Raw genomic sequence first — 115,343 nt, forward strand, 5'->3', positions numbered from 1 at the left:
TACTTCTTTATCTTTGACAGAAACCAGTTCAACTTCTTCTGGATTCCACTCATCTTCTTTCGTTTGTTGATTCATGCTTTGAGCCATTTGTTCTTTGATATAAGCTACTTCTTCTTCAACATCTAGACGTGGGAAAATAGGCGTTCCTTTGCTGATAACTTTTGTCCCTGAAGGAAACTCACCGAAACGAATATCTATCATTGAAACTGTTTCAGCGTCTAAGCCTAGTTGACTAAATATTTCTTTTGGCGCTTGCGTCATAATTGGTTGTAATAAAATCGCCGCAATACGTAAACTTTCAGCTAAATGAACCATCACACTATTTAATTCTGTTTGTTTTTCTTCATCTTTAGCCAAATTCCATGGCTCGGTTTCATCAATGTATTTATTCGCACGAGAAATCAAACGCCATACTTCACTCAAGGCAATGTTAAATTCTAATTTTTCCATTGCTTTATTGTATTTACCAATAACATCTGCTGCTGTCGTTGATAATTCACTATCAAAATCAGTTACTTGAGACGCATAATTTGGTACCACACCATCACAATATTTATTAATCATTGCAATCGTACGATTTAATAAGTTTCCTAAGTCATTGGCTAAATCATAATTAACACGAGCTACAAAATCTTCTGGTGTAAATACACCGTCTGAACCAAATGGAATGGCACGCATTAAATAATAACGCAACGCATCTAGCCCATAACGTCTTACTAACATTTCAGGGTAAACCACATTCCCTTTTGATTTAGACATTTTACCATCTTGCATTACTAACCAACCATGAGCAAAAATTTGTTTTGGCAGTGGTAAATCAAGTGCCATTAACATAATTGGCCAATAAATCGTATGGAAACGAACGATTTCTTTTCCAACCATATGAACATCGGCTGGCCAATATTTTTGGAAATTGCTATCATCATCTGTCCCATAGCCTAATGCTGTAATGTAGTTTGATAATGCATCAATCCAAACATAAACCACATGCTTTGGATCACTTTCAACAGGAATTCCCCATTTAAAAGAGGTACGACTCACAGCTAAATCTTCTAAACCTGGCTTAATAAAGTTATTGATCATTTCATTTTTACGTGAAACTGGCTCAATAAAATCAGGATGTTCTTCGTAGTACTCTAATAAGCGATCAGCATATTTACTCATTTTAAAGAAATAACTTTGTTCTTTGACAAGTTCAACTTCATGGCCACTTGGTGCTAATCCACCAATGACTTTTCCATTTTCATCCTTGAAGACTTCAGCTAGCTGATTTTCAGTAAAATATTCTTCATCCGAGACAGAATACCATCCTTCATACTCACCTAAGTAAATGTCTCCTTGGTCGACTAAACGTTGGAAAATCTTTTGAACAGATTGTTTATGATCTGGATCTGTTGTACGAATAAATTTTGTGTAATCAATATCTAACAATTTCCACAACTTTTTAACGTCCATGGCCATTTCATCAACATATTCCTGTGGTTCAATACCTAGTTCTTTGGCCTTTTGTTCAATTTTTTGACCGTGTTCATCAAGACCTGTTAAATAAAAGACGTCAAACCCTTTCATTCGTTTGTATCGAGCCATGGCGTCACAGGCTATTGTTGTATATGAGCTTCCTATATGTAATTTCCCACTTGGGTAATAAATCGGAGTGGTGATATAAAAAGTTTTTTTATCTTCCACTGTTCATCCTCCTTTTAGTCGTTAGATGTCTACTCTACGACACATAATCACCGTTCATTATAGCATAATTCACTAAAAAAAATTAGTATTAGTAAAAATTTCGAATTGTCTAGGTATCGTAGTTACTTAGTTAGTAGATAATTTACAACATGCTTGATAAATTGGTATAAGTGACAGATAAGTTTTTAATATATTATCTAGTATGTCTTGAGATGACTTCTCACTAAACACTTTTTTAGGTATTACTCGACCAATTTGAAATTCACCTTTTTTAATGTCTTTCCATCTTGTTAAATCCTTTATTAATTGATTTATTTCTAAAGCATGATAATTATTTTGAGTATGATCTGTATTTATGACAAAATCATTTGGTAACTTTTCAAACCACTCCAAATTATCTAAACATTTTTGTGCCATCAACGCCTCATTTTGTGGGTTATCAATAAATGACAACCATACTACAACGTATTCCGGTGTAATGCCTAATTGAAAATGTGGAAATTTTTTATACCCTCTCTTATTGCCACCCATTGCACTCCATGTAAAATCTGGTGCATTAGTCGTTCTTCTGCGATGTTGTGCGATATGTATAGGTAATTTTTCTCCAAGAAAAGGCTCTAACTCACTCACTACAACATCATCGATTGATTGAAATACAGGTTGAATATATTTACGGATACCAACCATTCGTGCATCTAATCCTTCTATATTAAATACATCAAAACACGTTTCATTAAACATTATCATTTTTTCTCCTCACTTATTTTATCTACAAGAAAATGGTCTAAATGGATTACTTTTAATCTATCAAACCACTTCTATTCTGTCTATGATAAACATATCTCACTTCGACATTATACAACTCATATTTTCTGTTTTTTAATTGTATTGTTTTAAATTAATATAATTTTTTATTTTATTTAACTTTCAATCAAATTATGATGATATCTTCTATTTTTAATTATCTTAATATTTATAAGTGATATTTTTTTGTTATTAAATAAAAAAGCGTACAATTAAAGTACATTTAAAAAAAGGAGGAATATACTTATGGTATTAATAGATGCGAAATATGTTCAGTCACTTACATTGGAAGAAAAAGCCAAAATTGTCACAGGAATGAATTATTGGTACACACACAATATTGATGAACAAAACATCCCTTCAATCATGGTTACTGACGGGCCTTCTGGGTTAAGAAAACAAGCAGATAAAGGTGACGCTCTTGGGCTTAATGATAGCGTTGTTGCAATCAGCTTTCCAACTGCTGCTCTAACAGCTAGCTCATTTGATGAAGATATGATATATGATTTAGGGAAACATCTCGGCTACGCCGCACTAGCAGAAAATATTGGTGTTCTTTTAGGGCCTGGTATCAACATAAAACGAAGCCCTTTAGCTGGTAGAAACTTTGAATATTTTTCTGAAGATCCTTATGTAGCTGGAACCCTAGGCACAGCTTATGTGAATGGGGTACAAAGTACAGGAACAGGTGTTAGTTTAAAACATTTTGTTGCAAATAATCGAGAAAATCAGCGTTTCACATCATCCTCCAACATAGACGAACGAGCATTAAGAGAAATATATTTATCTGCTTTTGAGCAAGTCGTCAAAACAGCTTATCCAGAAACATTAATGTGTTCATACAATAAATTAAATGGCGAATTAATGTCGCAAAACAAACGTTTATTAACTGATATATTAAGGAATGAGTGGGGATTTGAAGGAATGGTGATGTCCGACTGGGGAGCTGTTGCTAACAGGACAAAATCATTGGAAGCTGGAATGGATTTAGAAATGCCCGGTCGTGGAGACATATCAATCACTGACATTGTCACCTCCGTTAAAGAAGGTAATTTAGAGGAATCTATTCTTGATCAATCTGTTATTCGCGTCCTAAAATTAGTCAATAAACATAAAGATAAAATAGCTAAGCAATATGATAAAGAGATTCAACATCAATTTGCTAGAAAAATTGCAGCAAACTCATTTGTGTTGCTAAAAAATGAGAACAACCTATTACCAATACATGACGAAGAATCTGTGCTAATTGTTGGAGAACTTGCAGATAAACCAAGATACCAAGGAGGCGGCAGTTCTCACGTCAATGCATATAAAGTCGTATCTCCATTAGAGGAAGCTAAAAAAATTGGGTATACAAATTATTCTAAAGGTTACTCTATTGATAGTGATTCTATTGACGAATCATTAATTTTTGAAACAATTGAAAAGGCAAAAAACAGCGATAAAATTATACTATTTGCTGGTCTACCAGCTTCAATGGAATCAGAAGGATTTGATAAAACAGAAAATAATCTCCCTGATAATCAACTCTATTTAATTCAACAACTAACCAAACTAAATAAACCTATTGCAATTGTCCTACAAAATGGATCTGCCATCAGCATGCCGTGGGTAGATAATGTAGGAGCTATTTTAGAAACTTATCTTGGAGGTGAAGCTGTCGGTGAAGCAACTTGGGACGTGTTAACAGGTAAAGTTAACCCTTCAGGAAAATTAGCAGAAACCTTCCCTGTCACATTAAGCGATACTCCAAGTTTTGGTACTTTTAATGCTAGCAAAACAGATGAGAACTATCATGAAAGTATTTTTGTAGGCTATCGCTATTACGACTTAAAACAAATTGAGCCGTTATTCCCATTCGGTCATGGTTTAAGCTATACTGATTTCACCTATTCAAATATATCTGTTACTCAAACTAATAACGATGTTACAGTGACTTTTACTATAAAAAATACTGGAAAAACAGCCGGATCAGAAGTAGCCCAACTCTACATTAGTAATCAAACAAGTGCTGTAGAAAAAGCTATTAAAGAATTAAAAGGCTTCAAAAAAGTCTATCTACAACCTGGCGAAGAAAAAACACTATCTATCGCTCTTGATCGTCGTTCATTTAGTTGGTATAACATAGAAAATGCTCAATGGCAAACTGATAATGGTACCTACAATCTATTAATCGGTGCTTCATCAAGAGATATTAAATTAACTTCTACAATTGATTTAACCATCGGCACAGAGATTAAAGAAACATTGAATTCTGATAGCTATCTTAGTCAACTCTTAAATCATCCAGATAAAAAAATCAACGATGCTTTGAAACAAACAGGTATTTATGATGCTATTCAATCATTGCTAACGAACAATAAAGGTAATATAGAGCTTCTTGAAAATATTCCTCTTAGATCAATGGCAATGATGGGAATTACAGATGAAAAAATCAATGAATTTTTAAAACTAATTAAATAATCTTTGAATCAAACACTCTACAATTAAGTTAGAATAGCTACTCTAATCTTATCCTGTAGAGTTTTTTTATGTACATAAATTTTACAAGCAATTAAAGTGACAAGTTGTTACTTAGTGTGTTATGATTTTCTTACTTAATTATTGAAAGGAGGACACTATATGCCAAAAGATACATTCCTTAATCTATCTGCACCTAAAAAAGAAAAAATAGATATGATTTTGCTAGATACTTTCTATAATCAATCTGTCAGCCAAGTCAAAGTATCACATATCGTTGAGCAGATGGAGATGTCCAGAGGTGCTTTTTATAAATACTTTGTTGATTTAGAAGATGCTTATGCCTATATTGTTAAACAACAATCTTTACTCATTCATCAAGATATTTTAGATTATATTGCTAAACACAAAAATAATTTTTTCCACGGCATTGAACAATATCTTATTTTTTGTTCCCACTTATCAACGGACAGTGCTTATTGGAAAGGTTTGTTGCTTTTAACTCGTGCAGACTATCAGCGGACAATGAAGCGTTTAGAATTAGATGACTCTTCTTACATGTTAAAGGAATGGATCAAATTATTAAATAACAATGAATTTACTATCCAAGAAACTCCAGAAGCCGTCAGTTTTCTCTATTTTATTATGGAGGTCGTTATGAATTCATTAACAGATTTCATTGTTAATGATTGGACGCCAGAAGAGTTGATTTTGGATTATCATTATAAAATTAAGTGGATTACCAAAGGAATCAAATAGGAGGGGATTTTAAAATGAAAAAATTAGCAAGAGCAAGTCTAAGTTACATGATTATTGGGTTAATCGGTGGCGTTTATTTCCGTGAAATGACTAAGTTCAATGACTTTGAAGGGTGGACTCAACTAAGTGTTGTTCATACTCACACGCTCATTTTAGGGATGTTTTTCTTCTTAATCGTTTTATTATTAGAAAAAAACTTCAACTTAACGAAACATAAAAACTTCAAAAAGTTCTATATGTTTTACAATATTGGATTAGGTGTTACACTATTAATGCTGTTGATTCATGGTACGATGACTGTCTTGGGTCTTGAAAGTTCTGCTGCAATTAGTGGAATTGCTGGATTAGGCCATATTATTTTAACAGTTGGTTTAGGCTTTTTCTTCCAGGTGTTATTACAATCAATCAAACAAGACTAATTGTCTTTTCAACTAGTTAGTGACAAATTGTTACTAAAAAAATGAAATGGAGGAATGTTTATGTTTTTAGCCTTAAAAGAAATGGGTTATTCAAAATTACGTTATACCTTAATTGTTGGAATTATGTTTTTAATCGGATTAGTTGTTTTTCTTCTATCAGGTTTAGCTGATGGATTATCCCAAGAATTTAGACAAGTTGTAGATGATTGGGATGCTAAAGAAATTGTTTTATCAGACGATGCTAATAATATTTTAGCAGCATCACAATTAAAAATAGATGATACCAAAGATGTTGATTCTAGTGATAAAGCACCCCTATCTTTATATAGCGGCGCTATCGGTGAAAAAAATGACAAAGTTAATATTAGTTTATTTGGTACAGATAAAGATGCATTCTTTTTACCAAAAATAACAAGTGGAGAATCTATAAAAGATGATAACGAAGTCATTATTTCTCAAAATCTTGCTGATAAAGGATTTAAATTAGATGATACTATAAAAGTTGGAAGTAACGACTTAAAGGTAAAAGTGGTAGGTATATTTCCATCTACATCTTACGTTGCTACTCCAGTTATGTATTCAACTGTTAAAACAGCAACTGAAATAAAATTTGGTAAAGATATGGTTAAAAGTACTGACAACTACCCTATCAATGCTATTTTAAGTAATGATTCAAAAACGACTCTATCAAGTGATTCTTTAACAAAATTAACAACTAACCAATTTATTGATAACTTGCCTGGATATACTGAACAAAGTCTAACTTTAGACTCTATGATTTATGTATTATTTGTGATTGCTTCAGCAGTTATCGGGATTTTCATGTATGTTATTACACTTCAAAAAACTGCAATTTTTGGTGTTATGAAAGTACAAGGAATCAATTCTTGGTTTATCTCTAAATCAATCCTTGCTCAATCATTTTTAGTGGGTGTTTTTGGAGTTGTACTTTCTGGTGTGGCAACTTATTTCTTAAGTTTAGTTTTACCAGATGCTATGCCATTTGCAATAAATATTACACAATGGTGTATCTACGGTGCAATACTTGTTGTCGTATCAACGATTGGCGGTCTGTTCTCTATTGTGACTGTTAATAAAGTTGACCCTATTAATGCAATTGGAGGTTAGAAAAAATGAAAACTATTTTAAATATGTCTCACATCACAAAAAAATTTGGTAAAGGTCATAATGAAGTCACTGCACTAAATGACTTAAGCTTCGAAGTAAAAGAGGGAGAATTTATTAGTGTTATTGGGCCATCTGGTTCTGGTAAAAGTACGTTCCTAACGATTGCTGGTGGTTTACAAAGTACCACAACAGGAAACATCAGCATCAATGACATTGATTTTACAGCTCTTCCTGAAAAGAAACGTGCAAAATTACGTTTTGATGAAATTGGTTTTATCTTACAAACCTCAAACCTTATCCCTTTTTTGACTATTGAAGATCAATTTACTTTAGTTGGAAAAGTCAAGAAACAAAAAGTTAACAAAGAAAAATTAGATACATTATTGAAATCATTAGACATCGATCATTTACGAAAAAGTTATCCTAGTGATTTATCTGGTGGAGAACGTCAACGTGTGGCAATTGCTCGTTCATTATATAATGATCCTAGTTTGATTTTAGCGGATGAACCTACAGCCAGCTTAGATACTGAACATGCTTATAATGTAGTGAAACTGCTAGTTAAAGAAGCTCACGATAAGAAGAAAGCAACAGTTATGGTAACACATGACATTCGAATGATTAAATGGAGTGATAGAGTGTTCCAAATGGAAGATGGTACGCTTAAAGAAGTACATGACTTTTAATATTTATGCCCTAGCCTTATAATAGGTTGGGGCATTTTATATAGGATTATCACTATCTTTTTATGCTCATTTCATTTAAAATGTATTTATTGTAAAGAAGCTGTTTTTATCGGCTCTCAAAAGGAGTAAACTATGACAAAAAAAATATTATCTATCATTGTTCCTTGCTATAACGAACAAGATACAATCATTCCCTATGTTACCCGCATGACAGATATTGAAAAATTATTACCCAATTTAATATTTGACTATTGGTTTATTAACGATGGGGCTTCAGACAATACACTAGAGGTATTAAAAAAAATTGCTAGCACATCTTCAAGATATAATTATCTTTCTTTCTCTAGAAATTTTGGCAAAGAATCCGCTCTTTATGCAGGGTTAGAACATGCTAGAGGTGATTACATTACAGTAATGGATGTTGACTTACAAGACCCACCAGAACTATTGCCTGAGATGGTGAAACTCTTAGAACAAAAAGAACATGACTGTATTGGCACACGAAGAGTGACTCGTGAAGGAGAACCTAAAATCCGCTCATTTTTTGCCAAACAATTCTACAAAATAATCAATAAAATATCTGATGTTGAAATTGTAGATGGTGCACGAGATTATCGTTTAATGACACGCCAAATGGTAGATGCCATTTTAGAGTTAAAAGAATACAATCGTTTTTCTAAAGGAATCTTTAGTTGGGTAGGTTTTGATACTTACTATTTAGAATTTGAAAACGTTGAACGAGTTGAGGGAGAAACATCTTGGTCATTTTTTGATTTATTACAATACTCCATCAATGGTATTATTTCATTTTCTGAATTCCCATTAAAACTCTCAACTATTTTGGGATTTATTTCATTTGTTGCTTCCATTATTGCTTTAATATTTATTGTGATTCGAGCGTTAATTTTCGGTGATCCAACATCTGGGTGGCCGTCACTTGTCTGTATTATTCTCGCTTTAGGTGGTTTACAGTTACTTTGTTTAGGAGTTGTTGGGCAATACCTTGGCAAAACCTTCCTAGAAACAAAAAGACGACCTATTTATATCATTAAAGATAAAAAAATGTCACCTTTAGAGGAGGACTAACAGTGGTTAAACTAAAGGACGTTATAAAAAAAGGTGCTCCTTTTACCGTAATTGCCTTAGTCGCTCTCTTTATTCTACTGCCACAGATTAACACGCGTTTTATTCCTGTAGGCTCAGATATTTCCTTTCATTACAACCGATTTTATGATCTTAGTGAACAAATAAAACACGGAAATTTCAATTACTTTATGTCTTTATATGGTTTCAATAGTAGCGGTCGTATTATCAATGCCTTGTATGGCTATGATATTGCCTTTTTAAATGGCTTTATCTTATTTATCACTCAATCATGGTTGAAATTTCAATTAGTCTCGTCTTTTATTTGTCTGTCTATTGCTGGAGTTGGGATGTACTTTTTAATGCGTTCACTTCATTGTAAAGCTAAACTAGCAACTGTTGGAGCAGCTATCTATATGGCATCTGCCCCGATTATGTATTATGCACGAGCACTTGGCTTTTCAAGTTGGGGAGCGGCATTTTTACCCTTTGTCTTCATACAAGCCATTCGTGCCGTTAACAACAAACAACACCCGATTAATCCTATTTTTTTAGGTTTATCAATGAGTTTACTTGTAAACACTCATACATTGAGTGCTGTTTTGGCTGTTATTGCTATTATCCCTTTCTTTTTAGTAAGCTTCATTCAATCTAGCGAAAAAATAGCTTGGATCAAAAATTTATTTCTATCTATTTTACTATTTCTATTTTTATCACTAAATACCATTGTGGCATACCTAGATGTTTTTCTATCAAATAATATCTTACAGCCATTTATTCCTAAATCATTTATTACAAATTCAACTTTCATCTCTATAACGGATATGTATGGCAATCGTAACATTGGTATTTTTTTTGGGACACTGTTCATTTTTCAATTAATTTATTTTATCAAAAACATAAAGCATTCAACCTTATTAGAAAAGTTAATGACAACTGTTGGCGGTATCTTTTTACTTATCTCTACATCACTATTTCCATGGGATAATATTGTTGAATCTATCCCATTTTTATCAGTTATTCAATTTCCTTTTCGTTTTTCAGTGATTGCGTATATCTTACTAATCCCAATGTTTTTAATCACTATTGAATCGTTTAAATTAAACGTATCTCATAAACAAGCAAATATTTTATCGATGGGCTTAATGATATTCATTGGATTCATTCTAGTAGAAGCAAATAGTAACATGGTAAAAAATGCACAACGTTGGCAAGAGGACCCTGTAGCTATGGGAAATAACCGATCAAACCTTATTGAAAAAGACCCTGACATTATAAGAAATAATCTTCGTTCACCAGATTTAACGAAAATATTTGATACGATTGAAAAAGGTACCCCAGATTATTTACCAATTTCAAAAGAAGTTACAAGTCAAGAGATTTATCAATCAATCGAACCCTATGAACAATATGAAAAAGAGATTTTTGATAATCAAAAAAATATTGAAACAAGTATCCTAACGAATGGTTCAATAAAATTAACTTGGAATAATAAAAAAAATACAACCAAGAAAAAACAACTGCCATTAATTGTTTACAATCATAGTATAATCAAACAAAATGGTAAAATTCTGACTAAATCTGATTACTCTACTTCTGAGATTGGTAGTTTAATCATTACACCAAAACCTGGCATAAATACTATCACACTATCATATAAACCATTTATTAATATGACTTATGTTATAGCGATTAAACTGATGGCAACATTATTTGTAATAATTTATTGTTCAAGGCAGGCATACTTCACATTATTTAAACGAAAAGAGAGAAACAATGACTAAATTTAAACATTTTTTTACCAAAACATTAGGGTTATCTGATACCCTTTTTGAGTTATTTATGTATATTGTCATGGGTATTTTTACTACCCTTATCAATATTATTATTTTTTATGTAATGGAAAACTTGCTACACATTAATTATATTATTTCTAATGTCATCGCTTGGGTGTTCTCCGTTTTATTTGCTTATTTGTCCAACAAAAAGTATGTCTTCGCCCACGAAGAAAACAAATCGTTTATCAATATCAAAGAGATGATATCCTTCTTTTCTTTCCGATTATTATCACTGGGTATTGACACAATCGTACTATTCTTATTAATCCAATGGTTAAATCAACAACCTATGATAGCAAAAATAATTAGTAATATCGTTGTATTAATAGCAAACTATGTCTTCAGTAAGTTTATAATCTTTAAAAAACCATCAAGCTAAGCTCATTGACTTAACTTGATGGTTTTTCTTTTTTATTTGTTCTTCGTTTATAATTATCAACTAATTTTCGTGATTCACGTATGTTAGCCATATTTTTATCATATTCCTCTAGTACATAAATATGAAACAACAAATCAATCAAAATAAATTGAGACATCAGCGAACTCGTTGCGGCACTTCGTAATTCTGCTTCTTTTGACTTGACTGTTTGTAGGGATAAGTCCACTTTTTTACTCAATGAATTCATACCAAATTGTGAAATACCAATAGTTTTTATACCATTTTTTTTAGCGATATGATTAATTTCTAATACTTCAGATGTTTCACCTGAATTTGAAATACCAATGAATATAGAACCTGGCACAGCAGATGTTAAACTGGCAATTAACAAATGAATGTCTGCTATACAAATACATACTTTACCAATTCTATTCCATTTTTGAGCAATATTTTCTGCCACAAGGTAGGATGACCCGATACCGTAAACATACACAAATGGTGCATTAGATATTAAAGAAACCGCCTGTTTTAGAGTATCATCACTTACAAGTTGGACTGTTTCCTGCATGGACTGATACGCATTCCCTAATAGTTTTGCTTTAACGTCTGATATTTTTTCATTTGGTAAAATATCTGAGTACTCTTTTGGTACTTCCCATTGTTTTTCTGCTGATAACGCCATCTTTAATTCAGGAAAGCTTGGTATACTAATAGATTTACAAAAGCGTATAACAGAGGCTGGACTAGTCTGGGACTCTTTTGCTAGCTCGCTAGCAGTCATTTTAGTGACATCCTCTGGTCTTTCTAATACTAAATTGGCTATTTTTTGCTCAGAATGTGTCAAATCATTGTATAAACTCTCAACCCTTTGATGAATGTGTTTACTTTTCATAATAATACCTTTCTCATACGAATAATAATAATAATAACCGTCAAATATTTAAAGTTTCCTATTTTAAAACAAAATTACATTTTTATTATACAGTTAACGAAATAAAATTTCAATAGCCATTAAGTGTTATTTTTATGAATAAAAAAAGAGGCTGACCCAAAAGTCTCTTTACAGAAAACAAGCATTCCAAAATGAAACCTCTCATTTCAGAATGCTTGTTTTTTCGTGATCTCTTACTAATATCCTTCCTATTTTTTCTCAGTTTTCTTAAATTTAGTGCCATTAACGCAAATCCCAGCTCCTGTGAAATCTTATCTTTTCCTCTTACAGAGAATCGATTGAATGCCAAATTAGCCTTCAGATTTCCAAAGGCTGGTTCAACATCTATTTTTCTTTGACGGTATATTTCTCCTGTGACATCCTCTTTCAAAAGCTCTCTTACGTGAGCTTTAAAATATTCCCAATTCCCATTTCTTTGAATCACTCGATTTTTACTACTCTTCGCACGAGTACATAATGCTCTAACTGGGCAATTTAAACAAGACTCACATTCATACATTTTACGTTGTCTTTTGAATCCAGATTTATCCGCTCGAGTAGAGTAATTTCTAAATTTGACGTCTCGATTATTCGGACAAATATAAGTATCTGCCAATTCATTATAAATCCAGTTATCTGGAATAAATGGATTTTGTTTGTATTTTTTAGTGTGTTCTTTCTGATACATTGTATAAGTAATTAATGGAGTTCTTTCAAAATCATCCAAAATTGCTTGATAGTTTTCTTCACTACCATAACCTGCGTCAGCCACAATGTATTTAGGTAAGTCAAAATAAGATTTCTTGATAGTATCTAAGAAGGGAATCATTGTTTTAAAATCCGTTGGATTTGAAAATGTTTCATATGCTAAAACGTATTGATGATTGGTTGCAATTTGAACGTTATATCCAGGTTTTAACTGACCATTCATCATGTGGTCATCTTTCATTCTCATAAAAGTGGCATCATGATCTGTTTTAGAGTAGCTATTTCTACCGTTATAAATATCATGTTGTTCTTTATATTTTTGCTTTCTATAGATAAAGTCAGAAAAAGCTTTCAATGCTTTTTTAGGCTCTTTACGCTCAGAACGAAGTTCTTTTCTCTCTTGAACATCTGAACTCTTTTCAATTTTAGTACTTAAATCACTTACTTTCATTTCCAATTCATCAATGATTTGTTTTAAATTTTCTGTGTTTAACTCATCATCTTCTGAACAAATAGATGGAATAATTTGCTCTTCTACAAGTTGTTGATAATAGGACTTTGACTTCTCTCTCAAAGATTCTTCATAACGTTGTGTGCTCTTTTTCCAAACGAAGGTATATTTATTTGCGTTGGCTTCTAACTTTGTTCCATCAATAAAAATAGCTTCTTCATCAATTAATTGTTGAGAAACAAGCTGATTTCTAAATTGAATAAAACATTCTTGAAGTATCGGTTGAACCAGTGGGTTCACTCTGAATCGATTAATTGTTCTGAAGTTAGGTGTCTGTGATTGCGTTAACCACATGGCACGAATGCTATCTTTAGACATAGCTTCTATCTTTCTTCCTGAAAAAATAGATTGAGTGTAGCCACACAGAATAAGCTTCAACATCATTTTTGGATGATAAGACGAAGTTCCCATTCGATGCTCAAAAACTGAGAACACATCCACAGGGATACTTTCTACTAATTCATCAATCGCAAAAGCGATATCATTTTCTTCTAAATAAATATCTAAATTCAGTGATAAAGTAACCTGTTTCGTGTTATAATTCTTATACATAAATAGCACTCCTTTTTAGTTGGTTTCGTCACTTTAATTATATAGGATAGTGCTATTTTTTACGTCAAAAAAGGAAGAAAATCGAAAAAAGATTTTCTTCCTTTTAGTTTATTCTAGAGACTTTTGGGTCAGCCTCAAAAAGTCTAACTTTTAGGGTTCGCTACAGTGCCCTCTTTCTTATATAACTATTTATATGCTTTTTCAACATCTTCCATCATAATACGAGTTGATTCAATACCACCACTTGCAAGATACCAAACATCTGGTGTAAGACTAATGACTTTTCCATCTTTACCAGCAGTCGTTTCTTTTACTAAAGCATTATCTGCGACATTATTCTTACTTGTATCTCCTCCAATTGCTTTGGTACGGTCAACCACAAATAAAATATCTGGATTCTTTTCTAACACATATTCGTAAGACACTTCCTGACCATGTGATGATGGTTTTATTGTGTCATCAGCTGGTAATACGCCGAATCCTTCATAAATAATACCAAAACGTGACTCTGGACCAAATACAGAGAGTGACCCTTCGTTTACTAAACTCATTAGACCTTTTTTCCCACTATCTTTAGCCGTTTGTTCTAATGTTTCACGTTGTTTCGTCAATTCTGCTACTTTTTCTTTGGCTACTTTTTCAGAATCAAATACAGTCCCTAGTGTTTCAATATTTGTCATGGTTGATTCCCAAGCTTTTTTATTATCAACTGATAAATAAAGAGTCGGAGCAATTTTTTCTAATTCTTTTTGCATGTCTTGTTGACGTCCTGAAATAATAATCAAATCTGGTTGCATCGCATTAATTTTTTCCATGTCAGGCTCTTTAATTCCACCTGCTGACTCAACATTTTTATAACTTGATAAATAAGTTGGTAATGTTTTCAATGGTGCTCCCACCACTGTATCTGACTTGCCAAATTCTCTAATCGTATCCAACGCCCCCATATCAAAGACCACTACTTTTTTAGGGTTAGATGTTAATTCTAAGTTTTTACCATTACTATCAGTTACGGTCACGACATCTTGTTTCTCACTTGATGAGTTAGTTGTGTCACTTGATTGTTTTTCTGCTCCACATGCTCCTAATACGACTAATCCAGCGACTAGAACCCCTACTAAACTCCATTTTTTTAATTTTTTCATCCGTCTATCTCCTTTTAATCTATTCATTAAAATATAAACAAAATCGTTTTCCTTCTAATTCGCATACTCTCATGTTCATATCATATAACTCGTCTAATACCTCTTTAGTAATAATCTCTTCTGTTAAGCCTGCTTTAAATATTTTACCGGCTTTCATCGCGACAATGTTATCCGCGTAACTTGCAGCAAAATTTATATCGTGTAAAACAATCACTACTGTCTTTTTAGCTTCATCAACCAAACGTCGAATAGTTTTCATTAACATAACTGCGTGATTCATATCTAGATTATTTAAAGGTTCATCTAAAAATATATAATCCGTATCCTGAGCTAAGACCATCGCAATATATGCTCGTTGCAACTGACCTCCTGATAACGTATCGATTGTTTCATCAGCCAACTCATCTAAACCTAAGTAAGATAGAGACTCTGAGATTTTCTCTTCATCTACTTTAGTTAACCTACCTTTACTATGAGGAAATCGACCAAATGCGACTAACTCTCTGACAGTTAATCTTAACTGTACCCCATTAGCTTGTTTTAATATGGATAATTTTTTAGCAAGTTCATGTTGATTCCAAGCTTTCACCTCCTCACCCTCTAGATAAATAGCACCTTTATCTTTATCTAACAGTCGGCTCATCATACCAAGTAAGGTACTCTTTCCAGCTCCATTTGGTCCAATAAACGCTGTCAGTGTCTCAGGCACAATGTCATAATCCACCGAGTCAACAACATGTTTTTCACCATACTTTTTAACTACTTTTTCAATATTCACTGTAATGTTTTCCCCCTCTCGGCAAGCAATTTCCAAATAAAATATATCCCACCACTAAATTCAATGACTACACTTAATGTGGTATTCATTTGAAAAACATGTTCGACTAAAAATTGACCTAAAACTAGCATCAATATACTGAGTAATGTCCCTGAAATAAATAGTAATCGATGTTTATAAGCTGGTAACCATTGATAGGTGATATTAGCAACAATAAATCCTAAAAATGTAATTGGACCAATCAAAGCAGTTGATAACGCAACACTTAAACTAATCAAAAATAAAATAAACCAACGAAACTTTTGAACATTAATCCCCAAATTAATTGCTTGACACGTTCCCAAATGAAACACATCCAGTGTTGGAGAAACAAGCCAAAATAAAAGAATAAGTCCAACAACAATTGGAATCACAATATATAGTAGGGAGACATCTACATTTGAAAAACTAGCAAAAAGTTTTCCTTGTAACTTGTCATATTCATTAGGATCCATTAACACTTGTAAAAAAGTACTTACACTTCTAAAAAACGTGCCGAGTACCATTCCTATCATTAATAGTAAAAATAAGTCTTGGGTTTCTTTTCTCAGTAAAAAACCAAATAATATCACACTAAATATAACCATCAAGCCAACATTTAAACCAAACATCATGAATGGGTGATTTGGCGTCTGACCAAAATAAAAAAATAACACTGTTTGAACCAAAACATACAATGAATCAAACCCTAATATACTTGGTGTTAAAAAGTGGTTTTGAGTAATCGTTTGAAAACTAATGGTCGAAAAACTTGTTAAGCATCCGACAATCACAAATGCTAATAATTTCTTTCCTCTAATAGATAAAGCAAATTGCCAATTGCCATATGTTTGATAAGTCATGAATAAGCCAATACTCAATAATACTAAAACTACCAATGATAATAACCTAATATAAAGTTGTTTCGTCTTCATTTCTTTGCCCCCTTTACGAGTAAGATGACAAAGATCAAACTACCTAAAGCCCCAACAATTAAACTAACGGGAATTTCATATGGTGGATAAATCACGCGGGATAATATATCAGCTAATACTAAAAATAGACTTCCCACAATAGCCGTCAGCCACAAAGTATCTTTCATATGGTCTCCTAAAAATAACGATACAATATTGGGAATAATCACTCCAAGAAAAGGTAGTCCACCAATGGTCACTAAAATCACGCTACTTGCAACAGATACTAGTAACAGTCCACCTAAATGAATCAGGCGATAATTCATGCCGATTGAAATAGAAAACTCTTCACCCATTCCAACAATCGTAAACTGGTAAGCATACAAATAACAAATGACTAAGACTGGTACAGTAACGTATATAAGCTCATAGTTACCTTTTGAAATAGTTGAAAAACTTCCTTGTAGCCATGACGTCATATTTTGAATCAGCTGATACTGATAAGCGAAAAAAGTCACAATCGATCCGACAATATTACCAAACATTACCCCAACAAGGGGAACCATTAATTGATTTTTCCCAGGTAAAATACGAATCAATTGAATAAATAACACCGTTCCTAAAAAAGCAAAGATAAAAGCAATTAGAGATTTCGTTAAGATTGTTCCACTTGGGAAAAATAACATCGCAACAAGCATCCCAAGGCGTGCACTGTCCATCGTTCCTGCTGTAGTCGGCGACACAAATTTATTTTGTGTTAAATGTTGCATGATGAGCCCCGACACACTAATGGTTGCTCCTGCAATCACCAAACTGATTGTACGAGGCACTCTTGTGTTCCATAGCACAAGTGACTGCATATCTGTCAGATGAAATATATCCTTAATAGGAATGCTTTGAACACCAATAAATAAAGATAAACTTGCTAATAACAGTAAAGACATTATAGGTATCAACTTTTTCATCAAAACTCTCCTAATTGATAATGATTTTCATTTACAGTCAATTCTATCCAAATTCACCTCTAATTGCAATATGTTTTCACAAATTTTTCTATCCGTTTTTATGTTATACTTAAAGTAATTGAGCTATAAAGGGGTGAAAACTATGGGAAAAGATATTCAAGATTATCTAGACAAAGGACTGTATGGCTCACCACAATTAAAGCCAGATGAGCAAAAAAAATATCTTGGAACTTTTAGAGAACGTGTCGTTTTTATCTTATCTTTATCTGATTTAACTGCGTCTCAATATGAAGAATTTGCCAAAAAACAATTTAATGATTATCCTGATGGCACTCTATTAGTCAATGCTTTAGTCAAACCAGCTATTCAAAAAGAATTAATTCACTTAACTCAAACAAGTAATATTCTATTAAAATTAGTTGATACTGAAAATACGACGTTGACTCCTAATACGATTGTAGTTGTCTACTCTCTAAACCATGCAATTAATAAAGAAGATATTGAATTACCTCTAAAAAAACGCTCCACTCAAACTGCAGATTCCGTAAAAGAAAATAAAACCTCATCTGGTGGATTTTTAAGCCATCTTTTTTCAAAAAAGTAGGTTTTTAGTTGATTTACAAAAAAAGTAGTGATATATTACTACCAATAATATAAAAGAAAGGATGATCATCATGATATTAGCAACACACAGAAAAACATGGCAAAACTGGCAAAGATGAAGTTGTGTGTATGCTAAATTTGGCATAGATGCAACTTTTAGAGTACTTTCTAAAAGCATCTATGTCGGTGATTATCTCTAAAGAATAGATAAAAGAGCACACCGTCTACTTATAAGACGGTGTGCTCTTTTTTTAGAAGTACTCTCTTAGTTAACTATCGATTAATATTATATAACAAGGGAGAAATTATTATGAAAAACAAACAAGGATTTTTTGGAAATTACGGTGGTCAATTTGTTGCACCAGAAGTTAAAGTTGCTTTAGACAATCTAAATGAGTTTTATTTAACTATCAAAGACACACCTGAATTTCAAACAGAGCTATCTGAATTATTGACAGATTATTCTGGTCGTCAAACTCCTCTATATTTTGCCGAATCATTAACTAACCAATTGGGTGGTGCTAAAGTCTATTTAAAACGAGAAGATTTGAATCATCTTGGGGCACATAAACTAAACAATGTCTTGGGACAAATTTTGCTAGCTAAATATATGGGAAAAACGAATATCATTGCTGAAACAGGTGCCGGCCAACACGGTGTTGCTACAGCAGCGGCGGCAGCAAAATTCGGAATGACATGCACTGTTTTTATGGGTGAGGAAGATATGAGGAGGCAAAAGTTAAATGTTTTTAGAATGGAGTTACTAGGTGCCACTGTTCAAGAAGTCACTCAAGGTAACGGTACGTTGAAAGACGCTGTTGATGCTTCTTTTGACTATTTTGTTCATCATTTAGACGACACTTTTTATGTATTAGGTTCAGCAGTTGGCCCACATCCTTATCCGACTATAGTAAAAGATTTTCAAACAGTCATTAGCAAAGAGGCCAGAAAACAAATACTCGAAAAAGAGGGCCGATTACCAGATTACGTGATAGCTTGTGTCGGTGGTGGTTCAAATGCGATTGGGGCATTTTCTGAATTTATACCAGATGAATCTGTGCATTTAATCGGTGTTGAAGCTGCTGGAAAAGGTGTTGATACTTCTGAGCATGCGGCAACCATGACAAAAGGCTCTATTGGTATTGTTGATGGAATGAAAACATATGGTTTGTTTGATCAAGACGGTAATATATCACCTGTTTATTCCATATCTGCTGGTTTAGACTACCCTGGTATTGGACCAGAACATGCCTTTCTAAAAGATACACATCGAGCGAGCTATGTCCCAGCAACGGATAAAGAGGCTATTGATGCATTTGTGACTTTATCAAAAGCAGAGGGAATTATTCCAGCGATTGAAAGTTCCCACGCTATTGCTGAAGCAATCAAATTAGCACCTACTCTTGATGAAGATAATATTATAATTATCAATGTTTCTGGACGTGGCGATAAAGATATTGAACAAGTTGCCAATTATTTAAATATTACTATCTAAAAAATGAGGCTGACCCAAAAGTAAGTTTTTAAATGAAAATCACTAAACTAACAAAATAGAAATCCCATGAAGTCAGTGTTTTAATAAACTGATTTCATGGGATTTTTCTATTTTAAGACTTTTGGGTCAGCCTCATTTTATTTTAACACTCGCTTTATCCATTTTAAATGTTTGTCTGTATAAGGCGGGTAAATAAATGGTGTATCTATTTTTTTAGACGTTAATACTGCTCGTTTATGCGAAAATGTGTCAAAACTATATTTACCATGATAGTTTCCAATCCCAGATTCTCCTACTCCACCAAATGGTAAATGACCTGAGACAAGATGAAAAATAGTATTATTTATGCTCACACCTCCAGAAGATGTTTGATGAAGTATCTTATCTTGCTCACTCTTATCGCGACTAAAAATATAGAGTGCAAGAGGCTTAGGACGGTCATTAATATGGTTAATCACATCATCCAATGACTGATAAGATATAATTGGTAACAATGGTCCAAAAATCTCATCTTTCATCAAAGGAGATTCCCAAGAGGCAGCATATAATGTTGGTTCAACATAGCAAGAACTAATGTCGTAAGTCCCTCCAACGATTAACTCATCTCTTGATTGTTCCATTAAAGTAACTAGTCGCTTAGTGTGTCGTTCATTAACAATTCGTGAAAAACTCGAACTTTGTTTTATATCCTCTCCATAAAATCGCAGCAATGTTTTTTGACATTGGCTTATAAACTCTTCTTTTACGGATTGCTCTACCACAACATAATCTGGAGCAACACACGTTTGTCCGGCGTTCATCATCTTCCCATATATCACCCGTCTAGCAGCTAGAGGTATATCTGCTTTGGAGGTAATAATCGTAGGGCTTTTCCCCCCTAATTCAAGGGTAACAGGCGTTAAATGCTCCGATGCTGCTTTCATGACACTCTTTCCAACTGATGTACTTCCTGTAAAAAAGATATAGTCAAAGGGCTGTTTTAATAACTCGATTGTAGTATCTTTTTCACCCAAAAAGATATCCACATAAGAGGATGAAAATAATTGATGAATCATTTTCTCTATAACTTTCGAAAAAGTTGGAACAAGCTCTGATGGTTTTAGGATGGCTGTGTTACCGGCCGCAATCGCTCCAACTAATGGTTCAATTAATAATTGAAAGGGGTAGTTAAACGGACCAATAATCAACACGACACCATAAGGTTCACTAATCACACGACTTTTGGATGGTTGTAAAAACAAAGGAGTCCTTCTTTTTTCGTCTTTCATCCATTTTTTTAGAGATTTTTGTGTCATGCGAATACTATTTAAAACAAAGCCAATTTCTGTTGCGTAGGTTTCTAGTGGATGCTTCCCTAAATCTTTTCTTAATGCCTCAATTATCTCTTGTTCATAAGAAATAATTCCTAACCTCAGTTTTTCTAATTGTTCTAAACGAAATGATAATTCTTTAGTTTGTTGCGAGTAAAAGAACTCACGTTGTAATGTATGTGTTGAAGGGATGGTTCTGTTCATAGAATATCGTCTCCTTACTATCAAGTCTTCGTTACTCATAGTGTAGCAAATAAAAAAGAAAAAAACTGTCTATTGTTTTTTTCTTTAAAAGTTATTTAATTAAATCCAGCCATTTTTCTTTAAACTTTTAGCAATCCCGTCATCATCGGCACTATCAGTTACTTCAGAGGCAATTTTTTTTAAATTATCTGTGGCGTTATCCATAGCAATGCTATAATCCACTGCTTCAAACATCACGATGTCATTGTCACCATCCCCAAATGCTATCGCTTGATGTTTAGCCATCCCTAACCTATCTAAAACAAACTCAATGGCATTTTTTTTATCAACACCTTTTACAGCAATTTCTCCACTTTCTGGGCCAAACAACTCAACTGTCGAATGATACATATGGCAGTCATCACCAAATTTTTTGACGATATCAGAAAAAGGGACCGTATTGTTAATAAAAGACATTTTGTTAACTGTTTTATAATCAACTTCATCATTTTTATGATTTTCAAGAACTTCCTCAAACCACGACATCTTATCTACTAAAACATCATATGGCTCACCCGTTTTTTCAGAAATAGTTTTCATCTCTTCTCTGATTTTACGGACACAATTCTCACTACCGAACAACCCATCATTTGTTTCTAAATAATAGCCTATATCATTTTCAGCAAAACACTCAAGTACTTTCTTTACAATGGCCTCATCCATCGTTTGATGTTTCACCACTTCATCATCCATCACGATATAACCACCACCAGCACCAATAATTCCATCAAATCCTACATCTAATATATCTTCTAAAATTTCTGGCTTAGAACGACCAGTACAAATATATGTTAAGTTTCCTTTATCTCTAAAAGCTTGAATGCTCTCTTTACTTGAAGTAAGTACTTGCCCACTGCTATCACAAAGTGTGCCATCTATATCAAAAAAAGCTATTTTTTTCATCATTATTTCCCCCTTATTTAGTATAGCGCTAAAAAAGCAAGTCTAGATAAATTATCTAGACTTGTCCTGTCATTTTATAAATTTTCACCATTAGATTCAATGACTTCTTTATACCAATAGAATGAATCTTTGCGATATCTTTCTAGACTACCATTTCCTTCATCATCTTGATCTACGTAAATGAAACCATATCGTTTACTCATTTGTGATGTTCCACAACTGATTAAATCAATACATCCCCAAGTTGTGTATCCCATCAAATCAACACCATCTTTAATGGCTTCTTTCATTTGTTCAACGTGTTGGCGAATGTAATCAATTCGGTAATCATCATGTATCTTACCATCTTCTGTTAATTCGTCTTTTGCCCCTAAACCATTTTCACAAACAAATAATGGTTTTTCATAACGATCATATAATTTCATCAATGAAATACGTAAACCGATTGGGTCAATTGGCCAATCCCATTGCGATAATTCTAGGTACTTATTTTTAATTGGGCTATCAAATGATCCCGCAAGTTTAGCTGCATCTTCTCTAGCTTCTGTTACGTGAGACATGTAGTAACTAATCGCCACATAATCAACCGTACCTTCTCGTAAAATCTCCTCATCGCCTTCTTCCATAACCACGTGGATATCATTATCAGCAAAGTATCTTGCCATATAAGTTGGGTATTCACCGCGTGCTTGAACGTCTGGGTAGAACATGTTTAGTTGATTTGATTTTAGTGCTTGTAATTGATCTTCTGGTTTTGTTGTTAGAGCATATGACTCAATTTGGTTAATCATACAACCTATTTGTGCGTCAGGAATAATTTCTTTACATGCTTTAACAGCTAATGCACTAGCTAAAAACTGATGATGTGATGCTTGATAAGTTGCTTGTAGTTTTTCTTCTGGTGCGATTAAATCTTCTAACACACCTGCTCCTGTATACAAACTATTTAAGTTCATATTCATTTCATTAAATGTAATCCAGTATTTTACCTTTGATTTATAGCGAGTTAAAATGACACGAGCATACTTTTCAAATAATGGGATTAATTCACGGCTTACCCAACCATTATATTTTTCAGTTAATGTAATCGGCATTTCGTAATGTGACATGGTCACAAGTGGTTCAATACCATATTTTGCACACTCATCAAACACTTTATCATAAAATGCTAACCCTTCTTCATTTGGTTCTGACTCTAATCCTGTTGGGAAAATTCGTGCCCATGAAATAGAAATACGGAATGTTTTAAACCCCATTTCTGCCATTAATGCAATATCTTCTTTATAACGATGGTAAAAATCAATTCCCCAACGTTTTGGGAATAAGTATTTTTCTGGGTTTTCTTTGTATTCAGCTAATTCTTTCGATGTTACGTTGAATGTAAAGTTATCTACTTTACCCGTTGCATATGGGTCTTTATAAGCGGCATAATCAGATGTTGATAGACCTTTTCCGCCCTCATTATATGCTCCTTCAATTTGGTTGGCAGCTGTTGCGCCACCCCATAAAAATCCTTTGGGAAATCCTGATTGTAGTTGTAATTGTTTCATTAATAATTCCTCCTATATGTTTTTTATCTATAGTTAATTTATTTAGCTAACAACAATTAAGACATCTTCTTTTCCAGCCGTGACTGCATCCCCTTCACCTATAGCTGGTACAACATCTAAAAAGTTTGGCGTATTCGTTACAATGATTGGTGTGTATAAGCTATAATTACCTTTTTCAATAACTGTTCGATCAAATGATAGTAATTTATCGCCATGTGTCACCACATCACCTTCTTTAACAAAATACTCAAACCCCTTCCCTTCTAACTCGACTGTGTCCAAGCCGACGTGAATCAATAATTCGACACCGTCGTTTGATACTAGACCAATCGCATGTTTTGTTGGCGTCGTCATAGTAACAGTGCCATCAAACGGCGCATAGACGAAATCTCCTGTCGGAATAATACCGATTCCTTTACCAACAACGCCTGAGGCAAATGTATCGTCCGGACACGTCACTAATTCTTGTACTTCACCTGTCAATGGTGATAAGACTTTATGAGATTTGTCTTTAGTAATCGTTGGTTGATTTACTGGTTGATTCGAAGTATCCTCCGTAGTTTCTTTTTTATCTCCTAAGTCAAATGGCACAAGCATCGTTGCAATTAATCCAACAAAGAAACTTGATAATACACCAACGACTGCCCATAAAAAGTTATTTGTGCCATTTTCAATATAAGTTGGTAAAGCTAATAAACCTGGCACAGCAAAACTAAATGTTTTAACCACAAATAGTCCATAAATCGCTCCTCCAACTGCTCCTCCGGCCATACTAGCGTAGAAAGGTTTTTTCAATTTCATCGTTACCCCGTATATTGCTGGTTCTGTAATACCAAACAATGCTGGAATAAACGCTGAAAAAGCAATTTGCTTCATTTTTTTATCTTTTGTTTTTATAAATACACCTAACGTTGCTCCAGCTTGAGCTAAGTTTGCTACTAAGTTAAGTGGCAATAACATAATGTCATATCCTAATTTTCCAAGGCTGGCAAACGTTCCTGGGAAGAAGGCATAGTGCATACCAGTTACCACAATCAATGGCATTAAACCACCCATTACCGCTCCGGCTACTGGACCAGCAACACCAAATAACTTCGTAAAGAACATTTCTAAATATGTACCAATAAATGTTCCAAGTGGTGCGATAAAGGCTAGAACCAATGGCGCTGTAATCAATAAGGTCAATAACGGTACAAAAATAATCGTAAGTGATTTTGGTACAAGTTTTTTCGAATACTTCTCAACATAACTCATTAACCAAACACCTAAAATAATTGGTAAAACAGATGACGCGTAATTATTCATCGGGATATTTAAAAACCCTAAGAATGTTACACTGCTAACCTCTCCGGCATCTGCAAGAGACATAATTTGCGGATACATTAAAATACCGGCTAATGCTCCTGCAAGCGATGGATTTGTTTTAAATTTATTTGCCGCTGAAAAAGCTACTAGGAATGGTAAGAAATGGAACGTTGCATTAGATATCGCATCCAAAATCATATATGTTTGACTTTCAACATTCAGCATACTGGCCCAAACAAGAATCGCCATGATTCCTTTTAACAACCCACTACCTGTAATAGCGGCTAATATAGGTGTAAAAATACCAGAAATAACATCAAAAATTTTATCCAACACATTACCAGAAGACGTTTGTACACTACCATCTTCGCTTACTATATTTCCATGAGTAATATTGTCAACCTCACTAAACACATTTGCTACCTCACTACCAATAATGACTTGAAACTGGCCACTTTGAAATTGTGCGCCCATTACGCCGTCTAGTTGTTTGATAACTTCTATATTAATTTTTTTACTATCTGCCACATTAAATCTTAACCTTGTAATGCAGTGCCAATTTTGAGTGATATTTTCCTTACCACCCATTTCTTTTATAATATTTTCTGCTAATTGACGATTATCCATCGTTCTTTCCTCCTGGGATATCTATTTAAACTCATTTTTTTTAAATAAAAAACCTAAACAAACAGACGTAACACCTTTTCAGTGTTTACGAAATGCTTGTTTAGGTTTATGCCAATCATTGTTGCACGCCTAATCCAATGCTTGAGTATCTGAAACAACTCGTTCTATATGTATAATTAAATAAATCAATTCATCATTACTTACATCAATATCATAATCTGATTTTAACATCTCTTTTATCACCAAACTACATGCATAGCTTTTTGGGTACTGCTCTTTAATAATAGCAAATAATTGTTCATTTTCATTGCTTTGTGGTGCTTTGTTATGCAGGTGACGATTCATAAAATAGCGAATGTGCGTCACAAACCGTGAATAATTCAAGCTATCTTTTTTCAAAGAAACATTAAATAGAGTTTGGATACTTTTTACAATGCTCTTTAAAATCTTTGTGATAAAGATTGTTTCATCCATTGTCTCTACACCGTCTTGTGCGTTAACAAAGTGAAGTGCCATAAACGCCGCTTCTGATGAGGGCAACGATATATCTAAATCAGTTTCAATTTGTTTTATAGCATCTTTTCCTAACTCATATTCTTTTGAATAAAGGAAAGGAATCTCCCACTGCATCGTATTTTCAGGCAAATCAATGCCTTGATTTTGACGGTCGATTGCACATTGTATATGATCCGCTAGAGCAATCATCAAACTGCCATTTAGTTTTTTATTCAACTGTGTTTCCCCATATGTTACAATTTTTTCTGTTACATCTAGGACGTCTGGTTGAATACTTTCAATAATAGCAACCATATTTTGGTTATTCTTACTTAAAAATGTCTTAGTAACAAGTGATTCATCTACTAAATCATTCTTTTTCTTTTTAAATCCAATACCTTTACCAAACAATACAAATTCTTCGTCATGTTCATTTACCGCTAACACTAAGTTATTATTCAAGGACTTAACTATCGATAGAATTGAAATCACCTCTTTTAAGGAACAAAAAAACACCAAATCAAAGTAGACCTTTCTACAATGGATTTGGTGGTGCCTGATCGTATCAGTTACACTCCGTCTGTTCTATAAATTTAATATACCATCTTTAGAAAACGTTGTCAATCATAAAAAAATAAAATAATCCGGATTTTTTATCCAAATTATTTTATTTTTATGTATCTGTTTAATTATTTAATTCTGGATATAGTAATAACAAGACATCCATTGTCAAACGTTGTCCCTCACCTGAATAAGGATAAATATGCATATGCATCGCCGGATTAAAGTTTGCTTCTATGATTCCATAAGTCTGGGCATCATTTTTTTCACCCTTAATAGAGCTATCGGGAATAATCAAATCAATTCCACAAATCTTAGCTCCTAACGCCTCTACGGCAGATTCAGCGATATTTTTATAACTTTCTGCCATATTTTCAGTAACATCAAGTGAATCTCCACCAGTACTAACATTAGAGTTTTCACGAAGATACACGCGTTGGTCTTTATTTGGAATACTTGTGGCAGTTAATCCTTGCTCTTTTAACATTAATTCCTCAATATCACCAAGCTGGATTCTTTCTAATGGCGCTCTATGGTGCGTTCCTCGCAAGCTATCTTGATTTTTTTCAGCAACCAATTCAGCTACAGTATGTGTGCCATCACCTAACACATTTGCTGGTGTTCGTAACATCACTGCCCTTGTTTTTCCATCTAATACAAAGAAGCGATACTCAGTTCCTGGAAGGAATTCTTCAACCAAAATGCTGTCATCTTCACTAAATGCTATACGAACAGCTTCGTCATAATCTTCTTTTGTTGCTCCCTCTTTAAAAATAGAGATTCCTAAACCATAATTCGTGGTTTTAGGTTTTACAACAATGGCACTATCTTTAAAAATAGGATACGACACTAACGCTTCCTCTACCGTAGAAAATTCTTTTCCACCTGGCACATGATATCCAGCACTGGCTAATATTTTTTTAGTCACGGTTTTATTTTCCATCATTAAAGGCACAATATAAGAGTCTTTACTTGTCATATTAGCATTTTTAACATACTCAATTCGGCCATTAAAAGATAATTTTAAAAATTGATCCAAGCGATCTAGAACAGTTACCTTAACCCCTTTTTGGATAGCGTCAAACATAAATATTTGCGTTGATAGCTCCATGTCACGATATCCAGCCAACTGATAAGGTTTTTCAAATGCTTGATTATAATATAAGTCAGCGAAGTAACACCCTAACTCTTCATTTGTCAAAGATTTTTCCATCATTAATGATAGCATTTTTCCGGATAATGTATTTAGAGGTTTAGATAACGATTGAGATGCATCTGATAAAATATCAGAGCAATCAAACAGTGTGACCAATTGAGCATTAGTTTCCGTCATTTTTTCTAGCAACCAACAACCCTCATCGTGTAAAAATGTCTTATCAAATGGGTGTTCTAATGACACTTGATTATTATATTTTGTTCCTAAATCTAGCATGGTTTTTGCATCATTTGACTCTTCATCTAAAAACAATAATGTTAATAAAAATAAATGTAAAAATCGCAACGTATCACTAGAAACTCCAATACGTTCAAAAGGATTCAAATCAATATTTCGAATCTCAATATAACTCACACCATGAGTTAAAAGTTCTTCCACATTATCACTTCCTCTTAGTCGAACAGAAGAGTAAAATTCTTTGGTTTCAATTAACTCACCATTGTCTACTAATTCTTCCAAGTCAGCAACATATTGTTCGATTGTTTGATACGACACTTCTATTTCTGGACGATTCGTATAACCATACTCGCTATTTCGAATGCTTCTTACCGGTTGTTTAGGTGCTTTATCTGTGAAATATCCTTTATCCGCATAAGGACTAGCACCAAACAAATACGTAATCAACCAACGATAGCGTAAATATTGTCGTGATACTTTTAGATAAATAGCCGTTCTAAAAGAAGTAAAGTCACTAAAGTCAGATTGTGCTTGGTAAAGAGCCATTAATAAATCATGTGAAAATTCAAAATTATAATGAATGCCACTCACCATCTGTTTTCTTTTACCGTATACCTTTGCTAGGTAGCGACGATAGTTGATATCTCCTTGATGTTCTAATTTCGCAATTTTTATATCCCTGTCATCTTCAGGTAAATCAGGTGGCATACTGATTGGCCACAATCTTTCCCCATCTTCCATCGAGCGCATAATCACATCATGTAAAGCTTCTAGCTGATCTATTGCACCTTTATCAGTATCAAATACTTGTGTAATAAGTTCTGTTTGCGTCTCACTAAAATCTGTTTGAATATATGGATGATAGCTACGACTGCCTAATGATGTTGGATGATCTGTTGCCGCTAGCTCTCCATTAGATGTGACACGTTGGCTTTCTTTTTCTAATCCTATTTTAAACCCAGAAAGAACGGATTGGATTCTTTCATCAGTTAAATATGTTTGTAAACTTTTCATTTTAATTGACCTTTTCCCTTTGTCGTTTCTATAAAATATTATATCATCCAATGTTTTCATTCCATAATTTTTTGTTTATCCCACATAAAAAAAGTCAGCCATCTAACTACGATGACTGACTTATTGTTTTAAGCTTTTGCTTGTTTTCTCTTAAGAAGTGTTCCTAAAACAATCGCACTAACAAATGCTCCAAGAATAATAAATAATAGATACATTAACGGATTGCTTACTAAGGCAATAACAAAGATACCACCATGAGGAGCCATTAACTTAATACCTAATGATCCTACTAAACCACCTGTTAACGCTGCTCCAACCACAAAACTTGGAATCATACGTAATGGATCAGATGCGGCAAATGGGATGGCACCTTCAGTAATGAATGAGAATCCCATAATTAAGTTTGGTAAAGCTGATTCTTGTTCTTTTTTAGTAAATTGATTTTTAAATAACATAATTGCAATAAAGATTGCTAATGGCGGAACCATACCACCGGCCATAACAGATGCCATAACCACACTACCACCACTTTCAACAGTTGCTGCAAGTGTTCCTGTACCAAACAAGTAAGCTGCTTTATTGATTGGTCCACCCATATCAATAACCATCATACTTGCAAGTAATGCACCTAGTAACGCAGCATTTCCACCTGATAAGTTAGCTAAAAAGTTATTCAAACCATTATTGATAGCTGACATTGGGATATTAATAAATAACATTAAGAACCCTGTAATTAACAAACCAAATACTGGATAGAATAAGATAGATTTAATACCATCTAAAGCTTTAGGTAGTCCTTTGAAGATAAATTTTAAGAAGACAATCACGTAACCAGCTAAGAAACCACCAACTAATGCTCCTAGGAAACCTGAAGGAACAGTATCTGTTAATTGTCCAAAGGCAACTCCACTTGCTGACATCGCACCTGCTGCAAATCCAACCACTAAACCAGGTCGATCAGCAATACTTGATGCAATAAATCCTGCTAAAACTGGTAACATAAACCCAAAAGCTGTATCTCCAATTGTTTTAAAGTATGCGGCAATTGGATTATATGTTCCTAGTTGACTTAACTGATCTTGTGGCACACCAATCATTTGGTCGATTAGGAAAGCCAAAGCAATTGCAATCCCACCACCAATAACAAATGGTAACATATGACTAACACCATTCATTAAGTCTTTATAAATTTTAGCGCCAACTGAGCCAGAACTTGTTTCCTCGCCCTCTGATTCACTACCACTTGATGAGTGATGATATACCGAAGCACTTCCGTCAGTTGCTAAACGAAGTAACTCTTCTGTTTTCTTAATACCATCACTTACTGGACGATTCACTAATTTTTTACCATCAAAACGTGCCATTTCAACATTTTTATCAGCAGCGACGATCACACCAGCAGCTCGTGCTATTTCATCATCTGTTAATCTATGTTTAACCCCTTCAGACCCATTTGTTTCAACTTTAATGTTGATGCCCATTTCTTTGGCTTTATTTTTCAATGCATCCTCAGCCATGTATGTATGTGCTATACCTGTTGGACAAGCCGTAACAGCGACAACAAATGGTGCATCTTTTACTTCTTCTACCACTTCTTTTTCTTCTTCATCTAATTTTTTCTCTGCCTTATCAATGATTGATAACACTTCATCAGATGTATTAGCAGCTTTTAAATCGGAAATCATACCTGGATTTAATAACAAACGAGATAAACTAGCTAAAGCTTGTAAATGTGTGTCGTTAGCACCCTCTGGCGCTGCAATCATGAAAAATAAATAAGTTGGTTGCCCATCTAATGCTTCATAATCTAATCCATCTTTACTTCTTGCAAACAAGACAGTTGGTTTAACAACAGCTGAATTTTTGGCATGAGGCATGGCAATCCCGTCACCTAAACCTGTAGTAGTTTGAGCTTCTCTGGCTAAGATACCTTCTTCAAACACTTCCTTGTTATCAATTCGACCTGTTTCATATAATTTATTTACCATCTCAGTAATGGCACTTTTTTTATCTGTGGCTTTTAAGTCTAAAATCATACACTCTTTGACTAATAAGTCATTAATTTTCATGTTACTTCCCCCTAGTATTCTTTTATTACGTCGACTTCAACGCGTGATAATTGCTGATTAATCTCCTCTTCTGTCGCTAAATCAGCACTAAATGCTGTGGCACTACCACAAGCAATTCCTGTTTTAAAAGCTGTTACAGCGTCACTACCTTGGCTTAATTGACTGACAAATCCTGCCACTACAGAATCTCCTGACCCTACAGAATTAATCAGTTTTCCTGTTAAACCTTTAGCTCGGTAAATACCTGTTTCATTAAATAGTATAGCGCCATTTGCTCCCATAGAAATAATGACATTTTTTGCACCTTGTTTGACTAATGTTTCACCATAAGGCAACATATCTTCTATTGTATTAAATTTAACATCATACAAGTCTGCCAATTCATGCTCATTAGGTTTAATTAACGATGGTTGGTATTTCAACACATCAAACAAACTAGCATCACTAATATCAACCACAAAAGGAACCCCTTGCTCATGAGCCATTTTTGATAATGTGACATAGATGTCCTTTGGTACTCCCATCGGTAGACTACCTGATAAAATCAACCAATCTTCTGGCGTTAGATTATTAACTTGGACAGTCAAATCATCTAAATCACTTTGTTGAATTGATGGACCTAATCCATTGATTTCTGTTTCTTCTTTTCCTTTTAGTTTGATATTAATACGTGTGTCGCCTGATACATGAATAAAATTATTTTGTAAACCATGGTTAATTAATTGTTCTTCAATAAAACGACCTGTAAAGCCACCTATAAACCCAAGATTTTCTGATTGAACACCTAATTGAGCTAATACTCTAGATACGTTAATGCCTTTACCACCTGGAAATTTGTACTCTTTTTCTGTCTTATTTAATTTACCTTCTTCAAATCCTGGAACATTGATGACATAATCGATCGCTGGATTTAGTGTTAATGCATAAATCATCTTGTTACCTCCTTTATTGTTGCAACCCCTTGATACTGTGAGCGTTGTTTTTCTGCTAACTGATTGGTTAAGATAATCCCTGTGTCGATAGACTCAATTTGAGAAAAATTTAATTTATCAAACTTTGTATCATCTACTAAAAAATAGACTTGTTGTGCTTGATGAATAGCAGTGCGTTTCATCATTGCCTCTTCTGGATCAGCTGTTGTTAACCCATACACTGGATGAACACCATTCGCACCTATGAAAGCCTTGTCAAAAAAATACCGTTGCAACTGCTCTGATCCTAACTGACTCACAGATGCTGTCGTATTTTTTCTGATACTACCACCTATCACTATCGTATCCAAACCTAAATCTGTCGACACACAAGCATGACGAACAGAATTTGTCACAATCGAGACATTCTTATGTTGTATAAGTGGTAATAATTCTAGTGTTGTTGTCCCAGCGTCAATATAGATAACATCTCCTTCGTTCACTAAAGATGCTGCAAGCTGAACAATTTCCTGTTTCTTTTGAACGTTTCTGGAAGATTTTTCTTCCATACTTAATTCAGGCTCTAGTTTGATTGTTAATTTGGCTCCACCATGAACACGAACTAACCATCCTTCGGCTTCTAATTCCTGTAAATCCCTACGAATAGTCGATTCAGAGACACTAAGTTCTTCGATTAACTCTCTTACTTTAACAATTTTTTTTGACTTTAATTCGTCTAAAATTTTTGATTGTCTTTCTTCAGTTAACATACCTCTCACTCCATACATGTATTATACAATCATAAACATCCAAAATCAATCATAAACATTCATTTGAGGATAAAAAAAGAAGAAGGTTTCCCCTCTTCTTTTTTACATATTATCAGGTGATTGAATCCCTAAAAGACGTAGTCCTTCTTTAATCACAACTGATACTGAGTAAACCAAAGCAAGTCTTGCTTCTTTTTCGTTATCATCTTCTAAAATTTTAGTTTTAGAATAATATTTATTGAATTTTTGTGCCAAGTCTATCAAATATTTAGCCACAACAGATGGTTCATATTTACGATACGCTTCTTGTACTTTAGCTGGGAAACTATACAATGCTTTTATTACTTCCCAAGATTCATCATCAGATAATAAATAGTCTTCATGGTGTGTTGGCACACTCCAATTCGCTTTTTTCAGGATACTTTCACATCGCGAGCGAGTATATTGCACATATGGTCCTGTTTCTCCTTCAAACTGGATAATATGGTCAAGATTGAAGTCAAAATTATTTAGACGATCATTTTTAAGGTCATGGAACACAACTGCTCCAACACCCACTTGATGTGCGACTTCTTCTTTTTTTTCTAATGTCGGATTCTTTTCATTTATAATATTTTGTGTCGCGTTAATGGCTTCATTCAATACTTCTTCTAAAAGAATGACATTTCCTTTACGTGTTGATAATTTTTTACCATTTGATGTAATCAAGCCAAATGGAATATGTTTAATATCATCTGACCACTCATAGCCCATTTCTTTCAATACGGCTTTTAATTGTCTAAAGTGAATAGACTGCTCATTTCCCACAACATAAATTGATTCATCAAAATCATAATTTTCTTTACGGTACATCGCAGCTGCTAAATCACGTGTGATATAAAGCGTCGCTCCGTCAGATTTTCTAATCAACGCAGGATTTAAATCGTATGCTTCAAGATTAACAATATCTGCCCCATCATCTGATACTAATAGGTTTTTCTCAAGTAACAAATCAATGACTGGCTGCATTTTATCATTATAGAATGCTTCACCATTATAAGAATCAAATTCAATTCCTAACATATCATAGACTTTTTGGAATTCTTTTAGTGATTCCTCTCTAAACCATGTCCATAATTCAATCGCTTCTTCATCGCCATCTTCTAATTTTTTAAACCACTCGCGAGCCTGATCATCAAGCTCTGGATATTTTTCTGCTTCTTCATGGAAATGAACATATAAAGAAAGCAACTCACTAATTGGGTTTTCTTTGACTTTTGCTTCGTCTCCCCATTTTTTATAAGCCACAATTAACTTACCAAACTGAGTCCCCCAGTCACCCACATGATTGACTTTTACAGGAGTATAACCAACTTTTGCTGCTAATTCAGCTAAAGAATTACCAATGACAGTTGAGCGTAAATGCCCCATAGACATTGGTTTAGCAATATTAGGAGAAGACATATCAATGACGACATTTTTTCCTTGCCCAACTTTTGCATCACCGTAATGATTTTTTTCAGATACAACATCATTCAAAACAGCATTGCTTACTTCTGCTTTTTTTAAGAAGAAATTGATATAACCACCCATTGGAACAATTTTTTCATAATTTGTTGTAGCAATCTCTTTTGATAACTCCTCTGCGATTACATTTGGTGCTTTTCGTTGGATTTTAGACAAAGAAAACACAGGAAAAGAGTAGTCCCCATGGCTACTTGTTTTTGGTTTTTCAATTAGATTTAAAATGTCCTCATATTTTAATTGCTCACCCAATACTTCTGTCAGGTCTTTTGCAATCATCTCTTTAAAATTCATAAAGTGAATCCTCCTTGTATTAATAAAAAAACGTCACCCTATCAAGTTAGTGTCTTAACAGGAGACGACATAAATAGTCATAAATGAAGCATTATTTTTTATTCATCATGTTTTTACAATCACACTATATTACTCCATGAACATTATCCATATCGGGTTTATTATAGCAAGAATTACTTTAAAAATCTAACTAAAAAATCAAATAGACCACTCTATATGACATAAATACTCATTTTATGACGTTCACTAAACTTTTGGTATAAATAAATTCCCTAACGTTGCTGCCATGATGGCTTTAATAGAGTGCATGCGATTTTCTGCTTCTTCAAACTGGCGAGCATAGGGGCTCCTAAAAACCTCATCAGTTATCTCCATCTCTGAAATACCAAATTGTTGTTTAATCATTTGGCCATACTCTGTTTTTGTATCATGAAATGCTGGCAAACAGTGTAACACAATTAAATCATCTGACGTTTGGCCTGTTTTTTTTATCATATCCATATTGATTTGATAAGGCATCAGCATTCTCACACGTTCTTCAAACTTATCTTCTTCACCCATTGATACCCAAACATCTGTATATAAAATATTTGCACCTAAAACAGCCGTATCCACATCATCGGTGATAACCAACTTACTATTTGATTCTTTAGCAAATTTTGTGGCATACTCTATGACTTCTTGACTTGGAAACAATGATTTAGGGGCACATATTCGAACATTGACACCTAAAATTGCACCTGTCACTAGTAAACTATTCGCCATATTATTGCGTCCATCCCCAACATAAGCTAACGTTAATCCTTCTAAATAACCAAAATTTTCTTTAATCGTCATAAAATCAGCAATCATTTGTGTGGGATGCCAAGTATCAGTTAATCCATTCCAAACTGGCACCCCTGAATAAGTCGCTAAATCTTCTACCACTTGTTGACTGAATCCTCTAAATTCAATGCCATCAAACATGCTTCCTAATACAATTGCCGTATCCTCTATGGATTCCTTTTTCCCTAACTGAATATCATTTTTTCCTAAATATTCTGGATGAGCTCCTAGATCAATAGCTGCTGTTGTAAAAGCGGCTCTCGTTCTAGTTGACGTTTTTTCAAACAATAAGGCGATATTTTTTCCTTCTAAATAACGATGAGGTACATTGTTCTTTTTTAATATTTTCAAATGAATGCTGAAATCAATCAAATAGTTTAACTCTTCCCTTGTAAAATCTTTCTCTGCTAAAAAACTACGCCCTTGAAACACTGATTGTGTCATCATGCACTCTCCCCTTTCATTAAACTACTCTTTTAAACACATTTTTATATCAATAAATCCACTTTGAGACAATGCTAAAACAAAGTGGATTCATCATTTATTAAATTAATTATTCTCTGGGACAAAACATTTAAAATAATCATTTACGACGATAGCGTCTTCTTTGTCCTTAGATAAAATAAGGATGGTATCATCTCCAGCAACACAGGCCACAATTTCTGAGAATGATTGTCTCAGGCTATCAATCAGTACACCTAATAGCTGTCCATTACCTGGCAACACAGTTAAAACATTAATAAACTCTATTTGGACAAGGGATACACCGGTCTCTCTAACCACATTTTTCAAACGTTCTTCATCTGATAATTTTTTATCATTTGCTGCATAATCACTCAATACTCTATAATAAGAGCCTCCATTGGTACTGTGACTCTTAATAATATTTAGCTCACGCATATCTCGTGAAATAGTTGATTGTGTGGTTCGAACATTTTCTTTTTCGAGATATTTTATTAAATCAGACTGATTTTCAATATTATTTTCTGTGACTACTCTTTTTAAAATAGTTTGTCGCGTTTCTTTATTCACAAAAATTCTCCTTACCATCGGGGGTTATTGTATAAATAGCTTTTCTATCTTTCTATCCTACTAGATAGATTAATTCCCCTCAAGTAATTTCTTTAATGGCTCAGTATTTAAGAATTGATAACGATTAAAGAATGGTAACAATTTACTTAATACATCAGCATTTTTACCTATCTTATCATTTTCCACTTGAAGTACTAATAATGGCTCGTGTAAACTCATACGAAGTAAGAACCATCCTTCGCCATATTCTTGCGAGACATCGGCTCTAATGCCTTCTTCATTATCCATATCTATGCTAAAACCTGATGTTTGAGCAACCAAGTCATGCATACCAACAATCACTGATTCCCCGAGTAATTTATAATCTTCACCACTAATTTTAAATCGAACTTCTGTAGTTTCAGCGGGTTGTTTCAAATCTGCAATTAAATCACTTAATTCGATATTTTTTTCTTTTAATTTGGGCAATAACATCAATATTTTTGCCACAACATAGGCCCCATCATCTAAGAAATAATTTTCCTTAAAGGCTGCATGTCCACTTGTTTCAATAGATAGGGGAACATCTACACCTTGATTATTCAATTCAATTCCTTTATTAATAACATTACGATAGCCACATAGATAGCGCACTTGTTTTCCATTCAATCCTTCGATAAACGTTTTTAAATGGCTAGACGTAGGTGAATTCGTCACAATAGTCGCTCCAGGATACTCTTCTAAAACGATAGTTGACAAGACAGCAATCAGATTATTTCGATTAATCACTTCCCCTGTTTTATCCACAACCGCTGCCCTGTCGACATCGGTATCAAAAATGACTCCTAAATCCGCGTGTTGTGCTAATACCGCTGATTTAATACTGTCCATCGCCTCTTTATTATCAGGATTGGGGATATGATTTGGAAAATGACCATCTGGATTCAAAAACTGGCTACCTGTTGTATCTGCCCCCAATGTTTGTAATACTTTTTCAGCAAAAAAACCTCCTGCACCATTTCCCGCATCTAAAACAATCTTAAACCCAGATAGCGGTTGCTTATTCCCAGTTTGATCAATGATTTTTTGAACCAAATCATTTGAATAAGCTGACAAAACTTCTTTTTTATCTACCTTTCCAACTGTAGTCGATAGATTAACAGTTTTCGGGGCATTTTCTAAGATGAACTCAATGTCTTCGTGCTCCGCCCCACCCTCTTTGGTGAATAATTTAATGCCATTATAGTAAAAAGGAAGATGACTTGCTGTAATCATAATGCCACAATCTGCATCAAATTCTGGAAACTGTGTCGCCATAAACATTGCTGGCGTGGTTGATAAACCAACATCGATAACTAACACATCATCCGTAATAAAAGAATCAATTAGCCACTGTTTAATTGATTCTCCTGATAAACGGCTATCTTGCCCAATAGCAATGGTGATTGGGTCTTCATTTATTTTCTTTTTATCCTTAATCCAAGTTAAAATCCCTTGTGCAATACGTTGTACTTGCTCTTTTTCTATGTTTGCAACATGTTCTCGTGTTGTAATAGCAATCCCTCTAATATCAGAACCATTTTGTAATTGATGTAAGTCTGTCATAAATATCCTCCTATTTACCCTCTTCATTTATAACATTATATCATCAAAACGACTGATACATCCTATTTACAATCAGAAAACTCATCTCTTATCAAACGATCGCCCTATTTATGCGTTTGAATCACTTCAACTAAGATAGATAACCCTTCTTTTAACTCTTCTTTAGTTATTATTAATGGCGGTAGCAAGCGAATTACACGAGGACCTGCTTGTAGTACAGCCAAACCTTTATCTAATAATATTTCTATAATATCAGAGACATTTTCTGACAACTCGATACCAATCATCAATCCTTTTCCTCTTATATCTAATACATTCGATTGATTGGCTAAATGATAAGATAAAAAAGAAAAAGCGACGTCCTCCATGGCCTGAACATGATTAAGAAACAGTGGATTTGAAATAGTTGATATGACTTCTTCTGCTACAGACAATGCTAATCGATTTCCACCAAATGTTGACCCATGACTCCCTGGAGTAAACGAAGAAGCAATGGATTCCTTAGCTAGCATCGCTCCAACTGGCAATCCATTTCCTAATCCTTTTGCCAACGTCACAATTTAATAACATTTACTCATGTCTTGCCTTTTCAACATTAGTATTGATTCCTTTCATGTATTTTACCCAAAAAAGACAAAATATTGAAATGAATCAATACTTTGTCTATAGTCTTAAACTATTTTATTCACACGTATTTGTTGAAATAACTCATCAAATTTTGTCTTATCCACACAACCGGTTGTCTCTTCCATCGCATTCAACATACCTAGTGTCATCGCATATTTTAGTACATCTTCGATTGGTTTTCCTTTAGATAAACCAATCGCTAACCCTGCAACACTAGAATCCCCACTACCCACTGGATTTTTTACGGAAATACTCGGGATATTTACTCGGTAAAAATCTTGATCATATTTGACAAATGCGCCATCTTTACCCAAAGAGACCATGATTAAAGGAACACCTTCAAACAAGAAATGAGTCAATATCTCAGGTAAATTATTATAGTCCTCTGACACTGTTTCTCCAACCAATGCTTGTAACTCATCACTATTCGGCTTTATTGCATAAGGTTTAATAGGAGATTGTAACGCATCTTTTAAACTATCGCCTGACGTATCAAGAATCACTTTGGTGTCAGTGTCAGATAATAAAGACAACAACCGACTATAATACTTTTTAGAAATCCCTTTTGGTAAACTACCTGAGAGTGTCACAACCTCACTTGTTGACGCTAACGAAACAAATGTTTCTTCAAATGAAGATAATTCATCCGTTGATATTGTGGGGCCTGCTTCTAGAATTTCCGTTTGTTTATGATCGTCATGTAATATCGCAATGCAATTTCTCGTTTCACCTTGTATATTGGAAAAGTCATGCTTAATCCCTTCTCTAGATAAGTTTTTGCGAATAAACTCACCTAACACACCGCCCAATAGTCCGGTACTAACAACGTCTTCTTCCATTTGATGAATCACTCGAGTGACATTTAGCCCTTTACCACCGGCGGTTTTTCTAACCTGGTCACATCGGTTAACGTCATCAATAATCAATGTGCCTAACGGATATGATATATCAACAGAAGGGTTCATCGTTACTGATACAATCATTTTCTCACCTACTATGATAATTTAGTGTGCCAAGACGATGCTGTGGCATACAATGCGTCATTTAACTCATCCATATTTTGTTTTCCTTGTGTTTTTAACCACTCAACGGCTGCTTCTTTGCCATCTTTCACAAAGACTTCCACACTATCTTTCCAAGTTGCACGACCGCAAAGTACCCCATTAAATGTTGACCCAGCTTCTTTGGCAAAATGTAGCGTATCTTGGAATAATTTGGCACTTACTCCGGCACTTAAAAAGATAAATGGTAGTTGTGTGCTGTCACTTTGTTCTTTGAAGTAGCTTAATGCTTCTTCTTTTGTATAAACAACATCTGCAGACTCTTTAGCAAAGCCTTCCACATAATTCATATTAATTGGCACTTCGACTTTCAATACATCGACTTGATAAAGATCTTTCGAGAATTCTTTCATCATCTCATTAACTTTATGTGGTTTTAATTTAGCGTACTCTTTACCTTTAGCATCATCAATTGTTGCATCATAAGTTAATAATTCTAAGTAAAACGGCATATCTTCAGCCACACATTCAGAGCCAATACGTTCGACAAATGCTTGTTTGCGCTCGTTAATCTCATCTGACTCATCGACATCATAGTAAAGTAAGAATTTTACTGCATCTGCCCCAGCTTCTTTTAGTCTTAACGCTGACCATTCTGGTAATAAATCAGGAAATCTCCCAGGCTCAGTCGCATCATATCCTGTTTTTTCGTAAGCTAATAATAATCCAGCATCTTCTACTTTTACTTTTGAAGCAGGAAGGCCATACTCTGGGTCAAGTAAAATAGAAGAAGAATAAGGGGTCAAGTACTCTGAAATAAGCTCTTTAAACTCAACAATCGCTGATTCTGTATCCCCAGTAAATCCTTGTTCTGACAGCATACGTTTTAATGCCCCACGTTGATCAATGGCAAGTGCCGCGATAACACCTGATTCTGTCGATAGTTGATTCATGCGTGCTAATTTTTTCTCACTAATTTTTTTCATGACGATATTCCCTCTTTCTGATTAATTAAATGGATGGATTGTCACACCTTGGACCACACGATTAACTGTGCCTGTTGGTGATGGTGTATCTGGTTTATTATTCACTTTAACTGATGTTAATAAAGCAACTACTTGAGCAAGCATAACAAGTGGTAATGCTAAAAACCCGTCACTTAAAACATGGTCATTAGCTAAAAAAATGCATTTACCACTATAATTTGACGCATTTTGTGATAACGCGATTGTTTCCACTGCGATATCGTTTCCATTTATTTCTTCTAAAATATCTACATCGTACAGACTCGTGTATGCGTCATTACTAATAAAACCAAACACTAATGTTTTATCGTCTACAAATGATTTAGGTCCATGTCTAAAACCTAATGAGGAGTCAAATACTGTCGCAATTTTTCCAGCTGTTAATTCTAATAATTTCAACTGAGCTTCTCTAGTTAATCCAGACAAGCTTTCTGACCCTAGATAAACGACACGATTAAAATCTTGTGCAATAATATCAGCAATCTGTTCTTCCATAGTCAATACTTGATTCCCTAAATCAACCATAGTCGAAACAATGACATCATGATCTTTATGCACAGTGTCAAAAGTCAACAATGCGGCTAGAGTCATACATGAAAAACTACCAGTCATAGCAAACCCTTGATCATTTGAGCGAGATGGCATTAACATAACAAATGAATTGTTATCATTTTTAGCATTTACTGCCAATTTACCCTCAGGCGCGCAACTTATAATCAAATGTTTCACATTTTTAACAACTTGATTTGCTAAATCAATGGTCGCAACACTTTCTGGACTATTCCCGCTTCTAGCAAAAGATACAAGCAACGTTGGAGAATTTTCGTTAAAATAATTTAACGGTGCTGATACAATATCGGTTGTTGGGATGGCTTCAAAAATAAAATCAGATGTGTTACCATAACGCGTTAAATGTGGTCTTAGCACGTCACCTACATACGCTGAAGTTCCTGCTCCAGTAAAAATAACACGAATTTTTTCAGTTGTTTCTTTTTTAAAGCCTTCTAAAAATGTGTTTAAACTTTCTTTATGAGAATTAAAAATGTCCAACGTTTCTTTCCATAACTCTGGTTGTTGTTTGATTTCATTTGTTGTAATCACTGCACCTATTTCTTCCAACTGTTGATTTGTCCAATCTAACATAAAAAAAACACTCCTTCTAAATTTAGTTTTTATGATGCAATACTTTGTATCTAAATTGATCTGCCCGTGCAACACTTAATGTGTATTCGATGATTTCATTTTCCTGATTCACCGTTTTTCTCACTAAGTTAAGAGCCGCTGACCCTTTTGGTACTTCAATGTAATCAGCATCTTTATCACTGACAATGCTGGCATAAAATTCTTCTTCAGCGTATTTAATGCGTTGTTCAAACGTTTCATAAAAAATATCGTACATAGGTTTTTCTTCTAACATTTCACTACTTAAACCCTCAAATCGTTTATAAGGCAAATACGTTCTTTCCAACATCATCGGTTCATCATCAGCTAACCTTAAACGTTTAATTTTAATTAATTTACTTCCTTTATGAACGTTCAACTGTTCACTCAAATACTTATTACTTTCAACTATTAAAAACTCTAAAATTTTCGTTGAGGGCTCTTTACCCAAAGATATCATCTGCTCTGTAAAACTATAGGCACCTGTTAAGTTTAAAATGCTATCTGAAATACTCGAAACAAACGTTCCTTTACCATGTTTTTTATAAATAAATCCTAAATTTTCTAATTCTTGTAACGCCAATCTCACCGTTGTACGACTCACACCATAGATTTCTGCCAACTCTCGTTCAGATGGCAATAAATCGTGCGCTTGATGTTCTTTTTCAATTGATTCTTTTATATCATCAACTAATTGCCCATATAATGGCTGTTTTTTCTCTTCCATGAGACCTCCTTAATACCACTTTAATACCAACTGGTAGTAACCACTTATATTATTGATGATGATGCGTTATTTGTCAAGCCTTTATCTATTTTCTACTGCTCGTTCAGAAAACGCTTTATTTATGTGTGCCTTTAGTGTACAATAAAATTAACTTAACATATTAACATATAAGGGAGTGACTTCATGGATAATAAGCAACAGTTGATAGCTTTAGGGAAAAATGTATCTGATGAATGGTTAACGAAACAAATCGAATGGTGTATCAAAAAAATCGAGAAAAATATGGCACGATATGGAGAAAAATTTCCATCTGCGAGTGCTACTGATGGCGTCTATCGTATAAAAGAAAACGACGACTGGACAAATGGGTTTTGGACTGGCATGTTATGGATGGCTTACGAATGGACCAACGATGATAAATTTTTACATTTAGCAAAAAAAAATATCGAAAGTTTTCAAAAGCGGTTAGATGAGCATTTTATCTTAGATCACCATGATATTGGTTTTCTATATAGCCTATCGACTGGTGCTGGGTATAAACAGACACATAGCAATGGCTATAAAAAACAATTATTACAAGCAGCTGATGTCTTATCCAGTCGTTTCCAAGAAAAAGGAGGCTTTATCCAAGCTTGGGGAAAAGTTGGAGATCCAGATGAGTATCGATTAATTATCGATTCTTTATTAAACTTACCTTTATTAATTGAAGCCTATAATTTATCACACGATGAATGCTATAAAGTAATAGCTGAAACACATTACAACACATTGTTAAACACTGTTGTACGTGATAACTACTCAACGTACCACACCTATTATTTTGATACCAGTACAGGTCAGCCAATATATGGCGCAACTAGGCAAGGCAATGCCGATAATTCTATTTGGGCTCGTGGACAAAGTTGGGCTATTTTAGGAATCCCTTTATTCGAAAGGCTAAATCCTTCACTGCATTTTCCAACTGTCTATACACACATTGTTGATGTTTTTATCGATGGATTACCAAAGAACTTAGTTCCCTATTGGGATTATGATTTTACGGACGATAACCCATCTGATAAAGATAGCTCCTCTTTAGCTATTGCTGCTTCTGGTTTAATAGAAGCACAAAAGCAACATGCTTATCCACATGCTTTAGAGATAGCCAAAGGAATGATTTACAAATTAGGAGAAGACTACACATCAAAAAACGACCCTAACAACGAAGGACTACTTCTTCACGGAGTTTACTCTCATAAAGAGGGTAAAGGGGTTGATGAACCAAACTTATGGGGGGACTATTTTTATTTAGAAGCTCTTATGGGTTTGAGCAATCCTAATTGGGATAAATACTGGTAAGGGAGGATAAATTAATGCATACATTTGACATAAAAGAGGACTTTTTATTAGATGGAAAACCGATGAAAATCATTAGTGGTGCCATTCATTACTTTCGTATGACGCCAAGCCAATGGGAAGATAGCTTATACAACTTAAAAGCTCTAGGAGCAAATACTGTTGAAACCTATATCCCATGGAATATCCACGAACCAATAGAGGGGAAATTTGATTTTAGCGGAAGAAAAGACGTGGTCGCTTTTGTTAATTTAGCTCAAAAAATGGGGCTATACGTTATTTTAAGACCATCCGTTTATATATGTGCTGAATGGGAGTTTGGTGGGCTTCCTGCCTGGTTATTAAAAAATGGGATGATACGCCTACGTTCAACTGATCCTTATTTTATGGAGAAAACAGAGAACTATTATCACGAAATTTTGCCTAAACTGAGACCTCTACAAGTGACCCAAGGTGGGCCTGTTATCATGATGCAAATTGAAAATGAGTATGGATCATATGGTATGGAAAAAGATTATTTACTTGCAACAAAAAAAATTGTAGAAAGCTATGGGATAGAAGTACCATTATTTACATCTGATGGTTCATGGAAAGAAGTTTTGGACTCAGGTTCCCTAATTGATGAAGACGTTTTTGTTGCTGGAAACTTTGGAAGTAAATCCATAGAAAACTCAACTGTTCTAAAAAACTTTATGGAAGAACATCATAAAAACTGGCCAATTATGTCGATGGAGTATTGGGATGGATGGTTTAATCGTTGGGGAGATGACATCATAAAACGAGACCCTCAAGACTTAGCAGATGAAGTCGAAGATATGCTCAAAATAGGGTCGATTAATTTATACATGTTTCATGGAGGAACTAACTTTGGTTTTTATAATGGTTGTTCAGCACGCGGGAAAACGGACCTACCTCAAGTAACGAGTTACGACTATGACGCTCTGTTGAATGAAAGTGGACAACCCACTGAAAAATACTACTTAGTACAGCAAGCCATTAAAAACAGTTGCCCAGATGTTTGGCAAGCAGAACCACGCCTAAAAACCTTGATAAACTTAGGGACGTTCCCTATACAAAAAAGTGTCTCGTTTTTCCACACTAAAGATGACATGATGACCCCTGTTTTCTCTTCCTACCCATTAACAATGGAGCAAGTGGGCACAGGATACGGCTATTTACTATATGACTTTGACTTAAAAAATTATCACCATGAAAATAAACTTAAAGTTGTAGAAGCTAGTGACCGTTTACACCTATTTGCTGATGGTAAACATTTAACCACTCAGTACCATGACACAAATGGAGAAGAAATTATGGTACAAGGGAATCAAGACAGAAGCACAATTGAGATGTCTGTTTTAGTAGAAAACCTTGGTCGTGTCAATTATGGCTATAAATTAAATAACCCAACACAAATGAAAGGGATTCGTGGTGGCGTGATGTATGATATACACTTTCACCAGGGATTTAAACACTACCCGCTCTCCCTATCTAAAGAAGAATTAGAACGAATTGATTTTGACAAAGAATCCAATGCTACGCACCCCTCATTTTATCAATCTTCCTTTGAATTAGATGATATCGGCGACACTTATATTGACTGTTCACATTATGGCAAAGGTGTCGTTGTTATTAACGGACATAATTTAGGTCGCTATTGGAATCGTGGCCCGTACTTATCACTATACTGCCCAAAAGATTTCTTAATTGCAGGGAAAAACGATATAATTATTTTTGAAACAGAAGGAAAAGATATCAAAGAAATCACGTTTTTCGATAAACCTATCTATCTGTAAAAAAATAGAAGCCGTTGCAGCTATTCTGCCTCGACTTCTATTTTTGTTTTAAATGATCGCCAATGTTTGTAACTAATGATATACTCTGCCACACTATTATCAGGTAAATACGTATGCTTTTCTTGCAAAACAGCTGGCTCACGAAAACTTAGCTTTAATGAATTTGTAATGAACGAATCATTTGGAAAAACAATTTCATTTGTCTCCACAGAAGCTTGCGTAAATAAATCAATGTTAAAATCTTCCCTTACCCTATCATAAATACTTTTATAATCATCCAGATTCGAACTAATCGGTTCTTTCATCAATTTTGTAGGTAGATGTGTCATATTTAAAATAAACGGTTCTCCGTTTGAAAATCTCACACGGATAATTTTATAGTAACTGCTTGTTTTAGGTAGTTTTAACTCTTGTAAAATTTCTCGCTTATTTTCTTTAGTAACAGATATTACGTCTATTTCTTCTGTATCAATCGAATGTTTCTCAATATCAGAAAATCTGACTGTCTGAGATATCTTAGATTTTGAGACGAATGTCCCCTTACCTTGTATGCGATATAAGTACCCCATTGTAGTCAGTTCATTCAACGCTTTAACCGCTGTAATGGAGCTCACCGAATACCTTTTCTTAATATCAGCTTCTGAATAAAATTTATCCCCTGGAACAAATACGTGATTTCTTATTTCTTCTAATAAATCTTTTTTTATTTTCTGATACTTTGGAATCATACTACTCTCCCCCCCTTTTTATCATCTATAATAACATACTAACTTTATAATTATAAATATACTTTGCTTTTCTTATAAAATAAAAAAGAAAGTGTTTACATAATACTGATTAAATGGTATATTAATCTTGTAAAAACCTAACATGTTAAGTTATCAACTTTTAATCAATAGGAGGGATTCAATTGAAACACATTATTTTAGTTAGCCATGGAGAAATGGCTAGCGGCGTCAAACACAGTTTAGAAATGATTACTGGACAACAAGAATTTGTTCATGTTGTCTCTCTAAAAGATGATGGCGATGATAAACAGTTTAAACAAGATTTAATCAAAACTGTTACGCCGCTGAGTGGGACAAAATTAATTATTGCAGATTTATTAGGTGGAACACCTTGTAATGTGGTATTAGAGCAATACAAGAATGACACCGATGTTGATATCATTGCCGGGTTATCACTACCTCTAGTCGTTGAAGCGACCTTAAACACACAAGCTACGACTAAAGAAATTATTGAAAGCGCTAAACAAAGTGTTGTTAACGTAAAAAATCAACTCGAAAAAAGTTCTCATATAGCCGATAGTCAAACAATCGATTTAGATAAGTATGCAGAGTATAAAGGCAAAGAAAATATTATCAATAGTCGTATTGATGAAAGACTCATCCATGGACAAGTAGCAGGTATTTGGTCAACTAGTTTGAATACACAACGAATCATCGTTATTAATGACGAAGCTGCAAACGACCCATTACAAAAATCATCTCTGCGTATGGCAGCTCCTTCCTCTATAAGGTTGTCTGTCTTAACGATTAAGGATGCAGTTAAAAATATCAACTCTGGAAAATACGGAACGCAACGATTGTTTATCTTGTTCAAAAATCCCACAGATGTTTTAAGGTTTATTGATAAGGGTGGACATATTAACAAACTCAACGTTGGAAATATGAGTCATAAAGAAGGTGCTCGTGAAGTAACTAAAAGTATCAAAGTAACAAAAGATGAAGAAGTTGTTTTCAAAAAAATTGCAGATCATGGAGTAGACATCACTGCACAACTCGTCCCTAATGATCCAATTGTTAACTTTATGGAAAAACTTGCTCGTTAAAAATAATGATTTACAAGGAGGATAATCATGCATAGCTTAGGAACCATTCAAATTATATTAATTACGATTTATGCTTTTATTGCCATTAATGACTCTCTTATTTCAAATACATTAACACAACCAGCAATTGCTGGGATGATTTCTGGTCTTATTATGGGAGATTTAACAACTGGATTGATGGTTGGTGGGACACTCCAATTAATGCGTTTAGGTATTGCTGCTTTTGGTGGTGCTTCTGTTCCCGATTACTTTACAGGGGCTGTTTTAGGTACTGCTTTTGCCATTATTTCAGGTAAAGGGGCTGAATACGGTATTGGTCTTGCCGTTCCCGTGTCGCTCTTGATGTTACAACTAGATGTCATTGCTCGTTTCTGTAACGTCTTCTTATTACACAAAATTGATACTGCCATTGATAACTTACAAGTGAAAAAAATCTCTCGTTTAGTACTCTCTGGTTCGTTTTTATGGGGATTTTCTCGTGCCATTCCAATTCTCTTAATGCTTTTAATTGGTGACAATGCCGTTATCGCCATTACAAATGCTATTCCAGAATGGTTAATGAACGGACTTAAGACTGCTGGTGGTGTGTTACCTGTCGTTGGGGTAGCCATTCTTTTACGCTACTTACCAACCAAACAATATATTCCTTACTTATTATTAGGTTTCTTCTTTGCAGCTTACTTGCAAGTACCTATGCTAGGGGTCACAATCATTGGTTTAGTCGCAGCTATTCTTGTATTTAAACGTGATGCGGCTAAAGGATCTACTAGTGAAGCAACTGTTGCAAATAATGCTACTAGTTTAGAGGGAGGATTTGATGGAGATGAGTAACAGCAAACAATTAACTAAAAAAGATTTGACAACAATGAGTTGGCGATATATTTTGGGAAGTCAATTAAATTGGAACTATGAACGTATGATGAGTTCTGGTTATCTATATGGAATCATGCCAGCACTTCAAAAATTCTATGGTGATGATGACGAACAATTGAAAGATATGATGAATACTCACAATCAATTCTTTAATACCAATGCTATCTTCGGTAACTTAATTATGGGTATTGATGTTGCGATTGAAGAACAAGATGGCTATGCTGCAAAAGATACCATTGTTGGTTTAAAAACTGCCTTAATGGGCTCTCTAGCCGGCGTTGGGGATTCATTGTTTCATGTTATTTGGGGAACAGTATTTGGATCTATTGCAGGAACACTAGCTCAAAATGGCTCAGTCGTTGGGTGTCTCATTTGGATTATTGCTAACATTGCTTTATTATTTGGTCGTGCAGCCTTACTTCCAATGGGATACAAACAAGGAGTTAAGTTAGTAACAACTCTAAAAGACAAATTAGCTGCCTTTACAAATGCTGCCACTATCTTAGGGGTAACCGTAATTGGTGCTTTAATTCCTTCGGTTATTAAAGCAAGTGTGCCAATGGTTTATAAGAAAAATGGCGTTGAATTAGTTATTCAAGAAACTCTTGACTCTATCTTACCTGCTTTAGTGCCTGTTTTACTTGTTATGTTAACTTACTGGATGTTAGGTCAAAAGAAATTAAACTCTACTCGTGTTATCTGGATTATTTTAATCCTTTCCATCGTTCTTAGTGCTTTTGGAATTTTAGCATAACAACTCATTAGCTCTTTCAAGCTTACTTAATGTTTGAAAGAGCTTTTTTGTATAAAAATTATTCTTCGAACACGTACAGAATAATTTATTCTGCTATAATGAGTCAAAGGAGTTTTTCTATGACTTATTTAAAAAATATATTTGTTACAAAAAAAATTGACGATTCTTTTCTTCGACCTTTAGGTGCTGGCTTGTCAATGTTTATCACTTTATTAATTGCTGTCATATTAAATGATACCAAGATTGCCACTATAGGTATTATGGGGGCTTTTTCTTATCTCTATTTTCAATATACTTCCGTAAAGCAAAACATGGTTTATATCGCTTATCATGGGGTGAGTCTATATCTGGCGTTCACTATAGGTATCTACGCCAGCACATATCCAGCAATTATTCCATTTTTAATCAGCATTATTTCATTTTTATGTTTTCTCGCTGCTAAACTATTCAATGTGCCTAAACCAGATTATTTTTTTATTCTCATGTTATTTGCAACTGGAACAAACTTAAAAGCGACATCACATATTCTTCAAACAAGCAATTACTTATTATATGGTATTATTTCTGCCCTTATTTCTGGTGGAATCGTTTCTTTATTACTTAAACTACCAATTAAAAAAATTAGCACACTTGATCCTAAATTAAGTTTACAAGATCGTTATTATATTATGATTTATAATGATTCAGATATTATATTAAAAGCCATACATTTTTCATCTATTATTTTTTGCTCTTCCTATTTAGCAACTCTATTTAACGAGCAAAATGGTTACTGGATTTTGATTACATCTGTCGCAATTTTGAGCGGTGAGAAAATAGAGGCTATTAGAATTCGTTCTCATCAACGAGTTATAGGAAGTATTATTGGTTTAGCTCTAGGCATATTTTTATTAAATCTTGATTTATCTAGAATTTGGGTTTACTTAATCATTGTTATATTAAATGTCTGTGTGGTGTATTTTGTTCCTAGAAATTATGCCATCGCTAACTTTTTTACCAACCCACAAATTCTTTTACTCAGCTCACTTAATACAACATCGGTTAATATTTCACTCATTCCTTACCGCCTATTTAGTACCATTATTGGTGTTGGAATTGTCCTTATTTTAATGTATTTGTTTGATTATGGCTTAACGATCTCTAAAAGAACATTTTAAAACGCAAAAACCGATGAATAACAGCTCATCGGTTTTTTAGTTAAAATATCCGCGTATAATTTTCTGGTTGATTTTCACATAATTCAACTACTCCACATTGTCCGTAGATAGGATATCCCTCAAACGTGTATAGTTTATGGCCAGAAAACGTATCTTCTATCATCGAATAAACAAGATACGTTTTGCCTTTCCTTTGTACCTTGACGCCGTAACATTTATTATCAGATACAGGTTGATGATCTGTTTTGTCTAGTTGTCCTTTTTCTACAGAAATGTCACTATGTGGAGTTAATACCATATACTGTGAAGAGTCCTTGCTAGTCACCGTAATTTTTTTATTAACTAATAATTCATTGTAATGTGGTGCATACAGACTATCATCAACCGATAGCATATGTTCACTGAAATACGCGTGATAAGAATGATTTTCTGACAATAAATTAACCGTATCACTTGTGACATCGACATCAATATAAGGATTAATATTAAAATAACGAGTCATGTTAGAAAAATGACTTCCCTCAAAATCAATGACTTGGTCAATCAATAAAAAGCTAGATAGCTCCTTAAGATAAAGTAGCGTTCGAACCACTTTATAACTGCCAGTAAGCTGTGGATCAATATACATGCTACGAACACACCAAAAAGACTCATCTTCGTAGACACGATTAAAAAGGCTCGTTGGTACATCTTCATATCCCCACGAATCAATGACTTTTCCAAATGGATTACCGTTAATTTCAATCGTATTATGTTGCAAAGACTCTTTTAAAGCGTATCTCAAGTTAGACTCAGTATATGTCAGGCGACCGCTGTCTACAAAGAGATTATCACCATTTAAAGAAAGATCTATATGGCATAAACTCAAATGCCCATGTCCACTGCCTAAACTCCCATTGTACAAATGACCGTACGATGCTGAAGGATTCCAATTTGTTCGATAATAATAATTTCCTGTGTAATCATCTGATAACCTATTTGGAAATGACTCGTCTATCCTCTGATTTATGTCTTGATCCCAATCATCATAATCAACTCGTTGGTTGCTAAAATAAACCAATAAATAATCCACACTTACGTGATCAGTAAATAAAACGGGCAAGGGCTGGTTGTATAAAATGGCAATCGTTTGCATCACATCATCAATGACCATCTCATCTGTGTCACCTTGTAAAATAGTTGTTCCTTTTGGTGTTACAAAGTGAGGCATAAAGTGATACATCTGAAGGATTTTTTCTTCTAAGAGCTGTTGTAGTGGCTCTTCCTTTAACACTTTACTTTGATGAATGCAAACCAAACTACGCAAAACTTCCATAAAATACAAAGGAGACTGCTCCCAGTGATTACCTGATGGCTGAATTTGTACCCTTAGTTGATTTGTTAACCTCTCAATCATCCGCTCACACATACTTGTTCCTGTTCCATCTAAAAAATCAGTTGCCAATTGTATCGTAAAAAAGCCTGTCGTAATTAGAATTCCCCAATTGCTTAAATCATATTTTGCAATGTAGTGCTCATCTAAAAAAATCAGTTGCTGAGAGATGCTTTTCACTATGTTTTCTCTATCGTCATTATCAAGTAAATCATATTTATTTAAGTAACTAAGTGCTATATTCCAATATGTTAAACGAATCCCTGTATCGATCGTCCGCCAATTATTATTTGTTTGGTTGTCAGTAATCCAATCTAACAGAATCTCTTGTACTTTCTTTAGATAAATCACCTCTCCAGTCACGTCAAAACTAAGACACAAATCAAGTAAATATTCTTGGCGATTGAGCATATAATTCCATTCTTCATCTTCAAATGGCACACAATACCAATCTATTTTTGACCCAAAGTCTACGATTTCCTGACAAGGTTCCATATCATATGGATGGATAAACCGAAATTTGTTTTCTAATAACAATTGACTGTTTTCAACCATTAATATACTGTTTGATTCATTTGATTTAAAAAAAGAGTGACTCACTTGATTTCCTCCTCTAATAAAAAGAAGCCACGTTAATCTATAAACTAGAATGATCGTGGCTTCTTTTATGTTTAATTCTCATCGTTATAGCGACCAATAAGTGAATGTTTATCCACACGAATGATCGTATCTTTTGCAATAGCTAAGTGGACAATATGTGAATCAATTTTTTTGATTTTACCAATAATCCCACTATTTAACATCACTTGATCACCGATAGACAAGTCATTAAAAAAAGATTGCATATTAAGTAATTCTTTTTGTTGATATTTCTTTTTTGCAAGGGGTAAAACAACCACGTAAAGTATGACAATCAGTATGAGTAATACTATTCCGACTGTTTTCATGCTTTAAATACCTTCTGTCTCGATTATGTTATTACACTCAATAATACTTTCAGAAACGTCTGGCATGACCATTAACATCTCTTTACTTTCTGCCATACTATTTGATAATTCAGCAGACACATTATCTGTTGTTAATACACCCATGCTATTTTTCATGTATAAATCTAACATAAGATTTAGTGACACACTAGATAAAATGAATTGATTCACTTTTCCTAACTCTAATAATAAACGTGTTGCGATTTGATGTGGTGCGCCACCTGTCATATCTGCAAAAATCAACACATGATCATTTTCTTTTAAAAATTCTGTTAATTGTTGTTCGTATTCTCCATGAGTTAACTTGTGATCCAAATCAAAAAAGTGTAAATTGTCATTGCTTCCTGATAATAATTTTAAAGCAGAACACACACCTGAAGGAAAGTTTCCATGACCGACTATACATACTTTAAACATAACTCTACCACCCTACTATTTTAAGATTCCTAACATTGATAATGCGATACCTAGCACAATAAGAAGTGCGATTAAACGATAAGTTGACCATTTGTATTTTCTGATTAATACATACACACCTGCTGTAACTAATACTGGTAAAAGGTTTGGTGCGATTTTATCAAACACTGTTTGAAGTGCCACCACTTGATCTTTACCTTCTACTTTTGTCACATACTCAAGTGCTAAATTAGCTTTTACAAACGACACTGACAACCCAGAAATAACTGTTACACCAATTGTTGTGGCAATTTTTGCGATACTTGCCATTTTTTCACTCAATGTATCAATAACATTTGTTCCAAGTTTATACCCTAAGTATCCCATTAACATACGTAAACCAAATGTGATACCAAACATACACACGATAAAGAAGATAGGTCCAGCGATTAAACCATCTAATGCCATACCTGCAGCAATCGTTGAAAATAATGGTGCTAAACCAAATTGAGATAATGAATCACCAATCCCTGATAAAGGACCCATCAAGGCAAACTTAATGGCACGAGTGTCCTCTTCATTTTGCCCACTGTCATACATTGCAAGTTGCATACTTGTAATAAATGGGACTAACTGAGGATTTGTGTTATAAAATTCTAAGTTAGAAATTGTCACGTCTTTTAATTTTTGTTCATCATCTTTATAAATCTTTTTAAGAGAAGGGAAAAGGATGTTGGCATACCCTGTTCCTTGATAATTTCCATAGTTAAATCCATTTTGTAATACATATGAACGTAAACTTGCTTTAAAATAATCTTTTTTTGTTAATACTGGTTCTTGATTAGATGCCATCTTCGATTACCTCCTCTTGTTCTTCTGCTTGTCCATTGCCTTTGTTATAGAAATTATTTAATGCAAGGATTGCTCCGGCAAATGCTAACCCGATAACTGGCATTGCTAAATAAGAAATACACACATAACCTAATAAAATAGCTGGAATAAATTCTTTTTTCACCATAACGTTTAAAATCATCGCAAAACCAATAGCTGGTAACAAACCACCTGCAACTGATAACCCTGAAATAAGTGCTTGAGGAATAATGTTAACAAACGCACGCAATACTTCAATACTCATTGTTGCAACCAGACCAATAATAAAACCAAATACCCCAAATCCAATAAATGTTAAGTTAGATGTTAACTTAAATGATTTGTAATTTCCTTCTTGAATTGATTTTGTTGCCCAAGAAAGTGATCCTGCATTTAATGAGTAGATAAATGTAATCACAAATTGAATCATAACAGCAAACGGGAATGATAACGATAATGCGGTTGGAACGTCCATTCCTGTGTCTTTCAAAGCAATGGCCATAATAGTACCTACTACCCCTGGTCCGATTGGGTTTGGTGGAACAGTTCCCCCTGCACCAACACCAAATCCCATAAAGGCTAACTCAGCTGTTGCTCCCATCAACAACCCTGTTTGAACATCTCCTAAAATAAGTCCAACACCAAATGCTAAAAAGATTGCTCGGTTAGTATAAATACCAATTAACTGACCGATTAAACAAAATGAAACAAATAACCCTACTAATAATGCCTGTAATAATGTTGCATCCATTTATTTTACCTCCAACGGTTAATTTTCTTCGACGTATTTGTTTAAATCTAAACCGCCACCAGCGTCGCCGCCCATTGGTGTCGTTTGTGTATTAAAGTGAACGCCATAATCGTTATGTAGCGTTTTCAAAGCTGCCAAATCTTCCTCTCCAAGTGAAATGTAATTGGTTAATTGTTTTTTACCTTCTGCAAAGTGAATGTTCCCAACATTTAATTCTTTAATTGGCACGCCACCCTCAACTAAACGCAATACATCTTTAGGATTTTTAGCCACTAAGAAAATTGACTGTTTTGGAGATGCCTTATGGATTTTGTCACATGTTTCTTCAATACTGAAAAAACGCATCCCGATTGATTTTGAAATAAGTGATTTCATCAATGTTTGTTGAATACTACTTGTTGATACTTCATCATTTGCAACGATGACTAGATTTGCTCCAAGTGAATTGATCCATAATTGCCCTTGTCCGTGAATGAGACGTTCGTCGATTCGTACCATTTTAATAGTTGGTTCTGTCATTGTATTTTCCTCCTACCAGTATAATGTCCAATCTTTATAAAAACGAAGTAGTGCTTCCATGTAGAAATAATCGCCCCAGATATTTGCCTCATCCACACCTTTTCCTGAGTGCCATGAGTAAACACCATGAGTCAGTAGCCCATTTTCTTTTTCTAAGTCAGTGTAAGTATAATTCTTAATTAAACTACCTAACATAGCATGAGACGCGTAGCGATAAGTCATTGCCAATTCATCTGATTCTGGCAAGTATTTCAACATTTCGTTCATCCCACACACAGCAATTGCTCCAGAAGATGAGTCTCTTGATTGACCACTGCCATCCGTGAAAATTAAATCCCAATAAGGAACTAAATCCTCTGGCAAACGATTCAATAGATAATTTGTCACAGCTTTAAAATCTTCTACAATGTAATCATTGTGTGTTTGATAATATTGAAGTGCCATTCCATAAACAATCCATGCTTGCCCTCTTGCCCAGCTAGAATCATCTGAATAACCTTGACGAGTCACACCTTTTAATGGTTCACCTGTTTTAGGGTCAAAATAAAATGTATGGAAACTTGACGCATTTTCACGAATCGCTGTTTTTAGTGTTGTTTGATAATGCTTATCTGCAATGTCAGAATACGTCATATCACCTGTTTCTTCTGATGCCCAGTAAAGTAATGGGATATTTAGCATGCAGTCAACAATCAAACGATAGTTGTCCTCAGCACCAAGCTCACCCCAGGCTTGAATGAATTCCCCTTTTTCTTGGTATCTAGAAATCAATTGATCCGCTGCTAAAATACCAGCTTTTCTAGCTTCTTCGTTGCCTGTTAATTTGTAGGCACTCACACAAGAAGGAATGTAAAGAAAGCCTAAATCGTGATGATCGACTTCTATTTTTTCTTCGATACGATGTAGAAAATCAGTCACATGTTTGTCAGCTAGTTGACGATATTTCTCATCCCCAGTGTATTCATAAGCTAACCACAACATTCCTGTCCAAAAACCATTTGTCCATTCGATATTTTTCATTTTTTCATAAAAACCATTTTTAGTCGCAGGACTTGGGTAGGTTTCACCAAATTTTTTAATGTTTTCATCCACTAAAGCCACTGCATGATCAAGCGCATCTGTGATGTCTTTCTTTGACAATAATCCCGAACCATAATAACGTTGTGCATTTAATAAATCTTCTTTTATCATCGCCACTTCTCTCCTTTATTGTTCTCACTTAATATAAAGCAAGTTACGTGCCAACTTTTTGAAATGCTCGATTGATAACGTTATCATAAAGGGAAGTTGGATGTAAAAACAAAAAAATTGGATGTACTTTATTAAAAAGTAAATCCAATTAGATTTGCTTGAAACAATTGATGTAAGTAAGAGATTTCACCTAAATCAACAGAGACATGATATACGGATTCAAATTTTTCTAACCCCTGCTTAATCACGTCTATAAAATACGCATGGTGCTGAGTAAATTCTTCCTCATTTAGTAAGGTATTTTGCACATACTCTCTTGTAATCACTCGCTCAATCATACAGCTTATATGAATATACAAAGCTGTTTTAAGATTATTTGGTATCTTAATATCAAATGCATGCTCCCAGTAATCAATCATCTCTGAAATAAGTTCTATCGTTTTTTCTGGGTTCAAAATACTAAGCATCGTTACTAAGTTCTCTAAAGATAACGTCTTCATAACACCGTTATTTAAATGTTGTATCTCTAACGGACTAAGATACTGCTCAAAAATCGTCGACAACTGTTTGTAGCCATCCTCAGAAACCACATCATCTATGCCAATATAGTCAACACCATCTACTTGTGGATTTGCTGTACCAAGAATACCAATAATATCATACCGATTAAATATCGTAGTATTTGTCTTCATTTTTTTCAAATGAGCATAATCTGATAACACCAACTGAATCGGCGTATTTTTAGGTAAGTTCTCAGAAATCACTTCTTGTAGTTTTTTTGCGGTCCCCATACCAGATTGACACGAGATAATTAATGCGGGCACTTTTTTCTTCTCAGGAGTAAACATAGAGTATGTCGAAAAATGTTGACTTGATGACTCTTTACCAATCATTTCGATATGTTCGTTATTCACAATTCTAAACCCAACGTCCAATGCAAGTTGAGTTGATACATTGTTTATAATGACAATCGAGCCATCCACACGATGCTCCAATGCTTCTTTTAAATCTTGCGTATGGCCAATATCAATTAATATAATCGTGCCATTCGCTGTCTCATGTAATGACAAATAACGCTGTAATTTCACTATGATTTCATTAAAACTAACATCCAACGACATATCAATCCCTTGATACACTTTTTGACCAATCATTGCATTAGTGGTTTCTGCTAAACTCGATGCTGTACTTTTCCCATGACAAATAATCACACCGTTGATTTGTTCTTTGTGCTTTAATCGTCTGTAGTAAGTAAAAATCATATTTAAAATAAGATAGTCCCATTCATTTAGCTCTATATGACCCACGTTTGACATCTCTTTAAATAAATAAACAAATAAATCGACCGTATTTGTCACATACTCTAGTTTTTCTTTAAACAGTTGATTGTATTTTTTTGCGTTTTCTTGGGCGTACTCACTTTCCGTTTCTCTAGCTAACAATAACTCGATGAACAGAAGTAAAATATCACGCGTCTCAGGTAATACCTCGATTTGGTGTGTCTCGTACATCACACGACACACTTCATCAATCATAGAGACAAGTTTGATTTTCAGTGGTTTATCTATCAATGACCGATTATTGATGGACTTAAATTTTTCTTCGATTTTTTCAAAAGAGACATTCACCCAATAATATGAATTTAACTCTTCTTTTAAATACTGATTGCCAACGTTATCTAATGCTTCATAAATCACATCAAAAAAGGTAGCAATTGATTGATAACTAGGATCAATAACTTTTCCTGTTGGAGTAACAGTTATTTGCTCTTTTGGGGTCAAATCAATCGTACGAAAAGCTTCTTTTTTCATCATATCTGGCAAGTCACTAATAGATACGGTCAACTCTTCTCCTAATCCTTGACGAACGTATGCATTGCCACAAATATAACGAATCAAATTTTGCAACTCACCAACATTACCAAGAAATTTATAAGCCAATAAAAAATGAAATAGTGCATTATCAATTACAATATTCTTTTTTAACAATATAGCTTCTTGTTTAAAGAAATGATATAAAAACTGACGTTTCTCACGAATGCCACGACTTTCTAGGGATGGAACTTTTGCCACGATTGGAATACGACGGGTAAATGTATCGAGTAAATAATCATCTAAAGACTCGGTTGTCGCAAACATTAATCGGACATCTGCATACGACCATATTTCGTTTTCCCCAACCGGTTTATATTTCCCCTCATCAATAAAATAAAATAACTTTTCTTGATTTTCAGGTGTTAATCTGTGGACCTCATCAATAAACAGGACTCCTTTATCCGCTAGTGACAATAGTCCCTTACTATCATCATCAGCTCCAGTAAAACTTCCCTTTTTATGACCAAATAGTTTTGAAGATAACAACTCTGGATTATCGGCATATTCCGCACAATTAAATGTCACTAAAGGGGCAGTCTCAGCCAACAGATTTGTTTCTTTTGCGTAATCATAAAAGCGCTTAACTAAATAGGTTTTACCTGAACCAGTTGGCCCTGTTAAAAGAAACGGCATACCTTTTGGAGGATAACTTAAAGCAATTTTCCCTTGCTTAATCACATGATTCAAACTACTTTGACTCCCAATCAACTGGTCAAACACATCTAGTTTATCTGAAAGAAGGTCATCAAATGACTCATAAACCGTTTTTGATAATTCTTGATTTAAAAAATCTGAGACCAATTGTTTTGGCAAATAATAAACTGGTTTTGAGTTAATTTTTATTAAGTCACCCTCTTTAAAAAGATTATTTAAATGGTGATTAACAATATTTGTCTTTTTTCCAGTCATCTCGGATAAACGATGTGTTGTCGCAAAGTCACATGATTCTTCATTTAATGTATCGACTAATTCAAATCCTTGCTCTAAAAGCAGTAAATAATTTACTTTATTCATCCTTATCATCCTATACTCTGTCTTTCTAGTAAAAAATCCACAAGAGAAATATCTTGCGGATACAAATCTTAGGTAAAGAAATTATAGTTCATCTCTGCCTGTTTGTAAATTACAAATCAAACTCTTGACTGTATTCTTTACCAAACACTTCAATTTGAGTTAACGCTGGAAATGGCGACTCGTCCTCATGTTTAATTAGATTTTTTAGTGTCACACTTGTCACCGCAGTTGACGGGATATCAAAGAACTGACGATTTAGAGCATTTGTTGTATTTAGCACATACTCATCTCCTGTAGATAGTTTTAATGTCACCTGTGTCCAGTAACTGTCATGTGGGTAATCCCCTCTTAACACTAAAGCTACTTTATCAATCAAAACGTCTCGAGCAAAATCAATCGTGATTTGAGCATCCGCACGTTGATTGATTCCCCAAGATTGGTAAGGATATGAACCATGATTTTCATTAGCAACAATTCCATCAATTGCATTTCTAGCAAAAAACGTAGAATCATTTCGTGTTTCGACATTGGCATAGGCATGGGGATAGCCTTTCGAATCATCTTTTTGATCGTGCGAATTTTTAGCTAAATTTCTGTATGCGCTGATTTCATCGACTGTTGGTAACCATGCTTTCACGAAATGACGTGTTCCCTTAAACACATTTGGTGAATAAGCTAACCCTAATTTTTCATCTAAAATAACATCATAACGCCATGTTGTGCCATCAATATAAATTAAACTAGGTTCAATCGCTGCATCCATCTGAACCCACACTAATTGGTTTGGTTTGTCTAATGTCAATTCAAAATAATCACCTAGTTGATAGGGATAATTTTTAAATACTAAGTATGTTTCACCTTCCCTGGAACGTTCTTGTTTAACTGTTTCATTATTTTTTAATGCTAACGTTAACATGCTATCATCCTTTCAATTATCGATTGATTTTACTTGAATCACTTTTAATAAATTCCTCTACGACTTCTCTTGAAATATATAATGAATCACCAGAATACGTGTGTTTTAAAACGGACATCCCTGTTGCAAACTCGATACTATGTTGTGGTACGTCATTTGTTAACAGGCCATGCAACATTCCGGCTGAAAAAGCATCTCCCCCACCGATTCGGTCAACAATATAAGGAATATGAAAATTCTTAGATTGATACAACTGACCTTCTACCCATAAATTTCCTTGTAGATAGTTTTCATCAGTCGATACCACATCACGTGTTGTTGAATAAATCACTGAGATATTTGGATACATCTCTTGCATTTGTTGACTATAATAAGTCAATTCGTCACCTGTTGAAGATGCTTCTTCAAGTGGTGTCACACCTAGTATGTTAATCGCATCTAATTTTCCGGCTGAAAAAATATCAACAAAAGGTAATAACTTCTTGTACACGTCTGACGCTTTTTCTAGCGACCATAATTTTGTTCGGTAGTTGCTATCAAAAGAAATTTTAATGCCTAAATTTTTAGCCTTTTTCATCAGTTCACATGTGATATCAATTAATTCATCACTTAAAGCAGGTGTAATCCCTGATACATGAAATAGATCAGCTCCCTCAAATAACGAATCGTCTTGCCACAAACTATGTTTTAACTCAGCTAAACTTGAATGCTTTCTATCATACACCACACTTGTCGCTCTGACACCTGCACCAACCTCAACAAAATAAGCACCTAATCTATCCCCAGAAAAATGCACGTCAGATGTCCTCACACCATATTTTCGAAAATGTTGTAAAGCACCATACCCCAACGGATTGTTAGGAACAACAGATAACAGTGAAACATCATGAGCTAAGCCACTTAAACCGATACTCACATTTGCTTCACTACCACCATAATGGAAAAATAGTTTAGAGCTATCTTCTAAATGCTGTCCCTTTTCAGTTGAATAGCGAATTAATACTTCGCCTAATGTGATGACTTTTCCCATATTAATTCCCTCTTATTTCGTTTAATTTTTCGACATAAACTTTGGCATTTTTGGTGACAACATCATAATTGCCATCAACAAGTCCTTTCGTCAAATTACTTCCGATACCCACTGATAAAACGCCATTATCAAACCACTCTTGCATATTTTCTAAACTAACACCACCTGTTGGCATCAAATTAACATGAGGAAGTGGTCCTTTCACATCTTTAATAAAACGCGGTCCAACGATATCTCCAGGAAAGACTTTAATAATATCAACACCATAAGCTAGTGCCGTATTAATCTCTGTTATTGTCATACAACCTGGTAAATAAGGGATTTGATATAAGTTACATACTTTTGCCACTTCTTCATCAAAAGACGGACTGACAACAAAATCAGCACCTGATAAAATAGCTAATCTAGCTGTTGTAACATCCAACACAGTCCCTGCGCCAATCACAACTGAGTCATCTTCTTTGTAGATATGTGTCAATTCTTCAATTACACCGCTTGCATTTGGTGTTGTGTAGGCCACTTCAATAGCTTTTATTTCCCCTGCCACTGTGGCTTTTGATATTTCTACACCATCTTTTTTCGAGTTCCCACGAATCACGGCCACTAGTCCACATTGTTGTAATTTTGATAATACTTGTACTTTTTTCATCAAGCTTCCTCTTTTCTTTGATTAACAAATCGATACCAAAAGACGCCTAATAGCATCATAAAAATAGCTAATATAATGGCTGCCATGCCCCAAAATATGGTGAAATTTTGCGCCAAATATCCTGTGACAATCGGCATTGTAATACCTCCTAAACCACCAATCACTAAAATCCATCCTAAAGACATGGGATGTTTTTTTATCGATGAGCCTGCTATTGTCATAGCTGTTGGATAAATCCCACCCATTGAAATACCTAAACCTAATACTGATACTAAAATCATGGTGACACTGTTATTTGCAAGTAATAGCCCATAAAAAATGGCGCTTCCAATACTGATGATAGTAATTAATGTTCCTCTAGATAACCGACTACCTAGAAACACACACCCGAGTCGACCGACTAATATTCCAACCCATAGTAAAGAAGAAATCATTTGTGATTGTTGGATTGTCAGTAAATCTGATTGGATAAAATATGTCACTAACCAACCTGTAATAGCAGACTCGGCACACAGATAGAAAAAGATAATAACAATCGTGTTCCAAAAAAGAGAGTCTTTAAAAAATGAATAATCTTTTTCTTTTTTTGACTGATTTTTTTGTATCACGTCAGCTTCAATCGGCATGTTGAAAAACATGACTTGAGAAATAACAATTAATCCAATAATTCCCACTAATAACCATCGCCAACCATTTAACCCAAATAGCTGACCAAATAAAATCACTAGAAACGGTGATAATAAAGCCCCTACAGCAAATAAACTATGTAAAAAATTGAGTGCTGATGGGTTACTATCGGTAATGTCATTGACCGTTTTATTATTAAAATTTGAAATACTTCCACGACTAATACCAGTAAAGAAAAATGCCACTAATAGTACCCAAGGTGTCCCAACACCTATCATTAATAAAAAACCAATAATAACGAAACTACTTAAAAATAAAATCGATTTTTTTCGACCATAGTATAGTGGTAAAATTCCTGCGACAAAACCGGCAATTAAGTTTCCAGTCTGATGACTAGAAAGCAACATCCCACTAACTGTTTCATTTAAGGAATATGCTTCACTAAGTAGCGGTAAAATTGAACCAAATACCATCGAATATAAACCGTTAACAAAAAAGATAAAGAAACAACACCACAAAATATATCTATCCACTGCATCTAATTCTTTATAAAAAGTCATTTTTTCTACTCTCTACCATCTTTCTATTTAAAATAAAAAAGTAGCACGAGAATCGTGCTACTCGCGTGATTAAGGTTGTTTTCCTATATACGCTAAAATCCCACCGTCCACATATAAAATGTGGCCGTTAACAAAGTCTGATGCTTCAGACGCTAAGAAGACTGCTGAACCTTGTAAATCTTCGACTGTTCCCCAACGCGCTGCAGGTGTTCTTCCAATAATGAAATCATTAAATGGATGACCTTCTTCACGTAATGGTGCTGTTTGAGGTGTAGCAATGTAACCAGGTCCAATACCATTACATTGGATGTTATGTTCACCAAACTCTGCACAGATGTTTTTAGTTAACATTTTTAGTCCGCCCTTAGCTGCTGCATATGCACTCACTGTTTCGCGTCCCAACTCACTCATCATTGAGCAAATGTTAATAATTTTTCCATGGCCTTTTTCAACCATTCCTGGTAAAACTGCTTTGGACATGATGAATGGACCGTTTAAATCAATGTCAATAACTTGTCTAAAGTCTTCAACTGACATATCTAACATTGACGTACGTTTGATAATCCCTGCGTTGTTCACTAAGATATCAATTGTGCCAACTTCTTTTTCTATTTGTTTCACAGCCGCATGAACTGCTTTTTCATCGGTTACGTCAAATACATAACCTTGTGCGTCAATCCCTGCCGCTTTATAATTTTCAGCACCTTGAGCCACTGATTCTTCGTTCATACTATTGTAGACAATCGTTGCGCCTGCTTCATGTAGTGCTTGTGCGATACCAAAACCGATACCGTATATACCGCCAGTTACTAAAGCAACTTTTCCATCTAATCTAAATGAATCCATTGAAAATTTTGTCATAGTTTACACCCCTATTATTTTAAGTCATCCATAGCGACCATATCCATGTCACCATAAGTGATGTTTTCGCCACACATTGCCCAGATAAATGTATAATCTGCTGTTCCTACACCTGTATGAATTGACCAACTAGGTGAGATAGTTGCTTGTTCGTTACCCATTACTAAATGTTTTGTTTCATCTGGTTTACCCATAAAATGGAAAACTTTTGTGTCTGGATCCATATCAAAGTATAGGTAAGTTTCCATACGACGTTCATGTGTATGACAAGGCATTGTATTCCATGCTGACCCTTCTGCTAAGATAGTGTATCCCATTTGTAATTGACAACTTTCACACACATTTGGATGAATGTATTGGAAAATTTGACGTTTGTTTAATGTCTTAGAATCTCCAGTTTCCATTGGTGTAATATCATCAATGCTGATTTTTACATTTGGATAAATTTTATGTGCCGGTACTGATACACAGTAGAATTTGGCTGGGTTACTTGCATCATCTGATTTAAATTGAACTTGTTTTGTTTCTTTACCAATATAGTAACCATCTTGTTTTTTCATTGGTTCTTCTGTTCCATTGATAATAATTGATCCTGGACCACCAATATTGATAACACCTAACTCACGACGTTCTAAGAAATAATCAACACCTAGTTCAGTAGATAGTTTAATTTCTAATGTTTCATCAGTTGGTGTCACACCACCAAAAATCATACGATCATTATGTGTATAAGTTAGTAATATTTCTCCTGGGACAAATAACTGCTCAACTAAAAATTCATCTCTTAATTGTTCTGTTGAAAAATGACGAATCATTTCTGGACTGCTTCCATATCTTGTTTCCATTTTCATGCTAAATTACCCCTTTTTCTTATTTGGAAATAATATTTCTTATTAAGAAATTTATAAATTAATTATAGCGAGTAAACAAAAAAATTGCAACCATTTTCATTAAAATAAAAAAAGTACACAATCAAGAAAAATCTCGATTGTGTACCACAGTAATAATTATAAGAAAAATAGTACTTGGGATTGAAAATTAACCCATAATACGATAGCTAAACCAATCTCTACAATAAAGAAAAATAGAAATAATCCATCCATTACTATCGTACTTCTTTGCCAATATCTTCTGTCTTTTTTTAAATCTTTAAATAAAAAATATATCCCCAGGATTAAATTAACTAATCCAACTATCGCTAGTACATATACCCATATTCTCGCGTCCATATACTGTCTCCTTTATGCCAAATAAATATCTTTATCATTCTCTCTATCTTTACTGATACCAAAAATGAAAAGTAGCATGACTAATAATAAAATACCATTAAAAATAAGCCAATAATTTATCAATTCACCCGTTTGAGGTAAACGTCCTGAAGTTTGAGGCGTTGTAGAAGATGGTTTATTAGATTCACCAGAGTTATCCCCACCAGTTGGCGGTACCACAGTAGGCTTATCCGGTTTTAATTCTGTGTCTTTTGTAAACCCAATACTAACAGACGTTTGACCAGAATCCACTGCGTATACAGATAAGTTGCAGGTGATTAGCGACAAAATCAGGGTAAATACAGTCAATACAATATGTTTTCTCTTCATCTATGTTTTCACCTACTCATTTGTTTTGCGTTTCTTTTTCTTCTTTGTTGTGCTCACTTGTTTTACAGGCTTTTGCCAATGAGATTTCGTTACTCTCATTAATAACAATATAGCATTTAATACAAGTATAATAATGATTAAAATAAGCATTTTTTTAGAAATTGTAAATTTATTGACAGATTCTTTATTTACTTTATTTGCTGCTGCAGAATCAATGGTAAAATCTTCGTCCCATTTCCATTCTCTATCACCAGAATGTGCAGTAATATGCATCGTATACTTACCAGCTTTGATAGGATCCATCCCCCAAGGAATACCAAAATCAAAGTTTGAATTAGGTGCAAGTGATCGGTCAGTCATTTTTAATTCTTTTATAACTGTTTTAGAACCTTTTTCAGTCATCTTTGCTTGAATTGTCAATCGCGGTAAGATTTTTGGCTCAGGGTTTTGAAATTTAATGTTTATCACTTTGGATCCATTATCTAAACCAGGCTTAATGCTTTTTAATTTTAAATCAGCATCTTCATTATAAGCTGTGCGATCTTCTGATAATAATAACCCAACTTTATAGCCATAACGATTAGAAATACCAGCTTTTTTCTTGGTATCTTCTCCTTCTGACTTCATAAATGTTATCGCGCCTAATTTAATGCCCGAGAAAGCTTCTTTTGGTGGATGAATCTTAATTTTCACTATTTTTTCTTCAAAATTTTGAACGGTCACTTGTTGCTCATCTTTTGGAATAGTCACCATTGTAGTTAAAGGAACTTTTAACGACTCATCAAGCACTGGTTTTTCTTGGCCGTAATCAATGATTCCAGAAGAACTTGTCACTGCATTCGTCAAACCTAAATCAACCGTTACAGGTTCTTTCATCACACTTTTAATTTTAACACTAATTTCTTGTTCTTTGTCTGGTTCTACTGCTAAATGATAATATGACGCATCTTTATCTATTTGGTTGTCTGGTATAACAGGTTCAACTGTAAAACCAATTTGAGATTGATTGTCTTGTGCCTGCACTTTTAGCATACCAAAATGAAGACCTAGTGACAAAATCCCCAATACTACTACCAGCTGTCTTATCCAACGTTTCGTTTCCATGTGCATCCTCCTGAAAATCATTCTATTCCTTTAAAAAATGAAGACTCAATCACTCCTTTTAAAGAGAAGTGATTGAGAGTATCTAATCTTTTGGTGTCAAATCAAGCGACCAAGTAATCGTTCCTCGATACTGTTCATTTGGTTTCCCTGTATTTTCAGGAACAATCAATTTCATATCATTAATCCATGTATTGTATGATGTCGGACTTTGATCATCGTCTGTGACACTGTACAATATTTGACTTGAATTGTCTGTTGGTAACACGACTTTTTTATTCACATAATCAATTCCATTGATTGGCAAATTAGCATCGGTTGTAGACGTGATGTCAAATTGATAACGTGCTCGACCTAAATTATCTAACTTGTCGCTTTCTAGCTGACTTGCTTGTACACTTAAACTCCAAGAACCTTTTTGCTCACGGTCGTCTCTTATTTCAACGTTCTTTATATCAGATGTTGTTGGTTTTATTATTTGAGTAATATCCTTAACGGCGTTGTTACTACCAAAATCATACAAATCTGGTACTTTTACTAAATGAAGTGCACTTTGACGTCCCCAAATATATGTCCCTGCTTTTCCAGCTGTATTTTTTAAGAAGTCAGATGTTTGACCTAAATTCACATTTTTATTATCAATGTTTACCCAGTTTCCATTGTAGCCATCAGTTGTTGGAACATCATTTAGTTTAGTTGTGTTATTAGGATCAGAGAATGTATTAGGTAATGTGATTTTATGTAATGTATCGCCTGAAAACATTTTATTCTTATTTGAGACACTTGAGAAATTAAAACTGCTTAAATCTAATGTTGTTAACTTATTCATATTACCAAACATCATATACATATTTTCCACTTTTTCCGTATTAAATCCAGTCACATCTATCTCACTAAGACTTTCATTAGCATTAAACATATAAGCCATGTCATTGACATTCGATGTATTAAACTTGGTTTTATCAAGACTCAAGGTTGCTAGGTTATGTAAATTGTTAAACATTTGTCGCATTTTTGTCACACTTACTGTATCAAAGTTAGATAAATCTAACGTTTTCAAAGATGTAGACCCCTCAAACATGGCAGTCATATCTGTCACTTGTTTTGTGTCAAATGTTGAGGCATCTAATTGAGTAACCGAAGTGACTTTATAAAACATAGAATTCATGTTGGTAACATTGGATGTATTAAAGTTGGATAAATCTATACTAACTAAACTTCCAGCCTTTGAAAACATTCCTTGCATATTAATTGCATTAGATGTATCTAGCTTATTTAACCCTTCAATTTGGGTTGTATTGGTTAATGTTTTGGTTAATGAACCGTCACTAAATAAATATGATGCATTTGCACTTGTTTTGACATTCTTTGTAAGAACTATTTTTTTAATATCAGATGATTGAATTGCCTTACCATCTGTTCTATTCCATGGTGAATACTGCCATGAAGCAAATGTCCCACCATCGATAAAAGTTAATATTCCTGTCGTTTCATCAAATTCATACGGCACATCTCCCCATGTAAGATATTTTCCCCATTCATAAGTGCCAGCATCAGTTATACCATTATAATTTTGTAAAAATTTATCTGTTTGACCAACTAATTTACCATTACTGTTTTGCCATTGACCATTGTAACCATTCTCTTTTGGTACTTGATTTAACTTGGTATTGTTAGAAGTATCAGAAAATGTTGTTGGTAAGGTGATTTGTTTAAGTATGTCATTTTCAAACATTGCTGTTTTAGTAGTGACGTTTGAAAAATTAAAACTTGCTAAGTTCAATGATGAAATAGCTTTATTATTTCTAAACATCGCTTGCATCGTTGTCACTTTTTCAGTATTGAACTCAGAAACATCCAATGACGTCACACTCGACATATTATTAAACATATAAAACATATCTGTCACACTCGATGTGTCAAACTTTTTATTATCAATGACTAACTTGGTAATCAGTGAGTCATTATTAAACATTTGTTTCATACTGGTTACTTTTTTCGTATCGAAATTTGAAATATCTAATTCTTTTAGCGCTCGTAGTCCCTCAAACATAGAGGTCATGTCTGTCACATTCGATGTGTCAAAAGATGACACGTTTAATATTTCTAAACTAGATAAACCATAAAACATATTACTCATATTCACTACATTCTTAGTGATAAAATGTGACAAATCTAGTTGAGTGACACTCGATTGACCATAGAACATATTAGCCATATCTGTCGCATTATTTGTATCAATATTATTCAATCCTGTAAAACTAGTTAATTGAGTTAATTTATGACTTCCTTTATCAGAAAACAGATAACTTGAATTTGCAGGTGTTTTTACTGATTTGGTGAACTCAATTTTTTTCACTGCTGTGGCACTAATCGCTTTACCATCTGTTCTATTCCATGGTGATACTGTATAATCTCCTAGAGTTCCACCGTCTACAAATGTTAGTTTCCCTGTACTCTCATCAAACGTATAAGGTACTTCTCCCCATTTTAAGACATCTTCTGCTTTTTCTCCCCATACATATGTCCCAGCTTTACCTGCCTCATTAGTCAAGAAATCCTTAGTTTGCCCTAACTTTTTCGATTTGTTATTAATATTAACCCAATTACCATTATATGTATCATCAGTCGGAACATCATTTAATTTAGTCGTGTTAGCAGAATCAGAAAATGTGCTAGGCAATGTGATTTCTTTCAATGTATCATTTAAAAACATAGAACCTTTATTTGTTACTTTTTTGAAATCAAAGTTCCCTAAATTCAATGATGATATTTTTTTCATATTAGCAAACATCGAGCTCATGTTTGTAACCTTTGATGTATTAAATTTTGTGACATCAATACTTGTTAAATTTGACATTCCAGCAAACATATTATTCATTAAAGTGACATTTGTTGTATTGAAATTAGACACATTTAATGTGGTAATACTCGTCATCCCTTGGAACATATAGCTCATATTTTTTACTTTAGATGTCTCAAATGATGAAACATTTAAACTGCCTAAACTTATCATCCCTTGAAACATATGACTCATATTTGTTGTATTTAATGTTTTAAAAGATGAAACATCCAGTGTTTTTAGATTAGACACTCCAGCGAACATATAACTCATATCAGTTGCATTAGTTGTATCGATCTTATTTGCCCCTGAAAGACTAGTTAATTGAGTTAATTTATTGCTGTTTTTGTCAGAAAATAAATAACTTGAATTAGCTGGTGTTTTAACTGAATTTGTAAACTCAATTTTTTTCACTGCTGAGGCACTAATCGCTTTGCCATCTGTTCTATTCCAAGGAGACACAGTATAATCTCCCAACGTTCCACCATCTGTAAAGGTTAATTTACCTGTACTCTCATCAAACGTATAAGGTACTTCTCCCCATTTTAATACTTCAGGTACTGGATCTGGTTTATATTTTGTGTATGTTCCAGCGTTTCCACTGGCTAAATAATCTAGAAATGACTGGTTACTTCCAACGTTTGTTCCAACCTTATTCCCTTCTTCATCATACCAAGTTCCGATAGGAAAATTTGCACCTCTTGTTTCTCCCCGCACATCAAATGTATTTCCTACTGTAAATTTAGTAAATCCAGAATTTAAAAACATGGCATCTATATCATATGGTTTGCTTGATGTTATCTTAAATGATGATATATTTAACCATTTTTCTTTTATACTAGAATCTTTAGCGGTATTTTCAAACATATTTCTCATATCAGTAACTCTCGAAACATTCCAATTTGATAAATCAAGATTGATAATATGTTCCATATTAGCAAACATACCCTCCATATTAGTCACACTACTAACATTTAGTTTGCCAATCCCTGATATCTCAGTGCAATTAGCTAATGTTTTTTGCAAACTATCTGAACTAAAAAGATTTTTTGAATTAGATGGTGCCGTGATATTGTTTTGGATTGTAATTTTTTTAATGGATGGTCCAGACACTGTTCCTTTATTCCAAGGGGATGTGCTCCACGCGCCCAACGTTCCCGTCCCTGTTAAAACTAACTCGCCTGTTGCTGTGTTAAACTCCCAAGTTACATTTCCCCATGTACCTGTTTGAACTGATCTAACTGCTCGTGATTGAATAGCACTTTGGGCACTAACTCTCTGGATATTATTATTTGAGGCATCACTCTCTGTCGTTTCTTTTTCTGCTGGCTGTGTTGATTCCTCTGACAGAGTCGTACTAGTCGTATAAGTGGTATCTTCAGTTGATGATGTGTCATCTGTGTTTTTTTGTGTGTCATACGTTTCTTGTATATTTTTTAACGTTTGTTTAATAGTATCACTCTGTGCGATATTTTCACTTGCATAAGTCTGAGATGTTTGAGAAATGTTTTTCAAAATTTCTTCAGATTCTGTCGTTGGTGTTACGGCGTGAACCATCAATGGGCTTACCAAAGCAGACAATAAATTCGCCGTTAATAATATCGACCATTTTTTCTTCATCCTGCTCACTCCTAAGCATTTCAAATTTATATAAACAGCTCAAGGATTATGTCCATTCTATTTACATACAAAAACAAACAAGCTAAGTTATTTGTTTTTGTATGTAAACTGAGCAATATAACATTGCTCAGCTCGCATAGATAGATTAACCTTGAGTTACGTCATCTAATGTCCAGGTTACAGTACCAGTGTATAAAGCATTAGGTGTTCCAACGTTTGCAGGAACATATAAAGATACATCAGTAATTTGAGCACCCACTTCTTTGCTTCCTAAAGTTGAAGCATCAGTTGTGTTTAAAACTTGTTGTGTTTGTCCAGCAGCTAATTTAGATACTGAAGATACTGTAAGACCTTTACCTGCAAATGGCGTACCAGCTGCTGTAGGTTTTGTCACATCAGGGTTAGTAAATGACATAGCGTTAGATGTAAATGAAATATTTGCACCTGTTAATTTATCAGTCGCTGATTTTTCTTGATCCATGTTTACAATTTCAGAAGCTGTAGCATTAACTTCCCATTTACCAGTTTGTGCATCTCTCAAATCATTTACTGCTAAGTATTGTGGAGCTGTTGGATTAGCATTGTGTGATTTGATAATTTGTGGTTGGTCGATAACACGATTTGATTGACCAAAGTCAAATGCTGTAGGAATTCTAGATAATTGTATTTTTCCATTTTCTGTTGGTTTTGTATCTGAATCATTTTCAAAACCAATACGTACATCTGTTTCACCTTTTTGGCCATCCATACTAATACCACTTGCTGAAACACTTAATCCTGTACCTAAAGCAATTAGACATACAGCTGAACTTGCAATAATTTTTTTCATTTCTTTCTTTTCTCCTTCTAGCATACATTTTTCTCCCTTTCGTATCGGAAGATTAATTTAATTATAGTCAATCGACTAAAATCTATCAATATATAAATCTTGATAAACGTTCAAAACGATCCTTTTTCGAACAACTTTGTATACACTTTCTTTATATTAGTTTTCTAATTCACAAAAAAATGTCCATAGAATTCAACATTCTATGGACATTTTTATTTTTTTATTTTTTTATATGATTGCTACGTTTATTATACTAATCCGATAAAAGTTATTAATGTATTATTTAAAAATAAAACGTATCTTAGGCACACATATTTCATATTCGTTTGTCTCAATTCATATTATCTTCTATTGTTTTTTTAGCAGTAGCCATCTTCTCAATGACTGAATGAATCATTTCCTCGTTCGCTCTAAATTTGGGCATACTTACACTAAATGCCCCTTCAAGTTTTCCCTGTCTATTCTTTATCGGCATAGCGATACAATAACAATCTTCTTCCATTTCCTCATCATCATAAGCAATATTTGTTTCTTTTATTTTCTGTAATTCTTTCTTCATTAAAAATTGGTTGGTAATAGTATTTTCTGTATAGGCTTTTAACTGAACCTTTTCAAAGTAGTTAGCTAACTCTTCATCACCATAAGCTGATAGGAACACTTTTCCCATTCCCGTCGAATAAAGAGGCTTACTTGCTCCTACCTTTGAAGACATATAAATAGATTTTTCTTTAGGTTCTAGTTTGTCTATATAGATTAACTCATCATTATTAGACATTCCTAAATGAATTGTTTCATCTACTTCTGACTGAAGTTTTTCCAAGCTTGGTTCAGCTATGTTTTTTAACATTGAATTAGTTGAATATACTTGACTATACTTGACTAATCCAGGTCCTAAAAAATACGTTTTATTTTTCTCATTTCTTGTAACATACCCTATTAACATCAGCGTATCTAAAATTTTTAGTGCAGTAGACGTCGTCAACCCTGATAAATCTGCAATTTGTTTTAAAGTAATATCTCCTGTCGTATCTGCTAAACAGTCCAAAATTTTTGCCGCTTTAATTAAGACTGTTCCATATGGTTTTGGATTATTTTCTTGCATATTCAGACCCCTTGTTTTCTATATAAGAAACAACATGTTCTTATAGGAAATTTTATCATAGTTTTTCATAAAGAGATAGTAAATAATTTCTAAATTATTTTATCTATCATGTTTTACAAGCCAATGTGATAACACCTCTTTATATTTATGACACTCATCTACAAAAGGCATGTGTCGACTATGTTGAAACAATTCCCAAGTTGCATGAGGTAGATTATCATACATCGTTTTAGCGATAAATGGTGTACTTAAATCATCTACTCCACTAATAATCAATGCAGGCGTTTCAATGCTTTTTAGCTTATCTGTGTAGTCAAATTCTTTTAAAGTACCTGTTGGGAAAAATTCATTCGGTCCCCACGCATACAAATAAGCTTGCTCTCCTCTGTTTTTTTGACGCCTAAGAGGCTCAGGAGACACTTTAGTTGGTACATCTCCTGCATGCCGTAACAAAAATTCATCATTTGCTGCTAAGTACTCAGGAGACGAAAAATCAGACGTCAATTCTGCTTTTTCAATCGCTTCTTGATGCTTTTTATCCATCAGATATATCAGACGATGTTGTTCTTCTTTCCATAATGCTGCAGAAGATAGTGTACTAGAGAGAATAATACTTTCCACTCCTTTGGGTTTCGTATCGCACATGTATTTAATTAATAACATACCACCCCATGATTGACCCAACAGATGAAGCTTGTCTAATTTTAAGTACTTTCTTAAAGAGATTAATTCAGATAGCCAAGTATCTGCTGTCCACAACGTAGAATCATCAGGTATGGAAGATAACCCACAACCAAGTTGATCATACATAATAATTTGTCTCCCTGTAGAAGATAGGTCATCCAATAATTCAAAGTAATTATGCGTTGAACCAGGACCTCCATGAAGTAGTAAAAGAGGGGCTTTTTCAGATGCTTCTCCAACAATTCGATAATACGTTTGATAGCCTAAAAACGGCATATAACCTTCTGTTATTTTCATTAATATCCACCTTTTTAGTCCATCATACCATTGGACTACATTAAAAAATACCCTTGTATTATTTTCTAACAAACGTCATACGTGAAACATGATTAAAGAAAACACTCTCTTTTTTCTGAATCCAATCTTTTAAAATAACTACTCCATACGCTAACCAAACAAAAGAAGTTATCAAGAAAAAGAGGAGTTGAATTAAAATAATGTATGGATTATCTGAATAAAAATAATTGATACTTCTACCTACATGACTAATTATTGATGGTGTATAGATGAGTATAAAACGATAAATGAGTGATGTTATTTTTTTACTTTCTGGTAGCTTAAGAGACAAATTAATCACCCAACCACCAATTGTCGTTCCTTTTTTGATATATGGCAGAACGACCATGAATAGAAAACTTGTCACCAACTGTAAAGGATACATGTAGTTACCACTGAATAATAAATTAGAAACAAGCGACCCAATCGTTTGTGACACAATAATAGTTAGTAATACTTCTACCAGTTGAGAGCCATATGACGCCATATGAGCAGTTGAGTAGGTAACATCTTTTTGGTGCAACTGGTCTCGACTAGGGATAAAAAACAATAACAAGGGTGCAACGAAAAAGCCAAGCATCCCTCCTAAAGTATTCATCATTAAATCATCCACATCAAATAAGCGATAAGGGTAGCGATAGTAGCCAAACAACGCCGTTAATTGCGAGACCTCAAAAAATAGTGTCGTACTAAATATAATCGGCAATGCCAAGTACCATTTTTTCGCTTTTTTAAAAAAGAATCGTAAATACACTCCTAAAGGCAGTAATAATGCGACATTAAATAACACTTGTAAAAAAGCAAATGACTTAATTAACTTAGGATAAGTATGCAACTGGTTAGCATTAAAACCTGAAATTGTTTTGAAGTCATTTAAAAAGTAAAAAGGTTTAAATTGCGTATAAACATGTTGTTTAAATTCAACGTCATCTCTATTTTTAGGCAATGGTAAACTGACTAAGAAAAAGGCAGTCAAACAATAATAAATAAAGCTAAACAGAACCACATTTCGCCAAAAGTTAAAATAACCATATTTTCTGTATTGATAAATCGTCCAAGGAATCGTCCCAACAAACGATATAACTGCAAACCAAATAAATGCCGTTGATAATGGGACTGCGTAGGATGGCATAGTATTCCCTTCTTTCTAATCTAATAATTTTTCTTTTATCCTTTATACTATCATTAATAACAAAAAAACCGAAGAAAATTTTTTCTTCGGCATATACTAACGACTATTCTTATCAACAATTTTATGCAATTCAACAATCTCTTTAGCTAAATCTGTAAAAGCAATTCCTGTCATCAAGTGATCTTGACTATGAACCGTCAGAAGTGTGATGTCTGTTGACTCTCCTTGGGCTTCTTTTGTTAACATCTCTGTTTGTGATTGGTGAGCTTTAACCAGTGATTCTTTGGCAGCTTCTAACTTTTCATCTGCTAATGTAAAATCAGATGTTTTAGCTGCTTGTATGGCTTCCATAGCGTGGCTTTTTGCATCCCCACTATGCATAATGAGCCCCATAATTACTTGCAAATTTTTTTCATCCATGATCATTCACCCATTCTTATGTCTTATAGTCAACCATTGTTTAAAAAAGGTATAAATAACACTAGGTTAATTCTAGTCTACTTCTTAATATTTTGTCAACAAAAGAAAAGGTTAAGAATCATTCCTTAACCCTTACCCTATATTATTTTTTTGCAGCCATTTGATCTGTCGTTTTTGAGGTTGTTTGAGTGACTACTTTTGCGCCCAATTGTTTATTCAGTTCCTCCATGGTTTCATTAGGATCAAATGTTTTCTTAATGGGCATTCCCATTGGATCTTGATAATGAGATAAGACTTCACTAGGGATATTAGATAAGGCTTTTTTAGGTTTATTAAATCCTTCGATTTCCCAAGTAAATGGAGCAAATTGGTTGTCTTTATCCACCCAATCATGACGTTTAGATGCTTGATAGATACCAAATGCCAACAATAAAACTATAGCAAGCAACACTAAAATAGTCACAACATACACTGTTCCTGATCCCACTTCTTTTTTTACTTGAGCGGGTGGGTAAAGTGACAGCACGATACCAAAAACACAGGCAGATAAACCAACAAGGGATACAAGCCATGCACCAATTTTTCCTCCAGGGACAGTGAATGTTCGAGGTCGATTTGGTTGCGTGTAACGCAAACGTAAAAATGAGACAAACATCAACACATAATATAACATGTAAAGAATGGTCACTGTTTGAGTGATCATGACAAAAAATCCTTCAACGTTTGGCAGTAATTTCACGACAAACGCAATAGCTGTCACACAAAGAGCTTGTAAATAAAGCATTTTAGACGGCATACCATGTTTGTTGTTACTTTGTAATTTCTTTGGTAAAAAGCCACTTCGTCCCGCTTGTCCTAACATAAAAGAAGGACCGGCTAAGTTAGTAATCCACATAGCGAGTGTCGCAAAAAATCCGACATAAACAAAAATCAAGTATAACCATGGAGCACCAATCGTAGCTCCTAATTCATGATATAAAGAATATAACGCATAGATAATATTAATATTTTTTTCTGGAATAACAATGGCAATAATCAATGTTCCTACAACAAACACTAAAAAGGCAATCAGCCCTGCAACAAGCATCGCAATTGGAAATTGTTTTTTAGGATTTTTTAACTGTTTAATGTGAGCAGCATTTAAGTCAATCCCAGCATATGAGAAAAATACGCCCGCAGCAAGAGCTAATGTACTCATACCATGCCATTTTGGTACTAACCCACTAGGTTCTAGTTTAATAGCTGGTGTGTGTCCTTGGACTAACCAAACGATTGCTAAAACAATAATAGTTACTAATGGAATAATCGTTCCGATTGTGACGCCGTATTTAGAGATACTTGAAAAAGTTTTTGCCCCCCTAGTTGCTAACCACGTCACTAACCAAAAAATAGCTAAAAATAGACACATTATAATTAATTCATGAGACGGTTTTTTTGCAAATTTTACTGCCCAATCATAATTTGGCGTAAAAAAACCAATCGTTGCAGCAAAATTTGGCATTCCCGCCCCTAAGTTAAAGGTTGTCTGGAACCAAAGTATAAGTAGACACGTAAATGCCCAACCTTTCCCCATACCTTCACCAACCCAACGGAAAATACCACCACGCTCTGACCACCCACCAGCCAGTTCGGCAGCGACAAGTGCGGTTGGAACAAAAAATACGAGTGCGCCAATCGCAAATAGTGTCACAGATGACAACCCATAAAATGCTTGTTGAGCGTCATTTCCTAATCCGGCTACAATCGCAACATTCATCATTATCAAAGCATAGGTTGAGATATACGTCTGTCCTTGTTTGTTCGTACTATCAGCTTTACTACTCATGTGGCTCTCCTGCCTTTCTGTTATTAAATTACCAATATGTTGGATTATACTAAATGTTTCTCCTAGCTAGTCCATCAACTAGAAGAAACATTATCATTAAAATAAGTGTTATATCATAGGTGTAATAGGATTCATTGGGTTCCAGAATGGTAAAACTGTCGCATCCTTTTCTAGGTTTGTGCGTTGAGTATCTGTTAAAAACTCTTTTCTAACAACTACTTCAAATAGATAGTCTGTCATCCACTGATCAACCATCACACAAAAACCTTTGTCTCCAATTTTATCTCCCCAGCTATTTTCTACTTTCCATTTAGTTGGTTTACCATCAACAATATTGACACCAGCTATCACCATCGCGTGAGTTGGTAAGCTTTCACGATAGTTGAATCTCTCACCTTTTGTCATATTAAAGTCTAAATCAAATAATTCTTTAAATTTGTATAGATTATCTGACATAATTCCTTTTTGACGGTCAAAATGTTTCAATACATCACAAGCAAACCATACTGGTTCTCCAGATTTTAATTGTCAGTTTTTTCAACTCATCCATCTCAACATTTAAATAACGATTAGGTTTTCCATCAACCATGTTGCCAGATAACTCTACCTCAAATATTTGATTAAATGGCATGCTTTCTGTTGGAACATTGATGATAATAGCATAATTATCTAAATCAATATCGACATATTTTTGATACATTTCCACTGGAGTTATCCCTTGGTAAGACGTATAGTTATTATCTTTATCTCTAAAGGTAAAATCAATCGTTTCAGGTGGTGTTCCTAGAGCAATTGATAGCATACGATACACTTCCACTAGTTGATTATCTATAAACTCTTTAATGGCATCCTCCGTTTGATTTGAATCCATCATGCGACGTAATATAATCGCATCAGATCTTAATTTTCGATTGAGTAATGTGTTTAACTCTGTTGAGTCCATGCTACAACTTGATTCGTCCATTTCGTATTTTGGCACAATACCATATTTTTCAACTAACAAAATAATTAAGTTCCAATCGCCACCATCTTGTTGAGGAGAGTTTAATAAGAATTGCACATCTCTGCTTGATAATTCTTCGCCTGATGTGTCTAAAATATTTTGATAAAAATAGTTTGCTTTTTCTAGCTTGTCATAGAAAAAAAGATAGTTTTGTGATAATTCAAAGTTTTCAATGTTGTATTGTTTTTCTAGTTGGAAACGAATCACATTTAAACAAGAAAACATCCAGCAACGTCCACTATGACGTTGATTCGTTACTTGATGCGTATCCACATCAATCGAAAAATTAAAATTATTGTCATCAATCGAACGAATATTTTCAGCTGCTTTAAATAAACCATTGGTAGTAGCTGCAGTTTGCGCGACTTGATTGCCTCGATTCGAGTTAAAATTTTTCTTCATTTCATCAATTCGTTCACTATTAAGTGGTCTAGACATATAAAACACTCCATTCTTTAAATTATTGTTTTGTTTGTACACTTATATATAACTCCTTTTATATGTATATCTCACGTTTATTTTGTGAATCTCTCACAACTTTTTTATGGTGAGTTAAATAACTATTTGCATAAAATAAGGAGGCTGACCCAAAAGTCTCTAGAATAAACTAAAAGGAAGAAAATCTTTTTTCGATTTTCTTCCTTTTTTGACGTAAAAAATAGCACTATCCTATATAATTAAAGTGACGAAACCAAATTAAAAGGAGTGCTATTTATGTATAAGAATTATAACACGAAACAGGTTACTTTATCACTGAATTTAGATATTTATTTAGAAGAAAATGATATCGCTTTTGCGATTGATGAATTAGTAGAAAGTATCCCTGTGGATGTGTTCTCAGTTTTTGAGCATCGAATGGGAAGTTCGTCTTATCATCCAAAAATGATGTTGAAGCTTATTCTGTGTGGCTACACTCAATCTATTTTTTCAGGAAGAAAGATAGAAGCTATGTCTAAAGATAGCATTCGTGCCATGTGGTTAACGCAATCACAGACACCTAACTTCAGAACAATTAATCGATTCAGAGTGAACCCACTGGTTCAACCGATACTTCAAGAATGTTTTATTCAATTTAGAAATCAGCTTGTTTCTCAACAATTAATTGATGAAGAAGCTATTTTTATTGATGGAACAAAGTTAGAAGCCAACGCAAATAAATATACCTTCGTTTGGAAAAAGAGCACACAACGTTATGAAGAATCTTTGAGAGAGAAGTCAAAGTCCTATTATCAACAACTTGTAGAAGAGCAAATTATTCCATCTATTTGTTCAGAAGATGATGAGTTAAACACAGAAAATTTAAAACAAATCATTGATGAATTGGAAATGAAAGTAAGTGATTTAAGTACTAAAATTGAAAAGAGTTCAGATGTTCAAGAGAGAAAAGAACTTCGTTCTGAGCGTAAAGAGCCTAAAAAAGCATTGAAAGCTTTTTCTGACTTTATCTATAGAAAGCAAAAATATAAAGAACAACATGATATTTATAACGGTAGAAATAGCTACTCTAAAACAGATCATGATGCCACTTTTATGAGAATGAAAGATGACCACATGATGAATGGTCAGTTAAAACCTGGATATAACGTTCAAATTGCAACCAATCATCAATACGTTTTAGCATATGAAACATTTTCAAATCCAACGGATTTTAAAACAATGATTCCCTTCTTAGATACTATCAAGAAATCTTATTTTGACTTACCTAAATACATTGTGGCTGACGCAGGTTATGGTAGTGAAGAAAACTATCAAGCAATTTTGGATGATTTTGAAAGAACTCCATTAATTACTTATACAATGTATCAGAAAGAACACACTAAAAAATACAAACAAAATCCATTTATTCCAGATAACTGGATTTATAATGAATTGGCAGATACTTATATTTGTCCGAATAATCGAGACGTCAAATTTAGAAATTACTCTACTCGAGCGGATAAATCTGGATTCAAAAGACAACTTAAAATGTATGAATGTGAGTCTTGTTTAAATTGCCCAGTTAGAGCATTATGTACTCGTGCGAAGAGTAGTAAAAATCGAGTGATTCAAAGAAATGGGAATTGGGAATATTTTAAAGCTCACGTAAGAGAGCTTTTGAAAGAGGATGTCACAGGAGAAATATACCGTCAAAGAAAAATAGATGTTGAACCAGCCTTTGGAAATCTGAAGGCTAATTTGGCATTCAATCGATTCTCTGTAAGAGGAAAAGATAAGATTTCACAGGAGCTGGGATTTGCGTTAATGGCACTAAATTTAAGAAAACTGAGAAAAAATAGGAAGGATATTAGTAAGAGATCACGAAAAAACAAGCATTCTGAAATGAGAGGTTTCATTTTGGAATGCTTGTTTTCTGTAAAGAGACTTTTGGGTCAGCCTCCTTATTTTGTTATTTATTTGTTGTTTGTGTGCTATCTTTAGACATTTCTTTTTGTACATCTGTTAACCAGCTGTCCTTTTTATTTTTATATATGACTAATGGAATACTGAATAGGATACCGACAAAGATTAAAACAAAGATTAAGTTTTCGATCGTATTACTCATAAACGTTAAAGTTAAGGCAAACACGATAGTAACTATAAGTAACCCTGCAAAGAAGAATCCAAGTCCATTTCCTTTTTTACCTACGCGGAAAGGATGTTCTGTATCAGGTGATTTTCTTCTCATCGCAATAAATCCTAAAGCCATTAATGTATAAGCTAGACAATAGATCATTGTGCCACTATTTGTGATAATAACGAATACTTTGTTAATTCCAGGGATAACAACATATGCTCCTGATAAAATAGTAATCGCAATAGCTTGCACAAATAGTAACGTATTTGATGAGTTGAATTTATTTGTTTTCCAGAATTTGAATTTTTCTGGGAAGTCCCCTTCTCTTGCACTTGCAGTAATTGTTTTTTGTGCACTAATGAACCATGTAGACATGTTAGTCAACACACTCACAATAGAAAGTAAGCAGAAGATTTGGACAACAAAATATGGTAATCCTAAACGATCAGCAAACAATTGTAATGGTTGAGCACCATTGTTTAATTGGATTTTACCTGCTGGGATAACATTTGCTACTAAAAATGAGTTAACCAATGAGAACAATGCTAATAAGATAAGGGATGTAATAACACCTTTAGCATATTGTTGAGATGGTTTTTTCAGACGAGTAATAAACACAGAAGACATCTCTATTCCTAAGAAGATAAAGATAATCCCACTAAAGTACATTCCAGAACCACTTGTGAAAGATTTAGGAACTAATTTTGACCATGAAAAGGTTCCTAATATACTATCTGGGTTTAAACCAATTTTTACAAAGGTAAACACACCAAGTATAAATAGCATCACAACAGGAATATACAAACCTAACCAAATACCGAATTTACCATTTACTTTTGCCATGTCGAATTTTAAATTCAACAGTGTCATACACCAAACTAATCCTAAAATAACCGCCAATGTAAACATCGAATTCTCGATTAAACTTTCTTTCTTCAGTAACAACGCAACCATTGGTGCAAAGCCAGTTCCTACGACAACCATTGAGGGAAACATTGCTGCCCAAATCAACCATGATGTGACAAATCCCCATTTAGGGCCAAGCGTATTTTTAACCCATAGCTCTGGACCACCTTGCCCTGGGAACGTTGTCCCAAACTCGCCTGACATTAAAGCAATCGGTAAGGCAAACCCAATTACTGCAATACCCATAAATAAAAACATGTTCCAACCTGTTGCCGTCAAAGTTGAGTAATACGGTCCTGCTACTAAAGAAAACGTTAATCCAATAAATGTTGCTAATGTTATTTTTGATAAAGCACCTTTTTTACTTGCAGTATTATCTCCCTGTACATTGTTTGCAACAGGTTTTTCACTGCTTGATGATGTGGGTGCTTGACTACCACTTTTGTTTTCCATGATAAATTCTCCTCACTTATCTTTATACGTCTTTGGTTATATCAAAGGTGAGTTTTGATAGCCCTAATCCTTTCTTAACCAATTCGCCGATATGAGTCATAGTTAAATGATTCATTTCTTCTATATTCTGTTTATTTTGTTTTGTTAAAAAGTCAGTAACATCTCCTGACTGCATTGCTTTGTATGCACGGTCTGTCTCTAAGACCATATGATTTGCTAACTGTCTTGCTGCACTTAAATAATCAAAATTAACTGTTTTTAGTACGTCATAATCTCGTTCTACTAAGACAGCGAGTGTACGATGCATCCAGTAAGCTTGATTAATATCATAAGTCATACTTGTATTGTTGTAAGATGGTGCAGTGTCGTTACTATTTGCGTAGAAAGGCACATACGGATTGAAGGCTGTTGGTCCACTGTTAATCCAAGTAATGGCTGCAATCTCTTCTGGCACATCATTTCTAATTTCTAAAATGTGTGATTGAGAGGTACGATTCATTGAAATCGGTCTAAATAACTTTCTAGACGCATCATCTGTTGAATTAAATGGATCATAAATAGTTTCATCATAGTGAGAACTTAATACAACACCCACATCTTCATAGCTCAATTTACGATTTGGTTTAAAGACAAATGGCATATCACTACTTCTTGGGTCTTCTACTTTATGACCCAAATAATTTTGGCCGTACCATACACGTGGTGTGTTGTATTCTCTATCTTCTTTTGAGCTTGTACCAAAAATATGACGGAAGTTAAACCCTTTATAGTCTGGATTTAAATGATATGTATCCACAAATTCTCTTAATCCCTCTGAATAAATAAAGTTTTCTGGGTCATTGAAATCCACTTCTTCAATAATTGATTGATTCGCAATAACTGCACAACAATCATCTGGCACACGTTGAGCAATCCAATGATGACCACATGGGATTTCCATATACCAGATTTCATCTTTATCACTGAAAATCACACCATTTCCCTCATGAGAGCCATACGCTTCAATCAATTTTCCTAGATAAGTCACACCTTCTCTAGCAGAAGAAATATAAGGTAATACCACACTAACTAGTGAGTCTTCTCCAAGTCCATCTGTTAAAGGATCAATAGCTAAAACTTGAGTATTACTAAAAATACTCTCAGTTGCACTCATTGCCACATTTTTTGAATTAATCCCTGATTCCCCAAAAATTCCTTCTTTTTTATATTGAATATAAGGAACCATTTGATATCTTAATGATTTTTTTGGATAATTTTCTTTAAAATGTGTTAAATAAGAGCGATAGACACCTTCTGTTATGTCATTCTCAGGAACGACAATAAATTTTACTGGTTCAATAACAATCTCAGCGTCGCAATTTCTTGCAATTAATGTTGCGCCATTTTTAGTTGCTTTTTTTCCGACTACGACAGTTGTACACATATTATTCCCTCTTCCTTCATTTCCGCATTTTTAAAGTTAGAAAGGATAATCCGAAAAGATTATCCTTTCTAGCGACTTACTAAACGTCTTTAGTAATATCAAATGTCAGTTTAGATAATCCCAAACCTTTTTGGACCAAATCGCCAATATGTTTCATAGCTAAGCCATTCATTTGGTCAATATTTTTGTTATTTTGCTCAGTTAAGAACTCTTCAATATTCTCAATGTTACCTTCTTTAACAGCTTGATCTGTTTCCAATACGAGATGTTTTGCTAATGTTTTAGCAGCTGTTAAATAGTCAAAATTTACAGAAGATAATTTGTTGTAATCACGTTCCACTAATACAGCTAATGTACGATACATCCAATAGGCTTGATTAATATCATAAGTATCGGTTGTATCACGATAACTTTTTGGTGTATCCAAACTATTGGCAAAAAATGGCACGTATGGGTTAAAGGCAGTAGGTGCACTATTAATCCAAATAATTCCTGCAATTTCTTCTGGTACATTGTTTCGGATTTCTAAGATATGTGATTCAGCTGTACGATTCATAGAAATTGGTCTAAATATATTACGGTCCGCATCGCTCTCAGGATTAAATGGATCATAAATTGTTTCATCAAAGTGTGAGCTTAATACAGCTGCTACATCATTGACTGTGAGTAAACGATTTGGTTTAAACACAAATGGCATGTCACTACTTCTAGGATCTTCGACTTTATGACCTAGAGAATTTTGACCATACCACACACGAGCAGTGTTATATTGTCTATCTTCTTTAGTACTTGTTCCAAAAATATGGCGGAAATTGAATCCTTCATAATCCGGATTAAGTTGATAAGTCTCAACAAATTCTCTGATACCTTCAGAATACATAAAGTTTTCTGGATCATTGAAATCAATTTCTTCAATGATTGATTGGTTGGCAATCACTGCACAACAATCATCTGGTACGCGTTGAGCCACCCAGTGATGACCACATGGAATTTCCATGTACCATACTTCATCTTTGTCACTAAAAATGACACCATTTCCTTCATGAGAACCATGCTCTTTAATGAGTTGGCCTAAATAAGTCACACCATCTCTTGCAGATTCAATATATGGTAAGACCATATTAAGTAATGAATCTTCACCTAAACCTGCTGGAGTGAGTGGATCAATAGCTAACACATCAGTATTTGAAAAAATACTTTCTGTTGAGCTCATGGCTACATTCTTTGAATTAATCCCAGCTTCGCCAAAAATACCAAGTTTACTTTCGTCCAAAAACGGAATCATGGTATATCTCAACGATTTGTTTGGGTATTTTTCAGTGAATTTTGTCATGTTACTCTTATAAACACCACTGACATGAGCATCCTCAGCAACTGTAATAAAACGGACTGGTTGGATAGGTTCTTCAGAGTCACAATTTCTAGCAATCAATGTTGACCCTGTTCTAGATGCTTTTTTTCCGACAACAACGGTTGTACACATACTATTTCCTTCTTTCTATTAATAAACGCTTAGGCAATTGGATTCATAGGATTCCAAAATGGTAACTCGACTGGTTCTGTTGATAGAGCAGTTCTTTGTTCATCTGTTAAGTAATCTTTTTTAACAACCACTTCAAAAACAAATTCTTCCATCCATTTGTCATCCATCACACAGTAACCTTTGTCACCGATTTTATCTCCCCAACTATTTTCAACTTTCCATTTAGTTGGCATATCATCTACGATATTGACACCACCAATCACCATAGCATGTGTTGGTAAGCTTTCTTTGTAGTTGAATCGGTCCCCTTTTGTCATTGAAAAGTCAATATTAAATAGGTCTTCAAATTTATATAAATCATGAGACATGATTCCTTTTTGACGGTCAAAATGTTTTAATACGTCACAACCAAACCAAACTGGTTCACCAGTTTTTAACTGTTTAATTGTTGCGTTTTTCAACTCATCTATTTCAATGTTTAAATAACGATTTGGTGTACCTCCTACCATGTTTCCTGATAAAGCCACTTCATAGACTTTACCAAATGGCATATTTTCAGCTGGTACATTAATCAAGCCAACATAGTCTGTCACATCAATATCGATGTAATCTGTATAAAGTTGTTGTGGGGTTAATCCTTGATAAGAAGTGTATTTTTTATCTTTATCTCTAAACGTAAAATCAATTGTTTTTGGTGGTGTGCCTAGAGCAATAGATAATAATCTGTATACTTCAGATAAACTTTTTTCGATGTAATCATTGATTGCAGATTCTGTGGCGTTGTCTTTAACGAGTTGTCGTAACTCAACAGCGTCACGTCTTAATTTACGATTCAACATCGTGTTTAATTCAGCTGATGTGATGCTACAATTTGAGTCATTCATTTCATAGATTGGTACAACACCATATTTTTCAACTAAAGAAGTAATTAAATTCCAATCGCCACCATCTTGTTGTGGGGAATTAATTAAAAATTGCACGTTACGACTAGAAATTGGTTCGCTAGCTGTATTAAGAATATTTTGATAGAAGTAATTTGCTTTTTCTAATTTGTCATAGAAAAATAGATAATTTTGTGATAATTCAAAATTTTCAATATTGTATTGTTTCTCTAATTGGAAACGAATGACATTTAAACAAGCAAACATCCAACAACGACCACTTTGATTTTGATTGGTCACTTTATGTGAATCAATGTCGATAGAAAAATTAAAGTTTGCATCATCAATCGCGCGAATGTTTTCAGATGCTTTAAAAATACCGTTTGTTGTTGCTGCTGTTTGAGCAATCTCGTTTGCTCTGTCATCACTAAATAATTCTTGCATTTGATTAATTTGATTGAAAGTTAATTCTTTTGTCATAGTAAAACACTCCATTCATTTGTTTTTATTTTGTTGATGCATGTGTTGGGGCACTTTGGGTAGTCGTTGCCACTTTGTTAGTTAATTTTGCTGTTGCTTGAGCAACTTTACCTTTTGGTGTTTGTGATGCTGATGGTGAATCTGGTTTGTTTTTAATACTGGTGTAATACATAATTAAACCGACAATAAAGACACCTAAAATAAGTAACAGTACGTCTAATCTAAAGTTAGTTAATAAATACATTGAAATAATCAAGGCAATAATTGGAATGGTATCTCCTCCCTTTAAAGAGAATCCATTATTTGGAAATTGTTTTGTATGTTTAAATTTAATCACGGCTAATATAGATGGAACATATTGGATAAATGATGCTAATACGATTGCTGCTACTAAGAAGATATAGCTAAATGACACTAAGAAAATACTAATAATCATCGTAATAATGACCGCAATATAAGGTGCATCATTTTTATTTCTTTTACCAACAGCTGATGGTAAAAGGTTATGCTCTGTTGATAAAGAGGCAGCTAAAACCGGTGTATTAAATGATACGGCAAATGCCACACCAAAAATTGAAATAATCATCCCAAGAACAATAAGTACATAAGCCCAATGACCAATAGAAGAATTTAATGCTTGAGCAATAGGGATATCAAATTTTGCAATACTTGGTCCTAAGATACCAATCGCTGTTGCTTGTACTAACACATAAATAACAGTCACACTAGACATAACGGCGATTAATGCTTTAGGAATATTTTTTTCTGGATTATTCATTTGTCCAGCAGCAACTGGGATAAAAGAGAATCCAGTAAACATGTAAAATACCACGCTAAAGGCTTGACCAAAGTGACCAAAGAAACTACCTGTTGTTTTCACATTTTCAGGTACAATAGGTGTAAAGTGTGCTGTTTTAATAAAGAACACACCAGTAACAAGGAAAAATACTAATGTAGCGATTTTAATAATAGAAGACACATTGTTTATTTTTTTTACAATGCTTGTTCCAAATAAATTAACAATACTTAAAAGAACAATAATTCCTATTGGAAAAGCATATTTTGCAATAGGATTATCTAAAACTGGGTACATGCTTTTTAATGTTCGATGTAGAGCTACTGACTCTGCTGTAAATGTCAAACACCCTAAAAACCAAGAAAATAATCCAATTTGAAATCCTGTAAATTTACCAAAGGCATTGTAGGAATAGAGCCAAGCTGCTCCTGAACCTGAAAACCGACTTGATAAATCTGCATAACACAATGCAACCATGCTCACTGTTAAAGCTGCAGTAAGTAGAACCAAGATACTCATTACCCCAATGTTTTTATAAATCTGCTGTGGTAATAAAAATGCACCTGATCCAACAATCGCATTGATACCTAAAAAATAAATTGACGTAAACGTCAACTTTTTATTAGGAGTTGCTGTTTTCGCACTCATGACATATCATCTCTCCTCTTCATCCACTTCTCATGAATTCGTTTTTAATATCGTTTGTGAGTAAATCATAACTCTTTTTATTTATAAAAACAATCTTTGGTACATTTTACGAAAAAATATCACAATAAATATATTTATTAGTCATTTTATAAATAAATTAGAATTATATGAGTTTTAAAAACGAACGATATGTGTGCGAGTTATAACTTAAATAATCTAAATTTGATTATTACTTGATTAAATCATTAAAATATTTGGACTCTATCTAAAAGCATTCTCACTTTCGTCATATTACTTTTTTTAGTCAAAAAAATAACTAACTTATTTCAATATTTTTGTATAAAAAGTTATTTTATACTCTATTAGTGACAAAGATAGATAATTAGTCACTGACGGCTTAACACAACTATTTAGTACTCAAATTAATAAAAAAATAGCAACTAACAACCCGTCATAATGACAAATTGCTAGTTGCTATTTTATAAATGAATGATGTGATCAGCTGATGACAAAGACGTCTCACGATGAGAGACCATCACTATTAATTTTTTATGACGTTCTCTTTCAATCGCTCGCAAAATAATTTGTTCATTCAGGTAATCCAAATGACTAGTTGGTTCATCAAGTATCATGACAGGTGCATCATGTAAAAAAAGCCTAGCCAAACCTATACGCTGTTTCTCACCATCGGAAACATCACGTTGTCCTTGTTTAATTTGCGTATCATAACCTTCTGGTAAAGACATAATCCATTCATGGATAGATGCTTTTTTCGCTGCGGCTTGTATCACTTCATCAGTGGCACTTGATTTTCCTAAACCGATATTTTCTTTAATAGTGCCACTAAATAAATCAGTTGTTTGTGACATATAACCTTCAATTTGATAAATATCTCTTGTATTAATCGTCTTAATATCACGCTCATTAATTGCGACTTGACCACTGGATACATCAAAAAATCGCATTAACAAATACAATAAGGTACTCTTACCTCGACCACTGGGCCCTTGTATTCCAATGAATCCTTTCTTAGGAAAATCAAGCGTTATATTATCTAAAATCAATGTCTCTTGTTTATAGCCAAACGATACATCTGATACAGTTAATGACTCAAAGTCTATTTTATCGACTGGCGCGGCATGTGTTATCTCATTAATAGCTGGTTCTTCATCCATCACTTGTTTTAAGCGTTTGGCCGAAGAAAAAGTCGACAATAATTCATTTCCTAACATACTCAATGGAATAAATGGACCAAAAGAACTCATAAAAACAACCGTTGCTATTACTAATTGGTCCGGTTTAATATGTAATAAAATGCCTAATAAAACAAACCATATTGTTCCTAAAGCCATACTTAATTCCATATACCACTGAATACTCCTCAATTGTCCTGTTTTTTTTAAAGACAGCCTATTAAGAACATCCCCTCGATGGTACAATCGATGCAACATGTGATCTTTTAAACCAAATTGTTTAATATCTTTCTTTCCTTCACTCATTTCAATCACTGTTTGGTTGAGCTTAGACAAGCTTGTTTTATAATCATCACCAATGTGTACTGCTTGTCTATATTGTACACTGGGCAAATATACACCCATCAATACATAAATACCTAAAGCAATTAAGCCCAATACTAAATGAATATGACTAAAATAAATAACTAACCCTAATCCCATGATTGAAGCAATCAGCACAGGGGAAACAGTATGAGCAAAAAATATTTCCAACATCTCTACATCACTGGTAATTAAAGCGATATAATCACCTTTAGCTCTTGATAATAATTTTGCAGGAGCAAGTGTTCGTAATTTTTTAAATAATACATGTCTAACATCTGCCAATGTATGAAAAGCAATAAAATGATTCATATATTGCTCTGCATACCTAGCAATACCTCTCAATAAAACGGCACAGACTAAACTAAATATTAACCATGAAAAATTACTAATACGTGAGGCAGTCATTACCGTCACAACACTTACATAAGGGATATAAATAACACAACAATAACTAATGACTCCCATTAAAACAGCTGTCAATACACGAAGTGGGATTTTTTTGATAAAAGACAACAACCATTTTACTGTGTCAATCGTTTCATTCATCTTCATCCCTCCCTAGTAATTCTTTTTCTGATAGTAAAAAACTATTATATAGGCTTGATTGTTTAACAAGCTCATTATGTGTCCCAGCTACAAGTAGCTCCCCGTCACTAAACACTAAAATATGATCCATCTCTTTGACTGTGTATAAACGATGTGAAATAAAAATGACTATTTTATCAACTGACAACAGGCTTATAGCTTCTAACATTGCTTGTTCGCTTTGACTATCTACACTTGATGTGATTTCATCAAAGATATAAATAGCCTTATCTGAAAGAAGTGCTCTAGCTAGCAAGAGTCGTTGCCTCTGACCACCTGATAAATTTTTTCCATTTGTTTGAACAAGGTATTCTAACTGTTCACTCTGTTCTTTAAAAAATTCTGCTAGTTTAACATCATCTAACACTTGCCATAAGTCATCATCAGTTGCATCTGGCCTACCCATCAGTAAATTATCTTTAATAGTCCCTTCAAATAAATAACTTTTTTGATTAACAACAACGATATCATCTTGCATATCAGAAAGACTTAATAAATGCCCCTGATTGTCATACCCATTAATCATACCAAGAGGTGTCGTATACTCACCCGTCAATAATTTACTTAGTGTACTCTTTCCTGAACCCGATTGACCAATCACTCCATATATATGTCCTTTTTCAAATACTGTACTGACTTTTTTTAAAGCATAGCTATCATCGTCATCATAACTAAATGACACTTGTTCTAATACTAGACGTACCGGAATAGCCACGTTTTTATCACGATTTACCTGAAATATCTCGCTATCAGGGCTTTCTAGATAATCGAATAACCGTTTGGAAGCACTGATACCATTCATTGCCACATGAAAAAAAGAGCCTAGCTGACGTAGCGGAATAAAAAATTCTGCTGCTAATAAAATAAAAATTAGCATTTGTGTTAAACTAATCATCCCGTTAACGTATCCCGATAACGCTAATACAATCCCTATAGCAGCACCACCGTATGCAATAATATCCATCACAATCAATGAATTTAACTGCATTTTTAATAAATTCATTGTTGCTTGACGAAACGTTTCTGCTCGTTGGTCCATTTCACGTTGTTTCATCCCATCTTGTGAAAATATTTTTAGTGTGGTCAATCCCATTAGATTTTCATAAAATTGCTCACCTAAAATAAGGTAGCCATCCCAATATTCCCCCAATATTCTCTTTGCAATTTTCATTATAGCTACAATGGATAACGGGATTAAAGGAATACACAACAACAACATAATTGCAGGCTTTAAATACATAAAAGCTAACACAAAAAACACGGTTAAACTAGACAGTAAACAGTAAAAAAATTGTGGGATAAAGCGTGAAAAATAATGTTCTAACTGCTCAACCCCTTCAACTGATAACTGGGTTAATTCTGTATCATTTAATGTTTGATGACGGACATCTACATTTAAACTTTTAGTTAGCACCGCTTTTCTAACGTCCAACCTTAAGCGACTAGACGCAAAATGCGTGCAGTGAGCTTGCCAATTATTAGCTATAGATTTTACGATTAAGCTGACTACAATCACTCCAACAAAACTAATCAACATTAAAGAAGAAACCTTATTTTTTGTATAATACTGAGCAAGCGTTACACAGACAATGCTGACAGTCGCAATATTAGCCAGTAGAGTTGCCCACTTAGAAAGAACAATACCAACAATGTATTTTTTATCATCTTTCAATAGATTCATTAGCTGTTTATTAATCATAAGTCGATACCTTCTGCTTTTGTTAATTTAACTTTTTTCTTACTTGAAAAATAGATTCTAAAGAAAATGACATGACCGACAAATACACAAATCAAAGCTATGCGCATCACCGTATTTGGAACGAATACAAAGGGAATTGCTAATAAGCAAAACACTGTTACCAGTATTTTTAATTGTTGTTTTTTGGTCATCTTTTTTTCAACTATATACTCTTCAACGTATTGTTTGTACCATTTTGTTTTAACAAAATAATCATGTACTTTTTTTGAACTGTTTAACCAAAAAAAAGAGGCCGCTAAATAAAATGGAACAGTAGGTAATAAAGGTACAATTATTCCAATCGTTCCAAAGATAAATGTCACACACCCCAAAATAAAAAATACTATACGCTTCATTCGGTTTTCCCTCACTTTTATTCGTTAGTATACCCATTCTAATTGAAAACCATTCTCATTGTCAATTGAATGTTTATTTTTTCACATTCAGTCCCTTATTTTCTTCAATAAACTTTCCTTTCACATTTAATGGTTTAAGTGTATGATATGTACAGAAAAAAATAAAAGGAGGTATGATGATGAGTGACCCTCATAATAATCATGAACCACATAAACTCATTGCCCACACAAATGGGAGATCCCTTGAAGAAATTAATGGTTCTGTGGAAGTCCCAACTGGAAAAGGGTTTTGGCGAACACTACTAGCCTACTCTGGTCCTGGAGCCTTAGTCGCTGTGGGGTATATGGATCCTGGTAATTGGTCAACATCTATTACGGGTGGACAAAATTTTCAATATCTTTTGATGTCTGTTATTTTGATGTCTAGTTTAGTAGCTATGTTGCTACAATATATGGCGGCTAAGTTAGGGATTGTCACCCAAATGGATTTAGCACAGGCAATTCGGGCTAGAACAAGTAAAAAATTAGGCATTATTTTGTGGATTTTAACCGAGCTAGCAATTATGGCAACAGATATCGCAGAAGTTATTGGGGCAGCGATTGCCCTTTACTTACTCTTTGGTATTCCATTACTGTATGCTGTACTGATTACCGTATTTGATGTGTTGCTATTATTACTTTTAACAAAAATCGGATTTAGAAAAATTGAAGCACTCGTTGTGTGTTTGATTTTCGTCATTTTATTTGTTTTCACTTATCAAATTGCTTTATCTAATCCTTCATGGGCAGCAGTGTTTGAAGGGTTTATTCCGACAAAAGATACCTTTGCTGATTCACCAAAAATTGGAGGGCAAACACCATTAACCGGAGCATTAGGAATTATTGGTGCAACAGTGATGCCACATAATTTATACTTGCATTCAGCTGTGTCACAAACAAGAAAAATTGATCACTCCGATGAAAATCGAGTAGCCGAAGCTGTGCGTTTTTCTACTTGGGACTCAAACATTCAATTAACTATGGCATTTTTTGTCAATGCTCTATTGTTAATTATGGGTGTTGCTGTATTTAAATCTGGAACAGTTAAAGATCCTTCTTTCTTTGGTTTATATGAAGCCTTATCTGACCCAAGCACCTTAAGTAATGGACTACTTGTATCTGTTGCAAAATCAGGAGTGTTGTCAACCTTATTCGCTGTTGCGCTATTAGCTTCAGGACAAAATTCGACAATTACCGGAACATTGACTGGACAAGTGATCATGGAAGGATTCATTCATATGAAGCTACCAACATGGTTAAGACGATTAGTCACACGTTTAATATCTGTTATCCCAGTGGTTATTTGTGTCATGATTACAAGTAAAAAAGGGACTTTGGAAGAACATGAAGCCTTGAATAATTTAATGAACAATTCCCAAGTTTTTCTAGCTTTTGCCCTTCCGTTTTCTATGATACCACTACTGATGATGACAAATAGCGCAGCCGAAATGGGGTCTCGCTTTAAAAATAGTTGGTTGGTGAAACTTTTTGGTTGGATTTCTGTGATTGGACTAACTTATCTAAACTTAATTGGGTTACCAGGACAGCTAGAAGCTTTCTTTGGTGATAATCCTAGTGAAACAGATTTAACGTTAGCCCACAGTATCGCCTATGTACTTATCGTAGGAGTACTATTACTTTTAGCGTGGACCATATGGGATTTATATAAAGGTAATAAGCGGATTGTTGAACAAAGTAAACATAATCAATAAGTTGGGCTAATAAAGTCCAACTTTTTTTATATAATCACATATTTTTTATTGTCATTTTCAATTAATGTATGTATTATTAAATAAACATTAGAATACTTTAATATTTAAATCACACTTATCAAGAAGGAGCTAAACGTATGGAGAAACAAACCCGTAACAAAAAAACTAATCCTATTTGGATTGTTTTATCACTAATGGCAGGATATTCCATTATATATATGGATAAAAGTATGATTTCTACTGCTATTATTCCTATTGCTTCAGAATATAGCTTAGACTCTGCTCAGACGGGCCTAATTATGTCATTTTTCTTTCTAGGGTATTCACTCATGCAGATTCCTGGTGGATGGTTAGCAGATAAAATAGGGGCAAAAAAAGTCTTGATGCTCTCTTTATTACTAGTCGCAATTTTTTCAGCTATGTTTGGACTGGTTGGCGCATTAACTGCCTTCATTTTTGTCAGATTTTGTGCAGGTATAGGTCATGCTGGTTACCCTTCAAGCGTTACAAAAGCTGTATCTACTAATTTTGCACCCGAGAAAAGAACATTGATTCAATCCATCATCCTATCGACTTCTGGTATTGGTGGAATCCTTGCGTTTACTTTAGGGGCGCATCTTATAAATATCAATTGGCGATATGCCTACTTTGCATTAAGTAGCTTATTTATTTTATCTATATGTTTAATCTTTATCTTTGTACCGCGTGATACACCTAATAACCAACAGACGAAAGAGAAAGTCCCTTTTTCAAAGATTATATTTAATCGTAATGTGATTTTTCTTTTTTTAGCAATGTTATTACAAAACTTCTTACTGTATGGAAACATGTCTTGGTTGCCATCTGTTTTATCTCAAAAATTTGGGTTGGATTTAAAGAGCGTTGGGTATCTGTTAGCTATCAATGCCTTTTTCCAAACAATTGCCACCATGTATACTGGTGTGTTGCTCTCTAAACTATTTTTAGGTAAAGAAAAACAATACATTGTTTTAGCCACATCGATAACGGCTGTCCTAGTCATTGCATTTATCTTTTCAAACAATTTAATTCTATCTATGGTTTTCTTAATTTTAGTCAGTATGATCTCGGTAAGTGCTTTTACAGCGATGTTTACTCTACCACACAAGTTAATAAATCCAGAGATTATTGGCTCTTCTATTGGTTTTATCAATACTGGAGGGACTTTAGGAGGTTTCTTAGCCCCTATGATTTTAGGCCAACTCATTAAAGTGGGTGGCGGATCATTTACCTTATCATTTATTTTTATGGCTATCGCTAGTGTATTAGCCGGTTTGCTAATTTTATTTGGAATAAGAAAGGAAGAAAAATAATATGGAAAATGCAAAACAACGAATCACTGATTTAATTGAGCAAAAAAGAGATATTTTTACTGAGGCTGCAGATAAAATATGGGAAACCCCTGAAACACGATTTGCTGTTGAACAATCTGTACAACCTTTTTATGATATTTTAGAAGACGAAGGTTTTACGATTGAAAAAGGATTAGCAGATATGGACCATAGTTTTGTCGCTACGTACGGTTCTGGAAAACCAGTTATTGGGATATTAGCTGAGTATGATGCATTAAGCAATTTAAGTCAGGTTGCTGATTTAGGTGAACAAAAAGCACAAGTACTAGGTGGAAATGGTCACGCATGTGGACATAATTTACTAGGTACAGGTGCCTTAGCTGGAGCGGTTGGTATAAAAGATTACATGGAAGAAAATAACTTATCAGGTACCATCAAACTTTTTGGCTGTCCGGCAGAAGAAAGTGGCTATGGAAAAGCTTTTATGGCAAGAAGTGGGCTATTTGAGGATGTCGACTCTGCTTTGTCATGGCACCCTTGGGATATTAATGGCATTTGGTCAATTAGTAGCTTAGCAGTTTATCAAATATATTATCGTTTTAAAGGTATTGCTGCTCATGCTGCTGCGGCTCCTGAATACGGTCGAAGTGCATTAGATGCGGCTGAATTAATGAATGTCGGTGTGCAGTTTTTACGTGAGCATATCATTGACGAAGGGCGCGTCCACTATGCTTTTAAAGACGTCGGAGGAGACTCTGCAAATGTGGTTCAACCATCTGCCGAACTCCATTATTTTATCCGTGCACCAAAAATTGAACAAGCCAATGACATTTTTAAACGTGTCACACGAATCGCTGAAGGAGCTGCCTGGATGACTGAAACAGAACTAGAGATTGAGTTCGACTCTGCCTGTTATGACTACATTCCTAACAAAGCTATATCAACAATCATGCAACAAAATCTAGAAGAATATGGAAACACAAACTTAACAGCAGCCGATCAAGAATACGCCAAAAGATATTATGATACACTATCTGATGCGACAAAAGAGCATCTCATCACTCGAGCAAAACAAGTCAACCCCGAATTATCCGATGAAGAGGCAAAAAAATTAGGTAGTCTGCCTATTTCAGAACAAGTAACACCTCTTGTTTTCTCAGATGAAACACAAGGGTCAACGGATGTCGGAGATGTAAGTTGGGTTTGTCCAACTGCCCAAGTATTTATCGGATGCGAACCCCAAGGAACACCCGCTCATAGTTGGCAATGGGCTGCCAATGGAAAATCAAGTGTGGCACATAAGGGACTGATTGCTGCAGGAAAAGTCATAGCGACCACGGCTTATGATTTATTAACCCACCCTGAATTAATCGAAAAAGCCAAAGAAGAACATCGTGATCAATTAAATGGTAAAACATATATCTCAGCTATTCCAGAAGATGTGTTACCAAAATAAAAAAATGAGGCTGACCCAAAAATCTTAAAATAGAAAAATCCCATGAAATCAGTTTATTAAAACACTGACTTCATGGGATTTCTGTTTTGTTAGTTTAGTGATTTTCATTTAAAAACTTACTTTTGGGTCAGCCTCATTTTTTTAGCCGTTTAGTACCGCGCCACCGTTAACATGTAAGCATTGCCCACTCATATAACTACTATCTTGATTAGATGCTAAAAACACAAAACTTGGTGCGACTTCATACGCCTCACCACAACGTTTCATTGGTGTATCTAGCCCAAAATCGTCGTGCGTCATGCCTTTCATTGTGGCAGGGATTAATGGTGTCCAAATAGGTCCTGGTGCGACACAGTTAACTCTAATTTTTTTATCGATAAATTCTTGACGAACTGATAAAGAACGAGTATAACCAACCACTGCACTTTTTGTAGTCGAATAAGTCAATAAATAAGGATGCCCTCTATACGCATTCACAGATGCATTATTTATGATAGATGCCCCTTCATTAAAGTAAGGGAATAAATATTTTGTAAAATACATAAAACTATAAATATTAGTTGAAAACTCACGATGTATTTCTCTCTCTGTAATATCAACAATACTGTCTCTTTCATGTTGTTCAGCTACATTATTAACTAAAATATCAATGGTTTTAAACTGTTCAATAAAATAATCAACCGCTTCTTTTACAACGTGTTCATAGCCTACATCGCCTTTGTAAAGATACACTGTTGCACCTAGCTCCTCTGCACGTTGTTTTACTTGTAGAGCGTCCTCATCGTTTTCATGATACACAATACCAATATCCGCTCCCTCATGAGCAAACGCAATAACAATTGCTGCCCCTATGCCACTGTCTCCTCCAGTGACGATAGCTTTTTTTCCACTGAGTTTGTTTGCAGATAAATAATTAGGATCTTCAATCAATACATTTGTAGACATACTCTTACTATTATCTTTTTGATGATAATCTTCTTTGGGATGATTTAATGATTTTTCCATTATCAGCACTCCTTTTTATATAACTCTTATTAAGTAAAAAATAACTATGTAAAGAATAATATCACTAAAAGTGTCGTTTTATTAAATGATAACCACTATAAAAGTAAATTATACTTATTGTTATATATAAAAAGGGTATTTTTGGCATTAAAAGTAGCATATTTCTTTCTATCACGCAAAAAAATCATCTAATAACTGACGTACTTCGTCAGTTGATTTAGTATTCATTAGACTAACGCGTAGATCACTCGCCCCAGGAAATCCTTTAACATAAATTTTAAAGAAACGATGCAAACCAACAATCGAACGTGGGACTTTTTTGGCATAGACATCTTGCAAATCTAATTGTAACCGTAATAAGCCTAATAGCTCTTCTGTAGAATGATTTCGTGGCTCTTTTTCAAACGCATAAGGATTTTTAAAAATCCCTCGTCCTATCATCACACCATCCATACCATATTTCTCCACTAATTCTAATCCCATTTGACGGTCTAAAATATCACCATTAACAGTGATAAGTGTCTGTGGAGCAACAGCATCTCTTAGTTTTAAGATTTCTGGAATTAACTCCCATTTTGCTGGAACCTTACTCATTTCATCTCGTGTTCTTAAATGAATCGATAAGTTAGCGATATCTTGTTGTAAAATATGTGTTATCCAATCAATCATCTCATCTTGTGAGTGATAGCCAATACGTGTTTTCACACTAACTGGTAGTCCACCTTCTTTTGCTGCAGCGATTAACTCTGCCGCGACTTCAGGACGTAATATTAGTCCACTACCTTTTCCGCGTGTTGCCACATTGGGAACCGGGCACCCCATATTAATATCGATCCCTTTAAATCCCATCTCTTTTAGTTCTCTACTCATCTGTCTAAAGTATTCAGGGTTGTCGCCCCAGATGTGTGCCACAATTGGCTGTTCATCTTCTTCAAACACTAACCTACCTTGAACACTTTCTTTACCATCAGGATGACAAAAGCTATCCGAATTAGTAAACTCTGTAAAAAAAACATCTGGTGCTCCGGCTTCTTTCACAACATGACGAAATACTACATCTGTCACATCCTCCATTGGTGCTAAAATAAAAAATGGCCTTGGTAAATCTTGCCAAAAATTTGTTGTCATATATTATCTCCGTTCTAATTTCCGATTAATCAGTCACTTGATATTATACTCATAATGAGAAAAAGACGCAAAAATGGAACTCTTATTTATTCGATTCACCTAAAATACCTGTTAACCAATATTCCATTCCTTTTTTAAAAGAAAATTCAATGTCTTCCATATTGTCTTTCTTATTCATATAACTATCTATAGATTCCTTTAATGATGTGTTCACTAAAGTCCCTAGTAGATAACTATGGAAATTAATCATTCCCATATAAGACTTTTCTTCTGAAATTCCAAACGCTTGAAGACTTTTTAATAAATACATACATGTATCGGCATGTTCCTTGGACATATGATAGCCTTTACCTGAAATGACTTCCACAACAAAAGGAAATTTTTTCAACATACTATAATAATTAATCGAAAATGTTACAAGGCTATCTTTATTTATCATGTTCACTTGCATCGAATTTATTTTACTATAGACTTCTTCAACCATTTTACTAACAAGTTCATCTTTGTTTTTAAAATACCAGTAAATTGCTGGTACTTGAACATTCAAAGACATAGCTAAATCACGCATTGTAAAAGATTTTACAGTCTCTTTTTCTTCCATGAGCAAAAAAGCTTGTTCTAATATTTTTTCACTCGTTAAATTTCTTTTTTTCAATTTATCACATCCTCTGTTACATTATATCATTTACTTTTTAATTTAATTATGTTAAATTAACTTAACAACATTAAATTAAAAAGGAGGGTTAATAATGAATGCTCTAATAGAATTCATTACATTTACTTTATTAAGTCTAACAATTTTAATTAGTACACGACCAAAAAAACTATTTAATAGTATAACGTTTAAAAACGCTTATATTTTTCATGCTGTATTAGGTGTTCTTTCTTGTTTTAGCTTAAATCTATATATTACACAATTTAGTCATTCTTTGCTAAAACAAAACGTGTGGCTGATTTTAGGAATGATGTTGACTTTATTTTCTGGTATCTTTGGTCTAACTAGTTTGATTCTTAAATATTTCCCAAAAGTGTGGCAATTTAGAGATAAATACATCAAACGATCAATGTCTCTTTGGATACATCGTTTATCTCTTATAATTTACCTAATTATTTTTATTAGCATTATAAAACATAGTTTAAATCAACAGAATTATCCAAAAATAGCAATCTATTTCTTTATGTTCTTTCTTGTTTCAATAAGATTCTTTTACTACCAACAAAAAATTAAACATAACTTTATTTATAAGGTTAAAGAAAATGAAAAAATTACCCATAATACCAATAGGCTTATACTAGAACCAATTTCTAAGTCTTTACCAGCTTTATATAATCAATTTATTTTTATACAATCAAAAAATGAGTTGATTCTAAAAGAAAGCCATCCTTTTTCTGTAGTGAATAGTAGTCCTCAACATATTGAGCTATTGATTAAACAATTAGGAGATGAAACAAATCACATTGACCATCTTACTAATCAATCAACCTTTTACGTTGAAGGAAGTTATAATAACATGTCAAAACTAACAACTCAAAATGCGGACTTACTGATAATCGCAGGTGGAATTGGAATTAGCCCTTTTATAGGACAATTAGAAAACCTAACACTTCAAGGAAAAAGAAAAGTTCATATTATTTGGAGTGTTTCTTAGGGTTTGTCAAGTTAAGTGTGTAAGTAATTTTAAATAATAATAGAACGACAATTTGACAATGAGTCGTCCTGTGATAATCTTCGAGGATAAGAGGGCATTTTTAATAAAGCTCTTGTCCCGATAAAAATTCACAGGACGAGAGACTCGTTGTCAAATTATATATATCCAACCTATTTTGATTAGTACCGATTATATTTTTCAACTCGTTTTGAAAAAGAATCATTAACAGTTAATTGATTAAGCACCATAGCCCAATTGTGAACGTGTCCACCTTCCCATTTACTTTGAAGTTCTTTTACTCGAAGATATAGCAGCTTAAGAAGGGCATTCTCATTAGGGAAAGCGCCTTTTTTAGTTACCTTACGGAAACTTGAATGAACACTCTCTACAGCATTTGTTGTGTACATTATTTTTCGAATAGCTGATCCATAATCAAATAGTTGTTCAACATGTTGAAAATTTCTTTTCCAAACATCAACAGCTCCTGGATAAATAGCCCACTTTGTTTGAAAGGTATCAAAAGCTGTTTGAGCAGCTTTTAAAGAAGAAGCGCTGTAAAAAGACTTCATATCCTTACAAACTTCTTTATAACTCTTACTTGGTACATAGCGAAGGGCATTTCTAACTAAATGAACTAAACAACGTTGAACCACAACGCCTGGGAAAATAGCTTTAGCACCATTTTCAAGTCCTGATACGCCGTCCATTGAAATAAATAGAATATCTTCAACTCCACGCTCTTTAATCTCATCAAAAATCTGCATCCATCTGTTTTTTGATTCTGTTTGATTTAACCAAAGGCCTAAAATTTCTTTATTTCCTTTTAAATCATAGCCAAGAATTGTATACACTGCACATTCTTTCACTTCATAATTTTCTCTTAGAGTGACATACATACAATCAACAAACAAGAAGGCATAGCATTTGGCCAGAGGTCTGATTTGCCATTCCTCAAGTTCTGATAATATTTGATCTGTGATATCCGACACCATGTCATGAGAAATAGTAAAGCCATAAATATCTTCAATTGTCGAGGCAATATCTCGTTGACTCATGCCTTTGGCATACATAGAAAGAACTTTACTTTCAATACTTGAAACGTCTTTGCTTCTTTTAGGAATAATTTCTGGTTCAAAAGAAGCATCTCTATCTCTTGGAACCTGAATGTCTAATTCACCGAAACTTGTTTTTAACTTTTTATTTCCATATCCATTCCGTCTGTTTTGAGTTTCTTTTTCTTGTCTTGACTGATTCTCATAACCTAAATGATTATCTAATTCTCCACGTAGCATAGCTTCAAACATCGGTCCAAAAACATCTTTTAAAGCTTCTTGCATATCTTCAACCGATTCTGGTTGATAGATGTCAATAATTGATTGAGCTAACTTCGCTGATTTTTGGTCTCTTTTCTTTTTAGCCACAGCTTCTCACTCCTTTAATCTATTGTAAAAAAAGAAAAACCGCGAAGCAACCCACTACCTAGGATGGTAGGTTACTTACACAGTTTATATTACACTCTCAATCAAGACAGACAAGAACAACCTACTTTTAATGAACCACCTTATTTTAATACTCCTTAACTGCATTTAACACATGTGACACAATGTTGCATGTGTTTTTATATTGATTTAATGTCTTTCCAGAACACTATCTGTTCGCTTGTAGATAAAACACCTATTTTTCAAAAAAAACAAGGGGCGTAAAAATTTTTACTTCACGCTACGCTATAAAATTTTTTACTACAGCATTCCCTTGTTTTGTTTTCAAATAGGTATCTACTAAAACCAGCGAACGATACTTGTACACTGGAAAGAATGACTCATTAAATTCAATATAAGAGGACACAGCTTTGCAACTATTTGTATGTGTTAAACAAAGTCAAAAGAAGCGAACTTCCTCTTGTGCCTAAAATGAATGAGTTTTAAAAAGAAAAAAAGGAGAGGTTAACATGGCAAAATTAACTGAAATCATTCAAAATTTAACAAATCAAGCGAAAGAGGAAATTAAACAGGTTGCAACAAGTGAAAAGGACATACAAGAATTTTTAGACTTTCAAGCAAATTTTTATACTTACAGTATCAACAATCAATTATTAATTTATCGCCAACGTAGAGGGGCTACATGTGTATTAGGATTTAGCGAAATTAAAAAACAAGGCTTACAATTATTAAAAGGTTCAAAAGCAATCAAAATTTTAGCTCCTTTAATTTACAAAGAAAAAGACGAAAACGGAAAAGAAAAATCGGTCATTAAAGGCTTTAAATATGTTAATGTTTTCGACTTAACACAAACTAACTTAGACCCTGAAAAATACCCAAATTATTACCCAAATAAACCGATTAATTTTAAAGCTAATAATGTCAATATAAAGGATTTTAATAATAGAATTGATAAATTAACTTATTTACTTAATACGAGTATAAAATTAGATAATAGCGATAAGTTAAGAGGAGCTAGAGGGGGTTATTTTTTAAATGACCACACTATTTTATTAAACAATGGAAACACGCCTACTCAAAATATAAAAACAGCCATTCATGAATTAGCTCATGCAAAATTACATCACATTGGAAGCAAACGACACCATGACACAAAAGCTATCAAAGAAACACAAGCTGAAATGACCGCTTATATCGTTTGTCGATACTTTGGGATAGATACATCAAATTATAGTATTAATTACATTTCAAATTGGAGCGAAAAATTAACAGCGATTGACAAAGAAGAACTAATACCAGTTTTTGATGATATTCAAAAGACAGCAAAAGAGTTTATAACAATCTTAAACGAAGAAAAAAAAGAGAAAACAGCTTAATTTTTATATAAAAGTATATATTATATACACTTTTATATAATTTAGTGATATAATATAGTAAAGGAGAAACGATATGACAATCACTGGCAAAGAACTACTAAAACTAGCTAAAAAAAATGGTTGGGAAGAAATACGAACTAATGGCTCACATCATCGACTTAGAAATAAAAAAACGAATGAAAAAGTGACTATTGCCGTTCATTCAAACAAAGATATTCCCATAGGTACAGAAAAAGAAATACGAAAGAGATTAGGCTTTTAAACAGCCTAGTCTCAACAAAACTATCTATAAATACTAAAGGAGAATAAAAGCATGAATAAAAATGAATTGGTTTATCCTATTGTGATAAAAAAAACAGAAAACACAGGGGAAAATGATTATCTTGTTACTAGTCCGATTAAAGATTTGAATATAATAGCAACAGCTTCTAGCTTTAATGAAGCTCTACGTGTTGGGCAATCGTCAATTGAATTTACATTATTTGATATGTACGAAGAAAATATCATTTTTCCGAAAATATCAGAAGATGAATTAATTAGCATTGAAATGAATAAGAAAAAAGATGATATTATTTCTTATGTCAGAACAGACTTAAACCAAGTATTAAATAAATTTGGTAATAAACCAATTAAAAAAATGATTTCAATTCCAGAATACCAAGAATTTTGGTTAAAAAATAATAATATTAGTTTATCTAAATTCTTGCAGGAAGCTATCGAAAGCAAAATAAGTCTAGAAAATTAGAGGTATCCTAAATGAGAAAGAAAAAAATCTTTTTAACTATACTCACTACCATAATTTTTCTCTTAGGAGCATGTGGCAATGTTCGAACAGTTTTAAAAGACCTTGAACCTAATAATTCAACAAATAATAAGATAAAGGTAGCTACACAGGAGCAACCAGACCGTTTTAAAATTGAATATGCTGGTGGCTATCAAGAGATAGTCGTAGATAATAACATACCTTCATTTACAGATGATGAGCTATCTTTAAATAAAGGTGTATGGCAAACATTTTCTGATTTAGACCAATTAAATCGTGTTGGAGTTGCTAATGCACTAATTGGCAAAGAGTCCTTTCCTAAAGAAAAAAGAGAAGGACTTTCTTTTAAACCGACTGGATGGCATCAAAAACGATTAGATGATGGTCAGTGGCTCTATAATCGCTCACATTTAATCGGTTTTCAGTTGACTGGAGAGAATGACAACCCTAAAAATTTAATGACAGGGACAAGAAGTCTTAATACACCACATATGTTAAACTATGAAAATCAAGTAAAAACGTATATAGAAACAACTGAAAATCACGTACGATACAGAGTCACTCCAATATTTAAAGAGAACGAATTACTAGCTCGAGGAGTTCAGCTAGAAGCGAAAAGTATTGAAGATGATACTTTTTCTTTCAATGTTTATATTTACAACATACAAGAAGGCTATGACTTAAATTATACGTCTGGAGAGTCCACTAAATCATAAGAATAGGGGATTGATACATTTGAAGAGAAAATTTATGAGTATAGATACAAATAGAATCATAACATTTTATTTAGTACCACTGATTTTTATAATAATAGATTTAAAATTTATAAATTTAACTATTGATTTATTTAGACATTTAAACATAAGACCTAATTTAACAATTGAAATACTCGATTTCTCTATAAACACACGTTCAGCAAATTTTACAATTTATACTGTTTTCATATTTATGTTATCAATATCTTTACTTTTTTTTAATTGCGTATATGTTGATTATATGATGAGTATAAAAAAGTTTGAAAAAAACGAAGAAAAAGGAGTGCCTTAAAATGATTATTCTATCGATAATTTATTTACTCCTTTAAGAAAATGATAGAATCACGCTAAAATATAAAACGCACTTACTGTATAGCATTGCATATACAATCGGTGCGTTTTATGTTACTATATAGTCAAGGAGGAATGATTTATGGCACAAATTAATTTAAGATTAGATGATAGATTAAAAGAAGATTCTACAAAAATTCTAAATGACTTAGGCATGGATGTAACTGGAGCTATAAAAATTTTTTTAACTCAAGTAGTATTACAACAAGGTATTCCTTTTGATGTTAGCTTAAAAAAGCCAGATATACTAAAAGCATTGGAAGACATAGAAAATAATAACGTATCGAGTTTTGATAATATTAATGATCTAATGAAAGATTTAAACGATGAAAATTGAACGAACTGCAACTTTTAAAAGAAATTATAAATCACTTAAAAAGAAAAAGGTTCTGTTGCAAAGTTTTTAATTTAATCTAGTTTTAAGTTAGAATGAAGATAAAAGATGATTAGGAGCTTTCAAATGACTCATTTTAAAGGGAAACAATTCAAAAAAGATATTATTACCGTAGCCGTGGGCTACTATTTGAGATATAACTTGAGTTATCGACAAGTATCCGAAATTATGAGTGATCGTGGAATCACTGTTTGTCACACAACTATTTATAGATGGGTACAAGAATACAGTCGAATTCTTTATTGTCTATGGAAGAAAAGAAATAAGTCTGTCAATGATTCATGGAGAATGGACGAAACGTATATAAAAGTCAAAGGGAAATGGCATTATCTTTATCGCGCGATTGATTCATCCGGTCTTACGTTAGACGTTTGGTTACGAAAAAACCGTGATAAACAAGCAGCTTATGCTTTTTTTAAACGGCTAATCAAACAATTTGGAGAACCTAGAGATCTTGTAACAGATAAAGCCCCTTCGCTAAGTAGCGCCTTTAATCGGCTTAAATCAGAGGGAAAATTTAAGGACACTATCCATCGAACCAGTAAATATTTAAACAATATAATTGAACAGGATCATCGTTTTATAAAGAAACGTCATAAATCATTTCAGTCAATGAGGACAGCTTCCTCAACAATCAAAGGAATTGAAACAGTACATGCTCTATATAAAAAAAGCCAAAGAGACGGAAATCTCTTTGGCTTTTCAGTCATCACTGAAATAAACAATTTAGTGATATAGACTGTATAAGATTAACTCATATATAGAAATTGATTTTATTTTTTTAACTTTGCAACAGAACCATCAGAAGTGCTGGAATCGGAAATACTAGAACCGGAAGTACTAGAACCAGAAGTACTAGAATCGGAAGTACTAGAATCAGAAGTATCTGCTTTACTTTTTGTTTCTGTTAATGCCCTTTTTATTCCAATTTTATCTTCATCAGTTAGAGGAGATGTAGCGATAATATTATTTTGACTATCCTTCACTATGACACTATTATCATCACCAAAATAAATTATATTACCTTCGTATATTAAGTCCTTGTTAACAATTGAAGCATTTAATTTCATTAATGTGTTAATAGTCAAGCCACTATCTTTAGACAATAATTCCAAATAGTCACCCCATTTTATAACATAATGGGTATCACCGTATTTTATGTTAGTTGTTGTATTAGCAGTCCACTCTCGTTGTTCAGACCTAACTAAAATATCTCCGTTAGTTGAAAAAATTAACCCGAGTATACCAAAAGTGATGCTTTTAGAATAAAGTTTAAACAATATTTTTCTTGTTCATTTAATTACTCCTTTTTTATACATGTGATACTAGTTGAATTTTTTTTATTATTTACTTAATTATTATAACATTTTTTTATCTCACTTTTCTTTGTTTTATCACAAAAAATGGTCCTATTTTTGTCTTAAAATCCCCTGTTCGAGTTCACTATTATAGACATAAAAACACAAAATAAGGAAGTCATTAGGCAAGTAGATAATAAACGCTTATCTATCAGCTGTTTGACTTCCTTATTTTCAACAAATTAATGAACTAATTACTAGTTATTCATAAAGTTAACATTTAAATTATTTACTTTCTCTTATGTACAATCCTGGGTAAGAGCCATCGTATTCAGCCGATAAATTAGCGCTTGATGAGAAAACTTTGTTTGACTCTTTATTTATCCAACGACCGGTATACGGAAGTTGCGTAATCTCGGGTAGTCCAATATTTTGTGATTTAAATGTCATGTTTTCACCTAAATTAAGTGACGTTAATTTAGAAGTATTATAAAACATAGAACCCATATATTTTACGTTACGAGTATCCCAATTAGATAAATCTAATGTTTTAAGTGAATTTGCACTCGAGAACATTAATGTCATATCAGTTACATTTTTAGTGTTCCATGAATCAATATTAATTGATGTGAGGGCGCTATTATTATAAAACATCCTGTTCATGTCTTTTACATTACTGATATCCCAATTTTGTAAATCCAATGTTTTAAGCGAAACTGCGTCGTTAAACATTAATCCCATATCAGTTACATTTTTAGTGTTCCATGAACTAATATTAATTGATGTGAGAGAACGAGTATTAGAAAACGTAGAGTCCATATTTGTTACGTTACGAGTATCCCAATTGGATAAATCTAATGTTGTCAGTGAAGATGCAGCCTTAAACATACTTTGAATATCCGTTACATTCTGTGTTTTCAACGTAGTAAGATCCAATTCCTTAAGAGAAGAGGTCCCATAGAACATCCCTGACATGTCTGTTACTTTACTTGAATCAAGTTTGTCAAAATTTTTAATGGTTTTTAGGTTATACAAATTGCAAAACAAACCTTTCAAACTTGTTTTTGATGTTACTGGTTCACTAAATACAATGTGCTTAATTTTTTTTCCTTTTAACACTGGGTCGGCTTCAATATTCTCTTTAATATTACGGTCATAAGTTGTGTCAGGAAACTCACCTTTTCCAAAAGTAATCGTTTGAGTAGAATCATCCCATTCCCATGGTACTGTTCCAAATATTTTAGCGTTACTTTCTCTTATGTACAATCCTGGGTAAGAGCCATCGTATTCAGCCGATAAATTAGCGCTTGATGGGAAAACTTTGTTTGACTCTTTATTTATCCAACGACCGGTATACGGAAGTTGCGTAATCTCGGGTAGTCCAATATTTTGTGATTTAAATGTCATGTTTTCACCTAAATTAAGTGACGTTAATTTAGAAGTATTATAAAACATAGAACCCATATATTTTACGTTACGAGTATCCCAATTAGATAAATTTAATGTTGTTAATGAAGATGCCCATGCAAACATAGAACTCATATCTTGTACGTTACGAGTATCCCAATTAGATAAATCTAATGTTTTAAGTGAATTTGCACTCGAGAACATTAATGTCATATCAGTTACATTTTTAGTGTTCCATGAATCAATATTAATTGATGTGAGGGCACTATTATTATAAAACATCCTGTTCATGTCTTTTACATTACTGATATCCCAATTTTGTAAATCCAATGTTTTAAGCGAAACTGCGTCGTTAAACATTAATCCCATATCAGTTACATTTTTAGTGTTCCATGAACTAATATTAATTGATGTGAGAGAACGAGTATTAGAAAACGTAGAGTCCATATTTGTTACGTTACGAGTATCCCAATTGGATAAATCTAATGTTGTCAGTGAAGATGCAGCCTTAAACATACTTTGAATATCCGTTACATTCTGTGTTTTCAACGTAGTAAGATCCAATTCCTTAAGAGAAGAGGTCCCATAGAACATCCCTGACATGCCTGTTACTTTACTTGAATCAAGTTTGTCAAAATTTTTAATGGTTTCTAGGTTATACAAATTGCAAAACAAACCTTTCAAACTTGTTTTTGATGTTACTGGTTCACTAAATACAATGTGCTTAATTTTTTTTCCTTTTAACACTGGGTCGACTTCAATATTCTCTTTAATATTACGGTCATAAGTTGTGTCAGGAAACTCACCTTTTCCAAAAGTAATCGTTTGAGTAGAATCATCCCATTCCCATGGTACCGTTCCAAAAAAACCATCGGCATTAGGATTAGTGATGGTTACTTGAGCAGTTGCAACTTTGCCACCATCCATTGTTTTTGCGGTGATAGTAGCTTTACCAGCGGATTTTCCTGTGACCAAGCCTGAAGAAGAAACAGTCGCAATTGTATCATCACTACTAGTCCAACTTATTCCTTTGTTATCCGCATTATCTGGGGATATCTTTCCAGTTAACTGTTGGCTCTCTCCAATGCTCATAGTAATACTAGAAGGACTAATTGAAACGCCAGTTACTGATGATGGTTTGACTTGATAGTCTCCTTCTATATCAATAAAACGAGTACTGTAACTATAAGTAATTGGAGAATTGTTTTTTAATATTCCAGTAATTGACACAGTATATGTGTCATTAGGTATTATTTCGAACGTATTATTTGGTCTGAACGTCAAGGTTGAAAATCCTCCAACAGCATAGTAACCTGGCTTAGCGTTGGTAACTGTTATTTCTCCACCATTGCCATCATTTTTAATATCACTTACAATGTTTGTTCGATTATTTTTAATCGTAACTGTAGCGCTGTCTAATAACTTGTACGACTTTTCATTAAAGTGAACTGACCAACGCATATTTTTTTCATACTTGCTCTTGATTGTTTCATCTTGTGAATTTTTATAGTAATCACTCATGTATGGATTATCTTGATTATATAATTGGATAGGAAAATATGTTTCAGTAGGCCATTGTGTAATAAAATCATCTGTATATTTTGTGGAAATTCCAGGATAATCTGAAGCTGTATAAACCGACGTATAAAAATTGGCTGTTTCTGTCGATAGTGCTCCATTAGCTTTCGCATAACCAGCTCCCAGTTCTGATGCACTCATGCCTAATAACCACGTTCTATGACCCGTAGATTTATTTCCACTTCCATAATCTGTAAAAAAACCATTTATGTGGGACGTAAATGTCTCTTCTTTGAATGAGGAATGAATTTGTGAACTACTTGTCGCATTTGTAGCTATATTCCAAAATTCTTGAGGCATATCCTTTGGTTTAACTTCATTTACAAGGTTATGTGTTTGTTTTCTTACTGAGGCCATCCCAATGGATCCATGTTGGGTAAATTCCATCGCTTCTCTAGAGTAAGGAGCAGGTTTTAACTTAGCCAAGGATCTATAAAAGTTAATTTGATCAGCCACGCCTTCTTGATAACCTGGAGCAAAAGTACCTAACGAGTAAGTTCCGTTGCTTAATATAGGATTAACAGAGAACTTGTTTCCACTTGGAATACTACTAAAAATATTTTGATAATCCGATTGAATTTTTTTTATATCAGTAACTTCATTTTCAGGTAAAAAAATAGTATTTCTTTTATTAATTATTGAACGACTATTAATATTGCCTATCGGTGATTCTAAAGGACCAACCGTATCAGATATATTTGGAATCTTTAACTCTGCGAATACCGTATCGCTCGAAGTGTAAGTAATTCCGAAAATTAAAATACAACTAACTAACCATTTTTTCATATGAAACTCTCCTTTTTTAAACAAGATGTGAAATTAAATACATAAACAAAAACTTTCTATAGTTATATGTAATCGACTGTTAATATTGGACGATCAAATACTCTTAACTGACTCAATAAAGCTATTTATGCATACCACCTTCCTTTCTTTTTCATTATAATTGTAAATTAACAACTATTAATAGTATATTATCTAGTTAATAGTGTACTATAACTAAGTTTTTTCTCAATCAACTATGGAAATTAATCTTAATCCTCCCGTTATATAACTTTGCAATAGAACATATTTAATCACATCAGAGTAACAATCGTAAATAAAAAGTAGGTAATCTTTATGGAACGACCAAAAGCATATAATATAAGATTAATTACTACTGGATTAATTATGACCAAATTAAAGGTATCTTAAACATCACTGAATGATAAAATTCACTATTATCAGTATATACAGATGCACTAACGCTGAGGAATATTGCAGACATGTCAGAATTAAGGTTACTTACTGTGAAAGTATTATCTTCTGTAAGATTGAATTCTATACTATCGCGAAACCAATTTAGTCCAGGGTCCGCTGTGTGAATTAATATATGTGCATTATTGAATTGGTCAGAGTATTTTACTAAATCTTGAAGTTTTATTTTTAGTTCATTTTGATAAACTTTTGTTGGTTGTAATGTTATAGTCATGGGCTCTCCACTGTATAAACTTGCATTTTTTAATTTTGGCAAATTATTAAGAGGTGTAAGGTCATTTACAGGTCTGGGAGAAAAGTGAAAAGATTCCAAATCTTTCATTCTATTTATAAAATTAATATTGACTGGTTGTGTTAACTTAGCAATTAGCTCTGTATCTTCAGAACTAGTAGGCATTGATGTTATAGACATTGTTTTTAATTTAGTAAGCTCACTTAATGCTGTATAATCTTCAATTTCTCCTATGTTGTATCCACCAATTTTAATATATTCAAGATTTGTTGCATATTCAAGTCCTGATAAATTAGTTGTATGAACATCAAGGTTAAACGACTTAAATTGATTACGATTATCAGGAGTTGTTTCTGAAAAATCAATGGGTTCTCCATGTAATGTATTTGAATTGTAAAAAGTACCAACTGCTAGTTTTCCTTTAAAAGGAGATAGGTTTATATGCATTTTAGTAGTAGGTTTTGATGTAATAGTTAAATTAAATGTTGGTTTGTCGTCATAACGATAATCCCCAGTTTGAATGTTATTATCCGGAATACTGTTTTTAGATATTTTTGTTGTTTGTTCAGATTGATACATTCCTTTACCAACATAGAAAAAAGGATCTGCTCCAAATACTTGATTATGATAATAAGTTTCTTCCCCGCTAGCATCTAGAATAGTAACTATCTGCCTTCCATTTGTTTTATTTTCAGTATAATTTTTATCTATTTTGTATACAGCAATCCCTCCAGAATGAATGGCTTGTAATCTATTATTTGTTTTTAGCATCCCCTCATCATATCCAGAAAATTGCCTATTTTCTATAAGAAAATAATATTGTGGACTCTCTGTCAGTACTTTTAAAATCGTAGAGGAGCCAGAATCTATAGATTGAACAATCTTATTGCTTACGTAATCATTAATGACTTCCACAGGAAGCCCCAATATCTCTTTGGAATAAGCATCTAAACCAACTGGTGTACTTCCAGAATATTCTCCAACCTTAGCTCCCCAGCTACCTGAAGCCATTAGACTTGTATATCCTAATCCAGAACCATCTTTAACTGTAATCCCACTTGTATCGGTCCATCCGGTATTATATAAATCTGGAAGACCTAAGTCATGCCCAAATTCATGAGCAATGATCCCTACAGTTGCTTGGTGATCTCCGTGCTTTTCTCCAAATTGTGTGTAGTAATCAAGAACTGTGTTATCCAATGTCACTCGATCACTATTTAATGCCCAACGGTGTCCCCACACGGAAGGTTCAGTCACATCATTATAAGATTTTTCTTGTCCAGCAACAATAATCATAAAGTGTAATTCATTTGCTTCAATCCGTCCGTTTTTATTGGTGTCATATTGACTATAATCTATAAAAAAATTAGCTGCTTTTAGCGCATCTGCTGTGATTGCTTGATTATCACTAAAAATTTTACTCCCCGTATTAGGGTGTGTGCGATTTAATTTAACTTTAATAATCCCATCATTTTGACTATCGTGTGCTTCTCTCGCAGGCTCAATTGAGAGAGAATTGTTTGTCATGGTTGAATAATAATTTTTGAGTGAAGGTGCTGTATCACCAAATATAATATTGCTCCACTCTTTTTCTGAATACTTTGTCTGTATATCATTAAAGTCAACAAGTATAACCAACAAATTTTCTGTTTTGTTTAATGATCTGTTTTTTGTTGTTGATGTTGTTTCTTTTGTATCAATTTCTAACTCATTATAAGGTGTTTCTATTTCTGCTAATATTTCTTCTGTAACACTATTTTTTGGAGTAGCATCAATACCTACCTTAGCATTAGATAAACTATATGAATCGTTATTTCGTTTTTTACTGTTTTGCTCATAATACCAATAGTTGTCTTCACCTTTAGAAATGACTTCTCCATTTTCTGTTGTCACATAATTGAAATGTTCATCCCCTTTGATAGCTGCTTTAAACGTAATACCAGAAGGCTGTCGGTAAACAGTTAGTTCATCATTTGCTGAAACGGCATACATTTTATTTGCACCTAAAAAAATAAATAGTAAAGCGAGTAAAACATTTAAACTTTTTCTTTTTTTCATTGTATCTCCTCCTTATAAATGTATCATAACATTTTTTTGTTCATTAAAGGTATGTTTTTTTATAAAGAGTATGACTTAAAATTTTAGTAGGAAAATCTAAGACATAATAGGATTCTACTAAAAGTTAAAAAAATTATAAAATTTAATCTTAAAATAATTCTTCCCAAATTTTAAAATCTTAATTTAAAGCTACGCTGATTGTAAAATTAAGCTAGACAAATAAAAAATCATTTGTGATACACTCAGATTGTATTTCCGACAAAAAAACAAGGAAGGTAACCACAAATGAACTGTATACATCTTACTATATATGAAATCGTTTTAATATAATCTTATTATCATACACGAAAAAAAGTAATACGTGGTGCTAAGTTATTAAAATGATTAAAGCAGACTATTTATAATGTTTATAAAGTATTTGATGATGGATTTTCTGCATTAGATTACTATAAAATATTTTATATGTTCAACTGACATTTGTAAAAGAAGGTCAAAATCTAGTTTTTGTTTTAAAGGAGTTCTAATTGTGCGATGCTCTTTTACAATTGGAGTAAGTAAATTATGAGTGTACTTTAATCATATGAATAAGATGATTGTTTTAGTAGTATTTAAAGAGAATGATTAGGGAATATGATATAATTGAATGTCGCCTATCCGATAGTCTAGCGACTGGAAGGAGGTGCTAAGTTGTACGAATATTTCATTTTCCCACTTCTTGTGGGTTTGTCAAGTTAAGTGTGTAAGTAATTTTAAATAATAATAGAACGACAATTTGACAATGAGTCGTCCTGTGATAATCTTCGAGGATAAGAGGGCATTTTTAATAAAGCTCTTGTCCCGATAAAAATTCACAGGACGAGAGACTCGTTGTCAAATTATATATATCCAACCTATTTTGATTAGTACCGATTATATTTTTCAACTCGTTTTGAAAAAGAATCATTAACAGTTAATTGATTAAGCACCATAGCCCAATTGTGAACGTGTCCACCTTCCCATTTACTTTGAAGTTCTTTTACTCGAAGATATAGCAGCTTAAGAAGGGCATTCTCATTAGGGAAAGCGCCTTTTTTAGTTACCTTACGGAAACTTGAATGAACACTCTCTACAGCATTTGTTGTGTACATTATTTTTCGAATAGCTGATCCATAATCAAATAGTTGTTCAACATGTTGAAAATTTCTTTTCCAAACATCAACAGCTCCTGGATAAATAGCCCACTTTGTTTGAAAGGTATCAAAAGCTGTTTGAGCAGCCTTTAAAGAAGAAGCGCTGTAAAAAGACTTCATATCCTTACAAACTTCTTTATAACTCTTACTTGGTACATAGCGAAGGGCATTTCTAACTAAATGAACTAAACAACGTTGAACCACAACGCCTGGGAAAATAGCTTTAGCACCATTTTCAAGTCCTGATACGCCGTCCATTGAAATAAATAGAATATCTTCAACTCCACGCTCTTTAATCTCATCAAAAATCTGCATCCATCTGTTTTTTGATTCTGTTTGATTTAACCAAAGGCCTAAAATTTCTTTATTTCCTTTTAAATCATAGCCAAGAATTGTATACACTGCACATTCTTTCACTTCATAATTTTCTCTTAGAGTGACATACATACAATCAACAAA

At 33.7% G+C, this 115,343-nt stretch carries 94 protein-coding genes and 1 pseudogene (2 of these 95 running past the window's edge); 27 read left to right on the forward strand and 68 right to left on the reverse strand.

Going from position 1 to position 115,343, the window contains the following annotated elements; translation table 11 throughout:
• Positions 1 to 1,686, reverse strand: the 5' portion of a protein-coding gene (gene metG, locus JNUCC83_RS09220; protein ID WP_454459748.1) for a methionine--tRNA ligase. It extends 324 nt beyond the left edge of the window; the window shows 1,686 of its 2,010 coding nt (coding positions 1–1,686); the start codon lies at positions 1,684 to 1,686; the stop codon falls past the left edge of the window.
• Positions 1,687 to 1,812: 126 nt separating this feature from the next.
• Positions 1,813 to 2,433, reverse strand: coding sequence for a DUF1054 family protein (locus JNUCC83_RS09225; protein ID WP_454459749.1), 621 nt, complete (start codon positions 2,431 to 2,433; stop codon positions 1,813 to 1,815).
• Between the two features lie 303 nt (positions 2,434 to 2,736).
• Here JNUCC83_RS09225 and JNUCC83_RS09230 point away from each other — a divergent pair, with 303 nt between their 5' ends.
• The 8 genes from JNUCC83_RS09230 to JNUCC83_RS09265 all read left to right on the forward strand — a co-directional run bounded on the left by JNUCC83_RS09230 (position 2,737) and on the right by JNUCC83_RS09265 (position 11,242).
• Positions 2,737 to 4,953, forward strand: a complete 2,217-nt coding sequence (locus JNUCC83_RS09230; protein ID WP_454459750.1) for a glycoside hydrolase family 3 C-terminal domain-containing protein — start codon at positions 2,737 to 2,739, stop codon at positions 4,951 to 4,953.
• Positions 4,954 to 5,112: 159 nt separating this feature from the next.
• Entirely contained in the window at positions 5,113 to 5,709 is a 597-nt protein-coding gene (locus JNUCC83_RS09235) for a TetR/AcrR family transcriptional regulator (protein ID WP_454459751.1), read from the forward strand.
• A gap of 14 nt (positions 5,710 to 5,723) precedes the next feature.
• Positions 5,724 to 6,128 (forward strand): DUF2871 domain-containing protein, encoded by a 405-nt coding sequence (locus tag JNUCC83_RS09240; protein ID WP_454459752.1) that lies wholly within the window; start codon positions 5,724 to 5,726, stop codon positions 6,126 to 6,128.
• Between the two features lie 60 nt (positions 6,129 to 6,188).
• Positions 6,189 to 7,256, forward strand: coding sequence for an ABC transporter permease (locus tag JNUCC83_RS09245; RefSeq protein WP_454459753.1), 1,068 nt, complete (start codon positions 6,189 to 6,191; stop codon positions 7,254 to 7,256).
• Between the two features lie 5 nt (positions 7,257 to 7,261).
• Entirely contained in the window at positions 7,262 to 7,942 is a 681-nt protein-coding gene (locus tag JNUCC83_RS09250) for an ABC transporter ATP-binding protein (RefSeq protein ID WP_454459754.1), read from the forward strand.
• A 132-nt stretch (positions 7,943 to 8,074) separates the two neighbouring features.
• Complete coding sequence (locus JNUCC83_RS09255) at positions 8,075 to 9,028, forward strand: glycosyltransferase family 2 protein (protein ID WP_454459755.1); 954 nt, start codon at positions 8,075 to 8,077, stop codon at positions 9,026 to 9,028.
• A gap of 2 nt (positions 9,029 to 9,030) precedes the next feature.
• The gene (locus tag JNUCC83_RS09260; protein WP_454459756.1) at positions 9,031 to 10,809 is read left to right on the forward strand and encodes a hypothetical protein; all 1,779 of its coding nucleotides are present in this window, start codon (positions 9,031 to 9,033) and stop codon (positions 10,807 to 10,809) included.
• Entirely contained in the window at positions 10,802 to 11,242 is a 441-nt protein-coding gene (locus tag JNUCC83_RS09265) for a GtrA family protein (RefSeq protein ID WP_454459757.1), read from the forward strand. The genes JNUCC83_RS09260 and JNUCC83_RS09265 overlap by 8 nt, the downstream gene beginning before the upstream one ends.
• Positions 11,243 to 11,252: 10 nt before the next feature.
• Here the strand turns inward: JNUCC83_RS09265 and JNUCC83_RS09270 are convergent, their stop codons facing one another.
• From JNUCC83_RS09270 to JNUCC83_RS09295, 6 genes are all read right to left on the reverse strand, one after another.
• The gene (locus JNUCC83_RS09270) at positions 11,253 to 12,134 is read right to left on the reverse strand and encodes a MurR/RpiR family transcriptional regulator (RefSeq protein WP_454459758.1); all 882 of its coding nucleotides are present in this window, start codon (positions 12,132 to 12,134) and stop codon (positions 11,253 to 11,255) included.
• Between the two features lie 109 nt (positions 12,135 to 12,243).
• A complete protein-coding gene (locus tag JNUCC83_RS09275) occupies positions 12,244 to 13,944 on the reverse strand; it encodes an IS1182 family transposase (RefSeq protein ID WP_454459759.1) in 1,701 nt (566 codons plus the stop codon).
• Positions 13,945 to 14,129: 185 nt separating this feature from the next.
• Positions 14,130 to 15,089: a siderophore ABC transporter substrate-binding protein gene (locus JNUCC83_RS09280; protein WP_454459760.1), complete on the reverse strand. Its 960-nt coding sequence runs from the start codon at positions 15,087 to 15,089 to the stop codon at positions 14,130 to 14,132.
• Positions 15,090 to 15,108: 19 nt separating this feature from the next.
• Positions 15,109 to 15,867 carry an iron ABC transporter ATP-binding protein gene (locus tag JNUCC83_RS09285; protein ID WP_454459761.1) on the reverse strand — a complete coding sequence of 253 codons (759 nt, stop codon included), beginning with the start codon at positions 15,865 to 15,867 and terminating at the stop codon, positions 15,109 to 15,111.
• Positions 15,864 to 16,820, reverse strand: coding sequence for an iron chelate uptake ABC transporter family permease subunit (locus JNUCC83_RS09290; RefSeq protein ID WP_454459762.1), 957 nt, complete (start codon positions 16,818 to 16,820; stop codon positions 15,864 to 15,866). The genes JNUCC83_RS09285 and JNUCC83_RS09290 overlap by 4 nt, the downstream gene beginning before the upstream one ends.
• Positions 16,817 to 17,764 carry an ABC transporter permease gene (locus JNUCC83_RS09295; protein ID WP_454459763.1) on the reverse strand — a complete coding sequence of 316 codons (948 nt, stop codon included), beginning with the start codon at positions 17,762 to 17,764 and terminating at the stop codon, positions 16,817 to 16,819. The genes JNUCC83_RS09290 and JNUCC83_RS09295 overlap by 4 nt, the downstream gene beginning before the upstream one ends.
• Before the next feature lie 142 nt (positions 17,765 to 17,906).
• On the opposite strand from JNUCC83_RS09295, the gene JNUCC83_RS09300 reads away from it, so the two are divergent.
• Positions 17,907 to 18,368, forward strand: coding sequence for a DUF1694 domain-containing protein (locus JNUCC83_RS09300; RefSeq protein ID WP_454459764.1), 462 nt, complete (start codon positions 17,907 to 17,909; stop codon positions 18,366 to 18,368).
• Positions 18,369 to 18,677: 309 nt separating this feature from the next.
• Positions 18,678 to 19,862 (forward strand): tryptophan synthase subunit beta, encoded by a 1,185-nt coding sequence (gene trpB / locus JNUCC83_RS09305; protein WP_454459765.1) that lies wholly within the window; start codon positions 18,678 to 18,680, stop codon positions 19,860 to 19,862.
• 137 nt (positions 19,863 to 19,999) lie between these two features.
• On the opposite strand, the gene JNUCC83_RS09310 is transcribed toward trpB, so the two are convergent.
• From JNUCC83_RS09310 to JNUCC83_RS09395, 18 genes are all read right to left on the reverse strand, one after another.
• Positions 20,000 to 21,376: an aldehyde dehydrogenase gene (locus JNUCC83_RS09310; RefSeq protein ID WP_454459766.1), complete on the reverse strand. Its 1,377-nt coding sequence runs from the start codon at positions 21,374 to 21,376 to the stop codon at positions 20,000 to 20,002.
• Positions 21,377 to 21,475: 99 nt separating this feature from the next.
• On the reverse strand, positions 21,476 to 22,318 hold the full coding sequence (locus JNUCC83_RS09315; RefSeq protein WP_454459767.1) for an HAD family hydrolase: 843 nt from the start codon (positions 22,316 to 22,318) through the stop codon (positions 21,476 to 21,478).
• Between the two features lie 74 nt (positions 22,319 to 22,392).
• The gene (locus JNUCC83_RS09320) at positions 22,393 to 23,868 is read right to left on the reverse strand and encodes a glycoside hydrolase family 1 protein (protein WP_454459768.1); all 1,476 of its coding nucleotides are present in this window, start codon (positions 23,866 to 23,868) and stop codon (positions 22,393 to 22,395) included.
• A 42-nt stretch (positions 23,869 to 23,910) separates the two neighbouring features.
• Complete coding sequence (locus JNUCC83_RS09325; RefSeq protein ID WP_454459769.1) at positions 23,911 to 25,800, reverse strand: beta-glucoside-specific PTS transporter subunit IIABC; 1,890 nt, start codon at positions 25,798 to 25,800, stop codon at positions 23,911 to 23,913.
• Positions 25,801 to 25,929: 129 nt separating this feature from the next.
• A complete protein-coding gene (locus tag JNUCC83_RS09330; RefSeq protein WP_454461357.1) occupies positions 25,930 to 26,811 on the reverse strand; it encodes a PRD domain-containing protein in 882 nt (293 codons plus the stop codon).
• A 169-nt stretch (positions 26,812 to 26,980) separates the two neighbouring features.
• Entirely contained in the window at positions 26,981 to 29,263 is a 2,283-nt protein-coding gene (gshAB, locus tag JNUCC83_RS09335; protein ID WP_454459770.1) for a bifunctional glutamate--cysteine ligase GshA/glutathione synthetase GshB, read from the reverse strand.
• 128 nt (positions 29,264 to 29,391) lie between these two features.
• Positions 29,392 to 31,332 (reverse strand): PTS fructose transporter subunit IIABC, encoded by a 1,941-nt coding sequence (locus JNUCC83_RS09340; protein WP_454459771.1) that lies wholly within the window; start codon positions 31,330 to 31,332, stop codon positions 29,392 to 29,394.
• A gap of 11 nt (positions 31,333 to 31,343) precedes the next feature.
• Complete coding sequence (pfkB, locus tag JNUCC83_RS09345) at positions 31,344 to 32,264, reverse strand: 1-phosphofructokinase (protein ID WP_454459772.1); 921 nt, start codon at positions 32,262 to 32,264, stop codon at positions 31,344 to 31,346.
• Positions 32,261 to 33,013, reverse strand: a complete 753-nt coding sequence (locus JNUCC83_RS09350; protein ID WP_454459773.1) for a DeoR/GlpR family DNA-binding transcription regulator — start codon at positions 33,011 to 33,013, stop codon at positions 32,261 to 32,263. The genes pfkB and JNUCC83_RS09350 overlap by 4 nt, the downstream gene beginning before the upstream one ends.
• A 102-nt stretch (positions 33,014 to 33,115) precedes the next feature.
• On the reverse strand, positions 33,116 to 34,810 hold the full coding sequence (gene argS, locus JNUCC83_RS09355) for an arginine--tRNA ligase (protein ID WP_454459774.1): 1,695 nt from the start codon (positions 34,808 to 34,810) through the stop codon (positions 33,116 to 33,118).
• Positions 34,811 to 35,056: 246 nt separating this feature from the next.
• Entirely contained in the window at positions 35,057 to 36,079 is a 1,023-nt protein-coding gene (gene argF, locus JNUCC83_RS09360) for an ornithine carbamoyltransferase (protein WP_454461358.1), read from the reverse strand.
• 105 nt (positions 36,080 to 36,184) lie between these two features.
• On the reverse strand, positions 36,185 to 36,667 hold the full coding sequence (locus JNUCC83_RS09365; protein ID WP_454459775.1) for an arginine repressor: 483 nt from the start codon (positions 36,665 to 36,667) through the stop codon (positions 36,185 to 36,187).
• 69 nt (positions 36,668 to 36,736) lie between these two features.
• On the reverse strand, positions 36,737 to 38,251 hold the full coding sequence (locus JNUCC83_RS09370) for a phosphohexomutase domain-containing protein (RefSeq protein ID WP_454459776.1): 1,515 nt from the start codon (positions 38,249 to 38,251) through the stop codon (positions 36,737 to 36,739).
• A 104-nt stretch (positions 38,252 to 38,355) separates the two neighbouring features.
• Positions 38,356 to 38,808, reverse strand: coding sequence for an aminotransferase class III-fold pyridoxal phosphate-dependent enzyme (locus JNUCC83_RS09375; RefSeq protein ID WP_454459777.1), 453 nt, complete (start codon positions 38,806 to 38,808; stop codon positions 38,356 to 38,358).
• Between the two features lie 114 nt (positions 38,809 to 38,922).
• Positions 38,923 to 39,861 (reverse strand): hexose kinase, encoded by a 939-nt coding sequence (locus JNUCC83_RS09380; protein ID WP_454459778.1) that lies wholly within the window; start codon positions 39,859 to 39,861, stop codon positions 38,923 to 38,925.
• Positions 39,862 to 39,872: 11 nt separating this feature from the next.
• A complete protein-coding gene (gene lacD / locus JNUCC83_RS09385; RefSeq protein ID WP_454459779.1) occupies positions 39,873 to 40,865 on the reverse strand; it encodes a tagatose-bisphosphate aldolase in 993 nt (330 codons plus the stop codon).
• A 21-nt stretch (positions 40,866 to 40,886) separates the two neighbouring features.
• On the reverse strand, positions 40,887 to 42,047 hold the full coding sequence (locus tag JNUCC83_RS09390; protein ID WP_454459780.1) for an SIS domain-containing protein: 1,161 nt from the start codon (positions 42,045 to 42,047) through the stop codon (positions 40,887 to 40,889).
• A gap of 22 nt (positions 42,048 to 42,069) precedes the next feature.
• Complete coding sequence (locus JNUCC83_RS09395) at positions 42,070 to 42,792, reverse strand: GntR family transcriptional regulator (RefSeq protein WP_454459781.1); 723 nt, start codon at positions 42,790 to 42,792, stop codon at positions 42,070 to 42,072.
• A gap of 183 nt (positions 42,793 to 42,975) precedes the next feature.
• On the opposite strand from JNUCC83_RS09395, the gene JNUCC83_RS09400 reads away from it, so the two are divergent.
• The gene (locus JNUCC83_RS09400) at positions 42,976 to 44,130 is read left to right on the forward strand and encodes a glycoside hydrolase family 88 protein (RefSeq protein ID WP_454459782.1); all 1,155 of its coding nucleotides are present in this window, start codon (positions 42,976 to 42,978) and stop codon (positions 44,128 to 44,130) included.
• Between the two features lie 14 nt (positions 44,131 to 44,144).
• Positions 44,145 to 45,923, forward strand: a complete 1,779-nt coding sequence (locus JNUCC83_RS09405) for a glycoside hydrolase family 35 protein (RefSeq protein ID WP_454459783.1) — start codon at positions 44,145 to 44,147, stop codon at positions 45,921 to 45,923.
• 20 nt (positions 45,924 to 45,943) lie between these two features.
• On the opposite strand, the gene JNUCC83_RS09410 is transcribed toward JNUCC83_RS09405, so the two are convergent.
• Entirely contained in the window at positions 45,944 to 46,651 is a 708-nt protein-coding gene (locus JNUCC83_RS09410; RefSeq protein WP_454459784.1) for a GntR family transcriptional regulator, read from the reverse strand.
• Between the two features lie 182 nt (positions 46,652 to 46,833).
• On the opposite strand from JNUCC83_RS09410, the gene JNUCC83_RS09415 reads away from it, so the two are divergent.
• The 4 genes from JNUCC83_RS09415 (at position 46,834) to JNUCC83_RS09430 (ending at position 50,538) form a co-directional block, all read left to right on the forward strand.
• Complete coding sequence (locus JNUCC83_RS09415) at positions 46,834 to 47,754, forward strand: PTS sugar transporter subunit IIAB (protein ID WP_454459785.1); 921 nt, start codon at positions 46,834 to 46,836, stop codon at positions 47,752 to 47,754.
• 27 nt (positions 47,755 to 47,781) lie between these two features.
• Positions 47,782 to 48,585, forward strand: a complete 804-nt coding sequence (locus JNUCC83_RS09420) for a PTS mannose/fructose/sorbose/N-acetylgalactosamine transporter subunit IIC (RefSeq protein ID WP_454459786.1) — start codon at positions 47,782 to 47,784, stop codon at positions 48,583 to 48,585.
• Positions 48,572 to 49,381 carry a PTS system mannose/fructose/sorbose family transporter subunit IID gene (locus JNUCC83_RS09425; RefSeq protein ID WP_454459787.1) on the forward strand — a complete coding sequence of 270 codons (810 nt, stop codon included), beginning with the start codon at positions 48,572 to 48,574 and terminating at the stop codon, positions 49,379 to 49,381. The genes JNUCC83_RS09420 and JNUCC83_RS09425 overlap by 14 nt, the downstream gene beginning before the upstream one ends.
• A gap of 119 nt (positions 49,382 to 49,500) precedes the next feature.
• A complete protein-coding gene (locus JNUCC83_RS09430) occupies positions 49,501 to 50,538 on the forward strand; it encodes an FUSC family protein (protein WP_454459788.1) in 1,038 nt (345 codons plus the stop codon).
• A gap of 40 nt (positions 50,539 to 50,578) precedes the next feature.
• Here the strand turns inward: JNUCC83_RS09430 and JNUCC83_RS09435 are convergent, their stop codons facing one another.
• The 25 genes and pseudogenes from JNUCC83_RS09435 to JNUCC83_RS09555 all read right to left on the reverse strand — a co-directional run bounded on the left by JNUCC83_RS09435 (position 50,579) and on the right by JNUCC83_RS09555 (position 79,084).
• A complete protein-coding gene (locus tag JNUCC83_RS09435; protein WP_454459789.1) occupies positions 50,579 to 52,510 on the reverse strand; it encodes a heparinase II/III family protein in 1,932 nt (643 codons plus the stop codon).
• 71 nt (positions 52,511 to 52,581) lie between these two features.
• Entirely contained in the window at positions 52,582 to 52,857 is a 276-nt protein-coding gene (yajC, locus tag JNUCC83_RS09440; protein WP_454459790.1) for a preprotein translocase subunit YajC, read from the reverse strand.
• A 3-nt stretch (positions 52,858 to 52,860) separates the two neighbouring features.
• Positions 52,861 to 53,313, reverse strand: coding sequence for a PTS sugar transporter subunit IIA (locus tag JNUCC83_RS09445; protein ID WP_454459791.1), 453 nt, complete (start codon positions 53,311 to 53,313; stop codon positions 52,861 to 52,863).
• A 15-nt stretch (positions 53,314 to 53,328) separates the two neighbouring features.
• Positions 53,329 to 54,144 carry a PTS system mannose/fructose/sorbose family transporter subunit IID gene (locus tag JNUCC83_RS09450; RefSeq protein ID WP_454459792.1) on the reverse strand — a complete coding sequence of 272 codons (816 nt, stop codon included), beginning with the start codon at positions 54,142 to 54,144 and terminating at the stop codon, positions 53,329 to 53,331.
• Positions 54,134 to 54,913, reverse strand: coding sequence for a PTS mannose/fructose/sorbose/N-acetylgalactosamine transporter subunit IIC (locus JNUCC83_RS09455; protein WP_454459793.1), 780 nt, complete (start codon positions 54,911 to 54,913; stop codon positions 54,134 to 54,136). The genes JNUCC83_RS09450 and JNUCC83_RS09455 overlap by 11 nt, the downstream gene beginning before the upstream one ends.
• Before the next feature lie 18 nt (positions 54,914 to 54,931).
• Positions 54,932 to 55,432, reverse strand: a complete 501-nt coding sequence (locus JNUCC83_RS09460; protein WP_454459794.1) for a PTS sugar transporter subunit IIB — start codon at positions 55,430 to 55,432, stop codon at positions 54,932 to 54,934.
• 12 nt (positions 55,433 to 55,444) lie between these two features.
• Entirely contained in the window at positions 55,445 to 56,623 is a 1,179-nt protein-coding gene (locus JNUCC83_RS09465) for a glycoside hydrolase family 88 protein (protein ID WP_454459795.1), read from the reverse strand.
• Positions 56,624 to 56,754: 131 nt separating this feature from the next.
• A complete protein-coding gene (locus tag JNUCC83_RS09470; RefSeq protein ID WP_454459796.1) occupies positions 56,755 to 59,511 on the reverse strand; it encodes a sigma 54-interacting transcriptional regulator in 2,757 nt (918 codons plus the stop codon).
• A gap of 109 nt (positions 59,512 to 59,620) precedes the next feature.
• Positions 59,621 to 60,427, reverse strand: a complete 807-nt coding sequence (locus JNUCC83_RS09475; protein WP_454459797.1) for a hypothetical protein — start codon at positions 60,425 to 60,427, stop codon at positions 59,621 to 59,623.
• Between the two features lie 16 nt (positions 60,428 to 60,443).
• Positions 60,444 to 61,457: a PfkB family carbohydrate kinase gene (locus tag JNUCC83_RS09480; RefSeq protein ID WP_454459798.1), complete on the reverse strand. Its 1,014-nt coding sequence runs from the start codon at positions 61,455 to 61,457 to the stop codon at positions 60,444 to 60,446.
• Position 61,458: 1 nt separating this feature from the next.
• Positions 61,459 to 62,106, reverse strand: a complete 648-nt coding sequence (locus JNUCC83_RS09485; RefSeq protein ID WP_454459799.1) for a bifunctional 4-hydroxy-2-oxoglutarate aldolase/2-dehydro-3-deoxy-phosphogluconate aldolase — start codon at positions 62,104 to 62,106, stop codon at positions 61,459 to 61,461.
• Positions 62,106 to 63,293 (reverse strand): MFS transporter, encoded by a 1,188-nt coding sequence (locus JNUCC83_RS09490; protein WP_454459800.1) that lies wholly within the window; start codon positions 63,291 to 63,293, stop codon positions 62,106 to 62,108. Before JNUCC83_RS09490 ends, JNUCC83_RS09485 begins: the two co-directional genes overlap by 1 nt.
• A gap of 69 nt (positions 63,294 to 63,362) precedes the next feature.
• Complete coding sequence (locus tag JNUCC83_RS09495; protein WP_454459801.1) at positions 63,363 to 64,154, reverse strand: gluconate 5-dehydrogenase; 792 nt, start codon at positions 64,152 to 64,154, stop codon at positions 63,363 to 63,365.
• Between the two features lie 14 nt (positions 64,155 to 64,168).
• Complete coding sequence (gene kduI / locus JNUCC83_RS09500; RefSeq protein ID WP_454461359.1) at positions 64,169 to 64,999, reverse strand: 5-dehydro-4-deoxy-D-glucuronate isomerase; 831 nt, start codon at positions 64,997 to 64,999, stop codon at positions 64,169 to 64,171.
• A 162-nt stretch (positions 65,000 to 65,161) separates the two neighbouring features.
• Positions 65,162 to 65,383 carry a hypothetical protein gene (locus JNUCC83_RS09505; protein ID WP_454459802.1) on the reverse strand — a complete coding sequence of 74 codons (222 nt, stop codon included), beginning with the start codon at positions 65,381 to 65,383 and terminating at the stop codon, positions 65,162 to 65,164.
• A gap of 12 nt (positions 65,384 to 65,395) precedes the next feature.
• Positions 65,396 to 65,752: an EF2685/EF0750 family sortase-dependent surface protein gene (locus JNUCC83_RS09510; RefSeq protein WP_454459803.1), complete on the reverse strand. Its 357-nt coding sequence runs from the start codon at positions 65,750 to 65,752 to the stop codon at positions 65,396 to 65,398.
• 12 nt (positions 65,753 to 65,764) lie between these two features.
• Positions 65,765 to 66,856: a WxLIP family cell surface protein gene (locus JNUCC83_RS09515; RefSeq protein WP_454459804.1), complete on the reverse strand. Its 1,092-nt coding sequence runs from the start codon at positions 66,854 to 66,856 to the stop codon at positions 65,765 to 65,767.
• An 82-nt stretch (positions 66,857 to 66,938) separates the two neighbouring features.
• On the reverse strand, positions 66,939 to 71,315 hold the full coding sequence (locus JNUCC83_RS09520; RefSeq protein WP_454459805.1) for a BspA family leucine-rich repeat surface protein: 4,377 nt from the start codon (positions 71,313 to 71,315) through the stop codon (positions 66,939 to 66,941).
• 145 nt (positions 71,316 to 71,460) lie between these two features.
• A complete protein-coding gene (locus tag JNUCC83_RS09525; RefSeq protein ID WP_454459806.1) occupies positions 71,461 to 72,168 on the reverse strand; it encodes a WxL domain-containing protein in 708 nt (235 codons plus the stop codon).
• A 307-nt stretch (positions 72,169 to 72,475) separates the two neighbouring features.
• Complete coding sequence (locus JNUCC83_RS09530) at positions 72,476 to 73,246, reverse strand: IclR family transcriptional regulator (RefSeq protein ID WP_454459807.1); 771 nt, start codon at positions 73,244 to 73,246, stop codon at positions 72,476 to 72,478.
• Between the two features lie 99 nt (positions 73,247 to 73,345).
• A complete protein-coding gene (pepI, locus tag JNUCC83_RS09535) occupies positions 73,346 to 74,227 on the reverse strand; it encodes a proline iminopeptidase (RefSeq protein WP_454459808.1) in 882 nt (293 codons plus the stop codon).
• A gap of 58 nt (positions 74,228 to 74,285) precedes the next feature.
• Positions 74,286 to 75,398: a VanZ family protein gene (locus JNUCC83_RS09540; RefSeq protein WP_454459809.1), complete on the reverse strand. Its 1,113-nt coding sequence runs from the start codon at positions 75,396 to 75,398 to the stop codon at positions 74,286 to 74,288.
• Positions 75,399 to 75,494: 96 nt separating this feature from the next.
• Positions 75,495 to 75,821, reverse strand: coding sequence for a PTS sugar transporter subunit IIA (locus JNUCC83_RS09545; protein WP_454461360.1), 327 nt, complete (start codon positions 75,819 to 75,821; stop codon positions 75,495 to 75,497).
• Between the two features lie 139 nt (positions 75,822 to 75,960).
• Positions 75,961 to 77,643 carry an APC family permease gene (locus tag JNUCC83_RS09550; RefSeq protein WP_454459810.1) on the reverse strand — a complete coding sequence of 561 codons (1,683 nt, stop codon included), beginning with the start codon at positions 77,641 to 77,643 and terminating at the stop codon, positions 75,961 to 75,963.
• Positions 77,644 to 77,751: 108 nt separating this feature from the next.
• Positions 77,752 to 79,084, reverse strand: a pseudogene (locus JNUCC83_RS09555) (C1 family peptidase).
• Positions 79,085 to 79,360: 276 nt separating this feature from the next.
• Between JNUCC83_RS09555 and JNUCC83_RS09560 the strand changes: the two are divergent.
• Complete coding sequence (locus JNUCC83_RS09560; RefSeq protein ID WP_454459811.1) at positions 79,361 to 81,064, forward strand: IS1182 family transposase; 1,704 nt, start codon at positions 79,361 to 79,363, stop codon at positions 81,062 to 81,064.
• Here the strand turns inward: JNUCC83_RS09560 and JNUCC83_RS09565 are convergent.
• From JNUCC83_RS09565 to JNUCC83_RS09600, 8 genes are all read right to left on the reverse strand, one after another.
• Positions 81,033 to 82,559: an amino acid permease gene (locus JNUCC83_RS09565; protein WP_454459812.1), complete on the reverse strand. Its 1,527-nt coding sequence runs from the start codon at positions 82,557 to 82,559 to the stop codon at positions 81,033 to 81,035. The genes JNUCC83_RS09560 and JNUCC83_RS09565 overlap by 32 nt on opposite strands.
• Positions 82,560 to 82,581: 22 nt before the next feature.
• On the reverse strand, positions 82,582 to 83,982 hold the full coding sequence (locus JNUCC83_RS09570; protein ID WP_454459813.1) for a C69 family dipeptidase: 1,401 nt from the start codon (positions 83,980 to 83,982) through the stop codon (positions 82,582 to 82,584).
• 79 nt (positions 83,983 to 84,061) lie between these two features.
• Positions 84,062 to 85,465, reverse strand: coding sequence for a C69 family dipeptidase (locus tag JNUCC83_RS09575; RefSeq protein ID WP_454459814.1), 1,404 nt, complete (start codon positions 85,463 to 85,465; stop codon positions 84,062 to 84,064).
• A gap of 29 nt (positions 85,466 to 85,494) precedes the next feature.
• Positions 85,495 to 86,826 carry a C1 family peptidase gene (locus tag JNUCC83_RS09580; RefSeq protein WP_454459815.1) on the reverse strand — a complete coding sequence of 444 codons (1,332 nt, stop codon included), beginning with the start codon at positions 86,824 to 86,826 and terminating at the stop codon, positions 85,495 to 85,497.
• 25 nt (positions 86,827 to 86,851) lie between these two features.
• A complete protein-coding gene (locus tag JNUCC83_RS09585) occupies positions 86,852 to 88,270 on the reverse strand; it encodes an APC family permease (RefSeq protein ID WP_454459816.1) in 1,419 nt (472 codons plus the stop codon).
• A 479-nt stretch (positions 88,271 to 88,749) separates the two neighbouring features.
• Positions 88,750 to 90,375, reverse strand: a complete 1,626-nt coding sequence (locus JNUCC83_RS09590; RefSeq protein WP_454459817.1) for an amino acid ABC transporter ATP-binding/permease protein — start codon at positions 90,373 to 90,375, stop codon at positions 88,750 to 88,752.
• Complete coding sequence (locus JNUCC83_RS09595; RefSeq protein WP_454459818.1) at positions 90,368 to 92,113, reverse strand: ABC transporter ATP-binding protein/permease; 1,746 nt, start codon at positions 92,111 to 92,113, stop codon at positions 90,368 to 90,370. The genes JNUCC83_RS09590 and JNUCC83_RS09595 overlap by 8 nt, the downstream gene beginning before the upstream one ends.
• Positions 92,110 to 92,508, reverse strand: coding sequence for a YbaN family protein (locus JNUCC83_RS09600; protein WP_454459819.1), 399 nt, complete (start codon positions 92,506 to 92,508; stop codon positions 92,110 to 92,112). The genes JNUCC83_RS09595 and JNUCC83_RS09600 overlap by 4 nt, the downstream gene beginning before the upstream one ends.
• A 179-nt stretch (positions 92,509 to 92,687) precedes the next feature.
• Between JNUCC83_RS09600 and JNUCC83_RS09605 the strand changes: the two genes are divergently transcribed.
• From JNUCC83_RS09605 to JNUCC83_RS09615, 3 genes are all read left to right on the forward strand, one after another.
• Entirely contained in the window at positions 92,688 to 94,259 is a 1,572-nt protein-coding gene (locus JNUCC83_RS09605) for an Nramp family divalent metal transporter (RefSeq protein ID WP_454459820.1), read from the forward strand.
• 137 nt (positions 94,260 to 94,396) lie between these two features.
• Positions 94,397 to 95,590: an MFS transporter gene (locus JNUCC83_RS09610; RefSeq protein WP_454459821.1), complete on the forward strand. Its 1,194-nt coding sequence runs from the start codon at positions 94,397 to 94,399 to the stop codon at positions 95,588 to 95,590.
• A 1-nt stretch (position 95,591) separates the two neighbouring features.
• Entirely contained in the window at positions 95,592 to 97,025 is a 1,434-nt protein-coding gene (locus tag JNUCC83_RS09615; protein ID WP_454459822.1) for an amidohydrolase, read from the forward strand.
• A gap of 141 nt (positions 97,026 to 97,166) precedes the next feature.
• On the opposite strand, the gene JNUCC83_RS09620 is transcribed toward JNUCC83_RS09615, so the two are convergent.
• The 3 genes from JNUCC83_RS09620 to JNUCC83_RS09630 all read right to left on the reverse strand — a co-directional run bounded on the left by JNUCC83_RS09620 (position 97,167) and on the right by JNUCC83_RS09630 (position 99,813).
• On the reverse strand, positions 97,167 to 98,030 hold the full coding sequence (locus tag JNUCC83_RS09620) for an SDR family oxidoreductase (RefSeq protein WP_454459823.1): 864 nt from the start codon (positions 98,028 to 98,030) through the stop codon (positions 97,167 to 97,169).
• Positions 98,031 to 98,201: 171 nt separating this feature from the next.
• Positions 98,202 to 99,158, reverse strand: a complete 957-nt coding sequence (locus tag JNUCC83_RS09625; protein ID WP_454459824.1) for a tRNA dihydrouridine synthase — start codon at positions 99,156 to 99,158, stop codon at positions 98,202 to 98,204.
• Between the two features lie 82 nt (positions 99,159 to 99,240).
• Positions 99,241 to 99,813 carry a TetR/AcrR family transcriptional regulator gene (locus JNUCC83_RS09630; RefSeq protein WP_454459825.1) on the reverse strand — a complete coding sequence of 191 codons (573 nt, stop codon included), beginning with the start codon at positions 99,811 to 99,813 and terminating at the stop codon, positions 99,241 to 99,243.
• A gap of 94 nt (positions 99,814 to 99,907) precedes the next feature.
• Here JNUCC83_RS09630 and JNUCC83_RS09635 point away from each other — a divergent pair, with 94 nt between their 5' ends.
• Positions 99,908 to 100,807 (forward strand): ferric reductase-like transmembrane domain-containing protein, encoded by a 900-nt coding sequence (locus JNUCC83_RS09635; protein WP_454459826.1) that lies wholly within the window; start codon positions 99,908 to 99,910, stop codon positions 100,805 to 100,807.
• A gap of 179 nt (positions 100,808 to 100,986) precedes the next feature.
• Here the strand turns inward: JNUCC83_RS09635 and JNUCC83_RS09640 are convergent, their stop codons facing one another.
• On the reverse strand, positions 100,987 to 102,228 hold the full coding sequence (locus JNUCC83_RS09640; RefSeq protein WP_454459153.1) for an IS256 family transposase: 1,242 nt from the start codon (positions 102,226 to 102,228) through the stop codon (positions 100,987 to 100,989).
• A 527-nt stretch (positions 102,229 to 102,755) separates the two neighbouring features.
• Here JNUCC83_RS09640 and JNUCC83_RS09645 point away from each other — a divergent pair.
• From JNUCC83_RS09645 to JNUCC83_RS09670, 6 genes are all read left to right on the forward strand, one after another.
• On the forward strand, positions 102,756 to 103,622 hold the full coding sequence (locus JNUCC83_RS09645) for an ArdC-like ssDNA-binding domain-containing protein (RefSeq protein ID WP_454459827.1): 867 nt from the start codon (positions 102,756 to 102,758) through the stop codon (positions 103,620 to 103,622).
• 73 nt (positions 103,623 to 103,695) lie between these two features.
• Positions 103,696 to 103,884, forward strand: coding sequence for a type II toxin-antitoxin system HicA family toxin (locus tag JNUCC83_RS09650; RefSeq protein ID WP_454459828.1), 189 nt, complete (start codon positions 103,696 to 103,698; stop codon positions 103,882 to 103,884).
• A gap of 51 nt (positions 103,885 to 103,935) precedes the next feature.
• Positions 103,936 to 104,367 (forward strand): hypothetical protein, encoded by a 432-nt coding sequence (locus JNUCC83_RS09655; RefSeq protein ID WP_454459829.1) that lies wholly within the window; start codon positions 103,936 to 103,938, stop codon positions 104,365 to 104,367.
• 11 nt (positions 104,368 to 104,378) lie between these two features.
• Positions 104,379 to 105,101 (forward strand): DNA/RNA non-specific endonuclease, encoded by a 723-nt coding sequence (locus JNUCC83_RS09660; RefSeq protein ID WP_454459830.1) that lies wholly within the window; start codon positions 104,379 to 104,381, stop codon positions 105,099 to 105,101.
• A gap of 472 nt (positions 105,102 to 105,573) precedes the next feature.
• Positions 105,574 to 105,828, forward strand: coding sequence for a type II toxin-antitoxin system RelB/DinJ family antitoxin (locus JNUCC83_RS09665; RefSeq protein WP_454459831.1), 255 nt, complete (start codon positions 105,574 to 105,576; stop codon positions 105,826 to 105,828).
• 123 nt (positions 105,829 to 105,951) lie between these two features.
• Positions 105,952 to 106,623 carry an IS6 family transposase gene (locus JNUCC83_RS09670; RefSeq protein WP_454459832.1) on the forward strand — a complete coding sequence of 224 codons (672 nt, stop codon included), beginning with the start codon at positions 105,952 to 105,954 and terminating at the stop codon, positions 106,621 to 106,623.
• Positions 106,624 to 106,658: 35 nt separating this feature from the next.
• Here JNUCC83_RS09670 and JNUCC83_RS09675 read toward each other — a convergent pair whose 3' ends face one another.
• From JNUCC83_RS09675 to JNUCC83_RS09690, 4 genes are all read right to left on the reverse strand, one after another.
• Positions 106,659 to 107,000: a hypothetical protein gene (locus JNUCC83_RS09675; protein ID WP_454459833.1), complete on the reverse strand. Its 342-nt coding sequence runs from the start codon at positions 106,998 to 107,000 to the stop codon at positions 106,659 to 106,661.
• A 468-nt stretch (positions 107,001 to 107,468) separates the two neighbouring features.
• Positions 107,469 to 110,954 (reverse strand): BspA family leucine-rich repeat surface protein, encoded by a 3,486-nt coding sequence (locus tag JNUCC83_RS09680; RefSeq protein ID WP_454459834.1) that lies wholly within the window; start codon positions 110,952 to 110,954, stop codon positions 107,469 to 107,471.
• 382 nt (positions 110,955 to 111,336) lie between these two features.
• On the reverse strand, positions 111,337 to 113,715 hold the full coding sequence (locus JNUCC83_RS09685; protein ID WP_454459835.1) for a M6 family metalloprotease domain-containing protein: 2,379 nt from the start codon (positions 113,713 to 113,715) through the stop codon (positions 111,337 to 111,339).
• 899 nt (positions 113,716 to 114,614) lie between these two features.
• Positions 114,615 to 115,343, reverse strand: partial view of an IS256 family transposase gene (locus tag JNUCC83_RS09690; RefSeq protein ID WP_454459153.1) — the 3' portion only. It continues 513 nt past the right edge of the window; 729 of the gene's 1,242 nt are visible here — the last part of the coding sequence; its start codon lies beyond the right edge, outside the window; its stop codon occupies positions 114,615 to 114,617.

Source organism: Vagococcus sp. JNUCC 83, from assembly GCF_053667615.1.

Coding starts and splice junctions, on each gene's coding strand:
- JNUCC83_RS09225 (WP_454459749.1), bottom strand. CDS start 2,433: ATGATAATGTTTAATGAAACGTGTTTTGATGTATTTAATATAGAAGGA.
- JNUCC83_RS09230 (WP_454459750.1), top strand. CDS start 2,737: ATGGTATTAATAGATGCGAAATATGTTCAGTCACTTACATTGGAAGAA.
- JNUCC83_RS09235 (WP_454459751.1), top strand. CDS start 5,113: ATGCCAAAAGATACATTCCTTAATCTATCTGCACCTAAAAAAGAAAAA.
- JNUCC83_RS09240 (WP_454459752.1), top strand. CDS start 5,724: ATGAAAAAATTAGCAAGAGCAAGTCTAAGTTACATGATTATTGGGTTA.
- JNUCC83_RS09245 (WP_454459753.1), top strand. CDS start 6,189: ATGTTTTTAGCCTTAAAAGAAATGGGTTATTCAAAATTACGTTATACC.
- JNUCC83_RS09250 (WP_454459754.1), top strand. CDS start 7,262: ATGAAAACTATTTTAAATATGTCTCACATCACAAAAAAATTTGGTAAA.
- JNUCC83_RS09255 (WP_454459755.1), top strand. CDS start 8,075: ATGACAAAAAAAATATTATCTATCATTGTTCCTTGCTATAACGAACAA.
- JNUCC83_RS09265 (WP_454459757.1), top strand. CDS start 10,802: ATGACTAAATTTAAACATTTTTTTACCAAAACATTAGGGTTATCTGAT.
- JNUCC83_RS09270 (WP_454459758.1), bottom strand. CDS start 12,134: ATGAAAAGTAAACACATTCATCAAAGGGTTGAGAGTTTATACAATGAT.
- JNUCC83_RS09275 (WP_454459759.1), bottom strand. CDS start 13,944: ATGTATAAGAATTATAACACGAAACAGGTTACTTTATCACTGAATTTA.
- JNUCC83_RS09280 (WP_454459760.1), bottom strand. CDS start 15,089: ATGAAAAAATTAAAAAAATGGAGTTTAGTAGGGGTTCTAGTCGCTGGA.
- JNUCC83_RS09290 (WP_454459762.1), bottom strand. CDS start 16,820: ATGAAGACGAAACAACTTTATATTAGGTTATTATCATTGGTAGTTTTA.
- JNUCC83_RS09295 (WP_454459763.1), bottom strand. CDS start 17,764: ATGAAAAAGTTGATACCTATAATGTCTTTACTGTTATTAGCAAGTTTA.
- JNUCC83_RS09300 (WP_454459764.1), top strand. CDS start 17,907: ATGGGAAAAGATATTCAAGATTATCTAGACAAAGGACTGTATGGCTCA.
- trpB (WP_454459765.1), top strand. CDS start 18,678: ATGAAAAACAAACAAGGATTTTTTGGAAATTACGGTGGTCAATTTGTT.
- JNUCC83_RS09310 (WP_454459766.1), bottom strand. CDS start 21,376: ATGAACAGAACCATCCCTTCAACACATACATTACAACGTGAGTTCTTT.
- JNUCC83_RS09315 (WP_454459767.1), bottom strand. CDS start 22,318: ATGAAAAAAATAGCTTTTTTTGATATAGATGGCACACTTTGTGATAGC.
- JNUCC83_RS09320 (WP_454459768.1), bottom strand. CDS start 23,868: ATGAAACAATTACAACTACAATCAGGATTTCCCAAAGGATTTTTATGG.
- JNUCC83_RS09325 (WP_454459769.1), bottom strand. CDS start 25,800: ATGGATAATCGTCAATTAGCAGAAAATATTATAAAAGAAATGGGTGGT.
- gshAB (WP_454459770.1), bottom strand. CDS start 29,263: ATGAAAAGTTTACAAACATATTTAACTGATGAAAGAATCCAATCCGTT.
- JNUCC83_RS09340 (WP_454459771.1), bottom strand. CDS start 31,332: ATGAAAATTAATGACTTATTAGTCAAAGAGTGTATGATTTTAGACTTA.
- pfkB (WP_454459772.1), bottom strand. CDS start 32,264: ATGATTTATGCATTAACACTAAATCCAGCGATCGATTATGTCATCAAT.
- JNUCC83_RS09350 (WP_454459773.1), bottom strand. CDS start 33,013: ATGTTAACTGAAGAAAGACAATCAAAAATTTTAGACGAATTAAAGTCA.
- argS (WP_454459774.1), bottom strand. CDS start 34,810: ATGAATTTTAAAGAGATGATTGCAAAAGACCTGACAGAAGTATTGGGT.
- argF (WP_454461358.1), bottom strand. CDS start 36,079: ATGACACAATCAGTGTTTCAAGGGCGTAGTTTTTTAGCAGAGAAAGAT.
- JNUCC83_RS09370 (WP_454459776.1), bottom strand. CDS start 38,251: ATGACAGACTTACATCAATTACAAAATGGTTCTGATATTAGAGGGATT.
- JNUCC83_RS09380 (WP_454459778.1), bottom strand. CDS start 39,861: ATGATTGTATCAGTAACGATGAACCCTTCTGTTGATATATCATATCCG.
- lacD (WP_454459779.1), bottom strand. CDS start 40,865: ATGAAAAAAATTAGTGAGAAAAAATTAGCACGCATGAATCAACTATCG.
- JNUCC83_RS09390 (WP_454459780.1), bottom strand. CDS start 42,047: ATGTTAGATTGGACAAATCAACAGTTGGAAGAAATAGGTGCAGTGATT.
- JNUCC83_RS09395 (WP_454459781.1), bottom strand. CDS start 42,792: ATGGAAGAGAAAAAACAGCCATTATATGGGCAATTAGTTGATGATATA.
- JNUCC83_RS09400 (WP_454459782.1), top strand. CDS start 42,976: ATGGATAATAAGCAACAGTTGATAGCTTTAGGGAAAAATGTATCTGAT.
- JNUCC83_RS09405 (WP_454459783.1), top strand. CDS start 44,145: ATGCATACATTTGACATAAAAGAGGACTTTTTATTAGATGGAAAACCG.
- JNUCC83_RS09410 (WP_454459784.1), bottom strand. CDS start 46,651: ATGATTCCAAAGTATCAGAAAATAAAAAAAGATTTATTAGAAGAAATA.
- JNUCC83_RS09420 (WP_454459786.1), top strand. CDS start 47,782: ATGCATAGCTTAGGAACCATTCAAATTATATTAATTACGATTTATGCT.
- JNUCC83_RS09425 (WP_454459787.1), top strand. CDS start 48,572: ATGGAGATGAGTAACAGCAAACAATTAACTAAAAAAGATTTGACAACA.
- JNUCC83_RS09430 (WP_454459788.1), top strand. CDS start 49,501: ATGACTTATTTAAAAAATATATTTGTTACAAAAAAAATTGACGATTCT.
- yajC (WP_454459790.1), bottom strand. CDS start 52,857: ATGAAAACAGTCGGAATAGTATTACTCATACTGATTGTCATACTTTAC.
- JNUCC83_RS09445 (WP_454459791.1), bottom strand. CDS start 53,313: ATGTTTAAAGTATGTATAGTCGGTCATGGAAACTTTCCTTCAGGTGTG.
- JNUCC83_RS09450 (WP_454459792.1), bottom strand. CDS start 54,144: ATGGCATCTAATCAAGAACCAGTATTAACAAAAAAAGATTATTTTAAA.
- JNUCC83_RS09455 (WP_454459793.1), bottom strand. CDS start 54,913: ATGGATGCAACATTATTACAGGCATTATTAGTAGGGTTATTTGTTTCA.
- JNUCC83_RS09460 (WP_454459794.1), bottom strand. CDS start 55,432: ATGACAGAACCAACTATTAAAATGGTACGAATCGACGAACGTCTCATT.
- JNUCC83_RS09465 (WP_454459795.1), bottom strand. CDS start 56,623: ATGATAAAAGAAGATTTATTAAATGCACAACGTTATTATGGTTCGGGA.
- JNUCC83_RS09470 (WP_454459796.1), bottom strand. CDS start 59,511: ATGAATAAAGTAAATTATTTACTGCTTTTAGAGCAAGGATTTGAATTA.
- JNUCC83_RS09475 (WP_454459797.1), bottom strand. CDS start 60,427: ATGTTAACGTTAGCATTAAAAAATAATGAAACAGTTAAACAAGAACGT.
- JNUCC83_RS09480 (WP_454459798.1), bottom strand. CDS start 61,457: ATGGGAAAAGTCATCACATTAGGCGAAGTATTAATTCGCTATTCAACT.
- JNUCC83_RS09485 (WP_454459799.1), bottom strand. CDS start 62,106: ATGAAAAAAGTACAAGTATTATCAAAATTACAACAATGTGGACTAGTG.
- JNUCC83_RS09490 (WP_454459800.1), bottom strand. CDS start 63,293: ATGACTTTTTATAAAGAATTAGATGCAGTGGATAGATATATTTTGTGG.
- JNUCC83_RS09495 (WP_454459801.1), bottom strand. CDS start 64,154: ATGACAAAATTTTCAATGGATTCATTTAGATTAGATGGAAAAGTTGCT.
- kduI (WP_454461359.1), bottom strand. CDS start 64,999: ATGGAAACAAGATATGGAAGCAGTCCAGAAATGATTCGTCATTTTTCA.
- JNUCC83_RS09505 (WP_454459802.1), bottom strand. CDS start 65,383: ATGGACGCGAGAATATGGGTATATGTACTAGCGATAGTTGGATTAGTT.
- JNUCC83_RS09510 (WP_454459803.1), bottom strand. CDS start 65,752: ATGAAGAGAAAACATATTGTATTGACTGTATTTACCCTGATTTTGTCG.
- JNUCC83_RS09515 (WP_454459804.1), bottom strand. CDS start 66,856: ATGGAAACGAAACGTTGGATAAGACAGCTGGTAGTAGTATTGGGGATT.
- JNUCC83_RS09520 (WP_454459805.1), bottom strand. CDS start 71,315: ATGAAGAAAAAATGGTCGATATTATTAACGGCGAATTTATTGTCTGCT.
- JNUCC83_RS09525 (WP_454459806.1), bottom strand. CDS start 72,168: ATGCTAGAAGGAGAAAAGAAAGAAATGAAAAAAATTATTGCAAGTTCA.
- JNUCC83_RS09530 (WP_454459807.1), bottom strand. CDS start 73,246: ATGCAAGAAAATAATCCAAAACCATATGGAACAGTCTTAATTAAAGCG.
- pepI (WP_454459808.1), bottom strand. CDS start 74,227: ATGAAAATAACAGAAGGTTATATGCCGTTTTTAGGCTATCAAACGTAT.
- JNUCC83_RS09540 (WP_454459809.1), bottom strand. CDS start 75,398: ATGCCATCCTACGCAGTCCCATTATCAACGGCATTTATTTGGTTTGCA.
- JNUCC83_RS09550 (WP_454459810.1), bottom strand. CDS start 77,643: ATGAGTAGTAAAGCTGATAGTACGAACAAACAAGGACAGACGTATATC.
- JNUCC83_RS09560 (WP_454459811.1), top strand. CDS start 79,361: ATGTATAAGAATTATAACACGAAACAGGTTACTTTATCACTGAATTTA.
- JNUCC83_RS09565 (WP_454459812.1), bottom strand. CDS start 82,559: ATGGAAAACAAAAGTGGTAGTCAAGCACCCACATCATCAAGCAGTGAA.
- JNUCC83_RS09570 (WP_454459813.1), bottom strand. CDS start 83,982: ATGTGTACAACTGTCGTAGTCGGAAAAAAAGCAACTAAAAATGGCGCA.
- JNUCC83_RS09575 (WP_454459814.1), bottom strand. CDS start 85,465: ATGTGTACAACCGTTGTTGTCGGAAAAAAAGCATCTAGAACAGGGTCA.
- JNUCC83_RS09580 (WP_454459815.1), bottom strand. CDS start 86,826: ATGACAAAAGAATTAACTTTCAATCAAATTAATCAAATGCAAGAATTA.
- JNUCC83_RS09585 (WP_454459816.1), bottom strand. CDS start 88,270: ATGAGTGCGAAAACAGCAACTCCTAATAAAAAGTTGACGTTTACGTCA.
- JNUCC83_RS09590 (WP_454459817.1), bottom strand. CDS start 90,375: ATGAATGAAACGATTGACACAGTAAAATGGTTGTTGTCTTTTATCAAA.
- JNUCC83_RS09595 (WP_454459818.1), bottom strand. CDS start 92,113: ATGATTAATAAACAGCTAATGAATCTATTGAAAGATGATAAAAAATAC.
- JNUCC83_RS09600 (WP_454459819.1), bottom strand. CDS start 92,508: ATGAAGCGTATAGTATTTTTTATTTTGGGGTGTGTGACATTTATCTTT.
- JNUCC83_RS09605 (WP_454459820.1), top strand. CDS start 92,688: ATGAGTGACCCTCATAATAATCATGAACCACATAAACTCATTGCCCAC.
- JNUCC83_RS09610 (WP_454459821.1), top strand. CDS start 94,397: ATGGAGAAACAAACCCGTAACAAAAAAACTAATCCTATTTGGATTGTT.
- JNUCC83_RS09615 (WP_454459822.1), top strand. CDS start 95,592: ATGGAAAATGCAAAACAACGAATCACTGATTTAATTGAGCAAAAAAGA.
- JNUCC83_RS09620 (WP_454459823.1), bottom strand. CDS start 98,030: ATGGAAAAATCATTAAATCATCCCAAAGAAGATTATCATCAAAAAGAT.
- JNUCC83_RS09625 (WP_454459824.1), bottom strand. CDS start 99,158: ATGACAACAAATTTTTGGCAAGATTTACCAAGGCCATTTTTTATTTTA.
- JNUCC83_RS09635 (WP_454459826.1), top strand. CDS start 99,908: ATGAATGCTCTAATAGAATTCATTACATTTACTTTATTAAGTCTAACA.
- JNUCC83_RS09645 (WP_454459827.1), top strand. CDS start 102,756: ATGGCAAAATTAACTGAAATCATTCAAAATTTAACAAATCAAGCGAAA.
- JNUCC83_RS09650 (WP_454459828.1), top strand. CDS start 103,696: ATGACAATCACTGGCAAAGAACTACTAAAACTAGCTAAAAAAAATGGT.
- JNUCC83_RS09655 (WP_454459829.1), top strand. CDS start 103,936: ATGAATAAAAATGAATTGGTTTATCCTATTGTGATAAAAAAAACAGAA.
- JNUCC83_RS09660 (WP_454459830.1), top strand. CDS start 104,379: ATGAGAAAGAAAAAAATCTTTTTAACTATACTCACTACCATAATTTTT.
- JNUCC83_RS09665 (WP_454459831.1), top strand. CDS start 105,574: ATGGCACAAATTAATTTAAGATTAGATGATAGATTAAAAGAAGATTCT.
- JNUCC83_RS09670 (WP_454459832.1), top strand. CDS start 105,952: ATGACTCATTTTAAAGGGAAACAATTCAAAAAAGATATTATTACCGTA.
- JNUCC83_RS09680 (WP_454459834.1), bottom strand. CDS start 110,954: ATGAAAAAATGGTTAGTTAGTTGTATTTTAATTTTCGGAATTACTTAC.
- JNUCC83_RS09685 (WP_454459835.1), bottom strand. CDS start 113,715: ATGAAAAAAAGAAAAAGTTTAAATGTTTTACTCGCTTTACTATTTATT.